This is a genomic window from Cupriavidus sp. NPDC089707 (assembly GCF_044748965.1).
Classification (GTDB): Bacteria; Pseudomonadota; Gammaproteobacteria; order Burkholderiales; family Burkholderiaceae; genus Cupriavidus.
This window is the reverse complement of the sequence record NZ_JBIVHB010000026.1, coordinates 3,527-89,422: the sequence shown is the minus strand read 5'-3', so window position 1 is coordinate 89,422 and position 85,896 is coordinate 3,527. Positions and strand designations below refer to the sequence as shown.

The following is an 85,896-nucleotide window of genomic DNA, read 5'->3' as shown; positions in this document are numbered from 1 at the left end:
TTGGACAGGTTGGCCTGGTTGTAGAAGATGCGGCCGAAGTGGTCGCGGTCGGGGAACACGTCGTCCTGGTTGGGCAGGTTGGCGCCGCCGGAATCGACCAGGTAGATGCACGGCAGGTTGTTCTGCTCGGCGATCTCCTGCGCGCGCACGTGCTTCTTGACCGTGATCGGGTAATACGTGCCGCCCTTGACGGTGGCGTCGTTGCAGACGATCACGCATTCCTGCCCGGCCACGCGGCCGATGCCGGTGATGATGCCCGCGCCGGGCGCGGCATCGTCATACATGTCGTAGGCGGCGAGTTGCGACAGCTCCAGGAACGGCGTGCCCGGATCCAGCAGTTGCTGCACGCGGTCGCGCGGCAGCAGCTTGCCGCGCGATAAATGCTTGTTGCGCGCGGCCTCACCGCCGCCTTGCGCCAGCTTGGCGATCTTCGCCTTGAGATCGGCCACCAAGTCCCGCATCGCGTCAGCATTAGCCTTGAACGATTCTGAGCGGGCGTTCAGTTTGGTTTCCAGCGTGGGCATCGTATCGTCTCTTCGTGCTTGGGTCTTGGTGGGGATCCGTCCAGCCTGCGCTGCATGCGGGGATGGCGGCCGGGCTATGTGGCGATGCTCATGGCGCTTCCCCGATCATGTCGCCATCCACATAGAGCCAGCGGGGCGTCTCGCCGGGCGCGTGCGGCTCGTGCACGAAGCGGCTGCGCTCATGCAGCCGCCAGGCACGCCCGCCAACCTTGTAGCGCGCGACGAACTCCACTTCGGCATGGGTGTCGTCCTGCTGCGCATGCGCCTTCACCGACAGCCCGAGCCAGCGCGTGGCGGTGTCTGGCACAAGATCGGCCGGACAGGTAGACGGATGCCACGTCTGGCGCAGCCAGTCGGTGTCGTTCAGCACATAGGCGCTGTAGCGCGAGCGCATCAGCGCCTCGGCGTTGGGCGGCAGCGCCTCGCCGCGATGGAAGCGGCCGCAGCACGCGGCATAGTCGGCGCCACCGCATGGGCACGGCGCCGGACCGGCCTTAGGCAGGCGGCGCGCTGTCATCCCACCAGCTCCGGCAGGTCGCGCATGTCGGTGAAGAGCGTGTGCGCACCGGCTTCGCGCAGCGACGCGGCGTCGTTACGCGCGGCGTAGCCGAACACCGTCATGCCTGCGGCCACGCCCGCGGTGACGCCGGTGGGGCTGTCTTCGACCACGGCGCAGCGCGCCGGCTCGATGCCCATGGTGCGCGCCGCCAGCAGGTACACGTCGGGGGCGGGCTTGCTGCGCGCCACTTCGGTGGCGGAGAAGATGTGCTCGCGCTCATCCTGCTGGAAAAGCTCGACCAGCCCGGTCTTGATCAGCTGCAGCTTGACCTTGACGCGGTCGGCGCCCGACGCCACGCACACCGGCATGCCGGTGGCGGCGATCTTGCCGATGGCGTCGCGCACGTGCGCCACGGCGGCCACTTCGGCCTCGAGCACCGCGTTGCGGCGCGCCAGCCAGGTCGACAGCCAGTTCTCGGGCAGCGGCGCGCCGCGCATGCGTTCGATCATGTCCAGTTCCTCGCGCACGGCGCGGCCGAGGAACAGCCGCGTGGAGTCTTCCAGCGAGATCTCGATGCCGAGCTCGTTCAGCATCTGGTTAAGCACGCGGTTGACGATGGGCTCGCTGTCGACGAGCACGCCGTCGCAGTCGAAGATCACGCAATCGAAGCGGCCGGAATGGCCCTGGGTTACTGCGGTCATGCGGGTTTCTTTTCCTTGTTGTCCAGGCTGGCTACACCAGGTACGGCCCGGAGTTCAGTCTGGCGGCGCGCCTTCAGGTGCGCCTCGACCTGCTCGAAACGGTCGAAGCCCCAGAAGGGCTCGCCGTCGACGATGACGAAGGGCGAGCCGAACACGCCCTTGGCCATCGCCACGTCGATCTCGGCCTTGAGCTGGTCCTTGATCTGGTAGCTGGTGGCGCCGGCATCCATGGCCTGCACGTCGATGCCCAGCGGCTCGGCCAGCTTCATGATCTCGGCGGGCTCGGCGATATTGATGTCGTCGACGAACAGCGCGCGGTACACCGACTTGGCGAAGACCGCGGCGATATCGTCGCCGTGATGGTTCTGCAGCCACAGCATGGCACGGGCGGCATGCGTGGTCGGCAGCGGGAAATGCGTCGGGCGCTTGTACTCGATGCCGTGGAAGCGCGCGGTGCGCTCGAAATCGCGCCAGCTGTAATCGCCCTTGAGCGGCAGTTGCGGCAGCGGCGACGCGCCGGTGGTCTTGAACACGACCCCCAGCAGGATCGGATGCCAGGCGACGATGCGGCCGTACTTCTGCGCCAGTTCGTCGATGCGGGTGCTGGCGAAATAGCCGTAGGGCGAGGAGAAATCGAAATAGAAGTCGATCGCTGCGGTCATGTCGAGGGCCTTGTTCTTGTGTTGGCGGTTCGGTTGGCAAGACAGGAGTCGGGGGCGTGCCGCCTGTTGCCGGGGGCGCCGGCGGCACTTGGCATCATCGTACGCTGTTTAAGCCCTGATTTGGCCTTGATAGGCCATGATCAGGCCAATGCGCGCGCAATCAGGATCTTCTGGATATCGCTGGTGCCCTCGTAGATCTGGCACACGCGCACGTCGCGGTAGATGCGCTCGACCGGGAAGTCGCTGACATAGCCATAGCCGCCGAACACCTGGATTGCGTCGGAGCAGACACGCTCCGCCATCTCGCTGGCAAAGAGCTTGGCCATCGCCGCTTCCTTCAGGCACGGGCGGCCTGCGTCGCGCAGCGCCGCGGCGTGCCACACCATCTGGCGCGCGACGTCGATGCGCGTGGCCATCTCGGCCAGCCGGAACTGCACCGCCTGGTGCTGGAACAGGGGCTGGCCGAAACTCTCGCGTTCTCTTGCATACGCCAGCGCAGCATCGAACGCGGCGCGCGCCATGCCAATGCTTTGCGAGGCGATGCCGATGCGGCCGCCCTCCAGCCCCGACAGCGCCATCTTGTAGCCGCCGCCCTCGTCGCCCAGCAGGTTGGCGGCAGGCACGCGGCAGTCCTCGAACAGGATCTGCGCGGTGTCCGACGAATGCTGGCCGAGCTTGTCTTCCAGCCGCGCCACCACGTAGCCCGGCGTCGACGTCGGCACAATAAACGCGCTGATGCCGCGCTTGCCGGCGGCCTTGTCGGTCACCGCCAGCACGATCGCCACGTCGGCATTCTGGCCGCTGGTGATGAACTGCTTGACGCCGTTGAGCACGTAGTCGTCGCCATCGCGGACGGCGGTGGTGCGCAGCGCCGAGGCATCGGAGCCGACGTGCGGCTCGGTCAGGCAGAACGCGCCAAGCATCTCGCCGCGCGCCAGCGGCACCAGCCACTGCTGCTTCTGCGCTTCGCTGGCAAACGACATCAGCATGCTGCACACCGGGCAGTTGTTGACGCTGATGACGGTGGAAGTGCCGCCGTCGCCGGCCGCGATCTCTTCCAGGATCAGCGCGAGCGACAGGTAGTCCAGGCCCGCGCCGCCGTACTCTTCCGGCACGGCCACGCCATAAGCGCCCAGCGCCGCCAGTTCGCGATGCACGTCCTTGGGGAAGGTCTTGTCGCGGTCCCACTGCGCGGCCTGCGGCGCGATCACCTCCTGCGCGAACTGGCGCACGGCATCGCGAATCATTTCCTGTTCAGGGGTCAGCAGCATGTCGATGGTCGGTTGGTCGTGCGCGCCGCGATCACCAGGGGATCGGCGTGCCGTCGTAGTTGTGGAAGGTGCCGTTGTCGCGCCGCTTGACGCCGGCCAGCACCTGGCGCATGCCCTTGACGCTCTGTTGCACGGTCAGGTCGGCGTCCTGACCGCCCATGTCGGTCTTGACCCAGCCCGGATGCAGCGCAACGCAAGTGGCATGGCGCGCGTCGAGCGAGACCGCGCGCAGCGCGGCGTTGGCGCCGGCCTTGCTGACGCGGTACAGCCAGCTGCCGTTGTGCTCCATGCCGCCGATGCTGCCCATGCGCGAGGACAGCACCGCCAGCACGCCGCCGTGGCCGGACTGGCCGGCTTCGACATAGGGCAGCACCAGCGGCAGCGCCATCATCGGGCCGAGCACGTTGACGTGCATGACCCGATCGAAGTCCTGCGGCGTCACCGGCTGCGCGCCTTCGGTGCGCGGGCCCAGCACGCCGGCGTTGTAGATCGCCACGTCGAGCGCTTCGCCGTCGAGCTTCCAGCCCAGCCCGGCGACCGCGCCGGGGTCCGACAGGTCGGCCTGGTGGGCTTCGGCGCCCAGCGCCTGCAACGCGCCGACGCCTTCCGGCGTGCGTGCCGCCGCGATGATGCGCCAGCCGTCGGCACGGTACTGGCGGACAAACTCAAGGCCGATGCCGCGGGAGGCACCGAGGATCAGGACGGTTGGCAAGGCTGGGCTCCTTTTTCTGGTTTTGCTCCCCTCTCCCATTTATGGGAGAGGGGTTGGGGGAGAGGGCCGGCGCTGGCTCGAAGTGAGCCGTTCGGTCTGCCTGTGCCCGCCCTCTCCCCCGGCCCCTCTCCCGCATGCGGGAGAGGGGAGCAAGCAAGCGGAAGCGGATCGCGTTACAGGATCTCGATCCCCACCGCCGTCGCTTCGCCACCACCGATACACAGGCTCGCCACGCCACGCTTGCCGCCCGTCTTGCGCAGCGCGCCGATCAGCGTGGTCATGATGCGCGCGCCCGAAGCCCCGATCGGATGCCCCAGCGCACACGCGCCGCCGTGGATATTGACCTTGTCGCGCGGGATCTTGAGATCGTGCATCGCCGCCATCGGCACCACGGCAAAGGCCTCGTTGATCTCGAACAGGTCGACGCTGTCGGTGGTCCAGTCCAGCTTGCGGTACAGCTTGGCGATGGCCTCCACCGGCGCGGTGGTGAACCAGCCCGGCGCCTGCGCGTGGGTGGTGTGGCCCAGCATGCGGGCGATCGGCTGCAGGCCCAGTTGCTTCGCCGTGGAAGCGCGCATCATCACCAGCGCCGAGGCACCGTCGTTGATCGACGACGACGACGCGGCGGTGATGGTGCCGTCCTTGGCAAACGCCGGCTTGAGCGACGGGATTTTGTCGAGCTTGATGCGGCGCGGGCCTTCGTCGGTGTCGATGACGGTGTCGCCACCCTTGCCCGATACCGTCACCGGCGCGATCTCCCAGCGGAAGTCGCCGTTCTCGGTGGCCTGCTGCGCGCGGCGCACGCTTTCCATCGCGAACTCGTCCTGCTGCTGGCGCGTGAAGCCGTACTTGGCGGCGCAGTCCTCGCCGAAGGTGCCCATGGCGCGGCCCCCGCCTTTTTCGTCACGACTGTAGGCGTCTTCCAGGCCATCCAGCATCATGTGGTCGTAGATCATGCCGTGGCCGATGCGGTAGCCGCCGCGGCCCTTCGGGATCAGGTACGGCGCGTTGGTCATGCTTTCCATGCCGCCGGCGACGGCGATGTCGAACGAGCCGGCGATCAGGCCGTCATAGACGGTCATGGCCGCGCGCATGCCCGAGCCGCACATCTTGTTGACGGTGGTGCAGCCCACGCCCAGCGGCAGGCCCGCGCCCAGCGCGGCCTGGCGTGCCGGCGCCTGGCCCTGGCCCGCGGGCAGCACGCAGCCGAACACCACTTCTTCTACCTGCTCCGGCTTCAGGCCGGCGCGCTCGACCGCCGCGCGGATGGCGGCCGCGCCGAGCTGCGGCGCGGTCACGCTGGCGAATTCGCCCTGGAACGCAGCCATCGGCGTGCGGGCGGCTGAAACGATGACGATCTCTTCCATGTCGGGTCTCCTGGATCGGTGTATGTGTGCGGAAGTGGTGTCGGATGTGGTGTCCGGTATGCGCGATCAGCGGATCGACGCCTGCGGCGGATTGCCGTACTGGCGGTAGGCCGCGGCCAGCTGCTCGTGCAACTCGTCGTTGCTGCTGGCGGCCATGCCCAGGTCGCGCAGCAGGCCGTCGGACACGCCGTAGATCCAGCCGTGCACGGTGATGGCCTGGCCGCGTGCCCAGGCGTCCTGCAGCACGGTGGTCTGGCAGACGTTGCTGACCTGCTCGATCACGTTGAGCTCGCACAGCCGGGTATGGGCGTCTTCCTCGCGCAGGACGGTGCCGAGGTAGGCTTCGTGCTTGTCGGCCACGTCGCGCACATGGCGCAGCCAGTTGTCGGCCAGGCCGATGCGCTCGCGCTTGAGCGCGACCTTGACGCCGCCGCAGCCGTAGTGGCCCACCACCGTGATATGGCGCACCTTGAGCACTTCCACGGCGAACTGGATCACCGACAGCGCATTCAGGTCGCTGTGCGCGATCACGTTGGCGATATTGCGGTGGACGAACACCTCGCCCGGGGCCAGCCCCAGGATCTGGTTGGCCGGCACGCGCGAATCGGAGCAGCCGATCCACAGGTATTCCGGCGCCTGCTGGTTGGCCAGGCGGGTGAAGAAGGCGGGGTCTTCCGCGTTGACGCGGTCCACCCACTCGCGGTTGTTGCGGAACAGCTGGGCGATGGCGTCATTCATGCGACTCTCCTTGCAGGGTCGGCGGCAGGCAGTTCAGAGGCAGCGCCGTAGCGGTTGATGAATCGCTCGGTAGGGTGATAGGCAAAAAAGTCATGGACATGTCCGGCCAGCAGCCGGTCCTTGTGGCCCTGCCACATGGCAGGGTCGAAAAAATCCGCGTGGTGCCGCAGGAACGCCGCGCGCACGCGCGCATCGCCCAGCAGGAATGTGCGGAACGTCTCGGGAAAAATATCGTGCGGACGCACCGTGTACCAGACCTCGCCCGACATCTCCTCTTCCTCGTTGCGCGGCTGCGGCACGTGGCGGATATTGCAGTCGGTCAGGTACTCGATCTCGTCGTAGTCGTAGAACACCACGCGCCCGTGCCGCGTGACGCCGAAGTTCTTGTACAGCATATCGCCCGGGAAGATGTTGGCGGCCATCAGTTCCTTGACGGCGTTGCCGTATTCCAGCACGCCGTGCTCGACCTGCTCGTCGGAGCCTTCGTGCAGGTAGATGTTCAGCGGCGTCATGCGGCGTTCGATGTAGACGTGGCGCACCACGATTTCCTCGCCGCCCTGCTTGCCGCGCTGGTATTCGATCATCGACGGCGCATGCTGCTCGAACTCGCGCACCAGCGCATCGTCGAAGCGCGACAGCGGGAAGGCCACGTCGGAGTACTCCAGCGTATCGGCCATGCGGCCAACGCGGTCGTGCTGCTTGACCAGCTGGTACTTGGACTTGACCAGCTCGCGCGTGGTTTCCTTGGGCGCCGGGAAAAAATCCTTGATGACCTTGAACACATACGGGTACGACGGCAGCGTGAATACCAGCATCACCAGTCCGCGGATGCCTGGCGCGACGATGAACTTGTCCGACGAATGCTGCAGGTGATGCAGGAAGTCGCGGTAGAACAGGTTCTTGCCCTGCTTCTGCAAACCCAGCGAGGTGTAGATCTCCGCGCGCGGCTTGCGCGGCATGATGTCGCGCAGGAAGGTCACGTAGGCCGACGGGATCTCCATGTCGACCATAAAGTAGGAATGCGTGAACGAGAACAGGACCAGCAGCTGTTCCTTGCGCAGCAGCACGGTGTCGAGCACCAGCTTGCCCGACGGGCCATGGATGATCGGGATCGCCAGCGGGAAAGTGCGGTCGCCGTTCAGGATGCGGCCGATGATGAAGGCCGACTTGTTGCGGAAGAACAGCGACGACAACGTATGGATCTGGAAATTCGGCGCGATGCGGAAGTCGCCGAAATGCTCGCTCACCGCGCGCACCACGTAGCCGATGTCGCGCGCCAGCTCTTCGAACGGGCGCTCCAGCTGGAAGTTGTGCACGATGCGCTCGAAGCACGCGGCCATGCCCTCGCGGCTGCCCGGGTAGTAGGCGCGGAAGGTCGGCCGCGTCGGCGATTCTTCGTTCTCGATGTACTCGGTCGAGATCGCCGGTCGCACGAAGATGAAATCGTTGTTGAAGTACGAGCGGTGCAGGATGCGCGTGCAGACCGAATTGAAGAAGGTCTCGGCCAGCTCGGGCTGGTGGTGATTGGTCAACAGCCCGATGTAGTGCAGCTTGATCTGCTGCCAGATTTCGTCGTCAATGTTCTCGGCGTCGTACTCGTCTTCCAGGATGATGCTCGATTCGCGCACGCGCTCGTTGTAGAAGGCGATGCGGTCGCGCTGGATCTGCTGCAGCCCGTGCCAGTCGCCGGCCTCGAACTTGAGCTTGGCCTGGTGGCTGACCTCGCGGAACAGCCGGTAGTGCTTGTCGAACCCGTCGAGCATCGTTCTCGCCACATCGAAGGCAATCTGCGAGGAGAGCAGTTTGGGGAAGTGGGACATGGGTCGACGGGGGCGACTACGTGACGGTCTTGCGACGGATATTGAGATTGTAAATGGGTTCTGGGGAGCGATCCGGATGCCCGGGGGCGCCGGAGGTGATTCCGGCGCCCCCGGCACATCGTTACATCGTTTCCGCGAACAGTTCGCGGCCGATCAGCATGCGGCGGATCTCCGACGTGCCCGCACCGATCTCGTACAGCTTGGCGTCGCGCCACAGGCGCCCGGCCGGGTATTCGTTGATATAGCCGTTGCCGCCCAGGATCTGCACGGTCTCGCCCCCCATCCAGGTGGCCTTTTCCGCCGTGTACAGGATCACCGCGGCGCAGTCCTTGCGCACCTGGCGCACGTGATCGCTGCCGAGCGCGTCCAGGTTCTTGCCGACCGTGTACAGGTAGCTGCGCGCCGCCTGCAGCGTGGTGTACATGTCCGCCACCTTGCCCTGGATCAGCTGGAATTCGCCGATGCTCTGGCCGAACTGCTTGCGGTCGTGGATGTAGGGCGTGACCACGTCCATGCACGCCTGCATGATGCCGACCGGGCCGCCCGACAGCACCGCGCGCTCGTAGTCCAGCCCGCTCATCAGTACCCTGGCGCCGCTGTTCTCGGCCCCGAGGATGTTCTCGGCCGGCACTTCCACGTCCTCGAACACCAGCTCGCCGGTGTGCGAGCCGCGCATGCCCAGCTTGTCCAGCTTCTGCGCCACCGAGAAGCCCTTCATGCCCTTCTCGACGATAAAGGCGGTCATGCCGCGCGCGCCCAGCTCGGGCTCGGTCTTGGCGTAAACCACCAGCACGTCGCAGTCCGGGCCGTTGGTGATCCACATCTTGGTGCCGTTGAGCACGTAGCGGTCGCCCTGAGGTCCGCCAACCCGCTCGGCGCGCAGCTTCATGCTGACCACGTCCGAGCCGGCGTTAGGCTCGCTCATCGCCAGCGCGCCGATCCATTCGCCCGACACCAGCTTGGGCAGGTACTTCGCCTTTTGCGCGGCGGTGCCGTTGCGGTGGATCTGGTTCACGCACAGGTTGGAATGCGCGCCATACGACAGGCCGACCGACGCAGACGCGCGGCTGATCTCTTCCATCGCGATCATGTGCGCCAGGTAGCCCATGTTGGCGCCACCGTATTCTTCAGCCACCGTGATGCCGAGCACACCGAGGTCGCCCATCTTCTTCCAGGCGTCCATCGGGAACTGGTCGGTGCGGTCGATCTCGCCCGCGCGCGGCGCCAGTTCGGCCTGGGCCCACGTACGCACGGAATCGCGCAGCATCTCGATGTCTTCGCCGAGGTCGAATTTCAGGCCGGGCAGTTCGGTCATGTCGGTCTCCTGTTTGGATTCGGTTTGTATTTGTGCTTCAGACGTGGCCCAGGGTCTTGACCACGCACAGCGTCATCAGCATGGTGGCCACCTGCTTGCGGCGGCCTTGCTGCCCCGCCTGTTCTACGTAGACCTCGCCCTGCGCCACGATCAGCGTGCGCCCGGGCTTCAGCACCCGCCCCACCGCGACCAGGCGTTCGCCTTGCGCGGGGGACAGCAAGTTGATCTTGTATTCGGCGGTCAGGCCCGCCTCGCCTTCGCCCACCATCGACAGTGCGGCATAGCCGCAGGCGCTGTCGGCCAGCGCGCCGACCGCGCCGCCGTGGAAGAAGCCGTGCTGCTGGGTCACGCCATCGGACCACGGCATCGCTATCTCGACCTCGCCGCGCTCCACCCGCTGCAGCGTGGCGCCGAAGCTGGTCATCAGCCCCTGGCGCGAGAAACTGGTGGCGATGGCATCGGCGCGCGCGGCGGACAGCGCTTCGGGTTCGGCGCGCTCAGTTGGCAGGGCACTGGCGTTGGCAGACGTCATGGCAAGGTTCCGGGGTGAAGGCGTTGGAGTATTCTATTTACGTTTACGTAAACGTCAATCAGAATTGGCACCGAAACCGTACCAGGTGCTGTATCAGGCCGATCGTTTCCGGGCCGGCGCATCGCCGCCCTCCGCGGCCACCGGCTTGCCGCCGGTCTGGGCGGCAAGCAGATCCCTGCAGTGACGCTCATGCTGGTCGATCTCTGCAAGCTGCGCCTGCAAATCTTCCATCTGCCGCTCCAGCGTGCTGCGGTGCGCGGCGAGAGCGTGCAGGAAGCGTTCGAGTTGCGGTGCGGTGTCGCGCGGTGACTCGTAAAGATCCAGGATCTCGCGGATCTCGTTGAGAGTGAGCCCTAACCGCTTGCCGCGCAGGGTCAGCTTCAGCCGGGTCCGCTCGCGGCTGTTGTAGACGCGCTTGCGGCCGCCCGGGCCTTCGCGCTCCGGCGACAGCAGGCCCTGGTCTTCGTAGAAGCGGATGGCGCGAGGCGTGACATCGAACTCGCGGGCGAGGTCGGTGATGGTGTAGGTTGCGGAGGCGGGAGATTGCGTGACTGCCATGGGTGCGCCCAGTAAAGTGAACGGTCGTTCGTTGCGAAGTCAAGTTTTCGCTTAAGATGGAGACGAACCGCCGGAGTTAACGTTTACGTTAGCGTCAACTCCGGCGACTGGCAACTGGCGCGAACTGGAGCGAACTGCAGCATTCCGCCCGCGCGCCGGGCAACGAGAAAGCCCGCCTGTCCCCCGCCCGCCACCACCTGACCCGGCGCGGCACAAGGCTTCGAACAAGAGACTCCTCATGAACGCACTCGAACACCAGCTCCAATACCCGTTCGGCGACACCATGCCCGAGCCCGGCACCAAGCAGGAAGTCGCCCCCGGCGTCTACTGGCTGCGCATGCCGCTGCCGTTCGCGCTCGACCATATCAACCTGTGGCTGCTGCGCGACCGCCTGGATGGGCGCGACGGCTGGACCATCATCGACTGCGGCATCACCAACGACACCATCAAGGCGCATTGGGAAACCATCTTCGCCAACGAGCTGGAAGGGCTGCCGGTGGTGCGCGTGCTGGTAACCCACAGCCACCCCGACCACGTCGGCCTGGCGCACTGGCTTTGCAAGCGCTTCGACGTGCGGCTGTGGATGAGCCTGGGCGACTACATGAGCGCACGCGTGATGGGCACCGGCACCGGCGCCGGCTCCAGCGCGGGCGGCGACGCGGCCGCCGCGCACTTCGCGCGGCATGGCCTGACCGATCCCGACAGCCAGGAAAAGCTGCGCGCGCGCAAGACCTACTACCCGTCGCTGGTGCCCGACCTGCCGGCGCAGTACCGCCGCCTGATGGAAGGCGACACAGTGCGGATCGGCACCGATGCGGCCACCTCTGGCTGGCGCGTAATCACCGGCTTCGGCCACTCGCCCGAGCACGTGGCACTGTACAACGAGGCGACCAACGTGCTGGTGTCCGGCGACATGGTGCTGCCGCGCATCTCGACCAATGTCAGCGTGTTCGACATGGAGCCGGAAGGCAATTCGCTGCAGCTCTACCTGGATTCGCTCGGCCGCTACGAGCCGCTGCCGCAGGACGTGCTGATCCTGCCTTCGCACGGCCGTCCGTTCCGCAACCTGCATACCCGCATCATGCAGTTGCGCGAGCACCACGCTGACCGCCTCGCCGAAACGCTGGATGCCTGCCGCGAGAAGCCGTGCTGCGCGCACGATATCGTCAGCGTGATCTTCAAGCGCCAGTTCGACATCCACCAGATGACCTTCGCCATGGGCGAGTCGCTGGCGCACCTGCACTGCCTGTGGCACCGCGGCGAACTGGTGCGGCAGCTGGATGAGGACGGCGTGTACCGTTTCCGGGCGGCCTGAATTGCCGACTGAAGACGCAGGCTAGTTGGCGGCCGCCAGCGCCGCCAGGTACCGCACGCCGTCCACCGCGCGGCTGCCGTACCACGACAGCATCTCGCCGTCGACCAACAGCACCGGCTTGCCGAGCTGGCGCTCGAGCGCGTCGGCATGGTCTTCGGTGAAGCGATAGGGCTCGGTCGACAGCAGCACCAGGTCTAGCTCGCGCACCAGCGCATCGCTCCAGCGGAACGTGGGGTAGCGCTCCCCCTGTGCATTGGGGCGGCTGCAGTCGCCGCCTCCGCAAGCCTGCATGGCATCCTTGCCATCCGGCCACGTCTGCCAGTTGGCCAGCGCCAGCATGCGGCTGATATAGGTGTCGCGCGACACCGTCATCCACGGATCCTGCCAGATCGCGTAGAGCACGCGGCGCGCCGGCCAGGAACGCGCGCGGATGGCGTCCAGCTCGGCCTGCAAGGCTGCGCACAGCGATTCGGCCTCGGCATGGCGGCCAAAAATGCCGCCCAGCAACCGGTACAGCGGCACATTGTCTTCCGGCGCGCACGGATGCGTGACGATCACGTTAGGCACGAAGGCGCGGATCTCGTCGACAGTCTCGCGCCGGTTTTCGTCGATATTGACCACCACATGCGTGGGCGCGAGCTCGCGCAGCCGCGCGACCTTGACGTCCTTGGTGCCACCAACCTTCGCCACCGCGCGCACGGCCGGTTCCGGGTGGATGCAGAAGCCGGTGCGCGCCACCATCTGCGGCGCCAGCCCGAGCGCGAACAGCAGTTCGGTCACCGATGGCACCAGCGAGGCGATGCGCACCTCGCCGCTTGCGGCGGCGTGCTGCTGGCCAATGGCATCGGTCCACATCGTCAGGGCTCCTTGCTTTCTCCACGCCGCGGCTTGCGCGGCGCGCCGGTGGCCAGCATGTCGTACAGCCAGCGCGGCATCACATGCAGCAGCGCCGCCACCACGCCCATCTGCCACGGAATCACGCGGAAGCGCCGGCCGGCAGCGATCACGCGCGCGGCCTTGCGCGCGAATACGTCGGCATCGGTCAGGAACGGCATCCGGTACGGGTTCTTCGCGGTCATCGGCGTGCGGATATAACCCGGCGCGATCGTGACCACGCGGATGCCAAGCGGGCGCTGCTCCAGCCGCAGGCTCTCCAGCAGCTTGATCACCGCCGACTTCGACGCGCTGTAGGCACCGGCACCCGGCAGCCCGCGCACGCCGGCGACGCTGGCAATGCCGACCAGCGTGCCGCGCCGGCCGCCGGGGCCGGGTTCGCGCTGCTGCATCGCGTGCAGAAAAGGCTGGAACGTGGTCAGCACGCCGAACCAGTTGGTGTCCATCACCTGCCGGAACGCATCCAGGTCCTCGCGTTCGCTGGCGACGGTGCCGACCGAGACGCCGGCATTGGCGATCACCACGTCGGGGCAACCGAAATGGCCGAGGAAGTCTTCCGCCGCGCGCGCCATCGCGTCGGCATCGCGCACATCGGCGCCGTAGACGCGCACCGCGCCCGGATTGGGCAGCGTCGCCACGAATTCGCGAAGCGCATCTTCGCGCCGGGCTACCAGACCGAGGATGGCGCCCTGCGACGCGTATTCGCGCGCCAGCGCCTGGCCGAGCCCGCTGGAGGCGCCGGTGAGGAAGACTTTGAGGGGACGCATCGTCGGGGTGCGTGGGGGGAAGTTACGGATACCCTGACAATACCATTGGCGGGCTCCCTCTCCCGCTTGCGGGAGAGGGTTGGGGAGAGGGCCGGCTTGCCTACGAAGTACAACGCGGTGGTATGCCACCGCCTGCCCTCTCCCCCTGCCCCTCTCCCGCAAGCGGGAGAGGGGAGAAAACCGGCGGCTTATGGAAGGCCGCCAGTCACATTTACATCTTCTTCGCCTTCACCTGCTCCACCAGGTAATCCAAGGTCTGGATCGCGCCCTGCTTGTTGCCGGTGATCGACGGCGAGGTCACGTACTTGCCCTGCACCACCACGGTCGGCACGCCGTCGATCTTGTAGGCGTCGGCGATCTTGTTGGCGCGCTGCGCGTTGGTGGTCACGGTGAACGAGTTATACGCGTCCAGGAACGCCTTGCGGTCGACGCCGTTCTTGGCCATGAAGTCGGCGATCTCGTTGCTGTCGAGCAGGCGCTTGCGCTCGACGTGGATGGCGTTGAAGACCTTCATGTTCATGGCGTCGAGCTTGCCGATCGCTTCGAGCGCATAGAAGATCTTGGTGTGCGGCAGCAGGTCATCGCGGAATGCGACCGGCACGCGCTTGAATGCGACGTTGCTGCCCTGCTTCTTGACCCAGGCCTCCAGGTCGGGCTCGAACTCCAAGCAGTGCGGGCAGCCGTACCAGAAGAACTCGGTGACCTCGATCTTGCCCGGCGTGACCGGCTGCGGCGCCTTCAGGACCTGGTATTCCTTGCCCTCGGTGGGCGCGGCCTGGGACGGCGCGGACATCAGCAGGCCGCCCACGGCGGCGAACATGGCGAACAGTGCGGCGAGTTTCTTCATCTTGGTGCAGCCTTGCGGTTGGGTCAATGAGCGTATGACCGCGGCGGCGGCGTCCGGTTCAGCCCGGGCCGGCCGCGGTGGTGACAAGGGTGTTGCGTTGGTTACCGCGTATTTATCGCCGTTTTCGTGGCGCTTTTGTGGCGCTTTCGTGGCAGATACGCCAGCTTACTGCTTGGTGAAGCGGATCACGGACGCCTCGAAGCCCTGTGACTGCAGCCGCTCGCGCGTCTTGTTCATGTCTTCAATGCGATTGTATGGGCCCATGCGCACGCGGTACATCTTGACGCCGTTGACGTCGCGCTCGGTGATCCGGGCCTCGAAGCCCTGCATCGCCAGGTTGGCCTTCTGGCGGTCGGCATCGTCGGCCGAGCGGAACGCGCCCACCTGCAGCAGGTAGCCCACCTTGTTGGCGTCGGCCTGGGCGATCTCGGCGATCGGGTCGGACACCGGCTTCTCGGCCGGCTTGGTGGCGACGGGCTTGTCGGCGGGTTTTTCAACCGGCTTTTCAACGGGCTTCTCCGCCGGGCGGGTCACCGCCACCGGAGGCTGGCCGTTCTGGTGCCCGTTCTGGTGCCCGTTCTGCTGGCCAGGCTGGCTCGGCTGGGTGCTCGGCTTGGGCTCCTGCTCGGGCGCCTGGCCCACCGGCTTGGCCGGCGTCTTGCTCCACAGCGGCTTGTTCGGGTCGCTTGGGCCCTGGTCGGCGCGCTGCGCCGGCGGCGGCAGCTGGCTGGCGACATTGCCCGGCTCGCTCGGCCGCGGCGCGCTCTTCTGCTGGAACGGCGTCGGCGACTTGGTGATGTAGAGGGCGACCACCACGGCGATGGCCAGCCCGACGATCAGCCCGAGCACAAGGCCCAGGAACGTCCCGCCGCGCTGCTGGCTGCGGCGGGCCTTGCGCGCATCGCGCTTGCGTTGCTGTTGCATGAAGTCCTCTTAGGTGATGCCGGGATTATAGGGCCACCGCCGGGCGGCCCTGCGGGCCCCACCGAGCGCCCTGCTGGGCGTCCGAATGAGTGCCCGACTGGACGCCTATCAATTACATGCGGCGTGGCGCCGAGACGCCGATCACCGCCAGGCCGTTGCGCAGCACCTGGCGCGTCGCGGCCAGCAGCGCCAGCCGGGCACGCTTGACCACTTCGTCCTCGACCAGCACGCGGTCGGCATTGTAGAAGGCGTGGAAATCGCCGGCCAGGTCGCGCAGGTAGAAGGCCACCGCATGCGGCGCCAGCTCGGAGGCAGCGGCCGACAGCATATCCGGGAACTCGGCCAGGCGGCGGCCCAGGGCCTGCGCCTGGGCGCCGGCCTCGGGGCCGGTCACGGCCGACAGGTCGGCACCGGCCAGCTCGGCCAGGCGGCTTTCCCAGTCGGCGCCGCCCCACGACTCAAAGATCGAGCAGATGCGGGCGTGGGCGTACTGCACGTAGTACACCGGGTTCTCGTCGTTCTGCTTGAGCGCAAGGTCGACGTCGAACACGAACTCGGTATCGGCCTTGCGCGACAGCAGGAAGAAGCGCACCGCGTCGCGGCCGCGGGTGAAGTGCGCGGGCCAGTCGGCCACGCCCTGCTCCAGGCAGCCGCGGATGGTCTCGCAGGTGTCATCCTGGCCGTTGGACCATTCGATCAGGTCGCGCACCGTGACGTACGAGCCGGCGCGCTTGGAGATCTTGACCTCCTCGCCGTTCTTCATCACGGTGACCATCTTGTGCAGCACGTAGTCGGGGTAGCCCTGCGGGATGCCCATGTCCAGGCCCTGCAGGCCGGCCCGCACGCGCGCGATGGTGCCGTGGTGGTCGCTGCCCTGCACGTTGATGACCTTGGTGAAGCCGCGCTCCCACTTGGTGGTGTGGTAGGCCACGTCCGGCACGAAGTACGTATAGGTGCCGTCGCTCTTCTTCATCACGCGGTCCTTGTCGTCGCCCTCGTCGGTGGTGCGCAGCCACAGCGCGCCCTCGCTCTCGTAGGTCTTGCCCTTGGCGACCAGCGACTGCACCGCGGCTTCCACGCGGCCGTCGCTGTACAGCGACGACTCCAGGTAGTAGCGGTCGAACTTGACGCCGAAGGCCTGCAGGTCGATATCCTGCTCGTTGCGCAGGTAGGTCACGGCGAACTTGCGGATCGAGTCGATATCGTCGACGTTGCCCGACGCGGTCACCGGCTCGCCGTCGGAGGCGCTGACGGTCTTGCCGGCGAGGAAGTCGGCGGCGATGTCGGCGATGTAGTCGCCGTTGTAGGCCGACTCGGGCCAGTTGGCGTCCCCCGGCTTCAGGCCACGCGCGCGCGCCTGCACCGAGAGCGCCAGGGTCTGGATCTGCACGCCGGCGTCGTTGTAGTAGAACTCGCGGTGGACATGGAAGCCCTGCCACGACAGCAGGTTGGCGAGCGCGTCGCCCAGCGCCGCCTGGCGGCCGTGGCCCACGTGCAGCGGGCCGGTCGGGTTGGCCGAGACGAACTCGACCAGCACCTGGCCATGCACGCCGCGCTCGCGCGCGCCGTAGTGGTCGCCTTCGGCCAGCACCGCGCGCAGCACGTCGGCCTTGGCGGCGGCGGTCAGGCGCAGGTTGATGAAGCCGGGACCGGCGATCTCCATGGCCTCGACCAGCCCCTGCGCGCGCGCATCGGCCTGCACCGCGGCGACGATGCGCTGCGCCAGCTCGCGCGGATTGCTCTTGAGCGCGCGCGCGACCTGCATGGCGACGTTGCAGGCGAGGTCGCCGTGGGCGGCCGCCTTGGGCCGCTCGAAAGTGACGGCGGGCAGGGTGGCATCGGCCGGGGCGAGCGCACGCACGGCATCGGTGAACGCGGCGGCGAGATTGGAGGTCTGAACAGGCAGCATGGATGTCGGAAGCCCTGTGGGCAAGTATTCAGGCGCCGCGTAAATGCGGCACCAGCGTGCGGCACCAACGCCCGAAGCGGCATGTGACGGCAAAGGTACGCCGCGCCGCTCAACAGGCATTGAAACAGGCATTGGAATCGGGAACGCGGAATTTTATCAGGTGCTATGCTGACATCATGCGCGAAGGTGGCCCCGGGCCACAATCCATGCGGCTTCCTGCCCCCGGGAACGCCGTTCCCCGCTTGTCCGGAAAAGGAAAACACACCATGCTGATCACCTTCAAATCCCACGCTGCGCAAGACCTGATCATGATGAAGGATCTGGCCGTCACGCTGCTGGGCATCATCGGCAAGCGTCTCGGGGAGCGGGGGGTGATCACCGTCGAAGAACTGCCACGCGCGATCCAGAAGCTGGAAGCGGCGGTGGACGATGCCCGCCGCGACCATCCGGCCAATTCGGCGGTCGAGGAGCCCGGCAAGGCCGACGAGGACGAGGACGAGCCGCTGCACCTTGGGCAGCGCGCCTATCCCTTCCTGGACATGCTGCGCGCCTCGCAGCGGGAAGGGACCAACGTCTTGTGGGGCGTGTAGCCCGAAGGCAAGGCAGCCCCGGGCGCGCCGCCGAACGCGCGGCGCACACAAAAAAAGACGCCCGGCACCGTGTTGGGTAGCCGGGCTTCCGGTCGATGGCGCCGGAAAGGGGGGAATGCTTTCAGGGGCCCCGCCACAGCTGCGGGGCCCGGTGCCACCGGGCCTACTCTTCTTCGTGATGGCGGCCGTTGGCCAGCAGCAGGCCGATCACCGCGCCGATGGCCGCGGCGAGCGCCACAGCCTTCAGCGGCGATTCGACGACCCGCTGGCGCGAATGCTCGACCGCGCCATCCATCCGTTCGCGGGCACGCATCATGCCGTCGGTGGTCTGGTCGCGCAGCCGGTGCGCCATCTCGCTGGCGCGGTCGCGCAGCCGCTGGCCGGCACGCAGGCTCTCGGCCGAGCCTTCCCGCGCCAGCACTTCGATGGTGTGCTCCAGCTGGGCGATCAGCGCCTTGACCTCGCCGGACACCGGCGCGGCGGCCTCGCGCGAATCGCGCGCGGCGTGCTTGATATGGCGGATGGCGCTGTCCGCACTGTCGGACAAGTGGTTCAGTTCCTTCCGGACTTTGGGGTTCTGGGTCAGCATAGGGTCTCCTCAGGTTGCGATCGCCACAGGAGCCGGCGCGCGGCCGGCGCTATCGCCTGCGGACCAGGCCCATCACCGCGGCCACCAGCGCCACGACCAGGAAGATGAAGAACAGGATCTTGGCGATTTCCACGGCGCCGGCAGCAATACCGCCGAAGCCGAAGATCGCCGCGATCAGGGCGATGACGAAAAATACGAGTGCATACTGCAGCATGGCTAGGCTCCCGAAGAAGGCTGACCGGGCCGGCACTGGCCCGGGGCCCAAGTGAAGGCTTGCGCGACAAGGTGCAAGCTCATAGCCTCATCGTAGGAAGCCTGCCGCCGCGCCAGTACCGACAACGAGCCGATTCGGCTGTCAGCCGAGTCCTACAACACGGCAGTACGGGTGCGGCACGCCCATCGCGTCAAGGTTGACCCATGCGGATCGATGTGATTCCATGGGCGCTCCCTGGCGTTGCGCGGGCAAGCGGCGCGCCCCAACCACAGGAAATCTGCCGTCATGTTCAAGCAGTCCTTTCTTCCTCATACGCTGTTGCTCGCGGGTGGCATCGTGCTGACGCTGGCGGTGCTGGTGGCGTCGGAAACGGGCAATACCCGGCTGCGCGAGAGCTACACCGACGTGATCCGCTCGCAGCGAGTGCAGACCGAGCTGGCCGCGCTCAACGGCGAGCTGGTCAATGCCGAGGCCGGCCAGCGTGGCTTCCTGCTGACCGGCAAGGAAAGCTACCTCGAGCCCTACTACAAGGGGCTGCCGCGCATTGCCGAGCTGATGGCGCAGATCCGCGCGGACTACGCCAACGACCCGGAGGGGCTGAAGATGTTCGGCGACACCTCCAAGCTGATCAACAGCAAGCTCAACGAGATGGCGCTGACGCTCGTCTACGGCAAGCGCGACCTGGAAGTGGCGCTGGACCTGGTCCGCACCGACTACGGCAAGCAGACCATGGACAATGCGCGCCGCGGGCTCGACCAGCTGCAGGCGCGCGAGGCCGGTTCGGTCTCGCACCGACTGGAAGGCGCGGAGAACGATGTGCAGCTATCGCGCTATGGCATCGGCCTGCTGACCGCGTTCAACATCATCCTGATGCTCGCGGTCGGCGTGGGCCACGCCAAGCGCCTGTCGATGGCCGACGCAGTGCGCACGCAGCTGGAAGAAGAAGGCGCCAAGCTGGACCGCAAGGTGCGCGCGCGCACGCGCCAGCTTTCGGCGCTGGCGGCCCACCTGCAACGCGTCACCGAAGACGAGAAGACACGGCTGGCGCGCGAGCTGCACGACGAGCTGGGTGCGATCCTGACCGCCATCAAGCTCGACCTGCACTGGGTGCGGCGCCAGATCCAGGAGGCGCATCCGCAAGGCGCCGAGCGCCTCACGCGCGTGATGCTGCACGTCGACCAGGGTATCCAGATCAAGCGCCGCCTGATCGAGGACCTGCGTCCCACCGTGCTGCTCAACCTCGGCCTGCGCGCCGCGGTGTGCCAGCTGGTGGAGGAAGTCGGCGCGCGCAACAGCTGGGAAACCGACGTCAGCGTGCCCGAGGACCTGCCCGCGCTGCGGGACGAAGCCGCGATTGCGCTGTACCGGATCGTGCAGGAATCGCTGACCAACGCCAGCAAATACTCGGAAGCCAGACGCGTCGAGGTCTGCCTGGCGTGCCGCGGCGAACTGCTGACACTGACCGTTCGCGACGACGGCAAGGGCCTGCCGCCCGACTTCGACGCCGGCAGCACCGCCGGCCACCACGGCCTGCTGGGCATGGAGCAGCGCGTCACCGCGCTGGGCGGCAGCATGCAGATCGACTCGTCGGCGCACGCGGGCGTGCGCATCCACATCGAGGTGCCGCTGACGGCATCGGTGCTGGCGCCGGCGGAAGAGCCGGAAGGCGAGGAGCCTGCGCGCGCTTGATGGGTGCTGCTTGATGGGTGCTGCTTGATGGGTGCTGCTTGATGGGTGCTGAGTGGTGTCCTGGACGATCAGGAAGGCGCCGCCGCGTGTTCCTCGATTACGCGGAACACCTGTTCCAGCTCCAGCGACTTGTCGAAGAAATAATCGGCGCCCGCATCGGCGCACTGGTTTCGGTACATCTGCACCTGGGCGTGGTTGGTATAGACGATGCGCACGGTGTCCGTGCCTTTGCGCTGCATTGCGCGCAGCACATTGATGCCGTTGCCCTGGCGCAGCTGCAGGTCGACGATGGCGACGTCGTACTTGCCGGCATCAAGCAGGCGCAGGGCCATGGCTTCGGTGTCGGCCCAGTCCACGTTCTCGATAAACGGGAAATCCTTCAGGTATTCGAGCAGCATGCCTCGCAGGACCGCCGAGTCTTCGATCAGCAGTATGCTCAGCGCCCGGTAGGAAGTGTTGGAAGCCTGCTCCGACATGTTCTGGTGTGCAGGCCCGGTCCGGTGCGATCCGTCGCAGGCCGCAAGGCGGCCCGCGACGTGCCGCTACTCGACCAGGCCGTTCTTGATGGCGTAGTAAGTCAGGTCAGCGTTGGTTTTCATGCCCATTTTCTCCAGGATGCGGGAGCGATAGGTACTGACAGTCTTGACGCTGAGAAACAATTCGTCGGCGATCACCGACACCGACTGCCCGCGCGAGAGCTTGCAGAAGATCTGGAACTCACGCTCGGACAGCATCTGGTGCACCGGCTGCTCGGTCGGCTTGTCGAGCCCGCCGATCAGCAGGTCGGCCACTGTGGCGCTGACATAGCGACGTCCCTGCGCCACCGTGCGGATGGCCTTGACCAGATCGTCGGGGGCGCTTTCCTTGGTCAGGTAGCCTGAAGCACCGGCACGGATCAGGTTGATCGCGTACTGGTCTTCCGGGTAGGTGGACAGGATCAGCACCGGCAGTTCAGGCTTGCGTTGCCGGATCAGCTTGAGGACGTCGATGCCGTTACGGTCGGGCATCGAAATATCCAGCACCAGCACATCGAATTCGGCGTCGCGCAGCCGCGCCATGACTTCGTCGCCGCTGCCGGCTTCGCCAGTCACCTGGATGTCGGGCTCTTCGGAAATGAACTGTCGCAGGCCGGCACGCACAATCTCGTGATCGTCAGCGATCAAGACGCGGATCATGTGAGGCTCCACGGGGTTGAACGGACCGGCACATTGCCCGGTGCAGTCGGGTGCAGGCGGAACCGCTTGCGTTGCTGTCATTGTAGTGCCGGCCGCGCGCGCAGGCTGTCGGTGTCAGGCTGACATGATGCGCGGCGACAACGCGTAAAGCGCACATGGGCGGGGTATGCGGGCCAAGCGTTCGAGGCATGACGTACCAATGCAAAGCGGGACGGCCTGGAGTCCGTCCCGCTTTGCTGCGGCGCGTCAGGCCATCAAGGCCTGCGCGCCTGTGCCGACTGGCGGCGAACTTACTGCACCTTGGCGCCCGCCTCGGCGCCCGCGCCGACACTGGCGTCGGCCTTGGACTTCTTGGCCGACTTGGTGGAGTCCGACTTGGTGGACTGCTTGCCGTGCTTGGCCTTGCTGCCGGCTTCGGCCTTGGCGTCGGCCGACGTGCTGGCGCCCTTGTCGACCGCCGCGCCGGCGGTGGACAGGCCCTTGTCAGCCGCGGCGCCCGCTGCCGACATGCCCTTGTCGGTTGCCGCACCCGCGGTCGACAGGCCCTTCTCGGCGGCGCTGGTGACGCCGGTGGTGGCGCTACCCGCAGTATTCAACGCACCCTGCGTGGCGGCGGAGGGCGACGGCGTGGTCACCGATGCGCCGACGTCGGCCTTCGCGCCGGCGCCCACACCAGTACCTTGTGCCATGGCCAGCGAGGAAGCGGCGGCGATCGACAGAGCAGACAGGGAGAGCAGCAGTTTCTTCATGGACAGACTCCTTTCAGGATGCCCCGCGGCGAAACATTCGTCGCGGTGTTCACGCGCTGGTGTTTGCGTGAATCGAGCCCTCAGTCTAGGGAGCGCACCGGCGCCGGTCTGTGAGGGATTGAAAGGCTCTGTAAGGAGTTGTGAGGCGTCGGATACGCCGCCGCAATCAGGCCGGCAAGCCGTCGCGAGGGGAAATTCCCTGTGACATCAACGGGCTGGCGGCAGGGTCGCGCGGCCGTGGCCGGCGCCCTGCCGTCGCACCTCGTTACAGGTTGGGAGCGAGCGCGCGCTCCAGGGTGGCGCGCTCTTCATGCCGGCGCGCCACCATGTCGTCGAGCTGGTCCTGGCCGATCTTGCCGATGGTGAAGTAGGTCGACTCGGGATGCGCCAGGTAGAAGCCGCTGACCGAGGCGGCCGGCGTCATCGCCAGCGACTCGGTGATCCCCATGCCGATCTCGGCCGCGTCGAGGAACTCGAACATCGGGCCCTTGACGGTGTGCTCCGGGCAGGCCGGATAGCCGGGCGCCGGGCGGATGCCGCGGTAGGACTCGGCGATCAGCTGCTCGTTGCTCAGCTGCTCGGCCGCGTCGTAGCCCCACAGGTCCTTGCGCACGCGCTCGTGCAGGCATTCGGCGAAGGCCTCGGCAAAGCGGTCGGCCAGCGCCTTCAGCATGATCGCGCTGTAGTCGTCGTGGTCGGCTTCGAATTGCGCTTCCTTCTTGTCAACGCCCAGGCCGGCGGTGACGGCGAACATGCCCACGTAGTCGGCAATGCCGCTGTCCTTGGGTGCGACAAAGTCCGCGAGGCAGCGGTTGGGCCTGCGCACGCCGTCAACCACCGGGCGCTCGCTCTGCTGGCGCACGTTGTGCCAGGTCAGCGCGACCTTGCTGCGGGTCTCGTCGGTATAGATCTCGATATCGTCGTCGTTGACGGTGTTGGCCGGCAGCAGCGCGATCACGCCGTTGGCGCTCAGCCAGCGGCCCTGGATCAGGCGCGACAGCATCGCCTTGCCGTCCGAGAACACCTTGCGCGCCGACTCGCCGACGATCTCATCGTTGAGGATGTCGGGGAATTTGCCGGCGAGGTCCCAGGTCTGGAAGAACGGGCCCCAGTCGATGTAGTTGGCCAGCTCCGCCAGGTCATAGTTGCGGAACACGCGGCGACCGATGAACTTGGGCCTGGGCGGCACGTAGCCGTTCCAGTCGATCGGCGTCTTGTTGGCGCGCGCCTGCGCCAATGTCACCATCGGTGTCGCCTTCTTGTTGGCGTGCTGGGTGCGGATGCGGTCGTAGTCGGTCTTCAGGTCGTCCAGGTACTTCGCCGCGCCTTCATCGGACAGCAGGCTCGACGCCACGCTGACCGAGCGCGAGGCGTCGGGCACGTACACCACCGGCCCTTCGTAGTTGGGCGCGATCTTGACCGCGGTATGCACGCGCGAGGTGGTGGCGCCGCCGATCAGCAGCGGGATCTTCTTCACGCGGAAGTAGTCGTCGCGCTGCATCTCCGACGCAACGTAGGCCATTTCTTCCAGCGACGGCGTGATCAGTCCCGACAGGCCGACGATATCCGCGCCCTCGACCTTGGCCTTGGCCAGGATCTCGTTGCACGGAACCATCACGCCCATGTTGACCACCTCGAAGTTATTGCACTGGAGCACCACCGACACGATGTTCTTGCCGATGTCGTGCACGTCGCCCTTCACGGTGGCGATCACGATCTTGCCGCGCGCCTTGACGTCGCCACCGGCCTCGGCCAGCAGGCGCTTTTCTTCCTCGATGTAGGGCAGCAGGTGCGCCACCGCCTGCTTCATCACGCGCGCGCTCTTGACCACCTGCGGCAGGAACATCTTGCCCGCGCCGAACAGGTCGCCGACGATGTTCATGCCGTCCATCAGCGGACCTTCGATCACCTCGATCGGGCGGCCACCGCGCGCGGCGACCTGCTGGCGAACCTCTTCGGTGTCTTCGACGATGAAGGTGGTGATGCCATGCACCAGTGCGTGCGCCAGGCGCTCGCCCACCGGCACCGGCTGCTCGGGCGTGCCGCGCCAGGCCAGGTTTTCTTCCTTCTTGGCGCCACCGCCCTTGAAGCGATCGGCGATCTCCAGCAGGCGGTCGGTGGAATCTTCGCGGCGGTTCAGGACCACGTCTTCCACGCGCTCGCGCAGCTCGGGATCAAGCTGGTCATACACGCCGAGCTGGCCGGCGTTGACGATGCCCATGTCCATGCCCGCGCCGATCGCGTGGTACAGGAACACGGTGTGGATTGCCTCGCGCACCGTGTCATTGCCGCGGAACGAGAACGAGACGTTGGACACGCCGCCGCTGACCTTGGCGTACGGCAGGTTCTGCTTGATCCAGCGCGTGGCTTCGATGAAGTCGACCGCGTAGTTGTTGTGCTCTTCGATGCCGGTGGCGACCGCGAAGATGTTCGGGTCGAAGATGATGTCTTCCGGCGGGAAGCCCACTTCATTGACCAGGATGTCGTAGCTGCGCTTGCAGATCTCGGTCTTGCGCGCGAAGGTGTCGGCCTGGCCCTTCTCGTCGAAGGCCATCACCACCGAGGCGGCGCCGTAGCGGCGGATCAGCTCGGCGTGGTGGCGGAACTGTTCCTCCCCTTCCTTGAGCGAGATCGAGTTCACCACGGGCTTGCCCTGCACGCACTGCAGGCCGGCCTCGATCACTTCCCACTTGGACGAGTCCAGCATGATCGGCACGCGCGCGATGTCGGGCTCGGAGGCGATCAGGTTCAGGAAGCGAACCATCGCGGCCTTCGAGTCCAGCATGGCCTCGTCCATGTTGATGTCGATGATCTGCGCGCCGTTCTCGACCTGCTGGCGGGCCACCGCCAGCGCTTCGTCGAACTGGCCGTTCAGGATCATCCGTGCGAAGGCCTTGGAGCCGGTCACGTTGGTGCGCTCGCCGACGTTGACGAACAGCGTGTCGTCGTCGATGGTGAAGGGCTCGAGGCCGGACAGGCGCATCGGGCGCGGGGGCAGTTTGTTCTCGCTCATGTTCTCGGGCTCCGGCTCAGGCGGCGTCGCGGTACTGGCCGGGCCAGGTGCGGGGTTTCTTGTCGGCCACGCGCTGGGCGATGGCGGCGATATGCTCGGGCGTGGTGCCGCAGCAGCCGCCCACCAGGTTCACCAGCCCGGAAGCGGCGAATTCCTCGACCAGCGATGACGTGACTTCCGGCGTTTCGTCGAAGCCCGTGTCGCTCATCGGGTTCGGCAAACCCGCGTTCGGATAGCACGACACCGCGGCATCGCACACCTTGGCCAGCTCGGCGATATACGGGCGCATCAGCGTGGCGCCCAGCGCGCAGTTCAGCCCGAAGGTGACCGGCCTGGCGTGGCGCAGGCTGTTCCAGAATGCTTCCACGGTCTGGCCCGACAGGATCCGGCCGGAGGCATCGGTCACGGTGCCGGAGATCATTACCGGCACGCGTTCGCCGGTGTCCTCGAACAGCTGGTCGATGGCAAACAGCGCCGCCTTGGCGTTGAGCGTGTCGAAGATGGTCTCGACCAGGAACACGTCGGCGCCGCCTTCGAGCAGCGCCTTGCCCTGCTCGTAGTAGGACTGTCGCAGTTCCTCGAAGGTGACGTTGCGCGCGCCGGGGTCGTTCACGTCGGGCGAGATGCTGGCGGTCTTGGGCGTCGGGCCAAAGGCGCCGGCAACGAAGCGCGGCTTGTCGGGCGTGCTGTACTTGTCGCAGGCGGCGCGCGCCAGGCGCGCGGCCTCCACGTTCATCTCGTAGGCCAGCTCGGCCATCTTGTAGTCTTCCTGCGCCACGCGCGTGGCACCGAAGGTGTTGGTCTCGATCAGGTCGGCGCCGGCGGCCAGGTATTGCTCGTGGATCTCGCTGATGACCTGCGGGCGCGTCAGCAACAGCAGTTCGTTGTTGCCCTTCACGTCCACCTTGTGTTCGGCGAAGCGCTCGCCGCGGTAGTCGGCCTCGGTCAGCTTGTAGCGCTGGATCATGGTGCCCATGGCGCCATCCAGGATCAGGATGCGTTCTTGCAGCAGCCGGGGCAGCTCGGCAGCCCGGGTGTAGGGGCGCGGTGCGGCCGCGCGGGATTCAGGGGCACTCATGGCGGGGAACTCTGGAAAGGCGGCCGGCGCGATCGGGGATCCGCGGCGGGCGCTGCTGTGGCCGATGCTGGCCAAAGAGGAGCGATTTTATCAGGTGTATCAAGGCCTTGCGGTTGCCTGTCGGGTCGATGGCCGCCTACACTGAGAGACGTAACCGTCACCATACCGGCACATTCCACGCCCTTTGTCCCGCCGACCATGCAACACCTGTCCCCTTCCGACGCCAACGACTTGCTGGCGCAATCGCCCGACACGCTGTTTATCGACTGCCGCAGCGAGATGGAATACCTGTTCGTCGGCCATCCCAAGGGTGCGCACAACGTCCCCTGGAACGACGGCCCGGACTGGGAGGTCAACCCGCATTTCGTGCAGATGGTGAAGAAGCTGGCCGGGCATGTGTCAGCGCGGCCGGTGCTGCTGATCTGCCGCAGCGGCAACCGTTCAACGGCGGCGGCAAGGGCGCTGGAGGGCGCGGGCTTTGCCAACGTCTACAACGTGCTGCACGGCTTCGAGGGCGACCTCGACGGGCAGCGCCACCGCAATACGCTCAACGGCTGGCGCCACGAGGGGCTGCCGTGGGAGCAGTACTGAACAGCCACCCAATAAAAACGCCCGCCAGGGCGGGCGCGATGGCAATGCCGCCGGCCGCGGCCGGCGGTCATGGAAAGCCGCTCAGTGCATGACCAGCGGATGCGTCATCACGTTGTCGAACTTGCCGAGGAAGTCGTCGACCTCTTCCACTGACGGCTCGCTTTCGATCAGGCGCTTGACGTCGGCGCGGAAGCTTTCAGCCAGTTGCCCGCCAAGGAAAATTTCGCGCTTCAGGTTCTTGTCGACGATTTCATAGCCGCCGAATTCAAGCGGCGCTTGCTCGACATCCGCACCGAACTCGACGATGCAGTAATTGTCGCTGTTGTAGATCATTTGCATGGCACACCTCCTGGGCGTCATGGTTGGGCGGCATGCCCTTGTGATTCTTGCCTCGTCGATGTTGCCGTGAGGGGGCGCCGCGGCTTTACCTCCAAACTTGGGGTGACCCGCGCGAAATCAAGGCTTAAACCAAGGCCTAAGCAGGTCACTGCGTTGCCACGTCATTGCTGCCTACATAGATTGGGCATCGTCCTTTGCAACAAGTTTCTTGAGCCTGGCGCATCAGTGTGTTGCCTCTCACGGAACGTCGCACTGGCCGCCGCACGCCGCATTGCCGAGGAACGTGTCCAGCGCCGTATGGAAGCGTTCTGGCTGCTCTACATGCACCAGGTGCGCCGCCTGCGGCATCACTTCCAGCCGGGCGCCTCGGATAGCGGCCGCAATGCTCTGCGCCATCGCCACGGTCGCGCCCTGATCGTTCTCTCCTGCTACTACCAGCGTAGGACAATGGATGCGGGAAAGCGCGCCCGCGAGATCGAAAGCCATGATCGCCTCGGCCACGCCCACGTAGCCGCGCACCGGCGTGGCCACCAGCATGGCGTGGATGCGCGCGACCGCATCGGGATGGGCGTCGCGGAAGGCTGGCGTCAGCCAGCGCTCCAGCGTGGCATGGGCCATGCCGGCCATGCCATGCGCCTCGGCCTGGCCGATGCGGTTATGCCACATCGGGTGCGCTTCCATCGGGGTCTGGCTGTTGGTGGCCACCAGTGCCAGCGACAGCAGCCGCTCCGGATGGCGCAGTCCCAGCGTCTGCCCGATCATGCCGCCGACCGAAATGCCGCAGAAGTGGGCCTGGGGGATTTCCAGCGCGTCCATCACCGCGATCACGTCGTCGGCCAGCCGCGTCATGGTGTAGGGGCCCAGAGGCGCGTCACTGCCGCCATGCCCGCGCAGGTCGGGGCGCACCACGCGGTAGCGCGACGCCAGGTGGGTGGCGGTCTGGTCCCACAGCGCATGGCTGGCAGCCAGTGCATGGGACAGGATTACCCACGGTCCGTCGGTGCCGTCGATGCGCACATAAAGCTGGGCGCCGTCGGCATGGACGCGGTGCGTTTCGGCGGGTGGCGTGGCAACAGTCATGGCTGGGCTCCTGTCAGTAAGAATGCGCGAAACGCGACGGCGTTGACCGGGGCGAGACATCTTTTAATGATTGTTGACAATCGCCCGGCCAGCTACCGGTGTTCGACCCGGGCAGCGGCCCCGTGGCTATTGCCCGCCGTTGCCGCGGTACACGAGCTCGATCTGGGTGCCGTCGGGCTCGGTCTGCCGCAGCCGCACCGGCATCCAGCCCAGCGGTTGTGCAAGCCATATCTCGACCCGGCGACGGTCATTGGCGCGGCGCGGCAGCCGCACAAAGTGCTTCGCACGCACCACACCATTGCCCGTGTCGATATTCTCTTCTCCAACATACTGCACTTGCATCGGTTGCACATCACGCGTATCGGCAACCTGGAACGTTTCCGTCACACCGGGCGTGACATAGCGTTGCGGATTGCCACGCACCAGGCCGACCAGTTGCAGGAACACGCTGAAGCGATCCTGGGCGCCGGGCGGGAATGGCGACTGCGCGCCGTTGTGAAGCGCGGCGGTGCCGGCGACGGTGTCAAAGCGCGATGACTCGGCCTTGTTGCGGCGGTGCTCTTCGTAGCGTTCCGGCAACAGTCCCTGTTCGGACAGCGCACCGCTGCTCTGGAACGCGAAGCGGAACCACAGCACGCGTGTTTCCACCGCGAGGCGGTAGCGGCGGCCGTCGTGCTCCCAGCGGATCAGGCCATCGGGGTTCTGCACGCCGTTGACGAAGCTGGCGTATTGGTACGTGGCGGGCGGCGGCGCGCTGTAGACGACGCCGTCGACGCCGCCCTGCGGACCGCCAGACGGCGCCGGGGCCGGCGCGGCAGGTGGCGCCGGGGCCGCCCCGGGACCGCCGGGACCCGTTGCCATCTCGGCGGGGCCCTGCGGACTGGTTGCCAGGGGTGGGGCGGGCGGTTCAGGCTCGGGCTGGGGCGCCGGTACCGGCGCCGCCGCCTTCGGACGCGGCTGCGGCGCCGGACGCGGCTTGGGCGGCGCAGGCGGCCTGGGCGGCGGCAGCAGGACCGCCTCCAGCGTCGGGGTGTTGCTGACATCGAGCGGGATCAGCGGGCCCGGCATGCGCAGAAACCCCACCACCGCCATCACGTGCACCAGCACCACCAGCCCAACCACAATCACCCAGCGCCGGCGGCGCCAGACAGGGGATTCCGCGCCCGGGCGGACACGAGGATTAGGGCTGGCCGGTTTCTCCGGCCGGGGGGGCGGCACCAAGGTAGCCGAGTTCCGATGAGAGCTGTTGGGCGATATCGCGTACGCGACAATCCATCGTACCGCCCCATTCTGCATCGAACAGGCTCTGCGCGCCCAGTACGATTAACCCCATGGCGAGGTGGCCGTTGGCGTCGAACACCGGCATCGAGAACGCATTGATGCCCGGCAGCACGCCGCCAAGCGTGCGCGCGGCGCCATGCTCGCGGACTTCGGCGCAGATCGCATCGTATTCAGCCAGCGACGCCGGCATGTCCGGCACGGCGCCATTGCCGCGCGCGCCCAGCTCGCGCTCGATCAGCGGCAGCGTCTGCTTGCGCGGCAGGTAGGCGCCGTAGAGCCGGCCGGTGGCGGAATTGAGCATCGGCATCACGTCGCCCAGGCGCAGGCTCACGGTGACGGGGTGGCTGGATTCCTCCCAGTGCACGATGGTGGGGCCGTGGTTGCCCCACACGGCGATGCCGGCGGTCAGGTCCTCCTCGTCGCGCAGCTGCGACAGGATCGGCCGCGCCTTCTTCACGGGATCGAGCCGGTTGAGCCCGGCCAGGCCCAGCTGCAGCGCGAACGGGCCCAGGTCATAGCGGCCGCTGACCGGGTCCTGCGCCACCGCGCCCAGCCGCATGAAGCTGACCAGGTAGCGGTGCGCCTTGGCCGGGTTCATGCCGGCGGCGGCGGCGAGGTCGCGCAGCATCATCGCGCGCGGAGACGCCGCAAGCGCCTGGAGCAGCTTGAAGCCCACTTCGATGGACTGGATGCCGGAGCGCAGCTTGGCGTCGTCTTCTTCGTTTTCAGCAATGCGTGACATGGGCCAGCGGCAGGGGGATCGACGCCCGGAAACCCGGGCTAGTTCGTAGGTAAATTTACTATAGCGAAATCGATTTACCAATTTTTAAGCCATCGGTAGACTTCCTTCGCAACAGACCCGGCGGCGCACGTGTCGACGCCTGCCGAACCGGGCCCCTTTTTAACACGGAGACTATCGATGCGCCCCCTGCGTCCCTTCTTTGGGCGTCGTTCCGCCCGCCGTTCCGCCCATCTCGTGCTGGCCGCCATGGCTGCCGCCGGCGCCCTGTTCACCGCCAGCGCGCCAGCGCACGCCGATGACTGGCCCGCCCAGCCAATCCGCTGGGTCGTGCCCTATCCGGCCGGCGGCGGCACCGACGTGGTGGCACGCACCGTCGCCCAGGCGATCACGCCGGGGCTGGGCAAGCAGGTGGTGATCGACAACCGCCCGGGCGCGGCCACCATCGTCGGCGCCGATGCCGTCGCGCACGCCAAGCCCGATGGCTACACCGTGCTGACCGCCGATACCGCCACGCTCGCGGCCAATCCGTCGCTGTACAAGAAGCTGCCGTACAACCCGGAGAAGGACTTCGTCTATATCGGCCAGCTGGCGCGCTTCCCGCTGGTGCTGGTGGCCAACCCGAAATTCCCGGCGCGCACGCTGAAGGAAGCGGTCGAGTACGCGCAGAAGAACCCGGGCAAGGTCAATTTCGCCTCGCCCGGCGCAGGCAGCCCGCACCACCTGGCCATGGAGCTGTTCATGGACCAGGCCAAGGTCAAGATGACGCACGTGCCCTACAAGGGCGCCGCCCCGGCAGTGCAGGACCTGCTGGCCGGCCAGGTCGACCTGATGTTCCTGGACCTGGCCTCGGGCCAGCAGAACGTGAGCGCCGGCAAGCTGCGCGCGCTGGGCGTGGCCACGCCCAAGCGGCTGGCGGTGCTGCCCGGCGTGCCGACCGTGGCCGAAGGCGGCGTGAGCAACTTCGAGGCCTACGCCTGGCAGGGCCTGGTGGCGCCGGCGGGCACGCCCAAGGCGGTGGTCACGCGGCTGAACGCCGAGCTGGTCAAGGCGCTGAAGACGCCCGAGGTGCAGAAGAAGCTGGAAGGCGTCGGGGTCGAGGCGGTGTCGAGCACGCCCGAGGAATTCGCTACCTACGCGCGCGCTGAAGCCGAGCGCTGGGGCAAGCTGATCAAGGCCAAGGGCATCACGGTCGACTAAACCACCAGCGCAGGGGCGCGCAGCACGGCGCGGTAGACTAGCGGGCACTGCGTCCGCCGCGCGGGCGCCCCGCTCTCTACCGCACCGCATTTATGAAACTCGCAACCCTGAAGGACGGTTCGCGCGACGGCCAGCTGGCTGTCGTGTCGCGCGACCTGAAGCAAGCCCACTTCGCCACCGATATCGCCGGCAAGCTGCAGACGGCGCTGGACGACTGGAACTTCTACGCGCGGCAGCTGCAGGACCTGTACGACGCGCTCAACGCCGGCCGCGCGCGCCATCCGTTCGCGTTCAATCCCAAGGACTGCATGGCGCCGCTGCCGCGCGCCTACCAGTGGGCCGATGGCTCGGCTTACGTCAACCACGTCGAGCTGGTGCGCAAGGCGCGCGGCGCCGAAATGCCGCCCGAGTTCTGGACCGACCCGCTGATGTACCAGGGCGGATCGGACGATTTCCTCGGCCCGCAGGACGACATCGTGTGCGCCAGCGAAGCCTTCGGCATCGACTTCGAGGCCGAGGTCGCGGTCATCACCGGCGACGTGAAGATGGGCGCCACGCCCGAGCAGGCCGGCGAAGCCATCCGCCTGCTGGCGCTTGTCAACGATATTTCGCTGCGCAACCTGATCCCGGCCGAACTGGGCAAGGGCTTCGGCTTCTTCCAGAGCAAGCCGGCCACCGCCTTCTCGCCCGTCGCCGTCACGCCAGACGAACTGGCCGAGGCCTGGCGCGAGCGCAAGGTGCACCTGCCGATGACGGTGCACTGGAACAGCAAGAAGGTCGGCCAGCCCGACTGCGGCACCGACATGGTGTTCGACTTCGGCCAGCTGATCGCGCATATCTGCAAGACCCGCAATGTGCGCGCCGGCAGCATCGTCGGCTCGGGCACGATCTCCAACGTCGACCGCAAGAAGGGCTACTGCTGCATCGCCGAGAAGCGCATGCTCGAGACCATCGACGAGGGCAAGCCGAGCACCGAATTCATGAAGTTCGGCGACGCGGTCAAGATCGAGATGTTCGACGCGCAGGGGCATTCGGTGTTCGGCGCGATCGACCAGCTGGTGGCAGCCCCCTGAGCCCGCCGCGCCTGTCGGCAAGGGTTCGCCGGATGTGCATATAATTTACCGACCGATCGGTTGGTAAATCCACGATGCACCCGGCGCGGCTGCGCGCCACTCACCTGACAGGCCACCCATGACCGCCCCCATCGACGCGTCTTCCACCGAACTTTCCGAACGCTACGCGCGCTACCGCGCGCTGACGTTGCGCCGCCACGGCCCCATCCTCGAGATCATCATGGGCGCAGCGCAGTCGGCCAACCAGAAGCTGGCCACCGCCGACGCCAACATGCACCGCGAGCTGGCCGAGATCTGGCGTGACGTCTCCGCCGATCCCGATATCCGCGTGGCGCTGATCCGCGGCGAGGGCAAGGGCTTCTCCGCCGGCGGCGACCTGGCGCTGGTGGAAGACATGGCCAACGATTTCGAGACCCGCACGCGCGTGTGGCACGAAGCGCGCGACCTGGTCTACAACGTCATCAACTGCGACAAGCCGGTGGTTTCGGCGATGCACGGCCCGGCCGTCGGTGCCGGGCTGGTGGCGGGGCTGCTGGCCGATATTTCGATCGCCGCGAAGACCGCGCGCATCGTCGACGGCCACACCCGGCTGGGCGTGGCGGCGGGCGACCATGCCGCGATCGTGTGGCCGCTGCTGTGCGGAATGGCCAAGGCCAAGTACTATCTGATGCTGTGCGAGTCGGTCAGCGGCGAAGAGGCCGAGCGGATCGGCCTGGTCTCGCTGGCGGTGGAAGAGGACGAACTGGTGGCGCGCGCCTTCGAGGTTGCCAACCGGCTGGCGGCGGGGTCGCAGACCGCGATCCGCTGGACCAAGTACGCCCTCAACAACTGGCTGCGCATGGCCGGTCCCGCCTTCGATACCTCGCTGGCGCTCGAATTCATGGGCTTTGCCGGCCCCGACGTGCACGAAGGCATGGCGAGCCTGCGCCAGAAGCGGCCGCCACAATTCAGGTAACGACGACGCAGCCGCGCAGCCCGCATCCGGGAGCGCGGCTGCGCCGCACACGGAGCACGCGACCATGTTCGGACAGATTCCCGATTTCACCAACAGCTTCGACTTCATGCGCCGGCTGTGGGGCGGCAGCGCCGGCATGCCCGGCGGCCTGATGCCCGGTCTGCAGGCGATGACGCCGCCGATGGACCTCGACGACCTCGACAAGCGCATCGCCGACCTCAAGGCCGTGGAAAGCTGGCTGCAACTGAACACCAACCTGCTGCGCACCACGATCCAGGGCCTGGAGGTGCAGCGCGCCACGCTGGTGGCGCTGCAGACCTTCGGCAATGCGCTCTCGCCCGACGCCATGCAGGCGGCGATGGAAAACGTGGCGCGCGCGGCCAATACGCCCAGCGCCTCGCCGCCGCAGCGCGCCGGCGCCGACACCGGCGCCGGGCCGCGCGAAGAAGCCCCCGCGGCGCAGGCCGCGTCCCAGCCCGCGGGCGAGCCCGAGCCGGCACCCGAGCCGTCGGCCACGCCCGAAACCGCACCCAACGCCGGGCTCTGGTGGGACCTGTTGCAGCAGCAGTTCAACCAGATTGCCAGCAGCGCCGCCGCGGCCAGCATCGCGCCCTTCAACATGGGCGCCTTCAGTGCCGGCGGCACGGCGGCACAGCCGGGCGCCGCGCCGGACGCCGGCGCCGGGTCCAAAGCCGCGCCACGCAAGACCGCTGGCAACGGCAACGGTGCCAGGGCGAGCGCCACGGCAAAGAACGGCGCCACGAGTGCGGCCAAGCCAGGGACCAAACCTGCGGCCAAGCCCGCTGCAAAGAAGCCCGCCGCAAAGAAGCCTGCTGCCGGCAAGACGGCCAACGCCACGACCGCCGGCAATGGCACCGCCAAGGACGACATCAACGGCGGCAACGAATGACGGATCACCACGCCCACTGACCTGTCGCTGCGCCGCGCCCCCGCCATGCACCGCGATCCCCTGCCAGGACACCAAACTGCCCCGCGCACCAGCCCTAACGGCCCCAACCCCGCCGCCACCGCGCTGATCATGATGGGCGGCGGCGCGCGCGCCGCCTACCAGGCCGGCGTGCTGTGCGGGCTGGCGCGCATCGCCGCGCGCCACGGCAAGGCGCATGGCGGGCTGCCGTTCGGCATCATCGCCGGCACCTCGGCGGGCGCGATCAACGGTGCCGGGCTGGCCATCCACGCCGGCGATATCCAGGCTGCCACGCAAAGCCTGGGCGCGCTGTGGCACGGCATCCATGCCGACGATGTCTACCGTACCGACGTGCTGCGCGTGGGCGTGTCGGGCGCGCGCTGGCTGTCAACGCTGGCGCTGGGCTGGGCCACGCAGCGCAGGGCGCCACGCGCGCTGTTCGACAACACGCCGCTGGGCAGCATGCTGGGCGAGCTGTTCGATCCCGCGCGGGTGCAAGACAGCCTGGACAGCGGCGCGCTGCAGGCGTTCGCGGTCACCGCGCTGTCCTACAGCACGGGCCGCCACGTCACCTTCTACCAGTCGCACCACCGCATCCAACCGTGGCACCGCAGCCAGCGCATCGCGGTACCCGCGCCGATCACGGTGGACCACCTGCTGGCCTCCGCGTCGATACCGTTCCTGTTCCCGTCGATTCCGCTCGAGATCGATGGCCACCACGAGTGGTTCGGCGACGGCACCATGCGGCAGATGTCGCCGCTATCGCCGGCGATCCACCTGGGCGCGTCGCGCATCCTGGCGATCGGCGCGGCCTCGCGCCAGCGCTCGGGCTGGTTCGACACCGTGCCCGCCGGCGGCTACCCGTCGCTGGCACAGGTGGGCGGCCAGGCGCTGGCCAGCATCTTCCTGGACGGGCTCAATGCCGACCTGGAACGGCTGCTGCATATCAACCGGCTGCTGGCGCGCATGCCCGAGCTCGCGGGCGACCGCGAAGGCTGGCGCCCGGTGCAGGTGATGACGATCTCTCCCAGCGAACCGATCGAGGCGCTCGCCGCCGAGCACCAGAAGCAGCTGCCGCGCACGGTACGCGCGCTGCTGGCGCCGCTGGGCGGCACCGAGGCGCGCGGCGCCGCCTTCGCCAGCTACCTGCTGTTCGAGCCTGAGTTCACCCGGGCGCTGATGGCGCTGGGCGAGCGCGACGCCGAAGCGCAGGCCGCCGAGCTGGCCGCATTCCTCTACGGCGTGGTGCCGGGCACTGCACCCGCCACCATGCCCGAGGGCGCGGTCTCGCCCTGAGCGGCTGCCCGCCAGGCGCCGCTGATCGCCCGCAATATGCAGTTGGCTGCGCCAGGCTTCGCAAAAGTCGTTGCATTTGCCCCCATCCGCCCTAAAAAAGGGAGAAGAGAATAATTCGCATCTGTTAGAATCTGCCCGTAATTTCAAAGGCTTACCATGCTCTACCCCGAACTGTTCAAATCGTTGGAAGCCGTCCGCTGGCACATGGACAAGGACATCCCCTGGGATAGCTTTGACGCCAGCCTGCTGACGGACGACCAGGCCAAGACCATCCGCATGAACGCGATCACGGAATGGTCGGCCCTGCCGGCGACCGAGATGTTCCTGCGCGACAACCGCCACGATTCCGACTTTTCGGCGTTCATGAGCATCTGGTTCTTCGAGGAGCAGAAGCACTCGCTGGTGCTGATGGAGTACCTGCGCCGCTTCCGCCCGGACCTGGTGCCGACCGAGGAAGAGCTGCACGCGGTGCGCTTTGAATTCGACCCGGCGCCGCCGCTGGAAACGCTGATGCTGCATTTCTGCGGCGAGATCCGCCTGAACCACTGGTACCGCCGCGCCGCCGAATGGCACTCGGAACCGGTGATCAAGCATATCTACCGCACCCTGTCGCAGGACGAAGCCCGCCACGGCGGCGCCTACCTGCGCTACATGAAGAAATACCTGGCCCAGTTCGGCGACAACGCGCGCGCCGCGTTCGCCAAGATCGGCGTGCTGATGGCATCGGCGCGACGCACCGAAAAGCCGCTGCACCCGACCAATCTGCACGTCAACAAGGCGCTGTTCCCCAACGACACCGTGCAGTCGCGCCTGCCCGACCCGGACTGGCTGGAAACTTGGCTGGACGAGCAGATCCGCTTCGACGAAGGCTGGGAAAAGAAGGTCATTGAACGGATCCTGCACAATATGTCGCTGCTGTTCGAGCGCACCTTTGAAAGCGTGCAAGACCTGAACCGCTACCGCAAGGAACTGAACGCCCGCCTGCCCGGCTCCGGCGGCGCCCAGCCGGCACAGGCCTGATCCGGCAGCTTGCTGCCACCCCGATAAAAAAACCTCGCTACGGCGAGGTTTTTTTATTGGCGCCCCACCGCCATTCCCGGATATTCGGAAACAACGGCGCTTGCCAGATTTTTCGGCGGGGCAGGTGGTATCCCGTTACTACATTGCAGCCAAAGCGACAGGTTAATCCGGGTGCATACAACCGCACCGCCTGCAATGCCAGTCGTGGCGCGACATTCCGAAATTTTTTAATTCTTGAAATAAAATACTTAAATCACAGGATGCGATTATCTTTTTTGCCTAATGTGTTATTGATCGGACTTTATTTATTAGAGCAAATCATTTTGTAATGGACTGTAATTCCGATAACATCCCCGAAGAATCCGCCAGTCGCGGCTGGCGATTATCCGCAGCGCCGCTCGGCCCCGCCGGCAAGGTGTCACCTGAATTCCGGTGCGCCCTCGCCGCACTTCCCGCAACGTACGGGCTTGGGGCCAGCGACGACGGCGCGCGGCAACGTCTTGGCAGGGGTAAAGATTGCGTCATATCGATTTCAAGGCCCTGGGCGTTTTTGTCCAGGTCATGCATTACGGCAGCATCGGCCGCGCCGCGCAGGCGCTCGGCGTGCGCCAGCCCACCGTGGCCTACGCCATCCGCAAGCTGCGCGACGTGACCGGTGACGAACTGTTCTTCGAGCGGCGCGGCGGCCTGGTGCCCACCGCCTACGGGCTGAAACTGGAACGCGCCGCGGCCGGCATGCTGGAACGCTGGAACGGGCTGGTGGCAAATGCCGGCGCACGCGCGCCGCGCGGCGGCGGGCCGCGCCAGACCTTGCGCATCGGCGTGTCGATGGCGCTGGGCGATCCCGCGCTGACGCAGGTGCTGACACGGCTGTCGGCGGCGCTGCCGGACGTGCATATCGCCTCCAGCGTCATCGGCAACGGCCGCCATGTCGGGCAGGCCCTGGCAAAGGGGCAGCTCGACTGCGCCGTCACCGTTGATGCGCTGCCCGGCGCGGGCGGCGTGCTGGCCGAGCACGTGATGATGGCGCAGCGCAGCCTGATCCGGCTGCCTGCCCCGCCGTCTGCAGAGGAAGAAGCCACGGGCAACGACATGCCCGTGCGCGAGCACTGGACCCTGCTCAGCGACGATGCCGACGCCGAAAGCCCGGTGCGACGCTACCTGGCCGATGTGTCCGACCAGGTCCGCCTGACCGTCGCGCCGTCATGGAACGGCCAGGTCGCGCTGTGGCGCTCGCGCGGCGGCGTCACGCCGGTGCTGAAGTTCAACGTGCCGTGGATCGACGGGGCCAACCGCGCCTATGTGGCGCAGGTGCCCGAGGGTTTTCCGGCCTGGGCCGACGTCAGCCTGCTGTACCTGGGCGGCCGCGCCCAGGCGGCCCACGTCGACGCGGTGCGCGAGGCGCTGGTCTCGGTGATGCGCGGCATTGCCGCCGCTACGGTGCCGCTGCCCGCCAACGACTCCGCCGTGGCGCTGGTTGGGTAAGCAGCGCTGAACGGACGGCGGACCTCGCCGGACGGGGTACCATTCGGACAAGCGTGCCGGCGCTGCCAGCGCCGGCCTCCACCATCCGATCCCTGACCCATGTCCGTACCCGCCTTCGAATCCAAGCTGACCCCCGCCGACAACCCCGCCGAACTGGCTGCGCGCATCGCCGCGCTGCCGCGCCCGCTGGTGTTCACCAACGGCGTCTTCGATATCCTGCATCGCGGCCACGCCACCTACCTGGCGCAGGCGCGCGCGTTGGGCGCCAGCCTGGTGGTCGGCGTCAACAGCGATGCCTCGGTCAAGATGCTGGGCAAGGGCGACGACCGCCCGCTCAACCATGAATCGGACCGCATGGCGCTGCTTGCCGCGCTGGCGTCGGTCGACCTGGTGGCGATGTTCCGAGAGCAGACGCCGGTCGAACTGATCCGACTGGTGCGCCCCGACATCTACGTCAAGGGCGGCGACTATGACATCGATACGCTGGAAGAAACCCGGCTGGTGCGCAGCTGGGGCGGCCAGGCCCATGCCATCCCCTTCCTGCACGACCGCTCCACCACCAAGCTGCTGACCAAGGTCCGCCAGGCCGGCTGAGCCGCGCGCTCAACCCTGGCGCCGGGCCACCGGCAAGGTGCCGCGCGGCGCGGCATCTGCCGCGGGCGAACGTGCCGGCGGCAGCAGCTGCATGCGTTCGGCGCGCACCTGCTGCCCGAGCCGGCCCGGCTCGCGCGGCGTGCCGAACCAGCCCCCGAGCGGATTCGCGCCGAACAAGCCGGCCAGCGCGGCTACCAGCAAGGCGTTGGCGAGCAGCAGCAGCAACAGGGCGATGCGCAGGGCGCGTGGGGCGGACATGGACGGTGGCGGAGCGTGCGGGGATTCCGGGTCAAGGCGGGATCAAGGCCGGATCAAGGCGATGAGGGCGATGAAGGCGATGAAGGCGATGGCCGCCAGGCCTCGGCCGACGCTATCGCATGCAGGCCGAGCAGCACCAGATTATCGTGCATCTCGAAGGGCACCGCGAGCGCGCCGGCCAGCGCGCTGCGTGCGCCGCCAGAAAGCAGGCAACGCGTCGGCCTGTGTTCGCCCAACGCGCGCCAGGTGCGTTCGATCGCGCCCGCCTGCGCGGCCAGGCAGCCGGCGGCGATGGCGTCGTGGGTGTTGTCGGCCCAGCGCAGGTGCGCGCCGGCCACGGTGCCAGTCTCGTCCACCTCCAGCGCCGGCAGCTGCGCGGTATTGCGCGCCAGCGTACCCAGCATCAGCGCCAGCCCCGGCAGGATCAGTCCGCCTTCAAAGCGCCCGCGGCCATCCGCGCCGACGGTAACGATATCCAGCGTGGTCGCGGTGCCCGCGGTCACGAGCAGCAGCGTGTCATGCGGCAGCCACCGGTGCGCGCCGATGGCGCCGACCCAGCGGTCGACACCCAGCTGCGTGGGCTCGCGGTAGCCGTTGGCCAGGTTGCCGTGCGTCGCGCTGCTGCGCACCCACTGCACCGGCGCGCGGCCGCCGAACGCGTCGGCCAGCGTGGCATCGACGGCGGCGGCAAGCACCGGGCCGGCCACGTTGGTGATCCATACCGCCGGCATCGGGCCGCTGCCGCGCAGCGCACGCAGGTCGGCGGCCAGGGTCTTCAGCGCGTTGTCATCGGCATGCGCGACCGCGCCGCCGTGCTGCCACGGCGTGGGCAAACCCGCCCCGGCCGGCAGCGGCGCGCCGGCCTCGCACCATGCCCATTTCAGGCGCGTGTTGCCGATGTCGATCAGCAGCTGCGGCACGCTCATGCGCCGTCCTCCTGCCCCGGCGCGGGGCGCAGCGACAGCTCGCCGCTGGCGATCCGTTCCAGCCCCGTCGGTGTTTCCAGCAGCAGCTGGCCGGCCTCGTCGACGCCGCGCGCCATGCCCTCTGCGATCACCTTGCCGTCGTGCAGCAGCCGCACCGGCTGGTCGCGGTAGGCATCGGCGGCGGACCAGCGCCGCGCCATCGGGCCGAATCCATGGGCCAGGAACGCGGTGCGCATCGATGCCAGCCGCTCCAGCACCGCGGCCAGCAGGCGCACCGCGTCGCGGTTGGCGTCGAAGCCCGGCATGGCCTCGGCCACGCCGGCCAGTTCGCGGCCCAGCGCGGCTTCCATCTGCGCATCGCGCACCAGGTTCAGGCCGATGCCGATAACCGCCCAGATCCGGTTCGGGCCAGCCGGGACCGATTCGATCAGGATGCCGGCCAGCTTGCGGCCGTCGATCTGCAGGTCGTTCGGCCACTTCAGGCCGACGCGGGCGCCCAGGCGCGCTTCAACATCGCCAAGGGCCTCGGCCAGCGCCAGTCCTACCGCCAGGCTCAGGCCGGTGAGTTGTGCCGGCGCCAGCGCGAACGGCAGCGCCACCGATAAGGTCATGCCCGCCTGCCCCTGCCACGGCCTTCCCAGGCGCCCGCGTCCGGCGGTCTGGCGGTAGGCCAGGCGCAGCCAGCCGGCATCTGACCAGGGTGCCTGCCGGCACGCGGCGGTCAGGTCGGCATTGGTCGAGCCGGTTTCTTCGACCAGCTCCAGCGTCCAGTCGCGCAGTGCCGGCGACAGCGCGGCACGCAGGGCGGCGGGGTCGATGCGCCAGGGGGCGGACGGGCCCGATGTTGGCGTGTGAGAGGTGTCAGAGGCGTCTGGCATGGGAAGCTGCGCTGGTGGCAATCGGCGGTGCGAAGATGGTGTGAAGACGGTGCGAAGGCTGGCAGGCATCGGCGCCTGCCCGACTGCCGCATTGTAGCCGCGCAGCACGCTTGCACCGGACCCGCCCCCCTGCCCGCCCCCTGCCCGGACGTCGGCGCGGTCGCGCCAGCCGGGCGGGTGGCTTAGAATCGGGACTCGCCCATCACATCGCCAGCCCTTGGAACGCCAGACGACGCCAGACTTCCATATCACGCGCGGGGACGGGACCGTCAGCGTCGCGCTGCGTGGCGACTGGTCCGCGCTCGCGCTGGCCGGCTGCCACCAGGCGCGCCAGCTGCGCGCGCAGTTGCACGAACTGGCGCAGGCGCCGGAGCACGCGCAATGGTCGCTGGCCGAAGTGGAGCGGCTGGACCATATCGGCGGACAGCTGCTGTGGCAGGCGTGGGACGGCAAGATGCCGCAGCAGCTCGAGGCCAGCGATGGCCAGCGCCGTGTGTTCGAGCGCATCGCGGCGGTGCAGGACGAAGGCTGGAAGAAGCACATGGTGGATCGCTTCAACCCGGTCACGCTGTTTGGCGCCAATGTGCTGTCGTTCGGCGCGCAGCTGGGCAACGGCATCACCATGCTGGGCCAGCTGGCGTTCGACCTGCTGCGCTTCGCGCGCATGCCGCAGCGCGGGCCCTGGCGCGAAGTCTCGGCCAATATCTACAACGTCGGCTACAAGGCGCTCGGCATCACCGCGCTGGTCGGGTTCCTGATCGGCATCGTGCTGTCGTACCTGTCGGCGAACCAGCTGCGCGTGTTCGGCGCCAGCACGTTTATCGTCAATATCCTCGGCATGGCGGTGATCCGCGAACTGGGGCCGGTGCTGGCGGCAATCCTGATCGCGGGCCGGTCCGGCTCGGCCATCACCGCGCAGATCGGCGTGATGCGCGTCACCGAGGAACTCGATGCCATGCGCGTGATGGGGATCTCACACGGTTTCCGGCTGATCATGCCGCGCGTGATCGCACTGGCCATCGCGATGCCGCTGCTGGTGGCGTGGACCGACGTGATGGCGCTGGCCGGCGGCATGTTGGCAGCGCGCATGCAGCTCGGCATCAGCGCCGCGTTCTTCCTGCGCGAGCTGCCCGACGCGGTGCCGGTGGCCAACCTGTGGCTGGGGCTGGGCAAGGGCGTGGTGTTCGGCATCCTGATCGCGCTGACGGCGTGCCACTTCGGGCTGCGCATCAAACCCAATACGCAAAGCCTGGGCGAAGGCACCACGGCGTCGGTGGTGACCTCCATCACCATCGTGATCCTGGCCGACGCGGTGTTTGCCATCCTGTTCAAGGACGTGGGGATATGAGCGCGCCAGCGGAACCGGCAGCGCAGCCCGCGCCGGCGCGGCGTACCGCGGTGATCGAGGTGCGCGACCTGGTCAAGCGCTTCGGCAAGGCCGTGGTGCACGACCACGTCAACCTGGACGTGTGGCGCGGCGAGGTGCTGTCGATCGTGGGCGGCTCGGGCAGCGGCAAGACCGTGCTGCTGCGCCAGATCGTGGGGCTGGAGCGGCCGACCTCGGGCAGCATCAAGGTGTTCGGCGAAGACCCGGCCCAATTGCGCCCGGCGCAGCTGCAGGCGCTGCGCAACCGCTGGGGGCTGCAGTTCCAGCGCGGCGCGCTGTTCTCCGCGCTGTCGGTCATCGACAATATCGCGCTGCCGCTGCGCGAGTTGCGCGCGCTGCCGGACAACCTGATCTGCCGGGCGGCGTTGCTCAAGCTGCAGCTGGTGGGCCTGTCGGCGCGCGATGCGGACAAGATGCCGTCGGACCTGTCCGGCGGCATGATCAAGCGCGTGGCGCTGGCACGCGCGCTGTCACTGGAGCCGGAACTGCTGTTCCTCGACGAGCCTACCGCCGGCCTCGATCCGATGGCCTCGGACGACTACGTCGCGCTGATCCGGGAACTTCGGCGCGAGCTGGGCCTCACGGTAGTGATGATCACGCACGACCTGGACACGCTGGTGGCGCTGTCCGACCGCGTCGCGGTGCTGGCAGACCACAAGGTCATCGCCGCCGCGCCGATCCCTGAAGTGGTAAAGGTGGACCACCCCTTCATCCGCGAATATTTCCTGGGCGAACGCGCCCAGCGCGCGTTGCAGGCGCTGCCGCAGGCCCGGCAGTCCGCGGCACCACCCGGAGAAGCATGATGGAAAACAAGTCACACGCGTTCCTTGCCGGCGTGTTCACCATCGGCCTGGCAGTGCTGGTGCTGTTCGCGCTGTTCTGGTTCACCAGCGACCACGCCGTGCGCGTGCCATACGACCTGGTCACGCGTTCCACCGTCAACGGGCTCGGGCCGCAGGCCGACGTCAAATACCGCGGGCTGGCGGTGGGCAAAGTGGAGTCGATCAAGTTCGATCCGCAGGTGCCGGGCCAGATCATCGTGCGCATCAACGTCAACCAGGACACGCCGATCACGCGCACCACCTACGCCACGCTGGGCTTCCAGGGCGTCACCGGCATCGCCTACGTGCAGCTGGACGACACTGCCGCGCATGCAGGCGCTGAAGCCTCGCCGCCGCTACGCACCTCGCCCAAGGATGTGGCACGCATCGCCATGCGCCCAGGCTTCTTCGAAGAACTGGAAAAGCGCGGCGATTCGCTGCTGACACAGGCCGAAACGCTGATGGCCTCCCTCAACGACATGTTCCAGACCGCCAACCGCAATGAGCTGATGGCGGCGATCCGCTCGGTGCGCAAGACCGCCGAGGACTACTCGAAGCTGTCGGACGCGCTGGCGCCGGCCGCCGACCGCCTGCCGCGCGTGGCCGAGAACCTCAACGCCACGCTGGAATCGACGCGGCGCCTGACGCAGGAGCTGGCCAGCCCCAACGGCACGGTGTTGCGCACGGTCGACAGTGTCGGACGCGACCTGCAGGGCGCGGCGGCGTCGGTGCAGACCGCGGCCGGCACCTTCAGCCAGGAGACCCTGCCGCAGCTCAACGGGCTTGCGCGCGATGCGCGCCAGACCGCGCGCAGCTTCGAGCGTGCCGCCGGCCAGTTCAACGACAGCCCGACCAGCGTGCTGTTCGGCGCGCCGGCGCCCGCGCCGGGGCCGGGCGAGCCGGGCTTCAGCACGCCCTGATGTAACCGACGACGTGACGACGACGAAACGACAACCCATCGCCATGCCAGAGAACAACAACCGCCAAGGCCTCGCCGTGATCCCCGCCACCGAGAATTCACGCCGGGCCAGCCGCTCCCGCACCGCCGCCACGCTGTTTGCATTGGCCGGCGCCGCGCTGGTGCTGTCCGGCTGCGCGCTGTCGCGTGGCGCGCCGACCGTCACATATGACCTGGGGCCGTCCGCCGCCCTGGCCGGCACGGCGGGCAACTCTGCCAGCGGAGCACCCGCGCCGCTGCCCAGGCTGCGCATATCGCAGACCGACGGCCCCGACTGGCTCGAAGGCAATGCGCTCTACTACCGCCTGCTGTACGCGCAGGCGCAGCGGCTGCAACCCTATGCCACGCAGCGCTGGGTGATGTCGCCGACGCGCCTGTTCGACGAGCGCCTGCGCGAGTCGGTGTCGGCGCGCGGCGGGTTGGCCTGGTCCGGCGACACCAGCGTGCCGGGGCTGAAGGTCGACCTGCTGGCCTTCGAGCAGGCGTTCGACAGCGCCACCACCAGCCAGGGCGTGGTGCGGCTGCGCGCCACCGTGTTCCACCGCGGCCAGCTCGGCCAGCAGACCTTCGAGGTGCGCCGGCCCGCGCCCAGCGCCGACGGCGCCGGCGGGGTCAAGGCGCTGGCCGAAGCCAGCGATGCCGCCATCTCCGCGCTGCTCGACTGGACCGCCACGCTGCCGCTAAAGTAAGACAGAAAAGGAGATTAGCCATGGAGCCGGCTGCCCCGCCGCCCTCCGCACCGCCCCCGGCGCCTGCCGCGCAACCGGCGGCGCAACCCGTGGCGGTATTGACCGCGACCGAGCCCTGCGGCCCGCAGTATTCGCCGCTGGCCCGCGTGGGGCTGCTTTGCTTCACGCTGCTGGTGGTGTATGCCAGCCTCTACCCGTTCTCCGGCTGGGTCGACAACGGCATCTCGCCGTTCGCCTTCGTCACCGCGCCCAAGCCGCGCTATATCACCGACTTCGACCTGCTGACCAATGTCATCGGCTATGTCCCCTTCGGGGCGCTGGTTGTGCTGTCGCTGCATCCGCGCATGTCGGGCGGGCGCGCGACGCTGGTGGCGCTGTGCGCCGGCGCGCTGCTGTCGGCCTGCATGGAAGCCTTCCAGACCTGGCTGCCGAACCGGATTTCGTCCAACATCGACCTGATCACCAACGCGCTGGGTGCGCTGCTGGGCGGCGCGGTGGCGGCGCCGTTCACACATGCCCTGATCGACGACGGCCGGCTGACGCGGCTGCGCCATGCCTGGTTCGAGCCGCATGCCAGCTTTGCCATCATCCTGCTGGTGCTGTGGCCGTTCGCGCAGATCTTCCCGCAGGAGCACCTGTTCGGCATGGGCGGCATCGTGCGCGAATGGCTGACCGATCCCGAATCCTGGCCGATGCAGGTGCTGCAGATGCTGTTCCCGCGGCTGGAGGCGTGGCAGGTCCACATCGGCCTTCGGCCCGAGGACATGCAGAGCATGCAACTGCTGGAATCGCTGGTGACCGCCAGCAGCTGGATCGGCACCGGCTTGTTCGCCTCGATCGCCATGCGCCGCAACGCGCCAATGCTGCGCATCCTGGCCGGCCTGCTGGCCGCCGCGCTGCTGATCAAGGCCACCGCGGCTGAATTGCAGTTCCCCGCGGACAGCGCCTTCAACTGGCTGTCCGAAGGCGGCCGCTTCGCGCTGCTGACCAGCTCGCTGGTGCTGGTGCTGCTGCTGTACCTGCCGCGCTGGCTACGCGCGGTGCTGGCGATGGTGGCGCTGTTCGCGCTGGTAGTGCTGACCAACGTGCTGCCGTCGAATCCCTATGCGTGGATTTCCGAGCAGGGCTGGCGCATGGGCCGCTTCATCCACTTCAACAGCCTGGCGCAATGGCTGGGGTGGCTATGGCCGTTCCTGGCGTTCTGCTATGTGATCTGGCGCTTCGAGCAGGTCAGCCTGCGCCGCCACGCCATGAAGAAGGCCGCGGCACGCCGCGAGTCGGCCGCGGCCGGTACGCAGGAACCGTGACCGCGTGACTGCGGGCGGCGCCGTCAGTTGCCGGCGCGGATGGCGATGCCCTCGGCGGTGAGCCGTTCCCGGATGCGGCGCGCAAAGGCCAGCGCATGGGCACCGTCGCCGTGCAGGCAGACGGTCTCGGCCTGGATCGGCACCCAGGTGCCGTCGATGGCGCGCACGCGCTTCTCGCGCACCATGGTCAGCGTCTGGTTCAGCGCGACTTCCTCGTCCTCGTGCAGCGCGCCTGGCGTTCCGCGCCTGACCAGCGTGCCGTCGGGGTTGTAGCCGCGGTCGGCAAACACCTCCTGCCTGACGCGCAGCCCGGCCTCCCTGGCGATGTCGATCATCTGGCTGCCGGCCAGGCCGAAAAACACCAGGTCGGCATCGAAATCCCGCACCGCGCGCACGATGGCGCGGGCCAGCGCCGGGTCGCGCACGGCCTGGTTGTACAGCGCGCCGTGCGGCTTGACGTGGCGCAGCGCGCCGCCCTGCGCGCGCACGATCGCGTCGAGCGCGCCGATCTGGTACAGCATGTCGGCATAGACGTCCTCGGGGTCGCGCTGCATCTCGGTGCGGCCGAAATTCTCGCGGTCCGGATAGCTCGGGTGCGCACCGATGGCGACCCCATGCTCCAGCGCCCACTTCACCGTTTGCACCATGGTGGCAGCGTCGCCCGCGTGCCAGCCGCACGCCACGTTGGCGGAACTGATCAGCGCCAGCAGCGCCTCGTCGTTGCCGCAGCCTTCGCCGAGGTCGGCGTTCAGGTCGATCTGCATTGCCGTTCTCCTGGGCGGTACGGCAAGGGTCCGCAGTACCGCCTTCTGTCAGGGTTTCAAGCGCTCGCGGTCTCAGGCCGCCGCGCGGGTAAGCGTGCGCCGGCGCGCGGCGATGGCCATGCCGTCGCCCTGCCATTGCAGCGCCTGGTCGATCTGGCGCAGGTAGCGGTCCAGCTCCGCCTGCGCGGCGACGGCCTGTGCCAGCGTCACCGGCACGAAGCGCACGGCCGCGCCCAGCGGCACCTGCGCCAGCCGCCACAGGTCGGCGCCGATCACCACGCCGATCTTCGGGTAGCCGCCAGTGGTCTGCGCATCGGCCATCAGCGCGATCGGCTGGCCGGCCGGCGGCACCTGCATCACCCCTGGCACCACGCCGTGCGAAAGCAGGTCGGCGCTGCGATCGGCGCGGCGCGCCAGCGCGGGGCCGTTCAGGCGCAGGCCCATGCGGTTGCTGTTGGGCGTGACGATCCAGTCGGACTGCCACAGCGCCTGCTGCGATTCTGCCTCGAAGTCTTCATACTCCGGGCCGGGCAGCATGCGCACCGGCGTGGCCTTGCCGTCGACGTCGGCCGGCAGCGCCCACGCCGGCGCCTGCACGCCGATCCAGTCGCGATCGCCCGGCAACCTCGCTGCCGGCAACCCCGCCCGCCCCACCGGCAACCGGTCGCCCTCCTGCAGCGCGCGACCGCCCAACCCGCCAAAGGCGGCCTTCAGATCGGTACTGCGCGACCCCATCACGGGCTCGACGTCGATGCCGCCTGCCACGCACAAATAGGCATGCGTACCACCACGCGCCGGTGGCAGCTCCAGGACCTCGCCGGCGTGCACGTCGAAGGCATGCCAGGACCAGACTGGCGTGCCATCCAGCGTCGCGCCACACTCCGCGCCAGCCAGGGCGACGCGCATGTCCGCATGGAAGCGAACCGCGGCGCGTCCCAGCGTGATTTCAATGGCGGCGCATTCGGGCGCATTGCCCAGCAGCCGGTTGCCGACCGCCACGGCCAGCGTATCCATCGCCCCGCAACTGCCTACGCCGAGACGGCGGAAGCCGGTACGGCCCAGGTCCTGCACCGAGGCGAGCGCGCCAGGTCGGATGATTTCGATCACGCGATGATTTCCTCGGCGACAAAGCGCACGGTATCGCCGGGCGCCAGCAGGGACGGCGGATCGCGATCCGCGACGAAGAGTTCGATTTCGGTGTGGCCGATCAACTGCCAGCCGCCCGGCAGCACCGCCGGATAGATGCCGGTCTGCTCGCCGCCGATGCCGACCGATCCGGCCGGCACCGCCAGCCGTGGCTCGCGCCGGCGCGGCGTGGCCAACTCGGGCACCAGCCCGCCCAGATAGGCAAAGCCAGGCTGGAAACCCAGAAAATAGACAACGTACTCGCCGGCGGCATGACGGCGCGCCACCTCACGCGGCGATAGCCCGGTATGCGCGGCTACGTCGGCCAGGTCAGGCCCATGCCCGCCGCCATAGCGCACAGGGATCTCGACCAGCCTGCCCGTTGCGCTGCGTGCCTCGCCCGAGGCCCAGGCCTGCCTGAGGTTGCGCTCCAGCGCCGCGACATCGGCACTGCCGTCGAAGATCACCGTCAGGTTGTTCATGCCCGGCACCACGTCGACCACGCCGCGCCACGCTTCGGCCCGCGCTGCCATCGCCCAGATGCGGCGCTGGACGTCGAGCGATGCGGGGGGCGCCACGCTGTAGAGCAGTGCCTGTTCGGCGAGGCGGTGGATGGTGCAGGGGCTCATGGGATTCCTGGTAGCGCACTTTCTACCAGTGTAGCTGTCAGGGCGAAGAACAGCGCGGAGCTACCGGCCTTTTCCCTCAGACTAGCCGTACCGGGCCGGGATACTGTGCGACCAGGATATCGGACGTCAGCAACGTGATGCCTTCAACCGTCGCCTGTGCAATCAGCAGGCGATCGAACGGATCCCTGTGAATGGGGGGCAGGCAGTCAATGGCGACCGCATGCGCACTGGCCACTGGCAATTCGCTATATCCGTTGTCCAGCAAGCCACGCCGCAGCAAGCGTGCATCCACCCGGAAATCTGGGCCGAGGCTGTGCTTGATTGCGATCTCCCAAAGGCTGGCGGCGCTGAAGAAAAGTTGAGCATCGGCTGCTTCAAGCAGTGAACGGGCCTCGGGCGACAGGCGTTCAGGCAGTCCCGCCGCCCATAGCAGAAGGTGCGTATCGAGCAGCACCTTCATGCGTTGTCACCGAACAGCTTTTCGATTTCGCCTGCGCCCATGCGGTCAAAATCGTCCGGCACCTTGACCTGTCCTGCGAGAAATCCCAAGCGCTTCACCTCATTCGCCTCCGGAGCATTCAATGCGACAACCTTGACCAGCGGCTTGCCGGCCTTCGCGATCACAAATGGCTCGCCATTGGCGGCCTGTTCAACGAGTCGCGACAGATGGGTCTTCGCGTCATGGATGTTGACTGTCTGCATGGCACCCTCGCTAAACTAAGTTCAGTTAGTTTAGTCCCGCCATACAGGTGAGGCAATGCTAGCTGAGAAGCAAAACGGCCGGGAAATACCCCGGCCGTTTTGCGATTTCACTCAATCCCTGCCCGATCAGGCAAACCCCGCCTGATGCGCCTGCTGGTCAGCGTGGTACGAGCTGCGCACCATCGCGCCCACGGCAGCGTGGGTGAAGCCCATCTTGTAGGCCTCGTCCTCGAACATCTTGAACGTGTCCGGGTGCACGTAGCGCAGCACCGGCAGGTGGTGGTTGGACGGCGCCAGGTACTGGCCGATGGTCAGCATGTCGATGTCATGCGCGCGCATGTCGCGCATGACTTCCAGGATTTCCTCGTCGGTCTCGCCCAGGCCCACCATCAGGCCGGACTTGGTCGGCACGTCGGGGTTGCGGCGCTTGAATTCCTGCAGCAGCTTGAGCGAGTGCGCGTAGTCCGCGCCCGGGCGGGCCTGCTTGTACAGGCGCGGCACGGTTTCCATGTTGTGGTTCATCACGTCAGGCGGGCAGGCCTGCAGGATGTCCAGCGCCTTGTCCAGGCGGCCGCGGAAGTCGGGCACCAGCACTTCGATGCGGGTGTCGGGCGACAGCTCGCGCGTCTGCGAGATGCAGTCGACATAGTGCTGGGCACCGCCATCGCGCAGGTCGTCGCGGTCGACGCTGGTGATCACCACGTAGTTCAGCTTGAGCTGGGAGATGGTGCGTGCCAGGTTGCCGGGCTCGTTCACGTCCAGCGGATCCGGGCGGCCATGGCCGACGTCGCAGAACGGGCAGCGGCGCGTGCACTTGTCGCCCATGATCATGAAGGTGGCCGTGCCCTTGCCGAAGCATTCGCCGATATTGGGGCAGCTGGCTTCCTCGCACACCGTCACCAGGTTGTTGGCGCGCAGGATGTCCTTGATCTCATAGAAACGCGAATTGCCGGTGGCGGCCTTCACGCGGATCCAGTCCGGCTTCTTGAGCTTTTCGGCCGGCACGATCTTGATGGGGATGCGTGCGGTCTTGTCGGCCGACTTTTGCTTGCGGGTCGGGTCGTACGCCTCCGCGGGGGACTGCGGGGCTTCGCTGGAAGATGCGTTCGGGGCGATCAGGGCGTCGCTCATACATTTCTCCGCACGCTCTGTGCGTGCATTTCGCTTTTGACTAGGAGGCCAGGGCCGGGTCGGCATTCACGTCGGCGGCTTCAGCCGCCAGCACGCGGGATTCGTGCGCTGCCAGCACTTCGCACAATGCAGCCGCCAGGCACTGTGCGATGTCGGGTTGTCGTGCCGCGGTCACGGGCATGGGGGCGCCATCGGCATCCGCCACCGTACAGGTGGCGCCCGCGGTGGCCATGTCGACCGTTTCCAGTCCGGCATAGCCGCAGGGATTGATGCGCAGGAACGGCGACAGGTCCATCTGCACGTTGAGGCTGACGCCGTGGTAGCTGCAGCCGTTGCGGATCTTGAGGCCGAGCGCGGCAATCTTGGCGCCCTGGTGCGGCCCGTCGGACAGGTAGATGCCGGGGGCGCCGGGCTTGCGTTCGGCTGCGAGATTATACGCCGCGAGCGTGTCCAGCACGGCCTGCTCGATGGCGTGAACCAGCTCGCGCACCATCAGGTGGCGGCGGCGCAAATCGAGCAACAGGTAGGCCACTACCTGGCCTGGGCCGTGATAAGTGATTTGGCCGCCACGATCGATCTGCACCACCGGGATGTTGTCGTCAGGCGACAGCAGGTGTGCGCGATCGCCCGCCTGGCCCAGGGTGTAGACCGGCGGATGCTCGACCAGCCAGATCTGGTCGGGCGTCTCTGGCGTGCGTGCGGCGGTGAAGGCGCGCATCGCGTCGAAACACGGCTGATAGTCCTCGCGGCCGCGTTCGATGATCTGAATCGGATGCATGGCGAGAGTGTAACGAAAAGGGCCGGCTTGTGCCGGCCCTGCCCTGCCACAGTCAGCCTTGCGGCGCCGGGGAGTCGTCAGTTGCGTCACGCGACCAGACCAGGCGCAACGGCGCACGGCGCTGGTGTGACCTGGACGAATCCCCGCCCGCTTCCGCCTCGGCTTCAGGATGCGGCGGCCTGGTCCTGGTTAGGCGTCCATTCCGTGCCTCGAACCAGTCGGCGCAGGCTGCGGTACACCAGGTGCGGCACATCGGCCAGCGCCAGCGCCGGACGACGCGCCTCGGCGATCAGCGCCAGGCGTACCGGTTCCTGCGCGCGCGGGTCGATGCTGACCACTACCTCGTCGCCGGAGCGGAGCAACAGGCTGCCGCCACAACGCAACCAGTAGTCCTCCGAATCGCCTTCGCGAGTCAGCCACACGTCCATGCCATTGGCTTTCTCGACATGCAGGCGCTGGGCGGCGTGCACCGACAGCGCGGTGACTTCGCCAGGATTCAGGGTGAACACGGTCGTTGTGAGCACGGTTTTCATCGAGGTTCTCCGTTCAGCCGGCCCGGAGGCAGTTGCGCCACGCTGTCCCCGATGGGCAACGAATCCACGGCAATTGGCCCGGCAAGAGGACCAGTCCAGTTAAATCTTGTGGAATTCGCCGTTAAGGAATCGCTACAGCGGGGGCCGGTGATGGAATATTAGTGATTGCCCGGACACTATCAAAACGATATATTTTCTTTGTTCTTGTTAGTCAAATTCACATACACCCGACTTCATCGGAGGCTGCCATGGCCTGGAAAAGCGCCTGGGAAAAGGACCTGCCGCGCGGCTGGCACCGCGAACTGCCGCGCCTGCCGGCATTGACCGCCCTGCGCGCGTTCGAGGCAGCGGCGCGTCACGAGAGTTTTTCGCGCGCGGCGACGGAGTTGTTCGTCACCCACGGCGCGGTCAGCCACCAGATCCGCGCGCTGGAAGACGAACTCGGCCTGCCGCTGTTCGAGCGCCACGGCAAACGCGTGGCGCTGACCCCGGCGGGCCGCGTCTACGCCGAGCGCGTGCGCGACGCACTGCTGCAGATCGCCGATGCCACGCGCGTGCTGCAGGCCGGCAACCGCGACAAGCGCCTGACCATCAGCACCATGCCCTCGTTCGCCGCGCGCTGGCTCACGCCGCGCATCGGCAGCTTTATCGAGCACCATCCGGAACTGGACGTCGAGCTGCTGTCGTCGAACACGCTGGTCAACTTTGCCCATGAGGAAGTCGATATCGCGCTGCGCATGGGCAGCGGCGACTATCCCGGCCTGTACGTCGAAAAGCTGCTCGACGACGTCTTCTTCCCGATGTGCAGCCCCAGCTTCAATGGCGGCCGGCTGCCGCAAAAGCCCGAGGAGATGGCCGGCCTGCCGCTGCTGCGCGGCGAGGGCGATCCGTGGAAGCCGTGGTTCGAGGCCGCCGGGCTGGACTGGCCCGAGCCGCGCAAGGGGCTGCTGATGGAGGATTCGTCGCTGCTGCTGCAGGCCGCGTCGGAAGGCCAGGGCATCGCGCTGATCCGTTCGTCGCTGGCCTACAACGACCTGCTGGCGGGGCGCGTGGTGCGGCTGTTCGATGTCAGCATCCCGTGTCCGTGGCTGCTGTACTTCGTCTGTGCGCCGGGCTCGCTCAACCTGCCCAAGGTGCAGGCCTTCCGCAGCTGGCTGATGCCGGAGATCGAGCGCTTCCGCGAGGTGCTGGCGCAGTGGGAGTGAGCTAGTCTTCGGCGGCGTCGCCTGCTTCGTCCGCTTCATCTGGCGGTGGCGGCGCCGACCGCCGTCCCGCACGCGGGTGCGCCTTGTCGTAGACCTGCGCCAGATGCTGGAAATCCAGCGCGGTGTAGATCTGCGTGGTCGCGAGGCTGGCGTGGCCCAGCATCTCCTGCACTGCGCGCAGGTCGCCCGACGACTGCAGCACGTGCGTGGCGAACGAATGCCGCAGCATATGCGGATGCACATCGGCCGGCACGCCGGCGCCCAGCGCCTGCTGCTTGAGCCGCAGCTGCACCGTGCGCATCGACAGCCGCCGCCCGCGCGGCCCCAGGAACAGTGCGTGCGCGTCTTCGGGCGCCGCGCCGGGGCGCAGCAGTGTGTCGCGCACCGCGATCCAGGCGCGCAGCGCCTCGATCGCCTTGCTGCCGACCGGCACCGTGCGCCGGCGCGCGCCCTTGCCAGTAACCGTCAGCTCGGCGCCAGCCAGGTCGAGCCAGCCGCTGGACTGGTAGCCGTCAACGCCGGCATAGCGCAGGTCCAGCTGCACCAGCTCCGACAGCCGCAGCCCGCTGGAATAGAACAGTTCATACACCGCATGGTCGCGCAAGGCCTGGGCATCCGTGCCGGCGGTGTGGGCAACCAGCGCCACCGCATGCTCTACCGACAGCGCCTTGGGCAGCGCATGGCCGGAGCGCGGCGCGCGCACGCCTTCCACCGGATTGACCGTCACGCCATGGCCATGTCGCGCCGCCCACTGGTAGAAGCCGCGCCACGCCGACAGCGTGCGGGCGATGCTGGTGCCGACCAGCCCGCTGCCATGCAGCCGGGCGGCGAAGTTGCGGATATGGTGAGTCTGCAGCGCCAGCAACGCGACGCCAGGCGCGTAGCGCCCGGCATGCGCCTGCAGCACGCGCAGGTCGCGGCCATAGCTGGCGAGCGTATGGTCGGCCAGCTTGCGACTGCCGCGCAGCCAGTCAAGATAGCGTACGACCAGCGGATCGGCCGGCTGATCGACCGGCGGCCACGCGCCGTCATCCCCGGGCGCGGGAGCGGGCTGGCGCGGCGGCCGGCGTGCGCTCACGGCATCGGCCTCAGTCCCGCAGGCGGTTCAGCGCGGCGCCGGCAACTTCGCCGATCTGCGCCAGGTAGGCGGTGCCCATGCCTTCATGGAAGCGGCGCGGGTCCGGTGAGCCCAGCACCAGCATGCCAAACGCGGCGCCCTGTATGTCAGCACCGGCGTCGGCGCCGGCATCGGCTGCGCGCACGGGCGCGCGCAGCGCCACCATCGCCAGCGAGACGATATCGTCGCGTTCCAGCAGCGCCGCCGCCTCGAAGCCGCTATTGGCACCGCAGTACGGCGCGCGCAAGCCGTCGGCAAACAGGCGCAGGTCCTCGCTGGCGCCCTGCGCGACTTCCATGTGGGCGTATTGTTCGGCCACGTTCCACAGACGGAGCGCGACCGCGGGCACGTCGAACACCCGTTGCAGGCCGTCCTGCACGGCGTATGGCAGCGCGTGCGAATCGGCCTCGGCCAGCAACCGCAGCTGCCAGTCGTGCAGGCGCTGCTGGGTGCGGTCGTTATCGTGGCCATGGCGTACCAGGTCGGCCAGGCGCAGTTCCAGACCCTTGTTCTTCTCGCGCAGGATTTCCATCTGGCGTTCCTGCAGCGACACGGCGCGGTGGCTGTGCGGGCTGGTCAGCTGCACCGCGGCCAGCAGCTCGGCGTGCTCTTCGAAGAATTCGGGATGGCTCTGCAGGTAGGCGGCAACGTCTTGGGCGTTCATGGGGCTGGGACCGGTAGAGGAAAATTGGGTGGCAGTTTAGCAAACCCACTTGCCTGCGCAGGGGCGCACGGTTTGGGGTGCTCCCAAGCCGCCCGAGCTAGCCTAAGCAAGGTGTTCTCCCTCTCCCCTCAGCGGGAGAGGGTTGGGGAGAGGGGTGGTCTAGCTAGGTACCACATCAAGCGGGGCCAACGGTTTTAACCCACGGGCGTCAGCCTTTGACACTCCTGCCCTCTCCCCCGGCCCCTCTCCCGCAAGCGGGAGAGGGGAGCAAACCGGCAGTGCAGATAACACCTACGTCTGTATCAACCGCTTCTGCCGCGAAATGCTCAGCAGGATGCCAACCCCCGCCCCCAGCGTCACCAGCGCCGTCCCGCCATAGCTCATCAGCGGCAGCGGTACGCCCACCACCGGCAGGATCCCGCTCACCATGCCCATGTTGACGAACGCATAGGTAAAGAAGATCAGCGTGATCGACCCCGCCAGCAGCCGCGAGAACAGCGTCGGCGCGTTGGCGGCAATGAACAGCCCGCGGAAGATCAGCAGCAGGTACAGCACCAGCAGCAGCGCATTGCCGATCAGGCCGAATTCCTCGGAGAAGACCGCGAAGATGAAGTCAGTGTGCTTTTCGGGGATGAATTCGAGGTGGGTCTGCGTCCCCTTGAGGAAGCCCTTGCCCTCGACCCCGCCCGAGCCGATCGCGATGATCGACTGGATGGTGTGGAAGCCCTTGCCGAGCGGGTCGCTGGTCGGGTCGAGCAGCGTGCACACGCGGTGCTGCTGGTAGTCGTGCAGCACCGGCCAGTTCACGCCCGGCGCGCACATATCGTTCTGGAACGTGATCAGCAGCGTGATCGCCACCACCAGCAGCCCCATCAGCGGCAGGATCAGCTTCCACGACAGCCCGGCGAAGTAGATCACGTACAGGCCCGCAGCCATCACCAGCAGCGCGGTGCCAAGGTCAGGCTGCTTGGCGATCAGCCCCACCGGGATCACCAGCAGCCCCAGCGCGACGATGAAGTCGAACCACTTGATCACGCCCTCGCGCTTCTGGAAGTACCACGCCAGCATCAGCGGCATCGAGATCTTCATGATCTCCGACGGCTGGATCACCATGCCGACATAGAGCCAGCGGCGCGCGCCCTTGCGGATCAGGCCGAACATGGCCACCGCGATCAGCAACGCCACGCCGACCGTGTACATCGGCACCGCCACCCGCATCAGCGTCTGCGTGGGCAGGTAGGCAATCACGAACATCACCACGTACGACAGCAGGATGTTGCGCAACTGGTCTTCGACGCGGCCCGGCATGTCGATGGCGGCCGAGTACAGCGCGACGATGCCGGTGGCGAACAGCAGGAAGACGATCAGCGAAAGCGGTTTGTCAAAACCGGTCAGCGCGGTCTTGACCAGGGACATGACGCGGCGGCGATCCATGCGCGTCTCCTTCAGCGGGTGGCGTCGGCACCGCTGGCCGCCTTGGCGGACACGGGCTTGACGCGAGGTTTGGGCGCGGGCGCCCTGGCGGGCTGCACGGCGGGGGCGGAGGCCGGCTGCGGCGCGGGCTTGCTATGGCCAAGGGCCTGCAGCATGCGCTGGTCCAGTGTCTCGACGGCCGAGGCCGGGGCGATCGCCCCTGCGTTCAGCGCGGCGGCGATGGCCTCCGGCGTCACCGGCTGCGCGCCGGAGGCCGCGGCCACGGCGCTGGCGGCGGCGCCGCTCGCGGGCGGGGCACCGGAGGACATCACCGTGGCACTGGCGATGCTGGCGGTCTGGCCGGTGGTGAATACGCTCGGCGTATCCACCGGCGGCCGGCCGGCCACGCGCTCGCCGGCCGGCGGCGCGATCGCCTCCAGGTCGGCCGGCCACTTGCCGGTCAGGTAGTAGTCCATCAGCTTGCGCGCGATGGGCGCGGCCACCGCGGCGCCGAAGCCGGCGTTCTCGACGATCAGCGCGATCGCGATCTTCGGCTGGTCAGCCGGCGCGAACGCGGTGTACAGCGAGTGGTCGCGCTTGTGCTCGGCCAGCGCGTGGTGGTTGTACTTCTCGCCCTTGGCCAGGCTGTAGGTCTGCGCCGTGCCGGTCTTGCCGGCCGATTCGTACGCCGCGCCGGCGAACACGCGCGCCGCGGTGCCGGAGTGCGTCACCGCCACCATGGCGCGCTTGACCACGTCGATGTCGGCCTGCTTGAACGGGATCGTGTAGCTTTCCTTGGGCACCGTCAGCGTGCGCTTGCGCGTGACCGCGTCCTCGACCGCCTTGACCAGATGAGGCTTCATCACCTTGCCGTTGTTGACGATCACCGAGGTGGCCTGCGCCAGCTGCAGGATGGTGAAGCTGTTGTAGCCCTGGCCGATGCCCAGCGAAATGGTCTCGCCCTCATACCACTTTTGCTGCTCCGGCTTGCGGTAGGCCTTGCGCTTCCAGTCGGTCGACGGCAGGATGCCGCGGCTTTCGCCCTCGATGTCGATGCCGGTGATCTGCCCGAAGCCCAGCGGCTTCATGAAGTCATGGATGCCGTTGACGCCCATGTCGCGCGCCAGCGCGTAGTAGTAGGTGTCGCACGAATGCACGATCGAGCTGTGCATGTCGACCCAGCCGTGGCCGCCCGGCTTGTCGTCGCGGAAGGTGTGGTTGCCCAGCGTGTAGAAGCCCGGGTCCGACATGCCCCACGCCGCGGTGCGCTTGCCGCTGGTCAGCGCCGCCAGCGCCATGAACGGCTTGTAGGTCGAGCCCGGCGGATACGTGCCCCGCAGCGGGCGGTTCAGCAGCGGCTTGTCTGGCGAGCCGTTGAGCTCGTTCCAGGTATTGGTATCGATGCCTTCGACGAACAGGTTGGGATCGAAGGTCGGCTTGGAAACGAACGCCAGGATGTCGCCGGTGGTCGGCTCGATCGCCACCAGCGCGCCGCGGCGGTCGCCGTAGAGCGCCTCGGCCAACTGCTGCAGGCGGATGTCCAGCGACAGGATCAGGTTGTTGCCCGGCGTGGCGGGCGAGGTCGACAGCGTGCGGATCGGGCGCCCGCCGGCGCTGACTTCCACTTCCTCGAAGCCGGTCAGGCCGTGCAGCTCGGTCTCGTAGCTCTGCTCCAGACCGATCTTGCCGATGTAGTTGGTGCCCTTGTAGTTGTCGGCGTCCTTGCGCGGATCGTATTTGGCGCTGTCGGCATCGTTGGCCTCGTCCATGGCCTCGATCCGCTCCTGGTCGCGCTGAGAGATGCGCCCAAGGTAGCCGATCACGTGCGAGGCCGACTCGCCCAGCGGGTATTGGCGGAACAGCCGCGCGCGCACGTCCACGCCGGGGAAGCGGAAACGCTGCGCGGAGAAGCGCGCCACTTCCGCATCGGTCAGCTGGCTGCGGATCGGCAGGCTTTCAAAGCTGCGCGACTCTTCCATCAGCCGCTTGAAGCGGCGCCGGTCGCGCGGCTGGATGTCCACCAGCGTCGACAGGCCCTCGATGGTGTTGTCCAGCGTATCGGTCAGCTTGGACGGCGTGATCTCCAGCGTGTACGCCGAATAGTTGCGCGCCAGCACGATCCCGTTGCGGTCCATGATGATGCCGCGGTTGGGCTCGATCGGCGCCACCGAGATGCGGTTGTCCTCGGCCTTGGCTGAATACTGGTCATGCTTGTACCACTGCAGCCACAGGAAGCGCGCAAACAGCAGGCCAAAGCAGATCACCGAGAACAGGGCCGCGGCCGCCACGCGGATGCGGAAGCGGCCGATTTCCAGTTCGACGTTGCGGATTTCGGTCATGGTACTGCGCGGGGCCTGTTAGGGATGAGTGGCGTCAGATCGGGCGTCAGATCGGGCGCGTCTCGTCGACATCGCTCGAACGGCGCTGCGGCGCCAGCAGCAGGCTGGTCGCCAGCGGCCACAGCAGCGCCTCGATCGCCGGCGCCAGCAGCAGCGGCCAGCCGGGCAGCGGCGCGCCCATCGCCAGGCGGATCAGCACCGGCACCGCGTGCGCGATGAACAGCAGCGGCAGCACGTGCAGCGCCTGGGTGTAGACCGTGAACCACAGCACGCGGCGGTGGATGGTGATGGCAAAGTAGGCCAGCAGCGTATAGGCCAGCGCATGCTCGCCCAGGAGGCGCGCATCATGCACGTCCATCAGCAGGCCCAGCGCAAAGGCCACGCCCATGCCCACCTTGCGCGGCTGGTGGATGTTCCAGAACACCAGCACCAGCGCCACCATGTCGGGGATCCACAGCGTGTCGCCCCACGGCATCAGGTTGAACAGGAACGCCAGCACGAAGCTGAGCGCGATAAACGCGGGATTGACCGGTCGCAGCAGGTATTGGGCGTTGGTCACCGTTGACCCTCCTTGGCATCCTTGGCGGAAGGCGCCTTCGCCGCGGCGGCGCTGGCCGCGGCAGCGCGTGCCGCGGCGGACTTGGCGCCCTTGACTGGCGCCTCGGGCTTGGCCTCGACGGTCTCGCGCGGCGGGATGGCGGAGTCGTAGCGCACCACCAGCAGCTGACGGTGCGCGCGCACGCCGGCTACCGGCTCGCAGTAGATGCGCGAGAAGGCGGTATCTGCCTTGCGCTCGATATGGACGATCTTCGCCACCGGCAGCCCCGGCGGGTAGATGCCGTCCAGCCCCGACGTCACCAGCAGGTCGCCCTGCTGCAGGTCGGCGGCGGCGGCCATGAAGCGCAGGTCCAGCTGGCCCGCGCGCGCGCCGCCGAAGGCCACGCTGCGCAGGCCGTTGCGCACCACCTGCACGGGAATCGCCTGGTCCTTGTCGGTCAGCAGCGTCACTTCGGACTGGAACGGCGACACGCGCGTGACCTGGCCCACCACGCCACGCTCGTCGATCACGGGGTAGCCGGCGCGCAGGCCCTGCTGGCTGCCCTTGTCGATCACGATGCGCTGGCTGTAGGGGTCGCGCGCGTCATAGAGGATCTCGGCCGCCGTCACCGGCGTGGCCGATTGCCGGGCCAGCCCCAGCAGCTTGCGCAGCTGGTTGTTCTCGGCCTCCAGCTGCGCCTGGCGCACCGAGGCCTCGGCCTGCTGCACGGCGGTCTGGCGCAGCTCGCGGTTCTCGGAGGCGAGGATCGCCGAAGACTGGGCGTAGTCGAAGGCGGTGCGCAGCGCATCGCGCGGCACCAGCACCAGGCGCTCGACCGGCATCAGCACGGTGGCGGCCACCTGCCGGCCCACGCTGAGCGCATTGAAACGGGCGTCGACCACCAGCAGCGCCAGCGCGATGCCCACATAGAGCACCAGCCTGGCAACAGCCGAGGAGCCTTGCTTGAAGAGCGGCGGAGGAGAGTAATTCATTTACCCGAACGCAGGCCGGTGCACGCATGCGAATGCCGCAAACACCGCGCCGCCCGCGGTGCCGCGCCCGGCGGGGGCACGGCGCCGCAGGCGGCGGGCGTTGCCGGGGCGATCCCCCGGCCGATGCGGCGCCGCGACACCGCCCTGATCCAACGATCCGGCAGGCCGCGCATCGCCACGTGCAGTTCCTGGTGCTTACTCGTAGGAGAAGATGCTGCCCAGCTTGTCCATGCGCTCCAGCGCCATGCCGGAGCCGCGCACCACGCAGGTCAGCGGGTCTTCGGCGACCAGCACCGGCAGGCCGGTTTCCTCGGCCAGCAGGCGGTCCAGGTCGCGCAGCAGCGCGCCGCCACCGGTCAGCATCATGCCGCGCTCGGCGATGTCGGCGCCCAGTTCCGGCGGGGTCTGTTCCAGCGCGATCTTCACCGCCGACACGATCTGGTTGAGCGGATCGGTCAGGGCTTCCAGGATTTCGTTGGACGAAACGGTAAAGGCGCGCGGGATGCCCTCGGACAGGTTGCGGCCCTTGACTTCCATCTCGCGGACTTCGGAGCCCGGGAAGGCCGAGCCGATTTCCTTCTTGATCGCTTCGGCGGTCTGCTCGCCGATCAGCATGCCGTAGTTGCGGCGGATGTAGTTGACGATGGCCTCGTCGAACTTGTCGCCGCCGACGCGCACCGAACCCTTCTAGACCATGCCGCCCAGCGAGATGATGCCCACCTCGGTGGTGCCGCCGCCGTTATCGACCACCATCGAGCCCGACGGCTCCGACACCGGCAGGCCGGCGCCGATCGCGGCCGACATCGGCTCCTCGATCAGGTACACCTGGCTGGCGCCGGCGCCCAGGGCGGATTCACGGATGGCGCGGCGCTCGACCTGGGTCGAACCGCACGGCACGCAGATGATGATGCGCGGGCTCGGACGCAGCAGCTTGCTGTCGTGCACCATTTTGATGAATTGCTTGAGCATCTGCTCGGTGACGGTGAAGTCGGCGATCACCCCGTCCTTCATCGGGCGGATCGCTTCGATGTTGCCCGGCACCTTGCCCAGCATCTGCTTGGCTTCCTTGCCCACCGCCGTGATCGTCTTCTTGGCGTTGGGACCGCCTTCCTGGCGGATCGCGACGACCGAGGGCTCGTCCAGCACGATGCCCTTGTCGCGCATGTAGATCAGCGTGTTGGCGGTGCCGAGGTCGATCGCCAGGTCGTTGGAGAAGTAGCTGCGGAGAAATCCGAACATCAGGAATCCTGTCTGTGATGGTGTTCGCGGGTAGGCGAAGCGGCCGGCGCCGCGGGCGGCCCGGCCACGAATTGCTTGGGTGTTGAATACGGAATGGTTCTCGGCTTCCCGGCCCGCCCACGCTCCGGCGCGGGGTGCCCGGGCCGGGGTGCTGGATTGGAGTCGGGTTCGGCACCGCCGCCGTCATGCCACGCGGGCCGGCCCTACGGGAACCTTTGATTAGACCTCGCGAAAAAGTTCGCGACAATGCGCACGAAAATGTGCAGGCACCGGCGCGTCATGACCCGCTGTATTCGGGCATGTCGTGGCCGGTGGCAAAGGCCTAATCAGAGGACCCAGGTTTGCCCTTCGGGCACCTTCGGCCGCCAGGCACGGCGGGCCAGCCGGGGACCAGCTTGCGGCAAAGTGACGAAGGCGTTGCCAAAGGTCGGGAGCACGCAATGATACCTTATAATTCCTGCTGCTTCGGGCGTTTACGGCCTGAAAAACCCTGTAATTCCGACGACTCCGTTGCGCCGTTGCAGCGCCCCGGAGCCGCCCCGTCCGGACCGCGCGACGCCACCGTCGCGCGGCCGGCCGCCGGCCGCTGCCGGCACCTTCCGCATCCGAGCATCCGAACCACCACGCCATGGCCCTCGACCTATCCGACGTCAAGCGCATCGCCCACCTGGCCCGCATCGAAACCAGCGATGCCGAGGCCGAACAGACGCTTGCGCAGCTGAACAACTTTTTCTCGCTGGTCGAGCAGATGCAGGCGGTCGACACCACCGGCATCGAACCGCTGGCGCACCCGCTGTCGGCCGTACGCGACATGGTGCAGCGCCTGCGCGACGACGCGGTCACCGAGAACGACCGCCGCGACGACTACCAGCGCCCGGCCCCGGCCACCGAGAACGGGCTGTACCTGGTGCCCAAGGTCATCGAGTGACCTGCGCCGGCCGCGTCTCGATTTGGTCTCGCGTTAGTTTCGCTTTACTTTGTCGCTTTACTTTGCCGCGCCGGCCGCCCCAGCCAGTACGCCACCCCGAATGCCAACCCGACTGTCATGCCCTTTTCCGCTGATTCCGTGACCTCCCTGCGCCAGCTCGCCGACGCCTTGGCCGCGCGCACCGTCTCCGCCGAGGAACTCGCGCGCGAGTACCTGTCCCGCATCGAGCAGGCCGCCGCGCTCAACGCCTTTATCCACGTCGACCCCGAGCGCACTCTGTCGCAGGCGCGCGCCGCCGACGAGCGCCGCGCGCGCGGCGAGGCCGCGCCGCTGACCGGTGTGCCGGTCGCGCACAAGGACGTGTTCGTCACCCGCGGCTGGCGCGCCACCGCCGGCTCGAAGATGCTGGGCAGCTATGAAAGCCCGTTCGACGCCACCGTGGTCGAGCGCATGGCCGCCGCCGGCATGGTCACGCTGGGCAAGACCAACATGGACGAATTCGCGATGGGCTCGTCCAACGAGAACTCGCATTTCGGCCCGGTGCAGAACCCGTGGGACACCAGCCGCGTGCCTGGCGGCTCGTCGGGCGGCTCGGCCGCGGCCGTCGCCGCCGGCCTGGCGCCCGCCGCCACCGGCACCGACACCGGCGGCTCGATCCGCCAGCCGGCGTCGTTCTCGGGCATCACCGGCATCAAGCCGACCTACGGCCGCGTCTCGCGCTACGGCATGATCGCCTTCGCCTCGTCGCTGGACCAGGGCGGCCCGATGGCGCACTCGGCCGAGGATTGCGCGCTGCTGCTCAACGCCATGGCCGGCTTCGACCCGAAGGACTCGACCAGCATCCCGCCGGAGCAAGGTGGCGTGGACGAGGACTACACCCGCCTGCTGGGCCAGCCGCGCGCCGGCGCCAGCGCCGAGCGCCCGCTGGCGGGCCTGCGCATCGGCCTGCCCAGGGAGTATTTCGGCAAGGGCCTGTCGGCCGACGTCGAGCAAGCCGTGCGCGCCGCGCTGGCCGAGTATGAAAAGCTCGGCGCCACGCTGGTCGAGGTGTCGCTGCCCAAGACCGAGCTGTCGATCCCGGTCTACTACGTGATCGCGCCGGCCGAGGCGTCGTCGAACCTGTCGCGCTTCGACGGCGTGCGCTACGGCCACCGCGCCGCCGAGTACCGCGACCTGCTCGACATGTACAAGAAGACCCGCGCCGAAGGCTTCGGCGCCGAGGTCAAGCGCCGCATCATGGTCGGCACCTACGTGCTGTCGCACGGCTACTACGACGCCTACTACCTGCAGGCACAAAAGATCCGCCGCATCATCGCCGACGACTTCCAGCGCGCCTTCGCCCAGTGCGACGTGATCATGGGCCCGGTGGCGCCGACGGTGGCGTGGAAGCTGGGCGAGAAGACCTCGGATCCGGTACAGATGTACCTGGCCGATATCTTCACGCTGTCGACCAGCCTGGCGGGCCTGCCCGGCATGAGTGTGCCGTGCGGCTTTGGCGCGGGCAACATGCCCGTCGGCCTGCAGCTGATCGGCAACTACTTCGACGAAGCGCGCCTGTTGCAGGCCGCGCACGCGTTCCAGCAGGCGACCGACTGGCACCTGCGCCGCCCCGCCAAGGCCTGACCATGAACCCGACCTTCCTCCGGCTGCTCGCCGTTGCGGTATTCGCCACGCTGGTGGCGGGCTGTATCCGGCTACCGATCATCGGCAAGCCCACGCCCATCGCCAGCCGCGACATCGACCTGGCCGGCGACTGCCGCCGCACCGAGGAAGACGGCTTCCGCGAGGACGCCCAGCTGCGCGTGTCCGACAACGCCGTGCAACAGTTGTCGTGGAAACTGTGGGTAGGCCGGCGCGGCTCATGCACCTTCAACCTGACCGATTTCCGCCAGACCCAGAAGAAGCCGCATATCGAGCTGCGCGCCAACGACGGCAGCGGCTGCAAGCTGATGGTCTGGCAGGACCCGCGCCGCGTCACGTTGGCGCATGCCAACTGCCAGCAGCGCTGCACGCCCGGCATCTATGAACAGGCCTGGCCCGTGATGTTCGAGCCAGGCAGCGGCGGCTGCGCCGCTACGCGCTGATACCCGCAGATACCGTGACCGCCATGCCGCGCACGCCCGCCTCCCTGCCCTACTTGGTGCCCGACTCAGTGCCCGACTCAGTGCCCGAGTCAATGCCCAAGTCAGCCAGCGCCATCCGCGCCGCGCGCCGCATTGCGGCAGCAATGCTGGCGCTCGGCGTGGTTGTATGGTCGGGCGGCGCCGCGGCGCAGACACCCGACCTGCCGGCGCCGGCGCTGGTGCAGCCGCCGCTGCTGTCGCCGGCTGGCACGCTGGCGCCCGGCACGGTAACGCGCCAGGGTGCCGCGCCGGCAGCGGCAGCCACCAGCTCGGCCCCGGTGCCCGCGCAGCGCGTGCTGCTGCGCGGCGACGCTGCCACGCCGGCGCTGACCGCCTACTGGTTCGTGCCGCGCGAAGGCGCCACGCCGCGCGCGCTGCCAGTGGTGGTGGCGCTGCATGGCTGCGGCGGCCTGCTGTCCCCGCACGATCCCATGGCCACCGGTGACGGCACCGATACCTCGGCGCTGCTGCAACAACGCTACCGCGAATACGCCCAGTGGCTGACCGCGCGCGGCTACGCCGTGCTGATGCCGGACAGCTTCAGCGCCCGCGGCAAGCCTCACGGGATCTGCACCGAGCCGATCGACAACCGCGGCATCGACGACCGCACGCGCCGCGCCGATGCGCTGGCTGCGTTGCGCTGGCTGGGCAGCCAGCCAGGTGTCGACCCGGCGCGCATCGTGCTGCTGGGCTGGTCCAACGGCGCGCAGGCGGTGCTGGCCACCGTCGACGCCAGCCGCCCATGGCCGACTGGCACGCCGCAAGTGGAGCGCGCCGTCGCGTTCTACCCGGGCTGCAAGCGCGCGGTGCGCCAGCACGATTACCGGCTGCGCGCGCCCATGCTGCTGATGATCGGCGGCGCCGACGACTGGACGCCTGCCACGCGCTGCGCCATGCTGCAGTCCGCCGTGCTGGCGCGCCAGCCTAACGCGCGTTTCCGGCTGGAGATCTACCCCGGCGCCCATCATGGCTTTGACGGCACCAGCGAATTGCACGTCCGCCGCGACGTGCCCGCTGTCAGCAACGGCGGCGGTGTGCGCAAGGCGCGCGCGGTTACCGTCGGCGGCGACGCGGTGGCGCGCGCCGCGGCACTCGCGCAACTCGATTCCTGGCTTGCCAGCCCCGACCCCTGAGAGCCGCATCAAGGGGCACACTAAGGGACACATTAGGGGCCGCAGCCAGACAGACCGAACCCGGGGCGGCCCGCCGCCCCGCCGCACAGACAGAACGAAAGAACCGAACAGGAATACCGCCATGCAATGGGAAGTGGTGATCGGCCTCGAAACGCACGCGCAGCTTTCGACAGCCTCCAAGATTTTTTCCGGCACCTCGACTGCCTTCGGGGCCGAGGCCAACACGCAGGCCTCGCCGGTGGACCTGGCGCTGCCCGGCGTGCTGCCGGTGCTCAACAAGGGCGCGGTCGAGCGCGCGATCCAGTTCGGCCTGGCGATCGGCGCCACCATCGCGCCGCGCAGCGTCTTCGCGCGCAAGAATTACTTCTACCCTGACCTGCCCAAGGGCTACCAGATCAGCCAGTACGAGATCCCGGTGGTCCAGGGCGGGACCATCACCATCCAGGTCGAAGGCAAGAAGGGCGAGTTCTACGAGAAGACCGTCAACCTCACGCGCGCGCATCTGGAAGAAGACGCGGGCAAGTCGCTGCACGAGGACTTTGCCGGCATGACCGGCATCGACCTGAACCGTGCCGGCACGCCGCTGCTCGAGATCGTCACCGAGCCCGACATGCGCAGCGCCGCCGAAGCGGTGGCCTACGCCAAGGCGCTGCATTCGCTGGTGGTGTGGCTGGGCATCTGCGACGGTAACATGCAGGAAGGCAGCTTCCGCTGCGACGCCAACGTGTCGGTGCGCCCGGTCGGGCAGAAGGAATTCGGCACGCGCCGCGAGATCAAGAACCTGAACTCGTTCCGCTTCCTGCAGCAGGCTATCGAATATGAAGTGCAGTGGCAGATCGCCGAGATCGAGGACGGCCGCAAGATCCAGCAGGCCACGGTGCTGTTCGATCCGGACACCGGCGAGACCCGCGCCATGCGCACCAAGGAAGACGCGCACGACTACCGCTACTTCCCCGACCCGGACCTGATGCCGCTGGAGATCGAACCGGCCTGGATCGATCGCGTGCGCAATGCGCTGCCCGAACTGCCGGCCGCGATGCAGGCGCGCCTTGTGTCGCAGTATGGCCTGTCGGCGTATGACGCGACCACGCTGACTGCGACCAAGGCATTCGCTACCTACTACGAGGCCGTGGTTGCCGATGCCGGCAGTGCCAACGCCAAGCCCGCCGCCAACTGGCTGATGGGCGACGTGGCGTCGCAACTGAACCGCGAAGGCATCGCCATCGACGACGCACCGGTCAAGCCGGCGCAGCTGGCCAGGCTGCTGGCGCGCATCGCGGACGGCACGGTCTCGAACAACACCGCCAAGAAGGACGTGTTCCCGGCCATGTGGGCGGGCGAGCACGACGGCGATGCCGATGCCATCATCGCCGCCAAGGGCCTGAAGCAGATGTCGGACAGCGGCGAGCTGGAAAAGATCATCGACGACGTGCTGGCGGCCAATGCCAAGTCGGTAGAGGAATTCCGCTCGGGCAAGGAAAAGGCATTCAACGCGCTGGTCGGCCAGGCGATGAAGGCGACCAAGGGCAAGGCCAATCCGGCGCAGGTGAACGAGCTGCTGAGGAAGAAGCTGGGCTGAGGACCAGCCCCTGGCCCGCCGGTTTGCTCCCCTCTCCCGCGCGCGGGAGAGGGGCCGGGGGAGAGGGCAGGCGTGTCAAAGGCTGACGCCCGCGGGTTAAAATCGTAGGCCCCGCTTGTTGTGGTACCTAGCTAGCCCACCCCTCACCCCAACCCTCTCCCCATGAGGGGCGAGGGAGAACACCTTGCTTGGGCTAGCTCGGGCGGCTCTGGAGCACCCAAAACCGCCCGCCTCTTTATGATGATTGGCAGTTCTTGCCTACATTCCCGCCCTTCCCTTCACCGTTTCCTCAAGCAGCGACCTCAGCTTCGCCAGCGCCCCCGGATCTCCGCGTGCCGCTGAGCGCGCGTACCAGATCTTCGCCTGCTCGATATCCCTGTCGACCACGCCAGGCTCGCCGTGCTCATAGAAGCTGCCGACGATGTACTGCGCGCCACCATCCCCCGCACTCGCCGCGCGCCGGTACCACGCAAACGCCTGCGCATAGTCGCGCGGCACGCCACGCCCGGTGAAGTAGTTCGTTGCCAGCTCCATCTGCGCCTGCACGTGCCCACCTTGCGCCGCGCGCTCATACCAGCGGTTCGCCTCTTCCAGCGATTTCGGCACCAGCTCGCCGCGCTCGTAAAGATCGCCCCAGGTGTATTGCGCGTGCGTCATGCCGTTGTCGGCCGCCTTGCGCAGCCACGCCAAAGCCTCTTGCGGCCGCGCGGCAGTGCCTTCGCCACGCAGCAGCATCATCGCGTAGTTGAATTGCGCAAGGCGGTTGCCCTGGCGCGCGGCGCTGGAGAAGCCCTGCAAGGCTTCGTCGAAGCGGCCCGACTCATAGGCGGCAACAGCGTCGCGGGTCTGCGCCTGCGCAGGAGCGGGCGGCTGGGGTGCGGCGGAAGCGGGCGGCAGGCACAGCCATGCGCAGAGGATGCCGGCCAGCACGGCGGCATGCGGGGAACGGACTTTCGACATGGCAGACTCCGGGCGCGGCGCCTTCTTTGCTCCAGTGTAGGAGGCAGCGCGGGCGCCCGGAAGGCGGCCAGTTTATTGACACGAATAATCAACCATAGACAAAACAACAATCGATCATTCGCCGTGCCAATAAATTTACGGTAAGATCATATCCATCCCGCGCGGTGCAGCCGCCGCCACAGCAGTCCGCACGCCGCCGCCGTCCCGCCGATCACCGCCGGATAGGCGTAGTGGAATTTCAGCTCCGGCATGAAATCGAAGTTCATCCCGTACAGGCTGAACACCACCGTCGGGATCGCCAGGATGGCACCCCAGCCGGCCAGCCGCTTGACCACCTCGTTCTGGCCCACCGTCACCAGCGCCAGGTTGACCTGCACCGCGGTGGTCAGCATTTCGCGGACCACGTCGAGCGTGCGCACCAGCCGGCTGGCGTGGTCCTCGATGTCGCGGAAGTACGCGCGCAGTTCGCGCGGCACCAGGTTCTCATGCAGCCGGATCAACTGGCTGCACATGTCCTCTACCGGGCTGACCGCATTGCGCAGGCGCAGCACCTGGCGCTTGACCCGGTACAGGTTCTCGATCGCCCCGCGGTCGAATTCGTCGCGGAAGATGCCCTGCTCCAGGTCCTCCAGCGTGTCTTCCAGCCGCGTGACGATCGGCAAGTAGTGGTCGACCACGAAATCCATCAGCGCATACAGCACGTAGCCGGGTCCGTTGGACAGGCCGTGCGGATCGCTTTCGCAGCGCTCGCGCACCGGGGTATAGGCGCTGCTCGCGCCGTGGCGTACCGAGACCACGTAGTTGGGACCGACGAACAGGTGCGTCTCACCGACCACCACTTCGTCTTCGACCAGCTGCGCCGTGTTAAGCACGACGAAGACCGAATCGCCGTAGGCCTCGAGCTTGGGCCGCTGATGCGCATCGAGCGCGTCTTCCACCGCAAGGTCGTGCAGGCCGAAGGCGAGCTGCACCTGGCGCAGCAGTGTCAGGTCTGGCTCATGCAGCCCGAGCCAGACAAAAGTGCCGGGCACGCCCAGCACCGTGGGGATCTCTTCCATGCCGACCGTGCCGAGCCGCTTGCCCTGCCGGTAGGCCACGCAATTGACGATGGCGCCCATGGGAACTCCGCTATCAGATGGCGCAATCGTAACAAGGCTTTGCCAAATGCTACGGCGGCGCGTGCCAGCGCTGCGTGTCACCGGTCACTCGGCGTCTGCGTTGCGAGCCGCGTGAAGCACAACCCCCGTGCAGATGGAACGCGCAGGGCACCTATCGCGGCCCGATCTCATGGATCGCGCCAATTGTTACAGTTAGCGAGTAAGAGAACGTTAGAATGTGGCATTTCCACGGTCACCCGGCTATGTCCCAGAAGAAATCGCCACGATTCGAGCTGCGCAGTGGCAACGTCGACGCCCTCCTTCTCGCCCTCCAGACCGCCGACATGGCAGCGCTGCGGGATGACCTCCTCTCCCGGTTCGAAGCCACTCCCGATTTCTTCTCCAACGATGTGATCGCGCTGGACCTGCGCGCGCTCGAGGACGATAGCGAAGTCGCGCTCGGCACGGTGATCGAGACCCTGGCCACGCTCAAGGCACGCGCCATCGGCGTGGTGGCCCGCGCGGGCCAGCGTGAATGGGCCGAGCGCTTCGGCCTGCCGCTGCTCGACAGCCAGAGCCGCCGCGGCAGTGGGGCCGATCGTGGCGCCGAGGCCAGGGCCGCCGCCGACGCGGAACAGGCCGCCGCACAGGCCGCGGCAGAGCAGGCCGCGCGCGAGGACGCCGTCCGCGCCGCCGCGCAGGCCACCACCGACGCCGCGGTTGCCGCGGCGGTGCGCCAGCACCAGACCCTGCTGATCGACAAGCCGCTGCGCTCGGGCCAGCAGGTCTACGCGCACGGCGACGTGGTGATCCTCGACGTGGTCAGCTATGGCGCCGAGGTCATCGCCGAAGGCAACATCCATATCTATGCCCCGCTGCGCGGCCGTGCGCTGGCGGGCGTCAAGGGCAACACCGGCGCGCGCATCTTCAGCACGTGCATGGAGCCCGAACTCATCTCCATCGCCGGCATCTACCGCACCGCGGAGCAGACGCTCCCGGCCGACGTGCTCGGCAAGACGGCCCAGGTACGCCTGGCCGAAGAAAAACTGATCCTCGAGGCGCTGCGGCTCAAGTAACCGCACCGGCATCGGGGACCCCAATCAAAGCAGCGCAAGCTTCAACCTAATTACTGGACCAAAGAGCCATGGCAAAAATCATCGTTGTGACCTCCGGCAAGGGAGGCGTCGGCAAGACCACCACCAGCGCCAGCTTTGCCGCCGGCCTGGCCCTGCGCGGCCACAAGACTGCCGTGATCGACTTCGACGTCGGCCTGCGCAACCTCGACCTGATCATGGGTTGCGAGCGCCGCGTGGTGTACGACCTGATCAACGTGGTGCAGGGCGAAGCCAACCTGCGCCAGGCACTGATCAAGGACAAGAAGTGCGAGAACCTGTTCATCCTGCCGGCCTCGCAGACGCGCGACAAGGACGCGCTGACCAAGGAAGGCGTGGAGAAGGTCATCAACGGCCTGATCGAGATGGACTTCGAGTACATCGTGTGCGACTCGCCCGCCGGCATCGAATCGGGCGCGCTGATGGCGATGTACTTTGCCGATGAGGCGCTGATCGTCACCAACCCCGAAGTGTCGTCGGTGCGCGATTCGGATCGCATCCTTGGCATCCTGTCGTCCAAGACCAAGCGCGCCAGCGAGGGCGGCGACCCGATCAAGGAACACCTGCTGATCACCCGCTACAACCCCAAGCGCGTGCACGGCGGCGAGATGCTGTCGCTGACCGACATCCAGGAAATCCTGCGCATCAAGCTGATCGGCGTGGTGCCGGAATCGGAAGCCGTGCTGCACGCATCGAACCAGGGCACGCCCGCCATCCACCTGGAAGGCAGCGACGTGGCCGACGCCTATGGCGACGTGGTGGACCGCTTCCTCGGCAAGGACAAGCCGATGCGCTTCACCGACTACCAGAAGCCGGGGCTGTTCTCCCGCATCTTCGGCAACAAATAAACGGTCCGGAGGCTCATCCCAATGTCGATCCTTTCCTTCCTGCTGGGGGAGAAGAAAAAGTCCGCGTCGGTCGCCAAGGAGCGGCTGCAGATTATCCTCGCCCACGAGCGCACCGGCCATTCCGCCCCCGCCGACTACCTGCCCGCGTTGCAGCGTGAACTGGTGGCGGTGATTTCCAAGTACGTCAAGATCAGCGACCAGGACCTGCGCGTCAGCCTCGAACGCCAGGACAACCTGGAAGTGCTCGAAGTCAAGATCGAGATCCCGCAAGGCTGATCCGCGGCCGGCCCGTGCGGCCGGTCCTCATCCCGTCCCGCTACAGGCCAGGGCGCAGTGTCTGCGTCCTGGCCTGTCGTCTATTGTGCTCCGCCGTGAACTCGCCAGCCCACTGCTCAAGCCGCCTGGGGCCATTTGCGCGACGCACCAAAACTGGAATTTGTAGCGACCAGACAACGGATTCGCACCAAAATCCTGCTCGAAAGCCGGGCTTGGCGGACATTTGTGTCCTTACTGCTTACGTTTTGTTAAATTTTCGCGGCGTTTACAGGAAACGTAGACCTTATCCCTGCTGTGATCCGGCAGAGAACAGTACAAGACAGAAAAGGAGCACCATGAAGAAATCGGCCATCGTCCTCGCAGCCGGCAGCCTGTTGGCAGGTTCGGCATTCGCCCAGTCGTCCGTCACCCTGTACGGTATCGTTGACCAGAGCATCCGCTTCCAGACGAACGCGAACGCCAACAACGACAACTCGTGGGAACTGACCAACGGCGCCATCACCAACAGCCGTTGGGGCCTGAAGGGCAGCGAAGCCCTGGGCAACAACCTGAAGGCGATCTTCCAGCTGGAAGGCGGCTTCGATCCGGATACCGGCCGTTCCAACCAAGCCACCGCGACCAACCCGGGCGGCCGCCTGTTCGGTCGTCAGGCTTACGTTGGCCTGTCGGGCGAATTCGGCACGATCAAGCTGGGCCGCCAGTACACCGAAGGCTTTAACTTCTTCGGCGACTACGATCCGCTGACCATCGGCAACTACACCAACAACGCCTGGCCGTTCTTCCTGACTCAGATCCGCACCGACAACGTCGTCAGCTACGGCGGCAAGTTCGGCGGCCTGGACGTGGGCGCCAGCTATGGCTTCGGCGAGCAGCCGGGCAGCATGAGCAAGAACCAGTACTGGGGCGCTCGTGCCGCCTACACGTACGGCCCGTTCGGCTTCGGCGGCGTGTACCAGGAAATCCGCGACATCAACGGCAACAAGCAGCAAATGTGGGGCGCTGCCGGTAAGTACTCCGTTGGCCCGGCCAAGATCTTCCTGGGTTACGTGGGTGGCAAGGACCGCACCGGCGTGATCGACAACGGTTTCCTGAACAACTCGGCTGCCGCGCCCGCTCCGGCCGTGGTTACCGCCGGCGCAGCCAACAACCCGCGCAAGGACACCATCGGCTACATCGGCGTGACCTACCAGGCCACCGCAGCGCTGGCACTGACCGGCGTGTTCTACGGCGACTACGTCGAGAACAAGAACGGCGTGAACAACGCTAACGGCCGTCGCTACACTGGCGTGCTGCTGGCCGAGTACTCGCTGTCCAAGCGCACCCAGGTGTACGGTACGGTTGACTTCAACAAGGTCTCGGGCGCTACCACGACCGAAATGCCGGGCCGCAACAACCAGACCGGCGCTGCCGTCGGTATCCGCCACATCTTCTGATCGTCACCCGATCTGCAGTCAATGGCGAAAGGCACCTTCGGGTGCCTTTTTTCATGGACGCGCGCCTGCCCTCATGCGGCAGCGCGCTCGATCCGTTCCAGCCGGTAACCATGCGTGTAGACCGGCGTCAGCCGCAGCGCCTGCGACGCCTGCAGGCCGAGCTTGCTGCGCACGCGCGACACATGGGTATCGATGGTGCGCGACAGCGACGAGATATCGCGCCCCCAGACCGCGGCGGTGATATGGTCGCGCGTGACGATGCGGCCCTCGTTGCGGAACAACAGCACGGCAAGATCGAACTCCTTGGGCGTCAGGCAGATGGGATGACCGTTGCAGGTGGCTGTGCGCATGGCGCAGTCGAAGGCGTATTCGCCCAGCCGCAGCGGAGCGTGCGGCGACTGCACCGCGGGATAGGCGCGCCGCAGCAGGCATTCCACGCGGGCGGACAGTTCGGCGGGACGCACCGGCTTGACCATGTAGTCGTCGGCGCCGGCGGCGAGCGCGCTGATGATGTCCTGTTCGGCATCGCGCCCGCTGAGAAACATCACCGGCACGCGCCGGTCGAGATGCGTGCGCACCCACGCCAGCACCTCGCGCCCGGACAGGTCCGGCATCGACCAGTCGAGCAGCAGCAGGTCGAAGCACGCATTGCGCAGCGCCAGCAGCAGCTTGCGGCTTTCAGTGAAGGTCACGCACTCATGTCCGCCGCCGGCGATGATCCGACGGATCAGCGCCGCATCGGCGGGCGCGTCCTCTAGCGATGCAATCTTCTTTCCCATAGTTGGTCTCCGGCGACGGTTGCCGGCCATGGCAGCGCACCGTGGCTGCCGGCCGTAGCGGGTCATTTAAGACCGCGCGACCGGCAGGACGAATAGGAAAGACCTCAATTCAGGCTTTCAACAATCTTTTACTTCTTGCCTCAGCGCCGTGCCCATACCATGGCTTCGCCGCGGTGGTGCCGGGCAGCCGGTGCCGCGTGGCGCAGGCATCTTTGCATTAGCGTTTTCCCATTTTCCCGTTTTCCCGTTTTCCCGTTTTCCCGTTTTCCCGTTTCCTGCCCGCATTCTTTGCCGGTGGCACCGCCCCGGCAGGAGCCACGACCGTGAAGATTGCCTCGCTGCAGGCCGATCCGACCCTCGCCATCCGCATCGAACAGACCCTGCGCCTGGACGGCCACCATTGCCGGCGCTACCTCAGCGGCCGCACGCTGCTGGGTGCGCTGCACGCCGAGCCGTTCGACCTGCTGATCCTTGATTGCGAAACGCCGGGAATCCCGGCGCTGGATGTGCTGGCGTGGGTGCGGCGCTCGCTGGGCCATGACCTGCCGGTCATGCTGATCGGCGGCTCGAATGAAGATGAATTTGTCGCGGCCTGCTTTGCGCAGGGCGCCGACAGCTACCTGCCGGGACCGCTGCGGCTGGGCGAGCTGGCTGCGCGCGTGCAGGCGCTGCTGCGGCGCACGCGGCCGGCCGCGCAAGCCTGCGACATAGCGCACGGCGCGTTCCGTTTCGCCCCCTCGGAGCGGCGTGCCTGGGTGCATGGCAGGCCGGTGCCGCTGGCGCCGAAGGAGTTCGACCTGGCCGTGCTGCTGTTCCGCAATCTCGGCGCGGTGGTGCCGCGCCAGACCATGGTCGACCACGTGTGGCGCTACCATGTCGAGCCGACCTCGCGCACGGTGGACAGCCACCTGTCGCGCGTGCGCACCAAGCTGTCGCTGTGGCCGCACAACGGCGTGCGGCTGTCGTCGGTCTATGGGCTGGGAAGCCGGCTCGATACCGCCTGAACCGGCATTCGCCGGGTCAGTCCGCCTTGATGCCGGCTTCCTTGACGATGCGCGCGTTCTCCGCGTACTCCTCGCGGATCGCCCTGGCGAATTGCGCCGCCGTGCCGCCGGTCGGCACCTCGCCGCCCTTGAGCAGGCGCTCGTGGACTTCCGGTTCGGCCAGTGCCTTGTTCAGCTCGGCGTTCAGGCGGTCAATGATCGCCGCGGGGGTCTTGCCCGGCGCGAAGACGCCGAAGGTCGAAGTCAGGTTGGCTTTGGGATAGCCAAGCTCGGCCAGCGTAGGCACCTGCGGCAGGCTCTCCAGCCGCTTGGGTGCCCCGACCGCCAGCGCGCGCAGGCGGCCGGCCTGCATATGCTGGGTCAGCGCCGGGCTGGCGTTGGTGCTCATCACCTCGAACTGGCCACCGAGCGCATCGTTCATCTGCTGGCCGGCGCCCTTGTACGGGATCAGCGTGATGTCGGCCTTCGACTTCTGCCTGATCTGCTCCAGCACCACATGACCAACCGTGCCCAGGCCCGAGGTTGCCCAGCGCACCGAACCCGGCTTGGCGCGGGCCTGGCCGACTACGTCGGCAAACCCTTTGCCGCTGAAGCCATTGGTGGCGATCACCAGCACCGGCGAGTACATCACGCTCATCACCGGCGCCACGTCCTTCTGCGGATCGTAGTTGACGTGGCCGACATGCGGGTTCAGCGTCAGCGGACTGGTCGAGGCGAAACCGAGCGTATAGCCGTCCGGCGCGGCCTTGGCGACGGCGTCGATACCGATGCTGCCGCCGGCGCCGGCCTTGTTCTCGACCACCACCGAGGTGCCCATCTGCGCCGACAGGCGCTCGCCGAGCGCGCGCGCCACGGTGTCGCTGATGCCGCCGGTGGGATAGGCGACGATCAGGCGGATCGGGCGGCTGGGGTAGTTGTCTGCGGCGGCGGCGGGCAGAGCGGCGGCGGCCAGCAGGCCAGCGGCAACGGTGGCTGCCAGCAGGGTCGGGCGGAACGAGAAGGCCATGGTGTCGGGAATACGGGGAGAGAGTCTGGAGCGCGTCTTCGCCGGGCAGGACTGCCGGCCGGCGCGCGACAGCCGCCATCTTAGCCGATCGGTTGCGCGCTCAACGGCGTTCAGCCCGGCACTCAGCGCACCATTTAGCCCAGCACTCAGCGCACCAGCGGGCGCTCCGGCACCCAGGAGACAAAGAGCTCGTTGGCTCGGTCATAGAGGCGCCAGACCGTGCCGCAATCGCGGCAGGCAAAGGTCAGCATGCTGAACGGCACGCCCGCGGCGCTCTGGCTGACCAGCGGCGCAGTATTGCGCAGCGCCAGGCAAGCAGGCGGCTCGCGCCGACGTGGGTCGGCAGCCAGTTCCAGGCAGCGCTCGCAAGCCGGCGTGGCGTTGGCCGGCGTCGGGACAGGCTGGGAGGTGACTGGGGAAAGCGGGGGCATCGGGGGCACGGCGGACTTCATGTCCGCCATGATGCCGCAAAACGCCGGCCGGCAGCAGTCCGCCGCGGCAGCGGCGGTGCCCATGCACTCAGTTTGCCGCGCGCTGCCCCAGCCAGACACTGGCCAGCACCAGCAACGCCCCCACCGCCTGCACTGCGGTCAGCGCCTGCCCCAGCACCAGGAAACCAAGCACGGTGGCGCTGACCGGGCTCAGCAGGCCCAGCGCCGACACCGCCGACGACGGCATGCGCCCCACCCCGCGGAACCACAGCGCATAGGTCACGCCCGCACCGACGATGCTCAGCCAGGCGTAGCCAAGCCAGTTGGCCAGCGTGAAATGACCGGGCAGCGGCTCCAGCGCCAGCGCGAACGGCAGCAGGAACAGGCCGCCCGCGCACAGCTGCCACGCGGTCAGCACCAGCGGCGACACCGGCGGCTGCCAGCGCCGCGTCAGTACCGTGCCCACTGCCATCGATGCCGCCCCCGCGGCGGCCGCGGCCACGCCAACGGCATCGAGCCGCGCGGCGGGCCCGAGCACTAGCAGCGCCACCCCCAGCAGCCCGCCCATGCCCGCCAGCCAGGCCGCCGTGCCCGGGCGCGCGCCCAGCCAGGCCCAGGCCAGCGCCACCACGATCAGCGGCTGGATCGCCCCGACCGTGGCGGCCACGCCGCCGGGCAACCGGTACGCGGCGATAAACAGCATCGCCTGGAAGAAGCCGATATTGAGCACGCCCAGCACAGCCGCGCGCCACCACCAGCTGCCCTTGGGCAAGGTGCGGCCCCAGGCCAGCATCAGCAGCCCGGCCGGCAACGCGCGGATCACGCCGGACAGCAGCGGCTGGCCCGGCGGCAGCCATTGGCTGGTGACGAGGTAAGTGCTGCCCCAGATCGCGGGGGCCAGGCCGGTGAGCAGGATGTCCCGCAGCGGCAGCCGGCCGGGTGTGGAGGACGCCGGAGCCAGAGAAGTCGCGCCGGCAGTAGCGGATGCAGAAGCGGCGGCCGAATCATTCGTCTTCATATTAACTTTCTTGATGTCAAGATAAACCCACTTTACGAAGTAGATCGTTTGATGTCAAGATACTTGCGTCCTTTCCGGAAGTGCCGATGCCAGCCCGCCGCAAACCCCAGCCCGCTATCCCCGACGACGCCCCAGACCACGTCGACACCATCCTCGCGCAGTGGGCGCGCGAACGCCCTGACCTGGATGCCTCGCCGATGGGCCTGATCGGCCGCGTGGCCCGGATCAACCGGCATACCGGCAAGTCGATCGAGTCCGCGCTGGCGGAAACGGCGCTGCAGCCTTGGGAATTCGATGTCCTGGCAACGTTGCGGCGCTCCGGCCCGCCGTTTGCGCTGTCGCCGGGCTCGCTGATCGGCTCGCTGATGATCACCTCCGGCACCATGACCAACCGGCTCGACCACCTGGAGCGCGCGGGCCTGGTGCGGCGCCGTCCCAACCCGGACGACCGGCGCGGCCTGCTGGTGGAACTGACCGAAGCCGGGCGCGAGCGCATCGACCATGCGGTGGCAGTGCACGTCGAGAACGAGCACCGCCTGGTGGAGGCGCTCAGCGCCACGGAGCGGGCCCAGCTGGCCACGTTGCTGCGGCGCTGGCTGCGCCAGTTTGAACCGCCGCCTGGCGGCGGCGAGACCAACGACGCCTGAGCCCTGCCGCCCCGGCGCCCTGGAAAGCCAGCCGCGTCAGGCGTGCGCCCGCTCGCGCAGGTCCGGCAAGAACACCGTCAGCAGCCCCAGCAGCGGCAGGTAGGCACAGTACTCATACACCGCGCGGATACCATGCGTATCCGCCATCCCGCCCAGCACCGCGGCGCCGATGCCGCCCATGCCGAAGGCAAAACCGAAGAACAGCCCCGACACCATGCCGACCTTGCCGGGGATCAGTTCCTGCGCGAACACCAGGATCGCCGAGAACGCCGACGCCAGGATAAAGCCGATGATGAAGGTCAGCACCGTGGTCCAGAACAGGCCCACGTGCGGCAGCAGCAGCGTGAACGGCGCCACGCCCAGGATCGATGCCCAGATCACGCGCTTGCGTCCGATGCGGTCGCCGATCGGCCCGCCCAGGATGGTGCCCGCCGCCACCGCGAACAGGAACAGGAACAGGTGCAGCTGCGCGTTCTGCTGCGCCAGCCCGAAGCGCTCCATCAGGTAGAAGGTGTAGTACGAGGTCAGGCTGGCCATGTAGAAATACTTGGAGAACACCAGCACCATCAGCACCACCATCGCCCGCATCACCACCCGGGTCGGCACCGGACTGGCCGCGGCGCCCGCGGCCTTGCGCTTGCGCGCGCCCTGCGCCAGCTGGCGCGAGTACCAGCCGCCGATGCGCCACAGCACCACGATGCCCACCAGCGCTGCCAGCGAGAACCACGCCAGGCTAGCCTGCTGGTGCACGATCAGCGCCGCCAGCAGCGGACCCATGGCGCTGCCACCGTTGCCACCGACCTGGAAGATCGACTGCGCCAGCCCATGCTGGCCCCCCGACGCCATGCGCGCCACGCGCGACGATTCCGGATGGAAGATCGACGAGCCAGTCCCCACCAGCGCCGCCGCCACCAGCAGCACGCCGTAGGTCGGCGCCACCGACAGCAGCAGCAGGCCGCCCAGCGTAAAGGCCATCGCGACCGCCAGCGAATGCGGCTTGGGATGCTTGTCGGTGTACAGGCCCACCACCGGCTGCAGCAGCGAGGCGGTGACCTGGTACGTCATGGTCAGCAATCCGATCTGCGTGAAGCTCAGATTGAAGCCGCCCTTGAGCATCGGGTAGATCGCCAGGATCAACGACTGGATCATATCGTTGAGGAAGTGGGCGAAGCTGATCGCCGACAGCACGCGGAAGCCGGTGCGTTCGGCCTGCGCCGGCGTGGTGGATGGGGTGGACGTGCTGGAAGCTGATACGCCGGTCGGCGCGGAGTCGATGGTTGTGCTCATTGGCGGCTCTCGACAAACGGAAAGCGGCCAGCGGGGGCGCTGGCCAGTCAGGATTGTGAGCAGGGATGCTAACTGGCGCGCCGACGCCTGTCCTGCGAGAATGGGTCCGCAACCTTGGAGAAAAGGACATGCCGCGCGCGCCCCGTGCTTCCGACGACACCGCCCCACCCGGTTCCACCGCCCGACGACGTGTCCGCGATCTGCCGGTACCCCCCGCCGCCACGCAGGGCGACACCTACGGCAATCCCCCGCGCTACGTCCGCTACGACCGCAGCCCGATGCCGGTCGCCGCGATGGCCGCCGACTACCTGCCCGGCGACATGACCAGTCCGCACCAGCACCCGCATGCGCAGCTGATCCACGCGGTGCACGGCGTCATGGTGGTGGCCACCGACGAAGGCCAGTGGATCGTGCCGCCCACGCGCGGCATGTGGATGCCGGGCGGCACCATGCACTGGATCCGCATGGTCGGCCACGTGCAGATGCGCACCGCTTATATCCGCCCGGATGCCGCGCCGGGCCTGCCGCAGCGCTGCACCGTGCTCGGCATCTCGCCGCTGCTGCGCGAACTGATCCTGGCCGCGATCGACATCCCCCTGCCCTACGAACCGGATACGCGCGATGCGCGCCTGATGCGGCTGCTGCTCGATGAAGTCCTGCTGGTGCCATCGCTGCCGCTGCACCTGCCGCGCCCGTCGGACGCTGGGCTGCGGCAGATCTGCGACGCGATCGTGGAGGCGCCCGACAACGCGCGGACCCTGGCGGACTGGGGCGAAAAGCTGGGGGTGGATCCCAAGACCATCCAGCGCCGCTTTGCGCGCGAGACCGGCATGACCTTCGGGCAATGGCGCCAGCAGGCGCGGCTGCTGGCGGCGCTGGAAAAGCTGGCCGCGGGCAGCAAGGTGGTCGACGTGGCGCTGGACCTGGGCTACGACAGCCCGAGCGCGTTCGCGACGATGTTCAGGCGGCAGTTCGGCGTGCCGCCGAGCGCGTTTTTCCGGTAGGCGTTTGCTTTCTCCCCTCTCCCGCGCGCGGGAGAGGGGTTGGGGGAGAGGGCCGACGCTCGGCAAGCATGGTGACGTCTCACTTCATAGAAACGCCTGCCCTCTCCCCCGCCCTCTCCCAAAGGGAGAGGGAGAAAACCACTGGCGTTTTCTCCGCTCAACGCCCCAGATACCGCTCCACCAGCCGGGTCCAGTACGCCGCCCCAACCGTCAGATTCTCGTCGTTGAAGTCGTAGCCCGCGTTATGCAGCAGCGGCTGGTTGGCACCATTGCCCAGCCGCACAAAGCAGCCCGGACGCTGCTGCAGGTAATACGCAAAATCCTCGCTGCCGGTGATGCGCGCGGCCTGCGTCACCACCTTGTCGGCACCGACCAGTTCCTCCGCCACCTGGCGCGCAAACTCGGTCTCGCGCTCGCTGTTCACCAGCACCGGATAACCGCGCACGTAGTCGACCTCCGCCACCGCGCCATAACCCTCGGCTTGCGAGATCGCAAGCTGCCGGATGCGGTTTTCCAGCGACGCGCGCACATCGGGGCTGAAAGAACGCACGCTGATTTCCATGCGCGCACTGTCCGGGATCACATTGGGTGCGTGGCCGGCGTGCAGCGTGCCGATGCTCACCACCGCGGCCTCGTTCGGATCCACGAAGCGCGACACCACCGACTGCAGCGCCATCACCAGGCTCCCGGCCACCAGGATGGGATCGACCGACTGATGCGGACGCGCCGCGTGGCCGCCCTTGCCGCGGATGGTGATGGTAACGGTGTCGCAAGCGGCCATGAACGGGCCCGGGCGGAACAGGAAGTTGCCCTGCTCCACGCCCGGATGGTTGTGCAGCCCGAAGATCGCGTCGCACGGGAAGCGTTCGAACAGCCCGTCGGCCAGCATGCGTTCGGCGCCACCGCCCGCGCCGATTTCCTCGGCTGGCTGGAAGATCAGGTGGACAGTGCCGTCGAAGTTGCGCGTACGCGCCAGCTGCCGCGCCGCGCCGAGCAGGATCGCGGTGTGGCCGTCGTGGCCACAAGCGTGCATGCGACCTGCATTGGCGCTCGCGTAAGGCAGCCCCGTGCGCTCGTGGATCGGCAGCGCGTCCATGTCGGCGCGAATGCCAATGCTGCGCGTGCCCTCGCCACATTTCAGCGTCCCGACCACGCCGGTCCCGCCCACGCCACGCGTGACCGCGAAGCCCCATGCTTCCAGCAGGCTGGCGACCAGGCCGGAGGTGCGGACCTCGTCAAAGGCAAGTTCGGGATTCTGGTGAATGTTGCGCCGGATCGCCTCGAGTTCGGCGCGGCTGTCCAGGGTGTCGGCCAGCCCGCAGTAGCGGCGCTTGAGTGTGGTGCCGAGGTAGGACTCGATCTCGGGGGCGTGCTCTGACATGACGTTTGCTCTCTGGCGAAACTGTATAACCAGTATTTCACGCAGAAAACGCAAGCGAAATGCCAAGTGTGCGATTTCGTGTAAATTGATGCGATCCGGGCGTTTTCGCCACTGGAACCGTTGCGCGCGCGGCACGCTTTGTATGGAAACCCAACGCTTTGTGTGAAAGCGTTTCGACGGGGAACCATTGAAACGGGCGCCTTTTACCGGCGTTGCAGCATTGCGCAACGCGCGGCGGCGTCACCTTGTCGGGTGACGCCGCGCCCTGCCCGGCCTGTGCTGGCCTGTCCCGCTGTGCTCAGCGCTCGCCGTACGCCACCACGCGCTGGCTCTGAACGCCGAGCCCTTCCACGCCCAGGCGCATGGTGTCGCCCGCCTTCAGGAAGCGCGGCGGCTTGAAGCCCATGCCCACGCCCGGCGGCGTGCCGGTCGCGATCAGGTCGCCCGGCAGCAGTGTCATGAAGCGGCTGACATAGCTGACCACGGTGGCCACATCGAAGACCATGGTCGCGGTGCTGCCCCGCTGCACACGCTCGCCGTTGACCTCCAGCCACAGGCCCAGCGCCTGCGGGTCCGCCACTTCATCGCGCGTCACCAGCCACGGGCCGGCCGGACAGAAGGTGTCGCAGCCCTTGCCCTTGTCCCAGGTGCCGCCGCGCTCGATCTGGAACTCGCGCTCGGACACGTCGTTGACCACGCAGTAGCCGGCCACGTGGTTCAGCGCCTCCTCGCGCGAGACATTGCGCGCGACGGTGCCGATGACCACACCGAGTTCGACCTCCCAGTCGGTCTTCTCCGAACCGAACGGCAGCATCACGTCGTCGTTTGGGCCGTTCAGTGAGCTGTTGGCCTTCAGGAACACAATCGGCTCTGCCGGCAGCGGCATGCCGGCCTCGGCGGCGTGATCGGCATAGTTCAGGCCAATCGCCACTATCTTGCCGATACCCGTCCAGGGCACACCGAAGCGCACACCATCGCGCGCGCCTTCGACCACGGGCAGCGTCGCCACGTCCACCTGCGCCAGCCGCGCCAGCACTGCGGGCGCCAGTTCGCCCGGGCCGATCTCGCCCACCACGCCGCTCAGATCGCGCACGCGGCCGTCTGCATCGATCACGCCCGGGCGTTCGGCGCCGGGATTGCCTACTCGAACCAGTTTCATCGTCGTTGTCTTCGTCAGGGACTGCGGGGTTGGGTCAGGAATGATTCATGCGGACTGCTTCAGGCCGGGATCGCGTGCGCCCGCCTCTGCCAGCGAGCGCGCCACCACGGCCAGCACCTCTGTCGCGGTGTTCTCGGAATGCCGGCGCAGCACCTGCGCCAGGCGCGGCCTGCCGGGCTCGCGCAGCGCGGCCATGATTTCTTCATGTTCCTCATGCGACTCCTGCCAGCGGAGGATGTCGGCATTCGCGGCGCCGCGCGCGCGGTGCACCTTGCTCATCAGCGTGGCGTAGACGCCGGCCAGCACGGGGTTGGCGGCGCCGTCGATGATGAGCTGGTGGATCTCCTGGTTGACGCGAAAATAGTCGGTGCGCCGCCCCGCGGCATGCGCGTCGATCATGGCCTGGTGGCGCCGCTCCAGCTTCGCCATGGCGGCGTCGCCCAGCCGCTGCGCCGCCAGTTCGCCCGCCAGCGCCTCGAGCCCGTGAAGGGTCTCGAAGGTGGCGCGCAACTCCTCCAGGTCCAGCGGCGCCACGCGGTAGCCGATGTACTGCCGGTGCAGCACCAGCCCCTCGGACACCAGCACCTTGAGCGCCTCGCGCAGCGGCGTCTTGGAAACGTCGAAGGATTCGCAGAAGGCACGTTCGTCGATGCGCGCGCCGGGCGGCAACTCGCCTTCTTCGATCATGGTGCGCAGCCGGACGGCGATCTCGGCCGACATGCCGAGCGTGCGCAGGCGCGTGGTTTTGGGAAGCGTTTGTGTCAAGGACGTCACCAGAATGGGGAAATGCACCACGAGAAGGCTATCACATCCCAAAATTGTGCACACGCAACATCGTAAAATCAATAACTTACAAGCGTTGTAATTACAGATTACGTATCCTATACTCCGGCCTGTTGCGCGACACCCATTAAAACTACCCACCCAAAGGACCGAGACAAGGAGACGCCGCCATGCAAACGACAAGCCAGGCGACAGTGTTGACGGAGGCCAAGACCTCCGTGCGCTGGAAGATTTTTTTGATGATGCTGTTCCTCATCGCGATCAACTACATCGATCGCGCCTCGCTTTCGGTGGCCATGCCGCTGATCGCGAAGGAGTTCGACCTCAGTCCCACCATGCAGGGCCTGATCCTCAGTTCGTTCTTCTGGACCTACGCCCTGATGCAGGTGCCGGGCGGCATGCTGGCCGACAAGTACAAGCCGCGCATCGTGATCGCCTGCGCCACCGTGTTCTGGGGGCTCGCCCAGACCGTCGCGGCGTTCACCACCAATGCCATGACGCTGATGCTGACCCGGCTCGGCCTGGGCGCCGCCGAAGCGCCGATCTACCCGGCCGGCGGCAAGCTCAACGCGATCTGGATGACGCAGAATGAACGCGGCCGCGGCGCCACGCTGCTGGACGGCGGCGCACCGCTGGGCGCTGCGCTCGGCGCGATCATCATCACGTGGCTGATCGCCTCGCTGGGTTCATGGCGGCTGGCCTTTATCGTGGCCGGCGTGGGCACCGTGCTGGCCGGCGTGATGGCCTGGTACTACGTGCGCAATTCCCCGCGCGAGCACCGCGGCGTGAACGAGATGGAAGCGCGCTATATCGAAGAGGCCCTGGCCAACGAGCACCGCGCCGAACCGGCCAACCTGTCGGGCCGTTCGCTCGACTTCTTCAAGTACCGCTCGGTGTGGTGCATGGCGATCGGCTGGATGTGCTTCAACACCGTGTTCTATGGCCTGCTGACCTGGATGCCCAACTACCTGAACAAGGTGCACGGCTTCGACATCAAGCAGATGGGCGGTGCCAGCTTCATCATCTTCTTCAGCGGCTTTATCGGCGAACTGATCGGCGGCTGGATCGCCGACAAGTGGAAAGAGGCGGGCGGCCGTCCCAACGTGGTGATGCGCACGCTGTTCGGCATCGCCGCAGTGGTGGCCACGGCCTCGATCTTCTCGGTGGCCTATGTCAGCGACCCGATCATCGTCGTGGTACTGCTGTCGTCCACGCTGTTCTTCCTGCGCTGGTGCGGCCTGTTCTGGTGCGTACCGTCGATGCTCGGCACGCGCAACAAGGTCGGCTTCCTGGGCGGCGTGATGAACCTGGGCGGCAATATCGGCGGCATCACCGTGCCCATCATCGTCGGCATGATCGTGCAGTTCACCGGCTCGTACTTCCTGGCGCTGATGTTCTTCGCAGCGGCGGGCGTGGGGCTGCTGCTGGCCTCTACCGCCATCGACTACGAGACCAAGATTCCGGTCTGATCCTCGCGGATCGCCGCGATCACCGGATTTCAAGCATTCCAAGACGAGCAGGGGGCCGGCAACGTCCCGGCCCCCGCATCCACTCCTGAGACCACAACATGACCAAGCAAATCCGACTCGGCATGCTCACGCCGTCGTCCAACACGGCGCTCGAGCCCATCACCAGCGCGATGGTTGCCGGCCTGCCCAACGTCAGCGCGCATTTCTCGCGCTTTACCGTGACCGAGATCTCGCTGCGCGACCAGGCGCTGGGACAGTTCAACCTTGACAAGATCCTGGCCGCCGCCAGCCTGCTGGCCGATGCGCGCGTCGACGTCATCGCCTGGAACGGCACGTCGTCCGGCTGGCTCGGCTTCGACAAGGATGAAGCGCTGTGCAAGCAGATCACCGAGGCTACCGGCATTCCGGCCACCACCTCGGTGCTGGCGCTCAACGAGATCCTGGAGAAGACCGGCGCGCGCAATTTTGGCCTGGCCACGCCGTACCTGGACGACGTGCAGCAGCGCATCATCGCCAACTACGAACGCAGCGGCTTTCATTGCGTGGCGGAAAGCCACCTCGACCTGCACGTGAACTACAGCTTTGCCGAAGTCGAAGCGGACACCATCCGCGAGATGGTGCGCGGCCTCGCGCAGCACGGGCCGCAGGCGATCACCACGTTCTGCACCAACCTGCGCGCGGCGCATCTGGCCGAGGAGCTTGAAGCCGAGACGGGGATTCCGCTGTACGACACCATTTCGACGGTGGTGTGGAAATCGCTGCGCCTGTGCGGCGTGGATACGCGCGAGCTGAAAGGGTGGGGGCGCTTGTTCCGCGAAGTGGAGTAATTTTCTGCAGGTTTGCTCCCCTCTCCCATTTATGGGAGAGGGGCGGGGGAGAGGGCAAGAGTCTCCACGAAGTGCGGCGTCACGATGCTTGCCATGCGCCGGGGGGGGGGCCCCCCCCCCCCCCCCCCCCCCCCCCCGGGGGGGCGCCCCCCCCCGGCGGGCAAGGGCCCAGGGAAAAAAAAAAAA

The 85,896-nt window shown here is 67.4% G+C and carries 87 protein-coding genes and 1 pseudogene; 32 read left to right on the top strand and 56 right to left on the bottom strand.

Annotated features, from left to right (window positions below; translation table 11 throughout):
* The 12 genes from ACIP1U_RS28150 to ACIP1U_RS28095 form a co-directional block, all read right to left on the bottom strand.
* Nucleotides 1-524 (bottom strand): carboxyl transferase domain-containing protein (locus ACIP1U_RS28150; RefSeq protein WP_400322169.1); only part of this gene is annotated, 524 nt, incomplete at its 3' end.
* An 88-nt stretch (nt 525-612) separates the two neighbouring features.
* Nucleotides 613-1,041: a YchJ family protein gene (locus ACIP1U_RS28145; protein WP_400322167.1), complete on the bottom strand. Its 429-nt coding sequence runs from the start codon at nt 1,039-1,041 to the stop codon at nt 613-615.
* Entirely contained in the window at nt 1,038-1,724 is a 687-nt protein-coding gene (locus ACIP1U_RS28140; protein ID WP_400322165.1) for an HAD family hydrolase, read from the bottom strand. The genes ACIP1U_RS28145 and ACIP1U_RS28140 overlap by 4 nt, the downstream gene beginning before the upstream one ends.
* Nucleotides 1,721-2,386, bottom strand: coding sequence for a 2-hydroxychromene-2-carboxylate isomerase (locus ACIP1U_RS28135; RefSeq protein WP_400322164.1), 666 nt, complete (start codon nt 2,384-2,386; stop codon nt 1,721-1,723). The genes ACIP1U_RS28140 and ACIP1U_RS28135 overlap by 4 nt, the downstream gene beginning before the upstream one ends.
* Before the next feature lie 140 nt (nt 2,387-2,526).
* The gene (locus tag ACIP1U_RS28130; RefSeq protein ID WP_400322162.1) at nt 2,527-3,657 is read right to left on the bottom strand and encodes an acyl-CoA dehydrogenase family protein; all 1,131 of its coding nucleotides are present in this window, start codon (nt 3,655-3,657) and stop codon (nt 2,527-2,529) included.
* A 31-nt stretch (nt 3,658-3,688) separates the two neighbouring features.
* Nucleotides 3,689-4,369: an SDR family oxidoreductase gene (locus ACIP1U_RS28125; RefSeq protein ID WP_400322160.1), complete on the bottom strand. Its 681-nt coding sequence runs from the start codon at nt 4,367-4,369 to the stop codon at nt 3,689-3,691.
* Between the two features lie 173 nt (nt 4,370-4,542).
* Nucleotides 4,543-5,736, bottom strand: a complete 1,194-nt coding sequence (locus ACIP1U_RS28120) for an acetyl-CoA C-acetyltransferase (RefSeq protein WP_400322158.1) — start codon at nt 5,734-5,736, stop codon at nt 4,543-4,545.
* A 66-nt stretch (nt 5,737-5,802) separates the two neighbouring features.
* Entirely contained in the window at nt 5,803-6,474 is a 672-nt protein-coding gene (gene can, locus ACIP1U_RS28115; RefSeq protein WP_400322156.1) for a carbonate dehydratase, read from the bottom strand.
* The gene (aceK, locus tag ACIP1U_RS28110) at nt 6,471-8,294 is read right to left on the bottom strand and encodes a bifunctional isocitrate dehydrogenase kinase/phosphatase (protein ID WP_400322154.1); all 1,824 of its coding nucleotides are present in this window, start codon (nt 8,292-8,294) and stop codon (nt 6,471-6,473) included. The genes can and aceK overlap by 4 nt, the downstream gene beginning before the upstream one ends.
* A 121-nt stretch (nt 8,295-8,415) precedes the next feature.
* Nucleotides 8,416-9,609, bottom strand: a complete 1,194-nt coding sequence (locus ACIP1U_RS28105) for an isovaleryl-CoA dehydrogenase (RefSeq protein WP_400322152.1) — start codon at nt 9,607-9,609, stop codon at nt 8,416-8,418.
* Nucleotides 9,610-9,646: 37 nt separating this feature from the next.
* Nucleotides 9,647-10,141 carry a PaaI family thioesterase gene (locus ACIP1U_RS28100; RefSeq protein WP_400322150.1) on the bottom strand — a complete coding sequence of 165 codons (495 nt, stop codon included), beginning with the start codon at nt 10,139-10,141 and terminating at the stop codon, nt 9,647-9,649.
* Nucleotides 10,142-10,234: 93 nt separating this feature from the next.
* Nucleotides 10,235-10,699, bottom strand: coding sequence for a MerR family DNA-binding transcriptional regulator (locus ACIP1U_RS28095; protein WP_400322148.1), 465 nt, complete (start codon nt 10,697-10,699; stop codon nt 10,235-10,237).
* 238 nt (nt 10,700-10,937) lie between these two features.
* Between ACIP1U_RS28095 and ACIP1U_RS28090 the strand changes: the two genes are divergently transcribed.
* A complete protein-coding gene (locus tag ACIP1U_RS28090; RefSeq protein ID WP_400322146.1) occupies nt 10,938-12,014 on the top strand; it encodes an MBL fold metallo-hydrolase in 1,077 nt (358 codons plus the stop codon).
* A gap of 21 nt (nt 12,015-12,035) precedes the next feature.
* Here ACIP1U_RS28090 and ACIP1U_RS28085 read toward each other — a convergent pair whose 3' ends face one another.
* From ACIP1U_RS28085 to argS, 5 genes are all read right to left on the bottom strand, one after another.
* Nucleotides 12,036-12,869: a helical backbone metal receptor gene (locus ACIP1U_RS28085; protein WP_400322144.1), complete on the bottom strand. Its 834-nt coding sequence runs from the start codon at nt 12,867-12,869 to the stop codon at nt 12,036-12,038.
* Nucleotides 12,870-12,871: 2 nt separating this feature from the next.
* Nucleotides 12,872-13,675 carry an SDR family oxidoreductase gene (locus ACIP1U_RS28080; RefSeq protein ID WP_400322143.1) on the bottom strand — a complete coding sequence of 268 codons (804 nt, stop codon included), beginning with the start codon at nt 13,673-13,675 and terminating at the stop codon, nt 12,872-12,874.
* A 211-nt stretch (nt 13,676-13,886) separates the two neighbouring features.
* A complete protein-coding gene (locus tag ACIP1U_RS28075; RefSeq protein WP_400322141.1) occupies nt 13,887-14,522 on the bottom strand; it encodes a thiol:disulfide interchange protein DsbA/DsbL in 636 nt (211 codons plus the stop codon).
* Between the two features lie 165 nt (nt 14,523-14,687).
* Nucleotides 14,688-15,446, bottom strand: coding sequence for an SPOR domain-containing protein (locus ACIP1U_RS28070; protein ID WP_400322140.1), 759 nt, complete (start codon nt 15,444-15,446; stop codon nt 14,688-14,690).
* Nucleotides 15,447-15,558: 112 nt separating this feature from the next.
* Nucleotides 15,559-17,355 (bottom strand): arginine--tRNA ligase, encoded by a 1,797-nt coding sequence (gene argS / locus ACIP1U_RS28065; RefSeq protein WP_400322138.1) that lies wholly within the window; start codon nt 17,353-17,355, stop codon nt 15,559-15,561.
* A gap of 266 nt (nt 17,356-17,621) precedes the next feature.
* On the opposite strand from argS, the gene ACIP1U_RS28060 reads away from it, so the two are divergent.
* Nucleotides 17,622-17,945 (top strand): DUF1840 domain-containing protein, encoded by a 324-nt coding sequence (locus ACIP1U_RS28060; protein WP_400322136.1) that lies wholly within the window; start codon nt 17,622-17,624, stop codon nt 17,943-17,945.
* 163 nt (nt 17,946-18,108) lie between these two features.
* Here the strand turns inward: ACIP1U_RS28060 and ACIP1U_RS28055 are convergent, their stop codons facing one another.
* A complete protein-coding gene (locus ACIP1U_RS28055) occupies nt 18,109-18,534 on the bottom strand; it encodes a DUF883 family protein (protein ID WP_400322134.1) in 426 nt (141 codons plus the stop codon).
* Between the two features lie 49 nt (nt 18,535-18,583).
* Nucleotides 18,584-18,748 carry a DUF1328 domain-containing protein gene (locus tag ACIP1U_RS28050; RefSeq protein WP_400322132.1) on the bottom strand — a complete coding sequence of 55 codons (165 nt, stop codon included), beginning with the start codon at nt 18,746-18,748 and terminating at the stop codon, nt 18,584-18,586.
* Nucleotides 18,749-19,033: 285 nt separating this feature from the next.
* Between ACIP1U_RS28050 and ACIP1U_RS28045 the strand changes: the two genes are divergently transcribed.
* Nucleotides 19,034-20,437: a CHASE3 domain-containing protein gene (locus ACIP1U_RS28045; RefSeq protein WP_400322130.1), complete on the top strand. Its 1,404-nt coding sequence runs from the start codon at nt 19,034-19,036 to the stop codon at nt 20,435-20,437.
* A gap of 68 nt (nt 20,438-20,505) precedes the next feature.
* On the opposite strand, the gene ACIP1U_RS28040 is transcribed toward ACIP1U_RS28045, so the two are convergent.
* The 5 genes from ACIP1U_RS28040 to ACIP1U_RS28020 form a co-directional block, all read right to left on the bottom strand.
* On the bottom strand, nt 20,506-20,913 hold the full coding sequence (locus ACIP1U_RS28040) for a response regulator (RefSeq protein WP_400322128.1): 408 nt from the start codon (nt 20,911-20,913) through the stop codon (nt 20,506-20,508).
* Nucleotides 20,914-20,979: 66 nt separating this feature from the next.
* The gene (locus tag ACIP1U_RS28035) at nt 20,980-21,612 is read right to left on the bottom strand and encodes a response regulator transcription factor (protein ID WP_116322374.1); all 633 of its coding nucleotides are present in this window, start codon (nt 21,610-21,612) and stop codon (nt 20,980-20,982) included.
* 290 nt (nt 21,613-21,902) lie between these two features.
* Entirely contained in the window at nt 21,903-22,361 is a 459-nt protein-coding gene (locus ACIP1U_RS28030) for a hypothetical protein (RefSeq protein WP_400322126.1), read from the bottom strand.
* 265 nt (nt 22,362-22,626) lie between these two features.
* Nucleotides 22,627-25,374, bottom strand: coding sequence for a methionine synthase (gene metH, locus ACIP1U_RS28025; RefSeq protein ID WP_400322124.1), 2,748 nt, complete (start codon nt 25,372-25,374; stop codon nt 22,627-22,629).
* A gap of 16 nt (nt 25,375-25,390) precedes the next feature.
* On the bottom strand, nt 25,391-26,452 hold the full coding sequence (locus ACIP1U_RS28020) for a homocysteine S-methyltransferase family protein (protein ID WP_342915525.1): 1,062 nt from the start codon (nt 26,450-26,452) through the stop codon (nt 25,391-25,393).
* A 198-nt stretch (nt 26,453-26,650) separates the two neighbouring features.
* Between ACIP1U_RS28020 and ACIP1U_RS28015 the strand changes: the two genes are divergently transcribed.
* A complete protein-coding gene (locus tag ACIP1U_RS28015; protein WP_400322122.1) occupies nt 26,651-27,043 on the top strand; it encodes a rhodanese-like domain-containing protein in 393 nt (130 codons plus the stop codon).
* An 81-nt stretch (nt 27,044-27,124) separates the two neighbouring features.
* On the opposite strand, the gene ACIP1U_RS28010 is transcribed toward ACIP1U_RS28015, so the two are convergent.
* From ACIP1U_RS28010 to ACIP1U_RS27995, 4 genes are all read right to left on the bottom strand, one after another.
* A complete protein-coding gene (locus ACIP1U_RS28010; RefSeq protein ID WP_012351433.1) occupies nt 27,125-27,382 on the bottom strand; it encodes a DUF3567 domain-containing protein in 258 nt (85 codons plus the stop codon).
* 237 nt (nt 27,383-27,619) lie between these two features.
* Complete coding sequence (locus tag ACIP1U_RS28005) at nt 27,620-28,462, bottom strand: alpha/beta fold hydrolase (protein WP_400322120.1); 843 nt, start codon at nt 28,460-28,462, stop codon at nt 27,620-27,622.
* Nucleotides 28,463-28,588: 126 nt separating this feature from the next.
* Nucleotides 28,589-29,584 (bottom strand): DUF3108 domain-containing protein, encoded by a 996-nt coding sequence (locus tag ACIP1U_RS28000; protein WP_400322179.1) that lies wholly within the window; start codon nt 29,582-29,584, stop codon nt 28,589-28,591.
* Between the two features lie 58 nt (nt 29,585-29,642).
* A complete protein-coding gene (locus ACIP1U_RS27995; RefSeq protein WP_400322177.1) occupies nt 29,643-30,476 on the bottom strand; it encodes an IclR family transcriptional regulator in 834 nt (277 codons plus the stop codon).
* Between the two features lie 255 nt (nt 30,477-30,731).
* On the opposite strand from ACIP1U_RS27995, the gene ACIP1U_RS27990 reads away from it, so the two are divergent.
* The 8 genes from ACIP1U_RS27990 to rfaE2 all read left to right on the top strand — a co-directional run bounded on the left by ACIP1U_RS27990 (nt 30,732) and on the right by rfaE2 (nt 39,033).
* Complete coding sequence (locus ACIP1U_RS27990; RefSeq protein WP_400322175.1) at nt 30,732-31,682, top strand: Bug family tripartite tricarboxylate transporter substrate binding protein; 951 nt, start codon at nt 30,732-30,734, stop codon at nt 31,680-31,682.
* A 92-nt stretch (nt 31,683-31,774) separates the two neighbouring features.
* On the top strand, nt 31,775-32,755 hold the full coding sequence (locus ACIP1U_RS27985; RefSeq protein WP_400322118.1) for a fumarylacetoacetate hydrolase family protein: 981 nt from the start codon (nt 31,775-31,777) through the stop codon (nt 32,753-32,755).
* A 118-nt stretch (nt 32,756-32,873) separates the two neighbouring features.
* Nucleotides 32,874-33,710, top strand: a complete 837-nt coding sequence (locus ACIP1U_RS27980; RefSeq protein ID WP_400322116.1) for an enoyl-CoA hydratase/isomerase family protein — start codon at nt 32,874-32,876, stop codon at nt 33,708-33,710.
* Nucleotides 33,711-33,774: 64 nt separating this feature from the next.
* Nucleotides 33,775-34,620, top strand: coding sequence for a PhaM family polyhydroxyalkanoate granule multifunctional regulatory protein (locus ACIP1U_RS27975; RefSeq protein WP_400322114.1), 846 nt, complete (start codon nt 33,775-33,777; stop codon nt 34,618-34,620).
* 129 nt (nt 34,621-34,749) lie between these two features.
* A complete protein-coding gene (locus ACIP1U_RS27970; RefSeq protein WP_400322173.1) occupies nt 34,750-35,934 on the top strand; it encodes a patatin-like phospholipase family protein in 1,185 nt (394 codons plus the stop codon).
* Nucleotides 35,935-36,090: 156 nt separating this feature from the next.
* The gene (locus ACIP1U_RS27965) at nt 36,091-36,954 is read left to right on the top strand and encodes a ferritin-like domain-containing protein (RefSeq protein ID WP_400322112.1); all 864 of its coding nucleotides are present in this window, start codon (nt 36,091-36,093) and stop codon (nt 36,952-36,954) included.
* 516 nt (nt 36,955-37,470) lie between these two features.
* Nucleotides 37,471-38,439, top strand: a complete 969-nt coding sequence (locus ACIP1U_RS27960; protein ID WP_400322110.1) for a LysR family transcriptional regulator — start codon at nt 37,471-37,473, stop codon at nt 38,437-38,439.
* Nucleotides 38,440-38,538: 99 nt separating this feature from the next.
* Complete coding sequence (gene rfaE2 / locus ACIP1U_RS27955; protein WP_400322108.1) at nt 38,539-39,033, top strand: D-glycero-beta-D-manno-heptose 1-phosphate adenylyltransferase; 495 nt, start codon at nt 38,539-38,541, stop codon at nt 39,031-39,033.
* 9 nt (nt 39,034-39,042) lie between these two features.
* Here the strand turns inward: rfaE2 and ACIP1U_RS27950 are convergent, their stop codons facing one another.
* The 3 genes from ACIP1U_RS27950 to ACIP1U_RS27940 are packed head-to-tail and all read right to left on the bottom strand — an operon-like array spanning nt 39,043 to nt 41,095.
* A complete protein-coding gene (locus ACIP1U_RS27950) occupies nt 39,043-39,291 on the bottom strand; it encodes a hypothetical protein (protein WP_400322106.1) in 249 nt (82 codons plus the stop codon).
* Nucleotides 39,292-39,344: 53 nt separating this feature from the next.
* Nucleotides 39,345-40,217, bottom strand: coding sequence for a type III pantothenate kinase (locus ACIP1U_RS27945; RefSeq protein ID WP_400322104.1), 873 nt, complete (start codon nt 40,215-40,217; stop codon nt 39,345-39,347).
* Nucleotides 40,214-41,095, bottom strand: a complete 882-nt coding sequence (locus ACIP1U_RS27940) for a biotin--[acetyl-CoA-carboxylase] ligase (protein WP_400322103.1) — start codon at nt 41,093-41,095, stop codon at nt 40,214-40,216. Before ACIP1U_RS27940 ends, ACIP1U_RS27945 begins: the two co-directional genes overlap by 4 nt.
* Before the next feature lie 217 nt (nt 41,096-41,312).
* Here ACIP1U_RS27940 and ACIP1U_RS27935 point away from each other — a divergent pair, with 217 nt between their 5' ends.
* Genes ACIP1U_RS27935 through ACIP1U_RS27915 form a run of 5 tightly spaced genes read left to right on the top strand, consistent with a single transcriptional unit; the run spans nt 41,313 to nt 46,257 of the window.
* The gene (locus ACIP1U_RS27935; protein ID WP_400322101.1) at nt 41,313-42,443 is read left to right on the top strand and encodes an MlaE family ABC transporter permease; all 1,131 of its coding nucleotides are present in this window, start codon (nt 41,313-41,315) and stop codon (nt 42,441-42,443) included.
* Nucleotides 42,440-43,285 (top strand): ABC transporter ATP-binding protein, encoded by an 846-nt coding sequence (locus ACIP1U_RS27930; RefSeq protein WP_400322099.1) that lies wholly within the window; start codon nt 42,440-42,442, stop codon nt 43,283-43,285. The genes ACIP1U_RS27935 and ACIP1U_RS27930 overlap by 4 nt, the downstream gene beginning before the upstream one ends.
* The gene (locus ACIP1U_RS27925) at nt 43,282-44,223 is read left to right on the top strand and encodes an MlaD family protein (protein ID WP_400322097.1); all 942 of its coding nucleotides are present in this window, start codon (nt 43,282-43,284) and stop codon (nt 44,221-44,223) included. Before ACIP1U_RS27930 ends, ACIP1U_RS27925 begins: the two co-directional genes overlap by 4 nt.
* Nucleotides 44,224-44,266: 43 nt before the next feature.
* Nucleotides 44,267-44,950 (top strand): ABC-type transport auxiliary lipoprotein family protein, encoded by a 684-nt coding sequence (locus ACIP1U_RS27920; RefSeq protein WP_400322095.1) that lies wholly within the window; start codon nt 44,267-44,269, stop codon nt 44,948-44,950.
* Nucleotides 44,951-44,970: 20 nt separating this feature from the next.
* Nucleotides 44,971-46,257, top strand: a complete 1,287-nt coding sequence (locus ACIP1U_RS27915) for a VanZ family protein (protein WP_400322093.1) — start codon at nt 44,971-44,973, stop codon at nt 46,255-46,257.
* Between the two features lie 23 nt (nt 46,258-46,280).
* On the opposite strand, the gene pxpA is transcribed toward ACIP1U_RS27915, so the two are convergent.
* The 8 genes from pxpA to ACIP1U_RS27875 form a co-directional block, all read right to left on the bottom strand.
* Nucleotides 46,281-47,021, bottom strand: coding sequence for a 5-oxoprolinase subunit PxpA (gene pxpA, locus ACIP1U_RS27910; protein ID WP_400322091.1), 741 nt, complete (start codon nt 47,019-47,021; stop codon nt 46,281-46,283).
* Nucleotides 47,022-47,093: 72 nt separating this feature from the next.
* The gene (locus tag ACIP1U_RS27905; protein WP_400322089.1) at nt 47,094-48,128 is read right to left on the bottom strand and encodes a biotin-dependent carboxyltransferase family protein; all 1,035 of its coding nucleotides are present in this window, start codon (nt 48,126-48,128) and stop codon (nt 47,094-47,096) included.
* Nucleotides 48,125-48,775 (bottom strand): 5-oxoprolinase subunit PxpB, encoded by a 651-nt coding sequence (gene pxpB / locus ACIP1U_RS27900; RefSeq protein WP_400322087.1) that lies wholly within the window; start codon nt 48,773-48,775, stop codon nt 48,125-48,127. The genes ACIP1U_RS27905 and pxpB overlap by 4 nt, the downstream gene beginning before the upstream one ends.
* A 76-nt stretch (nt 48,776-48,851) precedes the next feature.
* On the bottom strand, nt 48,852-49,235 hold the full coding sequence (locus ACIP1U_RS27895; protein ID WP_400322085.1) for a type II toxin-antitoxin system VapC family toxin: 384 nt from the start codon (nt 49,233-49,235) through the stop codon (nt 48,852-48,854).
* Entirely contained in the window at nt 49,232-49,477 is a 246-nt protein-coding gene (locus ACIP1U_RS27890) for a type II toxin-antitoxin system Phd/YefM family antitoxin (RefSeq protein WP_400322083.1), read from the bottom strand. The genes ACIP1U_RS27895 and ACIP1U_RS27890 overlap by 4 nt, the downstream gene beginning before the upstream one ends.
* A 126-nt stretch (nt 49,478-49,603) precedes the next feature.
* Nucleotides 49,604-50,608, bottom strand: coding sequence for a lipoyl synthase (gene lipA, locus ACIP1U_RS27885; RefSeq protein ID WP_400322081.1), 1,005 nt, complete (start codon nt 50,606-50,608; stop codon nt 49,604-49,606).
* Between the two features lie 40 nt (nt 50,609-50,648).
* On the bottom strand, nt 50,649-51,386 hold the full coding sequence (gene lipB, locus ACIP1U_RS27880) for a lipoyl(octanoyl) transferase LipB (protein ID WP_400322079.1): 738 nt from the start codon (nt 51,384-51,386) through the stop codon (nt 50,649-50,651).
* A gap of 164 nt (nt 51,387-51,550) precedes the next feature.
* Nucleotides 51,551-51,919: a DUF2917 domain-containing protein gene (locus tag ACIP1U_RS27875; protein ID WP_029047785.1), complete on the bottom strand. Its 369-nt coding sequence runs from the start codon at nt 51,917-51,919 to the stop codon at nt 51,551-51,553.
* Between the two features lie 248 nt (nt 51,920-52,167).
* Here ACIP1U_RS27875 and ACIP1U_RS27870 point away from each other — a divergent pair, with 248 nt between their 5' ends.
* Nucleotides 52,168-53,124: a transcriptional regulator GcvA gene (locus tag ACIP1U_RS27870; RefSeq protein ID WP_400322077.1), complete on the top strand. Its 957-nt coding sequence runs from the start codon at nt 52,168-52,170 to the stop codon at nt 53,122-53,124.
* A 1-nt stretch (nt 53,125) separates the two neighbouring features.
* On the opposite strand, the gene ACIP1U_RS27865 is transcribed toward ACIP1U_RS27870, so the two are convergent.
* From ACIP1U_RS27865 to ACIP1U_RS27835, 7 genes and pseudogenes are all read right to left on the bottom strand, one after another.
* Entirely contained in the window at nt 53,126-54,202 is a 1,077-nt protein-coding gene (locus ACIP1U_RS27865) for a tyrosine recombinase XerC (protein WP_400322075.1), read from the bottom strand.
* Nucleotides 54,203-54,212: 10 nt separating this feature from the next.
* The gene (locus tag ACIP1U_RS27860) at nt 54,213-54,905 is read right to left on the bottom strand and encodes a DUF484 family protein (RefSeq protein WP_400322073.1); all 693 of its coding nucleotides are present in this window, start codon (nt 54,903-54,905) and stop codon (nt 54,213-54,215) included.
* Nucleotides 54,906-55,196: 291 nt separating this feature from the next.
* Nucleotides 55,197-56,339 (bottom strand): rod shape-determining protein RodA, encoded by a 1,143-nt coding sequence (rodA, locus tag ACIP1U_RS27855; RefSeq protein WP_400322071.1) that lies wholly within the window; start codon nt 56,337-56,339, stop codon nt 55,197-55,199.
* A gap of 11 nt (nt 56,340-56,350) precedes the next feature.
* The gene (gene mrdA / locus ACIP1U_RS27850; protein WP_400322069.1) at nt 56,351-58,657 is read right to left on the bottom strand and encodes a penicillin-binding protein 2; all 2,307 of its coding nucleotides are present in this window, start codon (nt 58,655-58,657) and stop codon (nt 56,351-56,353) included.
* Between the two features lie 46 nt (nt 58,658-58,703).
* Complete coding sequence (gene mreD / locus ACIP1U_RS27845; protein WP_400322067.1) at nt 58,704-59,216, bottom strand: rod shape-determining protein MreD; 513 nt, start codon at nt 59,214-59,216, stop codon at nt 58,704-58,706.
* Nucleotides 59,213-60,187, bottom strand: coding sequence for a rod shape-determining protein MreC (gene mreC / locus ACIP1U_RS27840; RefSeq protein ID WP_400322065.1), 975 nt, complete (start codon nt 60,185-60,187; stop codon nt 59,213-59,215). Before mreC ends, mreD begins: the two co-directional genes overlap by 4 nt.
* Nucleotides 60,188-60,382: 195 nt before the next feature.
* A pseudogene (locus ACIP1U_RS27835) lies at nt 60,383-61,426 on the bottom strand (rod shape-determining protein).
* 628 nt (nt 61,427-62,054) lie between these two features.
* Between ACIP1U_RS27835 and gatC the strand changes: the two are divergent.
* The 5 genes from gatC to gatB all read left to right on the top strand — a co-directional run bounded on the left by gatC (nt 62,055) and on the right by gatB (nt 67,189).
* Complete coding sequence (gene gatC, locus ACIP1U_RS27830) at nt 62,055-62,354, top strand: Asp-tRNA(Asn)/Glu-tRNA(Gln) amidotransferase subunit GatC (protein ID WP_029047793.1); 300 nt, start codon at nt 62,055-62,057, stop codon at nt 62,352-62,354.
* Between the two features lie 117 nt (nt 62,355-62,471).
* Nucleotides 62,472-63,977, top strand: coding sequence for an Asp-tRNA(Asn)/Glu-tRNA(Gln) amidotransferase subunit GatA (gatA, locus tag ACIP1U_RS27825; RefSeq protein WP_400322062.1), 1,506 nt, complete (start codon nt 62,472-62,474; stop codon nt 63,975-63,977).
* A 2-nt stretch (nt 63,978-63,979) separates the two neighbouring features.
* Nucleotides 63,980-64,438, top strand: coding sequence for a hypothetical protein (locus ACIP1U_RS27820; RefSeq protein ID WP_400322061.1), 459 nt, complete (start codon nt 63,980-63,982; stop codon nt 64,436-64,438).
* Between the two features lie 92 nt (nt 64,439-64,530).
* Nucleotides 64,531-65,610: a dienelactone hydrolase family protein gene (locus ACIP1U_RS27815; RefSeq protein ID WP_400322059.1), complete on the top strand. Its 1,080-nt coding sequence runs from the start codon at nt 64,531-64,533 to the stop codon at nt 65,608-65,610.
* 121 nt (nt 65,611-65,731) lie between these two features.
* Entirely contained in the window at nt 65,732-67,189 is a 1,458-nt protein-coding gene (gatB, locus tag ACIP1U_RS27810) for an Asp-tRNA(Asn)/Glu-tRNA(Gln) amidotransferase subunit GatB (RefSeq protein ID WP_400322057.1), read from the top strand.
* Nucleotides 67,190-67,447: 258 nt separating this feature from the next.
* On the opposite strand, the gene ACIP1U_RS27805 is transcribed toward gatB, so the two are convergent.
* Both ACIP1U_RS27805 and ACIP1U_RS27800 read right to left on the bottom strand, forming a co-directional pair.
* Nucleotides 67,448-68,149 carry a tetratricopeptide repeat protein gene (locus ACIP1U_RS27805; RefSeq protein WP_400322055.1) on the bottom strand — a complete coding sequence of 234 codons (702 nt, stop codon included), beginning with the start codon at nt 68,147-68,149 and terminating at the stop codon, nt 67,448-67,450.
* Nucleotides 68,150-68,295: 146 nt separating this feature from the next.
* Nucleotides 68,296-69,267, bottom strand: a complete 972-nt coding sequence (locus tag ACIP1U_RS27800) for a magnesium and cobalt transport protein CorA (RefSeq protein WP_400322053.1) — start codon at nt 69,265-69,267, stop codon at nt 68,296-68,298.
* A 242-nt stretch (nt 69,268-69,509) separates the two neighbouring features.
* Between ACIP1U_RS27800 and minC the strand changes: the two genes are divergently transcribed.
* The 4 genes from minC to ACIP1U_RS27780 all read left to right on the top strand — a co-directional run bounded on the left by minC (nt 69,510) and on the right by ACIP1U_RS27780 (nt 72,915).
* Complete coding sequence (minC, locus tag ACIP1U_RS27795) at nt 69,510-70,322, top strand: septum site-determining protein MinC (RefSeq protein ID WP_400322051.1); 813 nt, start codon at nt 69,510-69,512, stop codon at nt 70,320-70,322.
* A gap of 68 nt (nt 70,323-70,390) precedes the next feature.
* On the top strand, nt 70,391-71,206 hold the full coding sequence (gene minD, locus ACIP1U_RS27790) for a septum site-determining protein MinD (protein ID WP_029047801.1): 816 nt from the start codon (nt 70,391-70,393) through the stop codon (nt 71,204-71,206).
* A gap of 21 nt (nt 71,207-71,227) precedes the next feature.
* Entirely contained in the window at nt 71,228-71,482 is a 255-nt protein-coding gene (gene minE / locus ACIP1U_RS27785; RefSeq protein WP_006164360.1) for a cell division topological specificity factor MinE, read from the top strand.
* 335 nt (nt 71,483-71,817) lie between these two features.
* A complete protein-coding gene (locus tag ACIP1U_RS27780) occupies nt 71,818-72,915 on the top strand; it encodes a porin (protein WP_400322049.1) in 1,098 nt (365 codons plus the stop codon).
* A 71-nt stretch (nt 72,916-72,986) separates the two neighbouring features.
* Here ACIP1U_RS27780 and ACIP1U_RS27775 read toward each other — a convergent pair whose 3' ends face one another.
* The gene (locus ACIP1U_RS27775; protein WP_400322047.1) at nt 72,987-73,694 is read right to left on the bottom strand and encodes a response regulator transcription factor; all 708 of its coding nucleotides are present in this window, start codon (nt 73,692-73,694) and stop codon (nt 72,987-72,989) included.
* 323 nt (nt 73,695-74,017) lie between these two features.
* On the opposite strand from ACIP1U_RS27775, the gene ACIP1U_RS27770 reads away from it, so the two are divergent.
* Entirely contained in the window at nt 74,018-74,698 is a 681-nt protein-coding gene (locus ACIP1U_RS27770) for a response regulator transcription factor (RefSeq protein WP_400322045.1), read from the top strand.
* 16 nt (nt 74,699-74,714) lie between these two features.
* Here ACIP1U_RS27770 and ACIP1U_RS27765 read toward each other — a convergent pair whose 3' ends face one another.
* The 3 genes from ACIP1U_RS27765 to ACIP1U_RS27755 all read right to left on the bottom strand — a co-directional run bounded on the left by ACIP1U_RS27765 (nt 74,715) and on the right by ACIP1U_RS27755 (nt 77,153).
* On the bottom strand, nt 74,715-75,704 hold the full coding sequence (locus ACIP1U_RS27765; protein WP_400322043.1) for a Bug family tripartite tricarboxylate transporter substrate binding protein: 990 nt from the start codon (nt 75,702-75,704) through the stop codon (nt 74,715-74,717).
* 146 nt (nt 75,705-75,850) lie between these two features.
* Nucleotides 75,851-76,165, bottom strand: coding sequence for a hypothetical protein (locus ACIP1U_RS27760; RefSeq protein ID WP_400322171.1), 315 nt, complete (start codon nt 76,163-76,165; stop codon nt 75,851-75,853).
* A 58-nt stretch (nt 76,166-76,223) separates the two neighbouring features.
* Complete coding sequence (locus ACIP1U_RS27755) at nt 76,224-77,153, bottom strand: EamA family transporter (RefSeq protein WP_400322041.1); 930 nt, start codon at nt 77,151-77,153, stop codon at nt 76,224-76,226.
* 86 nt (nt 77,154-77,239) lie between these two features.
* Between ACIP1U_RS27755 and ACIP1U_RS27750 the strand changes: the two genes are divergently transcribed.
* Nucleotides 77,240-77,800, top strand: a complete 561-nt coding sequence (locus ACIP1U_RS27750) for a MarR family winged helix-turn-helix transcriptional regulator (RefSeq protein WP_400322039.1) — start codon at nt 77,240-77,242, stop codon at nt 77,798-77,800.
* Between the two features lie 36 nt (nt 77,801-77,836).
* Here ACIP1U_RS27750 and ACIP1U_RS27745 read toward each other — a convergent pair whose 3' ends face one another.
* Nucleotides 77,837-79,087 carry an MFS transporter gene (locus tag ACIP1U_RS27745; protein WP_400322037.1) on the bottom strand — a complete coding sequence of 417 codons (1,251 nt, stop codon included), beginning with the start codon at nt 79,085-79,087 and terminating at the stop codon, nt 77,837-77,839.
* Between the two features lie 128 nt (nt 79,088-79,215).
* On the opposite strand from ACIP1U_RS27745, the gene ACIP1U_RS27740 reads away from it, so the two are divergent.
* Nucleotides 79,216-80,091, top strand: coding sequence for an AraC family transcriptional regulator (locus ACIP1U_RS27740; protein WP_400322035.1), 876 nt, complete (start codon nt 79,216-79,218; stop codon nt 80,089-80,091).
* 157 nt (nt 80,092-80,248) lie between these two features.
* On the opposite strand, the gene ACIP1U_RS27735 is transcribed toward ACIP1U_RS27740, so the two are convergent.
* The 3 genes from ACIP1U_RS27735 to ACIP1U_RS27725 form a co-directional block, all read right to left on the bottom strand.
* Nucleotides 80,249-81,472 (bottom strand): M20 aminoacylase family protein, encoded by a 1,224-nt coding sequence (locus ACIP1U_RS27735; RefSeq protein ID WP_400322032.1) that lies wholly within the window; start codon nt 81,470-81,472, stop codon nt 80,249-80,251.
* A gap of 298 nt (nt 81,473-81,770) precedes the next feature.
* Nucleotides 81,771-82,631 (bottom strand): fumarylacetoacetate hydrolase family protein, encoded by an 861-nt coding sequence (locus tag ACIP1U_RS27730; RefSeq protein WP_400322030.1) that lies wholly within the window; start codon nt 82,629-82,631, stop codon nt 81,771-81,773.
* A 45-nt stretch (nt 82,632-82,676) separates the two neighbouring features.
* Nucleotides 82,677-83,396, bottom strand: a complete 720-nt coding sequence (locus ACIP1U_RS27725) for a GntR family transcriptional regulator (RefSeq protein ID WP_400322028.1) — start codon at nt 83,394-83,396, stop codon at nt 82,677-82,679.
* Between the two features lie 188 nt (nt 83,397-83,584).
* Here ACIP1U_RS27725 and ACIP1U_RS27720 point away from each other — a divergent pair, with 188 nt between their 5' ends.
* Nucleotides 83,585-84,883, top strand: a complete 1,299-nt coding sequence (locus ACIP1U_RS27720) for an MFS transporter (protein ID WP_400322026.1) — start codon at nt 83,585-83,587, stop codon at nt 84,881-84,883.
* Nucleotides 84,884-84,981: 98 nt separating this feature from the next.
* On the top strand, nt 84,982-85,710 hold the full coding sequence (locus ACIP1U_RS27715; RefSeq protein ID WP_116322321.1) for an aspartate/glutamate racemase family protein: 729 nt from the start codon (nt 84,982-84,984) through the stop codon (nt 85,708-85,710).
* Nucleotides 85,711-85,896: the final 186 nt, after the last annotated feature.

What these genes read in the sequence shown, in the direction of transcription:
- ACIP1U_RS27875 (WP_029047785.1), bottom strand. Translation starts at nt 51,919, where the DNA reads ATGAAAACCGTGCTCACAACGACCGTGTTCACCCTGAATCCTGGCGAA.
- ACIP1U_RS27740 (WP_400322035.1), top strand. Translation starts at nt 79,216, where the DNA reads ATGCCGCGCGCGCCCCGTGCTTCCGACGACACCGCCCCACCCGGTTCC.
- ACIP1U_RS28030 (WP_400322126.1), bottom strand. Translation starts at nt 22,361, where the DNA reads ATGAAGAAACTGCTGCTCTCCCTGTCTGCTCTGTCGATCGCCGCCGCT.
- ACIP1U_RS28120 (WP_400322158.1), bottom strand. Translation starts at nt 5,736, where the DNA reads ATGGAAGAGATCGTCATCGTTTCAGCCGCCCGCACGCCGATGGCTGCG.
- ACIP1U_RS27950 (WP_400322106.1), bottom strand. Translation starts at nt 39,291, where the DNA reads ATGTCCGCCCCACGCGCCCTGCGCATCGCCCTGTTGCTGCTGCTGCTC.
- ACIP1U_RS27775 (WP_400322047.1), bottom strand. Translation starts at nt 73,694, where the DNA reads ATGGGAAAGAAGATTGCATCGCTAGAGGACGCGCCCGCCGATGCGGCG.
- ACIP1U_RS28135 (WP_400322164.1), bottom strand. Translation starts at nt 2,386, where the DNA reads ATGACCGCAGCGATCGACTTCTATTTCGATTTCTCCTCGCCCTACGGC.
- ACIP1U_RS28085 (WP_400322144.1), bottom strand. Translation starts at nt 12,869, where the DNA reads ATGTGGACCGATGCCATTGGCCAGCAGCACGCCGCCGCAAGCGGCGAG.
- gatC (WP_029047793.1), top strand. Translation starts at nt 62,055, where the DNA reads ATGGCCCTCGACCTATCCGACGTCAAGCGCATCGCCCACCTGGCCCGC.
- rodA (WP_400322071.1), bottom strand. Translation starts at nt 56,339, where the DNA reads ATGGATCGCCGCCGCGTCATGTCCCTGGTCAAGACCGCGCTGACCGGT.
- mreC (WP_400322065.1), bottom strand. Translation starts at nt 60,187, where the DNA reads ATGAATTACTCTCCTCCGCCGCTCTTCAAGCAAGGCTCCTCGGCTGTT.
- ACIP1U_RS27765 (WP_400322043.1), bottom strand. Translation starts at nt 75,704, where the DNA reads ATGGCCTTCTCGTTCCGCCCGACCCTGCTGGCAGCCACCGTTGCCGCT.
- can (WP_400322156.1), bottom strand. Translation starts at nt 6,474, where the DNA reads ATGAATGACGCCATCGCCCAGCTGTTCCGCAACAACCGCGAGTGGGTG.
- ACIP1U_RS27975 (WP_400322114.1), top strand. Translation starts at nt 33,775, where the DNA reads ATGTTCGGACAGATTCCCGATTTCACCAACAGCTTCGACTTCATGCGC.
- pxpA (WP_400322091.1), bottom strand. Translation starts at nt 47,021, where the DNA reads ATGCAGATCGACCTGAACGCCGACCTCGGCGAAGGCTGCGGCAACGAC.
- ACIP1U_RS27920 (WP_400322095.1), top strand. Translation starts at nt 44,267, where the DNA reads ATGCCAGAGAACAACAACCGCCAAGGCCTCGCCGTGATCCCCGCCACC.
- ACIP1U_RS27815 (WP_400322059.1), top strand. Translation starts at nt 64,531, where the DNA reads ATGCCCAAGTCAGCCAGCGCCATCCGCGCCGCGCGCCGCATTGCGGCA.
- ACIP1U_RS28045 (WP_400322130.1), top strand. Translation starts at nt 19,034, where the DNA reads ATGTTCAAGCAGTCCTTTCTTCCTCATACGCTGTTGCTCGCGGGTGGC.
- ACIP1U_RS28035 (WP_116322374.1), bottom strand. Translation starts at nt 21,612, where the DNA reads ATGATCCGCGTCTTGATCGCTGACGATCACGAGATTGTGCGTGCCGGC.
- ACIP1U_RS27915 (WP_400322093.1), top strand. Translation starts at nt 44,971, where the DNA reads ATGGAGCCGGCTGCCCCGCCGCCCTCCGCACCGCCCCCGGCGCCTGCC.
- ACIP1U_RS27970 (WP_400322173.1), top strand. Translation starts at nt 34,750, where the DNA reads ATGATGGGCGGCGGCGCGCGCGCCGCCTACCAGGCCGGCGTGCTGTGC.
- ACIP1U_RS27730 (WP_400322030.1), bottom strand. Translation starts at nt 82,631, where the DNA reads ATGAAACTGGTTCGAGTAGGCAATCCCGGCGCCGAACGCCCGGGCGTG.
- ACIP1U_RS28005 (WP_400322120.1), bottom strand. Translation starts at nt 28,462, where the DNA reads ATGACTGTTGCCACGCCACCCGCCGAAACGCACCGCGTCCATGCCGAC.
- ACIP1U_RS27760 (WP_400322171.1), bottom strand. Translation starts at nt 76,165, where the DNA reads ATGGCGGACATGAAGTCCGCCGTGCCCCCGATGCCCCCGCTTTCCCCA.
- ACIP1U_RS28100 (WP_400322150.1), bottom strand. Translation starts at nt 10,141, where the DNA reads ATGACGTCTGCCAACGCCAGTGCCCTGCCAACTGAGCGCGCCGAACCC.
- lipA (WP_400322081.1), bottom strand. Translation starts at nt 50,608, where the DNA reads ATGAGCGACGCCCTGATCGCCCCGAACGCATCTTCCAGCGAAGCCCCG.
- ACIP1U_RS27860 (WP_400322073.1), bottom strand. Translation starts at nt 54,905, where the DNA reads ATGAACGCCCAAGACGTTGCCGCCTACCTGCAGAGCCATCCCGAATTC.
- gatB (WP_400322057.1), top strand. Translation starts at nt 65,732, where the DNA reads ATGCAATGGGAAGTGGTGATCGGCCTCGAAACGCACGCGCAGCTTTCG.
- ACIP1U_RS28075 (WP_400322141.1), bottom strand. Translation starts at nt 14,522, where the DNA reads ATGAAGAAACTCGCCGCACTGTTCGCCATGTTCGCCGCCGTGGGCGGC.
- ACIP1U_RS28140 (WP_400322165.1), bottom strand. Translation starts at nt 1,724, where the DNA reads ATGACCGCAGTAACCCAGGGCCATTCCGGCCGCTTCGATTGCGTGATC.
- ACIP1U_RS27925 (WP_400322097.1), top strand. Translation starts at nt 43,282, where the DNA reads ATGATGGAAAACAAGTCACACGCGTTCCTTGCCGGCGTGTTCACCATC.
- ACIP1U_RS28070 (WP_400322140.1), bottom strand. Translation starts at nt 15,446, where the DNA reads ATGCAACAGCAACGCAAGCGCGATGCGCGCAAGGCCCGCCGCAGCCAG.
- ACIP1U_RS27895 (WP_400322085.1), bottom strand. Translation starts at nt 49,235, where the DNA reads ATGAAGGTGCTGCTCGATACGCACCTTCTGCTATGGGCGGCGGGACTG.
- ACIP1U_RS27780 (WP_400322049.1), top strand. Translation starts at nt 71,818, where the DNA reads ATGAAGAAATCGGCCATCGTCCTCGCAGCCGGCAGCCTGTTGGCAGGT.
- ACIP1U_RS28095 (WP_400322148.1), bottom strand. Translation starts at nt 10,699, where the DNA reads ATGGCAGTCACGCAATCTCCCGCCTCCGCAACCTACACCATCACCGAC.
- ACIP1U_RS27715 (WP_116322321.1), top strand. Translation starts at nt 84,982, where the DNA reads ATGACCAAGCAAATCCGACTCGGCATGCTCACGCCGTCGTCCAACACG.
- ACIP1U_RS28060 (WP_400322136.1), top strand. Translation starts at nt 17,622, where the DNA reads ATGCTGATCACCTTCAAATCCCACGCTGCGCAAGACCTGATCATGATG.
- rfaE2 (WP_400322108.1), top strand. Translation starts at nt 38,539, where the DNA reads ATGTCCGTACCCGCCTTCGAATCCAAGCTGACCCCCGCCGACAACCCC.
- ACIP1U_RS28145 (WP_400322167.1), bottom strand. Translation starts at nt 1,041, where the DNA reads ATGACAGCGCGCCGCCTGCCTAAGGCCGGTCCGGCGCCGTGCCCATGC.
- ACIP1U_RS27985 (WP_400322118.1), top strand. Translation starts at nt 31,775, where the DNA reads ATGAAACTCGCAACCCTGAAGGACGGTTCGCGCGACGGCCAGCTGGCT.
- gatA (WP_400322062.1), top strand. Translation starts at nt 62,472, where the DNA reads ATGCCCTTTTCCGCTGATTCCGTGACCTCCCTGCGCCAGCTCGCCGAC.
- ACIP1U_RS28055 (WP_400322134.1), bottom strand. Translation starts at nt 18,534, where the DNA reads ATGCTGACCCAGAACCCCAAAGTCCGGAAGGAACTGAACCACTTGTCC.
- minD (WP_029047801.1), top strand. Translation starts at nt 70,391, where the DNA reads ATGGCAAAAATCATCGTTGTGACCTCCGGCAAGGGAGGCGTCGGCAAG.
- ACIP1U_RS28010 (WP_012351433.1), bottom strand. Translation starts at nt 27,382, where the DNA reads ATGCAAATGATCTACAACAGCGACAATTACTGCATCGTCGAGTTCGGT.
- metH (WP_400322124.1), bottom strand. Translation starts at nt 25,374, where the DNA reads ATGAGCGAGAACAAACTGCCCCCGCGCCCGATGCGCCTGTCCGGCCTC.
- mrdA (WP_400322069.1), bottom strand. Translation starts at nt 58,657, where the DNA reads ATGACCGAAATCCGCAACGTCGAACTGGAAATCGGCCGCTTCCGCATC.
- ACIP1U_RS27945 (WP_400322104.1), bottom strand. Translation starts at nt 40,217, where the DNA reads ATGAGCGTGCCGCAGCTGCTGATCGACATCGGCAACACGCGCCTGAAA.
- ACIP1U_RS28050 (WP_400322132.1), bottom strand. Translation starts at nt 18,748, where the DNA reads ATGCTGCAGTATGCACTCGTATTTTTCGTCATCGCCCTGATCGCGGCG.
- aceK (WP_400322154.1), bottom strand. Translation starts at nt 8,294, where the DNA reads ATGTCCCACTTCCCCAAACTGCTCTCCTCGCAGATTGCCTTCGATGTG.
- ACIP1U_RS27720 (WP_400322026.1), top strand. Translation starts at nt 83,585, where the DNA reads ATGCAAACGACAAGCCAGGCGACAGTGTTGACGGAGGCCAAGACCTCC.
- ACIP1U_RS27820 (WP_400322061.1), top strand. Translation starts at nt 63,980, where the DNA reads ATGAACCCGACCTTCCTCCGGCTGCTCGCCGTTGCGGTATTCGCCACG.
- ACIP1U_RS27800 (WP_400322053.1), bottom strand. Translation starts at nt 69,267, where the DNA reads ATGGGCGCCATCGTCAATTGCGTGGCCTACCGGCAGGGCAAGCGGCTC.
- ACIP1U_RS27940 (WP_400322103.1), bottom strand. Translation starts at nt 41,095, where the DNA reads ATGCCAGACGCCTCTGACACCTCTCACACGCCAACATCGGGCCCGTCC.
- minE (WP_006164360.1), top strand. Translation starts at nt 71,228, where the DNA reads ATGTCGATCCTTTCCTTCCTGCTGGGGGAGAAGAAAAAGTCCGCGTCG.
- ACIP1U_RS27990 (WP_400322175.1), top strand. Translation starts at nt 30,732, where the DNA reads ATGGCTGCCGCCGGCGCCCTGTTCACCGCCAGCGCGCCAGCGCACGCC.
- ACIP1U_RS28105 (WP_400322152.1), bottom strand. Translation starts at nt 9,609, where the DNA reads ATGACCGAACTGCCCGGCCTGAAATTCGACCTCGGCGAAGACATCGAG.
- ACIP1U_RS27805 (WP_400322055.1), bottom strand. Translation starts at nt 68,149, where the DNA reads ATGTCGAAAGTCCGTTCCCCGCATGCCGCCGTGCTGGCCGGCATCCTC.
- ACIP1U_RS27930 (WP_400322099.1), top strand. Translation starts at nt 42,440, where the DNA reads ATGAGCGCGCCAGCGGAACCGGCAGCGCAGCCCGCGCCGGCGCGGCGT.
- ACIP1U_RS27755 (WP_400322041.1), bottom strand. Translation starts at nt 77,153, where the DNA reads ATGAAGACGAATGATTCGGCCGCCGCTTCTGCATCCGCTACTGCCGGC.
- ACIP1U_RS28015 (WP_400322122.1), top strand. Translation starts at nt 26,651, where the DNA reads ATGCAACACCTGTCCCCTTCCGACGCCAACGACTTGCTGGCGCAATCG.
- ACIP1U_RS28130 (WP_400322162.1), bottom strand. Translation starts at nt 3,657, where the DNA reads ATGCTGCTGACCCCTGAACAGGAAATGATTCGCGATGCCGTGCGCCAG.
- ACIP1U_RS27890 (WP_400322083.1), bottom strand. Translation starts at nt 49,477, where the DNA reads ATGCAGACAGTCAACATCCATGACGCGAAGACCCATCTGTCGCGACTC.
- argS (WP_400322138.1), bottom strand. Translation starts at nt 17,355, where the DNA reads ATGCTGCCTGTTCAGACCTCCAATCTCGCCGCCGCGTTCACCGATGCC.
- ACIP1U_RS27735 (WP_400322032.1), bottom strand. Translation starts at nt 81,472, where the DNA reads ATGTCAGAGCACGCCCCCGAGATCGAGTCCTACCTCGGCACCACACTC.
- ACIP1U_RS28090 (WP_400322146.1), top strand. Translation starts at nt 10,938, where the DNA reads ATGAACGCACTCGAACACCAGCTCCAATACCCGTTCGGCGACACCATG.
- ACIP1U_RS27745 (WP_400322037.1), bottom strand. Translation starts at nt 79,087, where the DNA reads ATGAGCACAACCATCGACTCCGCGCCGACCGGCGTATCAGCTTCCAGC.
- ACIP1U_RS27980 (WP_400322116.1), top strand. Translation starts at nt 32,874, where the DNA reads ATGACCGCCCCCATCGACGCGTCTTCCACCGAACTTTCCGAACGCTAC.
- ACIP1U_RS28080 (WP_400322143.1), bottom strand. Translation starts at nt 13,675, where the DNA reads ATGCGTCCCCTCAAAGTCTTCCTCACCGGCGCCTCCAGCGGGCTCGGC.
- minC (WP_400322051.1), top strand. Translation starts at nt 69,510, where the DNA reads ATGTCCCAGAAGAAATCGCCACGATTCGAGCTGCGCAGTGGCAACGTC.
- ACIP1U_RS27750 (WP_400322039.1), top strand. Translation starts at nt 77,240, where the DNA reads ATGCCAGCCCGCCGCAAACCCCAGCCCGCTATCCCCGACGACGCCCCA.
- lipB (WP_400322079.1), bottom strand. Translation starts at nt 51,386, where the DNA reads ATGCATCCGATTCAGATCATCGAACGCGGCCGCGAGGACTATCAGCCG.
- pxpB (WP_400322087.1), bottom strand. Translation starts at nt 48,775, where the DNA reads ATGAGCCCCTGCACCATCCACCGCCTCGCCGAACAGGCACTGCTCTAC.
- ACIP1U_RS27870 (WP_400322077.1), top strand. Translation starts at nt 52,168, where the DNA reads ATGGCCTGGAAAAGCGCCTGGGAAAAGGACCTGCCGCGCGGCTGGCAC.
- ACIP1U_RS28020 (WP_342915525.1), bottom strand. Translation starts at nt 26,452, where the DNA reads ATGAGTGCCCCTGAATCCCGCGCGGCCGCACCGCGCCCCTACACCCGG.
- ACIP1U_RS28040 (WP_400322128.1), bottom strand. Translation starts at nt 20,913, where the DNA reads ATGTCGGAGCAGGCTTCCAACACTTCCTACCGGGCGCTGAGCATACTG.
- ACIP1U_RS27965 (WP_400322112.1), top strand. Translation starts at nt 36,091, where the DNA reads ATGCTCTACCCCGAACTGTTCAAATCGTTGGAAGCCGTCCGCTGGCAC.